The following is a 114,963-nucleotide window of genomic DNA, read 5'->3' on the forward strand; positions in this document are numbered from 1 at the left end:
GCGGTCCACAAGTGGACCCGGGGCGGCGAGATCGACTACGAGAAGCTGCGCAAGCTGGCGGCGTTCCTGGACGTCAACTGGATCTGGCTGCGCTACGGCGAGCAGGCCCGGCAGGAGGCCGAGACCTCGAGCGCGGTGGAAATCCCCATGACCGACATGCGCCGCCGCTACACCGCCGAGATCATGGAGAGCGAGGCTCGCATGAAGCTGGCGCAGGAGGGCGCGCGCATCGTCACGTGGGAATGGAACCTGATCACCGACGACGTGACCTACTCGTCCAACGTCGAAGCCGTGTACGGCTGGCGCATCGTCAGCAACGAAAGCTTCTGGAAGCATGTGCCCGCCGATGACGTTCCCATGATGAACGCCGCCTACGAGGAATCGGTGCGCACCGGCAAGGCCCACGAATTCGACTTCCGCCTGGTCCAGCCCGACGGCAGCATCCGCTGGATCTCGTCGCGCGCCACGCCGGTGCGCGAACTCGACGGACGCATCGTCAAGATCGTCGGCATCAGCATGGACAACACGGCGCGCAAGCTTGCGGAGCAGTCATTGCGCGAGCAGCAGGCGCGGTTCCGGGCGGTGTTCGAGCTGACCTCGGAGGGCATGGCGCTGCTGGACGGCAAGCTGCGCTGCGAATCGGTCAACGCGGCGCTGGTCGAGATGGTCGGTGGCGACACCGAGACGCTGCTGGGCGACGGGTTTGCCAGGCGCTTCGCCGAGGCCGATGCACGCCTGCGCAGGATGACGCGCACCCGGCCCAGGGCGACGTTCGCCGCCGAACTGCTGCGGGAAGACGGAAGCAAGCTGCCGGTGACGGTGCGCGCGGTGCTGGAGCGCAGCGAGGACGGCGCGTCGTACTACGCCCTGGCGATGCGGCCCGCCTGACATCACCATGGCGCGGGCCGCCAGCCTTGTTCCGTCGCCGCCAGCCGATCCGTCAGGCCAAGGTTGTTCATGAAGGCATCGTCGTGCGACACGACCACCAGCGCGCCCCGGTAGCCGCGCAACATGGCTTCCAGCGCCTGTACCGAAGGCAGGTCGAGGTGGTTGCTGGGCTCATCCAGCAATAGCAGTTGCGGCGGCGGATCGGCATACAGCACGCACGCCAGCGCCGCCTTGAGCCGCTCGCCGCCGCTGAGCGAGCCGCCGGGCACGGCAATCTTCCCGCTATCCAGGCCGAGGTGTGCCAGGCGCATGCGCAGGTCGTCTTCGCCAGCCGTCGGGTTGGCCTCCAGCATCTGTTCCAGCACGGTTCGCCGCGGGTCCAGGTTGGCCAGCCGCTGGTCCAGGTAGATGCCTGGCACCGGAAGCCTGCATGTGCCGGCCAGGGGCTGCAGCTGGCGCGCGAGCACCTTGAGCAAGGTCGACTTGCCGCTGCCATTGGGGCCCACCACACCCACGCGCTGCTGCCCCGTCAGCGTGAGGCTGAGCTGCCGCGTGGCTCCCTGGACCAAGGGCAGCGCCACGGCCTCCAGTTCCGCGACACGTTTTTGCGAAGCCAGGGCGACCGGCAGCTCGTGCACTACGATGGCCTGGTCGTGCCCGACCCGCTGCGCGGCCTCGCGCACGCGCCCGGCCAGTTCCAGCCGGGTCTCGGCATGCTGCTGGCGCAGCTTGCCGGCCGAACTCTCGCTGCGTTCCTTCTGCCGGCCCAGCAGGATCCTGGCCTGGTTGGCGTCCTGTCCATGCCGGTTGCCGCGCGCCTGGCGCCGCTCCAGGCGTTCGCGTTGCTCGCGCAGGGACTGCTCTTCGCGCCGGCGTTCGAGCTTGTGTTGCTCCAGTTGCTGGATCGCGGCCTGCCGCTCGCGCTCCTGGCATTGCGCGTAGAAGGTGTAGTTGCCCCCATAGCTGCGCAGTCCCAGCGAAGACAATTCGACGATGCGCGTCATGGTGTCGAGCAATTGCCGGTCATGGCTTACCACCAGCAGCCCGCGCGGCCAACGCTGCAGTTGCTCGATCAGCGCCTGCCGGTTCGGCCGGTCGAGGTGATTGCTGGGCTCGTCCAGAATCAGGAAATCGGCATCCGACAACAGGGCGCCGATCAGCGTGACGCGCATGGCTTCGCCACCGCTGAGCATGCTGGCGGGCGTCGCGGCATCGAGATGGCCCAGGCCATTGCGCGCCAGTTCGTCCCGCAGCCGCAGGCGCACATCCCAGCGCTCGCCCACGGCGTCGAAATCCTCGGGCGCGCTGCTGCCGGCTTCGATGCGTTCGAGCGCATCGAGCGTGGCCTGCATACCGGCCAGGCCTGCCACCGTAGCGCCGGGCGCAGGCGATATCTGCTGGGCCAGGTAGTACACGCTGCCGGAGCGCGTACAGCGCCCGCTGGTCGGCTGCACTTGTCCGGCCAGCATGCGCGCCAGCACCGACTTGCCGGCACCATTGCGCCCGACCAGGCCGGTGGCACGCTGGTCGAACTGCTCGGTGATATCGGAGAAAAGCGTCCTGCCGTCGGGCAGAACGTAAGACACGCCTTCCAGCGTGAGACAGGGCTGCGTCATGTGTCGATTCCAAAGATGCCAGGAACTCCCCCTGCTCATGGGGGGTAGGTGGGAGACTGGCCGTCATGAAGACGGCGGCATCAATGGCGCATGACGAGTACCTCGGTGATGGGTGATGGCTTGCCATATTAAAAGCATCCGCGGCCAGGCGCAATGTCGTGCAATGCGCAGGAAAGCCCGGACAGCTCGCGCCCGGTGCGCGGCGATGCATTCCGTCACGGAAATAATCCCCCACAAAACTTCACTAGGCCGTACCCGGTGCCTCGCTGATACTCGATCACACAATGACCACCACATGAGGAGACAGCAGATGAAAAGACTAGCGGTACGGGCCCTGGCGGCGGGGGCAATCGGTGTCGTCGGCATCATCGCCGGGATGCCAGGCGCGGCAGTGGCGGCGTGGCCGGAGAAGCCGGTGCGCCTGATCGTGCCGACCGCGCCGGGCGGCGCCCCCGACATCGTCGCGCGCTTGTTCGGCGAGGGGCTGTCGCGGCGCCTGGGCCAGTCGGTGGTCGTCGAGAACCGGCCCGGGGCCGGAGGCAATATCGGCATGCAGGCGCTGGTGGCGGCACCAGCGGACGGCTACACCATCGGCTATGGCAACAACGCCACGCTAGCCACCAACCGCTTCCTGTACAGCAAGCTGCCCTACGACCCCGACAAGCTGGTCCCGATCGTCGGACTGGTCACGACCTTCAATATCCTCGCCGTCAATCCTTCGCTCCCGGCCAGGTCGGTGCAGGAACTGATCAACTATGCGCGCGCCAACCCCGGCAAGCTGTCGATGGGCTCGGCCGGCAACGGCACGACCAGCCACCTGGGTGGGGAGCTGTTCAAGGTGATGGCCAACCTGGATGTCACCCATGTGCCATACAAGGGCAGCACGCCCGCGCTGCAGGACCTGGTTGGCAACAACGTGCAGCTGATGTTCGACAACGTTCCGTCGATCGGCCCTTATGTCATGGCCAGGCGCGTGCGCGCGCTGGCGGTCACGTCAAGCCAGCGCTCGCCGCACTTCCCCGACTTGCCGACCATGGCCGAGGCCGGCCTGAAGGGCTACGAACTGACCGCGTGGGCCGGACTGGTTGCGGCGCCGGGCACGCCCGCCGAGGTCATCGAACGGCTGAACCGCGAAGTCAACGCGCTGATCCGCGAGCCGGCATTCCGGGCGCAACTGGACAAGCTGTCGTTCGATCCGCTCGGCGGCAGCCCGCGCGACTTCCAGGCGCTGATCACATCTGAAACCGCCAAGTTTGGCGAGTTGGTCCGCAAGAGCGGCGCCAAGGTCGACTGAACCGAGGGAAACCCAAGCACCATGCCTACGCAATTTGACCTGATTATCCGCAACGGCGACCTGATCGATGGCACCGGCGCACCGCGCCGCACGGCCGACCTGGGCGTGCGCGACGGCGATATCGCCGCAATCGGAGACCTCGGCCCGGCGCATGCCGGCACCGAGGTGGATGCCGCCGGACTGATCGTGGCCCCCGGCTTTATCGACACCCATACGCATGACGACTGGATGGTGTTCCAGGCGCCCGAGATGCTGCCCAAGGTGACGCAGGGTGTGACCACCATCATCGCCGGCAACTGCGGCATCAGCCTGTTTCCGCTGGTCACCGACAGCATTCCGCCGGCGCCGCTCGACATCATGCGTGGCGGCTATCGCTTCGAATCGGTGCGTGCGTACCGCGAGTCGTTCGCGGCCAGCCCCGCGGCGGTCAATGTGGCGGTGCTGGTGGGGCAGTCGACGCTGCGCGCGCGGCACCTGTCGCAGCTTGGCGTGGCCGCCAGCGACGCGGAGATCGAACGGATGCGGCGGGACGTGGAAGACGCCTTGCTGCAAGGAGCGATCGGGGTGTCGACCGGCACCTTCTATCCGCCCTCGGCGGCGGCGCCCGAGGAAGAAGTCGTGCGCATGTGCGAGCCGATGCAGCGGCTCGGCGGCGTGCTGGTTTCGCATATCCGCGACGAGGGCGACAAGATCGCCGAGGCGATCGACGAGACCGCGCGCATCGGCAAGGCGCTGGGCGTGTCGACAGTGATCTCGCACCACAAGCTGGTGGGCAAGCAGAATCACGGCCGCAGCCGCGACACGCTGGCGCAGGTGCGCACGCTGGCCCGGACCATGCCGCTGTGCCTGGACTGCTATCCGTACGCGGCATCGTCGACCATGCTGCGGCCGGAGCGGGTCACGCAATGCGACCGCATACTCGTCACCTGGTCGGCGCGGCACCCGGAAGCCGCCGGGCGCTACCTGGAAGACCTGGCGCAGGAGTGGGGCCAATCGCGTCTCGAGGTGGCGCAGGCGCTGTTGCCCGGCGGCGCCGTGTACTTCATCATGGATGAGGCCGATGTGCGCGACATCCTGTCCTATCCGGACACCATGATCGGCTCCGACGGCATCCCTTCGGACGAAACCCCGCACCCCCGGCTGTGGGGCACGTTTCCGCGCGTGCTGGGGCTGTATTCACGCGACCTGGGCTTGTTTCCGCTGGAGCGCGCGGTGCACAAGATGACCGGCATGGCCGCGCAGCGCTTCGGGCTGGAGCGGCGCGGCGAGTTGCGCGTGGGCCATGTCGCGGATATCACCGTGTTCGATCCGGCCACGATCCAGGACCGTGCCACCTTCGACGAGCCGCGGCGGCCCGCGACCGGCGTTTGCCATGTGTTTGTCGCCGGGCAGGCCACGCTGCGCGACGGCATGCCGGTCAGCAGCCGCCCGGGGCGCTTCGTCACGTCCACGCTGGTGCGCGCAGGCGCGGCGGGCTGACGCGGTCGCCTACGGCGCCTGGCGCTCGCCTGCGCTTTGCTGCTGCAGCCACGCGATAAAGGTCCGCATCGCAGGGTTGTCGCGCTTCTCTTCGAGGCAGATGAAGTAGTAAGCCTTGGGTGACACGTAGGGCTCGGTGGCCAGGCGCAGCAGTCGTCCCGCCTTGACGTCCTCGCCGGTCACGTAGTCGGGCAGCAGGGCGATGCCCATGCCGCTTACTGCAGCCTGCAGGCCCATGGTGAGCAGGCCGTAGCGCGGGCCATCGTCGGGATGCGCCAGCCGTATCCCCATCTGCTGCAGGTAGGCCGGCCACGCTTCCAGCGCGGCGATCTGGTGCAGCAAGGGCATGCGCTTGAGCGCCCTGGCCAGCGTGCCGCCGCCCGGCAGCAGCTCGGGCGCGCACACCGGGTAGAGCTCCAGCGGCATGACCTTCAGCGCGAAGTGGCGCGGCGGCGGCCCGCCGCAATACATGATGGCGGCATCGAGCCCGGTGCTTTCCAGGTCGACCGGGCCGACCTTGGTGGTGACGTTGATCTGGATCTGTGGCTGTTCCTTGGCAAACCTGAGCAGGCGCGGCAGCAGCCAGATATTGCCCAGCGACACCGGCACCGACAGGTTGAGCCTGCCGCCCGCGGCGCGGCCGGACTGCACCTCCAGCGTCGCTTCCTCGAGCAAGGCCAGCGCCTTGCGCACGCTCCTGAGGTATTCCTCGCCGGCGGGTGTCGGCGCCACCGCGCCTTTGCGGCGGTTCAGCATGCGCGCACCAAGAAATGCCTCCAGCTCGGTAATCTGCTTGCTTACCGCGCTCTGGGTCAGGCACAGCTCCTCGGCCGCGCCGGTGACGCTGCCGGTGCGTGCCGTGGTTTCGAGCGCGATCAGGTTCGCCAGCGCGGGCAGGTGGCGTCCGGTGGTGCTTTTCATGGGCGGTGCAGTGACGAAGGCTGTGGGCATTGTCATCGATTCATTCCGATATGGAAAGAACGTGCGATGAAACTTCCATTGCCAAAGCGGCGCGGGGTGGCCAATATGCATGCATCCCATGGATCGCCAGCGATGCCGATGTCCTCTCCTGCTCCTGCCCCGCCTGCCCGCCTTGATCCGTTCGAAGCTTCACTGAGCGACCTCGCCGGGGCCATGCGCACCGGCGCAACCTCCGCGCAAGCGCTAGTTGCATCCAGTCTGGCCCGCATCGCCAGCTTCGACCAGGCCGGCCCCTGCATCAACGCCATCAGCGCCGTGAATCCCGCGGCGATGGACCAAGCGCGCTTGCTTGACGAGGAACTGCGCACACGCGGCCCCCGCGGTGCGCTGCATGGCATACCGATGGTGGTCAAGGACAACATCGATGTGGCCGGCATGCCGACCACGGCCGGTTGCGCGGCGCTGCGCCAGGCTTACCCGCGCGCCGATGCCGCATGCGTGGCGCGGCTGCGTGCCGCCGGCGCGATCGTGCTGGCCAAGTCCAATATGTCGGAACTGGCGGCGTCCAACGGCCGCTTTGGCTACAGTTCGGCGAACGGGCTGACGCTGAACCCGTACCGCCTGTCGCGCAATGCCAGCGGTTCCAGCAGCGGCACCGGCGCGGCGGTAGCGGCCAGCCTCGCCGCGTTCGGGCTCGGCACCGACTCGTTCGGCTCGGTGCGCGGGCCGGCCTGCGTGCATGGGCTGGCGGGCCTGCGTCCAACCCATGGCCTGCTCGACTGCGCCGGGGTGCTGCCGCTGGCGCCGTCGTTCGATACCGTCGGGCCGCTCGCCCGCAGCGCGGCCGACGTGGCGCTGGTGATGGCCGTGCTGGCACCGGGGCATGGCTTTGGCGCCCAGCCGCAGACGCTGGCGGGCCGCAGGCTCGGCATCGTGGCGAATTTCGCTGGTGGCAACGACGAGATCGACGCGATGTTCGACGCCGCGACCGCGGCGATGCAGGCCGCAGGCGCCCGCGCCATTCCCGTGCACCTGCCCACCGGCGCGCTGACGCTGTACACCGACCTGCTCGGCGAAATCACGCGGGTTGAATCGGTGCGCGGGCTTGACCAGTACCTGGCGCAGGCGGCTGCAGCGGCGCCGCACAGCGCCGCCGAACTGCTCATGCGCATGGAAGCCAGTCCCGACGCCGGCGCCGGCGCGGTCAACCCGCGAACCCTGGCAGCGCTGCGCCACGCGCTCGCGACACGAGATCAGCCGCCCGCAGCTGGCATTGCCGCGGCGCGGCGCTGGCGTGGCGTGCTCAGCCAGCACTTGATCGCACACGGCCTCGATGCGCTGGTGTTCCCCACGCTCGCGTGCCCCGCCTCGCCACGCTTCGACATGGCCGATGCCAGCTACCATTGCCGGGCCGAGCAGCCGTTGGCCGCGATGCATCTGGCCAGCGCCGCCGGCGTGCCCGAGGTCAGCGTGCCGATGGGCATTACCGCCGCCGGCGTGCCGGCGGGCGTGTCCTGGCTGGGCCGGGCTGGCAGCGATGCAGCACTGGTGGCGATGGCGTCCGCGTTCGAGCAGCTGACCCGGCACCGCCGTGCGCCGTCCCTCACGCCTGCGCTGTAGCAGGATCGCCGGCGCGGCGGCATACCGGGTCAGGCTGTCGGCATGTGCAGTTACCCGCCGGCACCCTCCAGCGCCGCCTCATATTTCCCCAGGCAGGCCATGCCGTTGAGCCGCGACCGCAGCAGCAGCGCCTGTTGCGCCTGTGCGGCGTTGGCGGCGTCGCCGCGCCAGGCCAGCAGCGGCGGTTCCTGCAGCGCGCGCCCATAGGAGAAGGACAGCCGCCACGGCAGCGGCGCCAGGCGGTTCATGGCGTCCAGGTTGGCGGTGGCCTCGGCAGGGGTTTGGCCGCCGGACAAGAAGAAGATGCCCGGCACCGCCGCGGGCACGGTGCGCTCGAGCACCTGCACGGTCTGCATCGCGACCTCCGACGATGGCGCCTGGCCGGCGTCCTTGCCCGGCAGCACCATGCTCGGCTTGAGCAGCATGTGTTCCAGCGCCACCCCGTAGCGGTGCAGGGCGTGGAAGACTTCGTGCAGCACCGCCTCGGTCACCTGGGCGCAACGGGCCATGGAGTGGCCGCCATCCATCAGCACTTCGGGCTCGACGATCGGCACCACGCCGGCCTGCTGGCAGATCGCGGCGTAGCGGGCCAGCGCTTCGGCGTTGGCCTGCACGGCGGCGCGGCCGGGGAGGGTGTCGGACACGTTGTAGACCGCGCGCCACTTGGCAAAACGCGCGCCCTGTTGCCGGTAGCCGGCCAGCCGCTTGCCCAGCCCGTCGAGGCCCTCGGTGATCTCGTCGCCGGGAGCGAGCGCGAGCGCAAGCTTGCCCTTGTCTACCTTGATGCCGGGCACGATGCCCTGGCGCGCGGCCAGCTCCGGCAGCGGCGTGCCATCGTCGGCGTTCTGGCCCAGCGTTTCCTCGTAGAGGATTACGCCGCTGATGTACTCGCCCAGCCCCGGCGTGCCCAGCAGCAGTTGACGCCACGCGCGCCGGTTCTCCTCGCTCGATTCCACGCCGATGCGCTCGAACCGCTTGGCAATGGTCGGACCGCTCTCGTCGGCGGCCAGCAGGCCCTTGCCCGGCTGTGCCAGGGCATCCACGGTGGCTTGCAGTTCACTTGATGTGTCCATGACGTTGCTCCGCGCAGGTGACATAAGCGCAAGCATTTCCCCGAAACGGCGATCGCGCAAGGCCGTCGGGGACAAATGGCGGGCTCCCATGGTGGCCGCCCGAACATTGCGCGGCGTTTGCGCGCGCCGGACGCCACGGGCGGGACGGCATAACCTGTCCGGCCGGCTGTGGGATAATCGCGGCTTTGCCCACGGCGCAGCTCAAGAGGTTGTTCGCACGGGCATGCCTGGGCCCTTATTCCCGCGGCCCGCTTCCTACCGCGATACTTCTAAAGCAAGACCATGCCCACATACCGTTCCAAAACCTCCACCGCCGGCCGCAACATGGCGGGGGCGCGCTCGCTGTGGCGCGCCACCGGCATGAAAGACGAAGACTTCTCCAAGCCCATCATCGCCGTGGTCAACTCCTTCACGCAGTTCGTGCCGGGGCACGTGCACCTGAAGGACCTGGGCCAGCTGGTCGCGCGCGAGATCGAGGCCGCGGGCGGCGTCGCCAAGGAGTTCAACACCATCGCGGTCGACGACGGCATCGCCATGGGCCATGACGGCATGCTCTATTCGCTGCCCAGCCGCGACATCATCGCCGACTCGGTCGAATACATGGTCAACGCGCACTGCGCCGATGCCATGGTGTGCATCTCCAATTGCGACAAGATTACCCCCGGCATGCTGATGGCCGCGATGCGCCTGAACATCCCGGTGATCTTCGTTTCGGGCGGACCGATGGAAGCCGGCAAGACGCGCCTGGCCAACCCCGTCACCAAGGCCATGGAGTTCAAGAAGCTGGACCTCGTCGACGCCATGGTGATCGCCGCCGACAGCGCATATTCCGACGCCGACGTGGCCGAGGTGGAGCGTTCCGCCTGCCCGACCTGCGGCTCGTGCTCGGGCATGTTCACCGCCAACTCCATGAACTGCCTGACCGAGGCGCTGGGCCTGTCGCTGCCGGGCAACGGCACCGTGGTGGCCACGCATGCGGACCGCGAGCAGCTGTTCAAGCGCGCCGGCCGCCGCATCGTCGAACTGGCGCGCCAGTACTACGAACAGGAAGACGCGCGCGTGCTGCCGCGCGCGGTCGGCTTCAAGGCGTTCGAGAACGCCATGACGCTGGACATCGCCATGGGCGGCTCGACCAACACCATCCTGCACCTGCTGGCGATTGCGCGCGAAGCGGAAATCGACTTCGACATGACCGACATCGACCGCCTGTCGCGCGTGGTGCCGCAGCTGTGCAAGGTCGCGCCCAACACCAACAAGTACCACATCGAGGACGTGCACCGCGCCGGCGGCATCATGGCCATCCTGGGCGAACTGGAGCGTGCCGGCAAGCTGCACACCGACGTGCCGACCGTGCACGCGCCCACGCTGAAGGACGCCCTGGCGCAGTGGGACATCACCCGCACCCAGGACGAGGCCGTCAAGCAGTTCTACCTGGCCGGCCCGGCCGGTGTTCCGACCCAGGTGGCATTCAGCCAGAACACGCGCTGGCCCAGCCTGGACCTGGACCGCGCCGAAGGCTGCATCCGCTCCTACGAGCATGCCTTCTCCAAGGAAGGCGGCCTGGCGGTGCTGACCGGCAACATCGCACTCGACGGCTGCGTGGTGAAGACCGCCGGCGTCGACGAGAGCATTTTGGTATTCGAGGGCACCGCCCACGTCACCGAATCGCAGGACGAAGCGGTCGAGAACATCCTCAACGACAAGGTCAAGGCCGGCGACGTAGTGATCGTGCGCTACGAAGGCCCGAAGGGCGGCCCCGGCATGCAGGAAATGCTCTACCCGACCAGCTACATCAAGTCCAAGGGTCTGGGCAAGGCCTGCGCGCTGCTGACCGACGGCCGCTTCTCCGGCGGCACCTCGGGCCTGTCCATCGGCCACTGCTCGCCCGAAGCCGCAGCCGGCGGCGCCATCGGCCTGGTGCAGGACGGCGACAAGATCCGCATCGACATCCCCAACCGCACGATCAATGTGCTGGTGTCCGACGAGGAACTGGCACGCCGCCGCGAAGCGCAGAACGCCAAGGGCTGGAAACCAGCCAAGCCGCGCCCGCGCAAGGTGTCGGCGGCGCTGAAGGCGTATGCCAAGCTGGTGATGTCGGCGGACAAGGGCGCGGTGAGGGATTTGTCGTTGTTGGATGATTGATGCGGGGCGGGCCGGGTGTCCGCTTGCGTCAAGGGGAAAGCCGCTCTTTGGAGCGGCTTTTTTTTGAAGATTCGTCGAAGAAGGTCGGAGAAGGGCGCCCCAATCCTGAGAGGGAAATACTTCTCGTGCGATAGCTTTAGCGCGCCGCTTGATCCCGCTCATGGTGTTGTCGACGCAAAGCCGAGCATGCTGGAATTGCTTGGTTCGGCGGTTGCGCTTTCGCTAGCATGGTGAACTCCGAGTCAAGGCTGCACATGTGCGTAATGCTCAGGCATATGACAACACGGTCAAGGGCAGAAATAGCATGAAGCTGAAGCGAACAATAATAGAGTGGAGCATCGTGGCGATGTCGAGCATGGTCATCGCGGCCTGCGGAAAGGGAGGTGGGCAGGCCGACGATATGGCTGCTTCCAGTATTACGGCTTACAACCATACACCTGACTATATTCATCAGTTCTACGTCAACGAAGCATGGGGAGGAAATTCCTTCGCTTATGGCGGCGGCGGAGGCTTTGTTTGCTGCGTGACCTATCCAAGGAAGTGGCATGACGGACTGAACGCAACGGTACGCTGGACGACCTCGAGTTCGGATCCCAATGCGACGGGTGATGCGGCGATAGAAAAATGGCACGAGGCGCTCGTGCCCATCGAGAAATACATTGAGTCAGGTACCGTCCAGGTTCACTTCCTGCCGGAAGGCAAGGTCAGAATAATTGTCTCGAACTTCATGTCCGGCCACCCCGACTATCCCGGGCCCGACTATCCGGTGACGCCACCGGACTTTCATTTCGAGCCATGGCGTGGCGCGGCGAGCGAGGCTGAGGCTCGTGCGCGTTAACGGGAAATGCACTGTGCGCTTCAGGAAAGTCCCGGCGAAGCTCCTATGAGAAAGAGGGCTGGCCATTGACGTGGAATCTTGTCATGGGGAACTCCTTGTAAAGACACCCGCTACCGCGCCACCACCTGGTTGCGGCCGTTGGCCTTGGCTTCATACAAGCGCCGGTCGGCCGCCATCAGCAGCGCATCGAGGTTGCCACCATTGCCGGGCGCGATCGCGGCCACGCCGAACGAGGCGGTAAAGCGGATGGGTCCGGTACTGCCCGCGTCGGGCGCCGGCTCGCAGCGCAGGGCTTCCAGTCGCTGTCGCAGGTGCTCGGCCACCGCGGCGGCATCGTCGACGCCGGTGTCCGGCAGCAAGACGGCAAACTCCTCGCCGCCAAGCCGTGCGGGCAGGTCGTCCTTGCGCACGCCGCCGCGCAGCGCATCCGCTACCGCGCGCAGCACCACGTCGCCGCTGGCATGACCCCAGCGATCGTTGATGGACTTGAAGTGGTCGATGTCCAGCATGACCACGGAGACCGGCCGTTGCTCCGCCGCGCAGCGCGCGGAGTCGGCCGCGAACCGTGCGGCGAACACGCGGCGGTTGGCCAGGCCGGTCAATGCATCGGTTTCCGCCAGCGTGCGCAGCGCCTCGCCGCGCGCCAGATAGTGCCGGAACAGGCTGTGGACCACCGCCAGCGTGGCGCAAAGCAGAATGCCCAGTGCGGCCGCGCCCGCGCCAATCACGCCGCTCAGCCGGGCGGCGCCCGCCAGCCATAGCTGGTGCAACGGAATCTCGTCGACCAGTGCCAGCCCCCCCTGGCGGAGCCGGCGGAACATCAGGTCGCTGCCGCTTGCGCCGCCTGCGCCGTCCAGCAGGCCGGAGTCGGCATGGAAGACCGCATCCAGCGTGGCGGCGGGCCAGGGCCCGGACAGCGCCGTCTGCATGGTCTCGCCGGCACGCACGTTGCGCGTGCTGGCGCCGATCAGCCGGCCTTCGCGATCGATCAGGTAGCTGTTGGCCTGATGGAAGGGCGCACGGCTGAGCTGGTCATCGAGACTGCGCTGCGGCAGTTCGAGCATGGCCACGCCGCGGAAATCCCCTTCGGCATAGACCGGCACGCTCAGGAACAGTGAAAGCTGCTCGCGCTCGACCGTGGCCGGGGCGATGCGCCATTGCACGCGCCGGCCGGGGTTGCGCGAGGGCAGGCTGTCACTGAAGTAGGGAGCGGCCGCCAGGCGCCGCACGGCGGACACGACTTCTTGTTGCGGTATCGAAGGGTGGGCCGCTAGCACGCCGTTGCGCGAAACATAGGCAATGCGCCGGCGTATGCCGGATCCCTCTGGCGCCGCGCTCAACAGGTGGCTGAGCGAGCGCGCCACGATCACGTCCGCCGCAAGCCCCGCTTCGTCTCGGGTGAAGCCGTCCAGGCCGCCCAGCGCCGCGGCGCTGATGCCGTAAACCGCCGCCGCGTCGTGCGCGGGCACCGGCCATACCGGCTGGTCGCGATGCGCCAGGGTAGCGCGCAGGTCGGCATCCAATGCGCCTGGCGCCGTCGCCTGGATCTGCAGCAGGTGCTGGGCAACATTGCGGACGCTGAGCAATCGCTCGGCTTCGCGTTGCAGCAGCGCATCCATGCTCTGCGCGCGCACCGCCTGCATATGCCGCAGCGATTCGATCTCGCGGCCCTGCGACAGCTGAAGCCCGCGCCAAAGCAGCAGCAACAGCAGCATGACGGACAGCGAGAACGCCACCACGACGAAGCGATGCGGCCGGCTGGCAAGCAGTTGCCAGGCCTGGCCGGACCAGCGGTGGAGCGTAGGGAATCGTCGGGCAGTGATGGCGCGTCCCCGTCTACAGCAACGTCATCAGCAGCTTGGCCAGGGTGGACTGCAGCGGCAGCTGCGAGGACGCGAGCATCAGCATTGGCAGCGCCGCGGTCAGGGCGGTGGCCAGCAGCACCAGCGAAAACGCATCGACGCGGATCTCGCGGCCGGAGTCAGGACGCTCTGCCTTGCCGTATGCGGTGTTCATGTCCGTTCCTTGGTGAAAACCTGCGGGGCTGGCCAGGCCTGCATGGTGAGCACCGATGCGTGATCGCCGCGGCGCGTGCGGATTCAGCCCTCGCCGCGCTGCTGCGTGGCCGGCGTGGCGGGGGGCGCATGCCATTGCTCGGTTGGCACCATCACCGGTTCCTTCGGCTGCAGCACGAAATGCGGCGACATGATCTGCACGTTATGGCGGTTGAACTCGTCCTGGATCGCGGCATGCAGCGTGGACAGGGCAAAGAAGCGGCGGCGCGGGTCTTCGATGGCGAAGAACAGCTCGTATTCGACGTAGAAGTCCGACAGCCCGCGCTGCAGCACAAAGGGGGCCGTGGCCGAATCCAGCCCGGGCACCTGGCGCGCGGCATTGAGCAGCATCGCATGGACCTGGCGCCAGGGCGTGTCATAGCCGATCGTCACGGACGATGACAGCAGCGCGGCGCTGCCCTGGTTGATGTCCCCGGAGCGCGAGTAGTTGTGCACGGCGCTGCCGACCACCACCGCGTTCGGCAGCGTGACCTGCTCTTGACGCAGGTTGACCAGCCTGACTGACAGCGGACCCAGGCTCTCGACCCATCCCACCGTATCGCCGATGCTGACCATGTCGCCCACGCGCAGCGCCCGCGCATACACCAGCACCATGCCGCTCATCAACTGGTTCACGACGTTGGCCGAGCCCAGCGTCAGCATGAAGCCGAGCAGCACGGACACGCCCTTGAACACATCGCTCTGCGATCCCGGAATGTACGGGTAGGCAAAGGTGAAGCCCAGCGCCCACACCAGCACCGCGGCCACGCGGCGGGTCGCCGGTACCGTCTCCGGATGCAGGCCCGGCACCGTGAGGTTGCCACGCTCGGTGGCCGTGAACACGCTCGAGACCACGACCTGCACGCCGCGCGTGATGAACAGGATGATGGCGACCACCAGCAGGCCCGGGATGGCGCCGACCACGGCGCCGCCGATACCTTCCAGCAGCCGCCACAGGTACGCGCCCATGCGCGCGCCGATGGGGTGCGTCAGCGGAAACTGCAGCAGCGAGAATTCCAGCCAGACAAAGGCGACCAGCGCGAACAGCGCCACCGCCAGGATGCGCACGATGCGGTCGGTCAGCTGGTAGAGCGCGGCGGTCCAGTCGAAGCCGTTGGCGGTGCGCGCCTTCAGGTGCCGCTGCAGCGAGGCGTCCACCACGCGCCCCAGCAAGCGCCGGGTTTTGGTCAACCCCCAGACCAGCAAGACCGCGACCGCCAGCGCGCCGCCCGTGCGCAAGGCGCCGCGAATCAGCGTAGGCCAGTGTTGTTGCTGTCGGCGTGCTGCGACGGCCTGGCCGACATTGTCGACCGTCTGGCGGACCAGCGTCTCGAGCGAGGCGGCCTTGTCCTCGGGATCGAGGTCGCCTTCGACCACGGCCAGCAGCAGCCGCTCGCCGATATAGATGGCTTCGCCGCGCTGGCCGGCAAGCTCGCCAGGGCTGGTGCGCACGGGCTGGCGCAGGTCCGACGGGGTCATGGCGTCGAAGCGGTCGCGCGCGCGCTGGGCGCGCACTTCAGGCGTGACACCGGCCAGCGTTGCACGCAGCACCATGATCGGGCGGTTCATCAGGCGGACTTCGACTGGCGCGGTCTGCCCTTCGGCGGCGGTATCAGTGACGGTATCGGGGGCGGCCTGCACCGCGGCGATGCCAAGCCACAGCAGGATGGCCAGCACGGGAAGCCGCCGCATCAGCAAGAACACCATGGTTATCCGTCGCTCGCGTGATTTGGGAAACGGCGGTGCCACCGCCGCGCGCGTTCCCCATCCATGCGGGCCGGGGACAGAGTTGGGTGCATGGTTACAGCTTGCGATTTGCAGCGGAAGTGAAACTTTTTGGGCGGCGAGCTTAGAAAAATCGGCGTGGTGCACTGCGACGCGTGCATCACCTGTGTGGCGGTCGAACTGTCCGTGCACGGCGCGAGCGCTTCAATGCCCAGCCATTCTGCACGGACGCTGCTGCGTTCAAGCAGGTACCGGCCCGCGCGTTTCCCTGCCGATGCGGCGGACCGCCTGAGGTGGCTGGCCGGTCGTACGAAGGAATGCGCGGCGCATCCTATCCCGGTCGACAAATCCCACTTCTCGCGCGATCACGTCCAGCGAGAGCCGGCCCTTCTCCAGCATCAGCCTGGCGGCCTCTACGCGTAGAAGTTCGATGGCCTTGGCCGGCGACTGCCCGGTCTCCGCGCTGAACGCCCGACTGAACTGGCGCGGGCTCAGCCCCGCAATGCCGGCGAGTTCATCGACGGTCAATGCGTTGCGCAGGTTGGCGCTGGCGTAATCGATAGCCTTCTGGATCCGGTCGGATTTGGGATCGAGATCGAGCAAGGTGGAGAACTGCGATTGTCCGCCCGCGCGCCGGTGGTAGATCACCAGCTTGCGCGCGACCGCGCGCGAGACTTCGGCGCCGTGGTCCTTTTCAATCATGGCCAGCGCCATGTCGATGGTTGCCGTCATCCCCGCGGAAGTCCAGATCGGGCCGTCAACGATGAAGATCTGGTCTTCTTCGACGGTGACCCGGGGAAAGTGCCGCTGCAGGTCGTGTGCGAAGCGCCAATGGGTGGTTGCCCGCCGACCATCCAGCACGCCCGCGTGCGCCAGGATGAAGGCGCCAGTGCAAGGCGCGGCAATTCGTCTCGACGTCTCGAGTGCCCGCCTGACAAACGCCGTCAGCGTGCTGGAAACCAGGTCGATTTCGACGCCGGAACCGAACATCACCGTATCGAAGGTGTTGTTGCCGAAGGGTTCCGACTCGACGCGTATGCCTGCCGAGGACATCACCAGTCCACCCTGCTCGGACAGGACTGTCACCACATAGGCCTGTTCTTCCAGTACGACGTTGGCCAGCTCGAACGCGGTAATCGCCGCCAGGCCCATCACATAAAAGTTCGGAAATACGACAAAGCCGATCGTGTGCATGGAATGCCCCTGGCAGACGTGCCCTAAATTCATGTCCTGAATTGACCGTATATATGACATTTGAGACGCGGTCAACGTTGGCTATGATCGACTGGCAGTCCTCCCACCGGCCGGCCGTGGCGGGAACTGCACAGCAATTTCACGGCGCATGCGCCACCTCAGACCGCAACCTTCACCGCATTTCGCAGCGGGCTTTTCCTATGGACCGTCGACTACTGATACTGGCGCTGGGCATGTTCGCATTGGGCACCGACAACTTCGTCATCGCCGGCATTCTTCCGAGCGTCGCGGCGTCGCTGCATACCTCGGTCAGCGCGGCCGGCCTGATGGTGACGTTTTACGCATTGACCTACGCGGTGGCCGCTCCCGTGATGGCAGCCGTCGCAGGCGGCGTCCCGCGCAAGCTGCTGCTAGTGGCGGCGCTTGGCATCTTTGTGGTCGGCAATGCCGTCAGCGCGCTTGCCACGGACATGCAATGGGTGCTGATGAGTCGCGCCCTGGCGGGATTCGGCGCGGCGCTGTTCGCGCCGACCGCGTTGGGCGTGGCTTCGGTACTTGCCGATCCGCACAAGCGTGGGCGCGCGCTGGCTGCCGTGACGGCTGGCCTGACCGGTGCCACCGCGCTGGGTTCGCCGATCGGCACGCTGATCGGTGGCTTCGGCGGCTGGAGGACGACACTGTGGTTCGTCACTGCGCTGGGCGTCGCGGCGATGATTGGTGTCTGGGCACTGCTGCCGTCCATCGCGCCGGCGGCACCGGTCCGGTTGCGTGAGAGGCTCGCTCCGTTGCGCGACATGCGCGTCGCGCTGACCTTGATGACCTCGCTGTTCGCGTTCGGCGGCTTCCTGATGGTCTATACGTATGCCGGCGTGGTCCTGGAACCGGTGACGCGCGGCGATGGCCGCGTGCTCGCGGGCATGCTGCTGCTGTGGGGCGTCGCCGCCACGGTGGGCAATCTGCTGGCTGGCCGCCTGGTGGACCGGTTCGAGAGTCGCCATATCGTCAGCGCGATGCTGTGGGTGGCCATTGTCAATTTCTGCGCGCTGCCATGGACCTCCGCGCATCCGCTGAGTGCGGTCATCGCGCTGGTGGTCTGGGGGCTGTGCGGATGGGGGCTCATCGTGCCGCAACAGCACCGGCTGGTGGAACTGTCGCCGCAGGTGGCGCCGCTGCTGCTCGCGCTGAACAATACCGCCACCTATCTCGGCCTTGCGTGCTCGGGCGTGCTTGGCGGGCTCGTGCTCCGGACTACCGACGCGCAGTACCTTGGCGTGGTCGCGGCCTTGCTCATTGCACTGGCTTTCGGCTTTACCGTGACGGCGCATCGCCGTACGCAACGACCCGCTGCTGCCCAGTCGTCAATGGCCGCGCTCGCAGCGGACGGTAGCGGAGCCTCTGGCGCATGACAGTGCCGTCGTGCAAATCAGAATGAAGTGCCGTCTAATTGCCCGCTTTCGGTGACATCGTCGGGGACGTTTCTGTAAAAAGATGCCGCCGTCGCCTAGTATGGATGCGCACGGCACTCGGGCGGGCTGCATTGCCACGCGACCTCGACATGGGTTTGCGGCCGTGCGACGACAGTTCATACGGCAGCAGGGGGAATCCTTGGACGAGTCGGCTCCGGACCGGTTTCAGATCCTCGCGCTTTCGGGCGGCGGCTTTCGCGGGCTGTACACGGCCAAGTTGCTGGCCGATTTCGAGGACGAGATCGGGGCGCCGATTGCGAGCCGGTTCGACCTGATCGCGGGGACCTCGATCGGCGGGGTGATCGCGCTCGCCCTGGCGCTGGAGCTGCCGGCAAGCCGCATCGTGGACCTGCTGACGCGGCATGGGGAGCAGATCTTCCAGCGGCGCTGGTCGCTTGCCGGCATCTGGCGCGCGCCGTTCGGCTCGCGCCGGCTGCTGGAACTGCTGTGCGCCGAGCATCTGTTCGGCGAGCGCCTGCTCGGCGCCTGCGCGCACCGGGTCGTCATTCCCGCGATCAATTACTCCACCGGGCGGCCGCAGATATTCAAGACGCCGCACCACGTCAATTTCAAGCGCGACCACAAGTTCCGCATCGCGGATATCGCGATGGCGACCAGTGCGGCGCCGGCCTACTTCGCGCGCTACACGTTCAATCACAACCAGTTCGTCGATGGCGGGCTTTACGCCAATGCGCCAGGCCTGCTGGCCGTGCATGAAGCGCAGTATTCCCTGCTGCGCTCGCTCGCCGACGTACACGTCATGGCGATCGGAACGATGTCGTCGAAGTTCACCGTCAACCCGCGCCGCAATCGCGAGGGCGGCACCTATGACTGGGGCGGCATCAACCCCGCCAACATGCCCCGGCGATTGTTCGGCCTGTCGATATCGGTCCAGGAAGCGCTGAGCGATTTCATGCTGTCGCACCTGCTGCCGGGGCGCTATGTGCTGGTCGACGATGACCTGACCGACCAGCGCGCACGCGCCGTGGGTATGGACCGGGCCGACCACGCGGCGAGGGAGGTGCTGCTGGGCGCGGCCTCGGAGCGGTCCAAGATCTGCATCGGCAGCCGGGAGTTCCAGCCGTTCCTGAGGCATCTCGCCCCGACGCCGACCTTCTTTTACGGCGAGAACGAGAACGCAGGCACGTTCGCGCGCCGCGGCTTCGGTGCCACGGCGCAGGTGCACAGGATCTCGCCGGCGCGATAGGCCCGGATCGCCGCGTCTTAGGCGAATGCGTGGAAGGGGCGCCGCAAGCCGGTCGGCACCGCGTCCGGCTCGGGCCGGGCCGGCGCGGCGAGCGGCAGGTCCAGCAGCGCGCGCACGTCACGTTCGATCGTTGCCAGCGATGCCGAGCGGCACAGGGTGCGGGCAAAGCGGGCGTCCAGCCCGGGCGGCAGGCGCAGCCACATATTGTCCGAGATCAGCAGCAGGCGCCGCGGCCGCAGCACCAGGCTGGCCAGCCGCAGCTGGTTCCAGCCTTCGACCAGGTCCGGCGGCATGCCGAACACCAGCAGCGCCGGCGCCGGCAAGCGCAGGTTGCGCGCCGCCAGGGCTTCGGCCTCCACCGGTTCCACCCGGCCGATGCCCGGCATCTCGCCGAGCAGGCGCGTGATGCCGTGCCGGTACATCGGCATGTCGTCGATGACTACGGCATGTGCCTCGCCGCCGTACTCCAGCACTTGCGTCGAGGCCGGCGTTCCACGGTTAGTCCAGCTCATTCCTTGCTCCGGTTTGTCTCCGGCATTGGCTTGGTGGCCAACGCATTTCACCGGAATCAGCAAAGGGGATGCCAACTCCGGCAGGCCCCGGGCGTGCGCACCCGGTCAGCGCCACGACCCAGGCGGGCCGCGGGTTTGCGGCAGGTCGGCCCATGCGGAGCGGCCCGCGTGCATGGCTGGCATCAGGGCGGCTGGCGTTACGTGTAACGTAACGTGTTACGTGGCCGGACCCTTGCCGAGCCGCGGCACCGGTCAGCAGTGGTGCCACGTGACACTTGCGTCCGGCAGCGATACGGCCAGCGCCGCCCTGACGCCGGCACCGGCATCCAGATCCAGGCAGGTCCAGCCGGACATGGGTATGCCATCACGCGAAGCCTGCCAATGGCCCGCGCCGCGCCGCCAGTCGTCTTCCGTCGTGTACGCGGTGGGATCGGCCGAGAGGCCGGTGCCGAGCGCTTTCAGCAGCGCTTCCTTGCGCGTCCAGATGCCTAGCAGCGCGTCGGCCGAAGCGGGCCGCGCGCGCGCGAGGACCTGCGCTTCCTGCGCGGAAAATATGCCGCGTCCAAATCCCGGGACGGCCGCCAGGTTCACGCCACCGGCACGCCGCTCCACGTCCACGCCGAGGCGGCAATCCCGCGCGAAGGCCAGCAGCGCCAGGCCGTCGGTGTGGGACACGCTGAAGGCCAGCCCGGCCTGCGGCCATTGCAGCACCGGCTTGCCGAATGGCGACACGGTCAGGCGCAGCGCTTCGGGCGGGCAGTGCAGATAGCCGCCGACCAGCCAGCGCAGCAGCCCGCGCCGGGCGACATAGCCATTGCAGTGCCTGGCGTGCCGGTAGGCCAGGGCGCGCGCGCGCTCGTCCGGCGCAAGCGTATGGGCCAGCCGCGTGCATGCCGGGTTGACCTGCGCGTCATCCAGCCTCCATACCTGTACCGCGCCGTCCGGCAACGCGAGGCGCTCGGGTTGCGGCAGCTCGAACGGTGCAGCAACGCCCTCACCCCGCGCGGCAAGCCCATCATGCTGCATGCTGTGCCATGTCCGCGCGGTCACGCGCGCGCCAGCCCTTCGTCCAGGATCGCCGCCACCGCCTGCAGGTTGGGTTCGACGACCAGGTCAAAATGGCTGCACGGCACCTCGGCGATGGTCAGGCCACCCAGCGCGACGCGCCGCCACAACGACAGCGGATCGCCGCGCTGCTGCTGCCTGACCGCCGCGCGCAGATAGAGCACCGGGCCGCCGTGGTACGGCCGCGGACGATACGTCGTCATGGCGCGCACCATGGTCTCGCGCACCTGCCGCAGTGCCGGCGGCAGCGAGTCGGTAAATGCATCGGGCTTGCAGGTGATGCCGCCGCGCCGCATGCCCACGCCTTCTGCTGCGCGACTCAGCGCGTACTTCAGGTAGCGCACGCGCTGTGCTGCCGGCACCGCGTGCAACTTGCGCAGCTGCCAGCCGGGATAGTTCCAGCAATAGCGCATCCAGGTGCGCCACGGCAGGAAATGCTCGCTGACATAGGTGTCGAGCAGGCACAGCAGTTCGACTTGCTCGCCAGCGCGGGTCAACTGTTGCGCCATCTCGTACACCACCAGCCCGCCGAACGAGTAGCCGGCCAGCGCGTAAGGACCGCGCGGCTGCAGGCTGCGGATCTGTTCGATATAGCTCGCCGCCATGTCCTCGACGCGCCGCTGCGTCGGCTGTTCGCCGTCGAGGCCGCGTGCCTGCAGCCCATAGACCGGGCGCGAAGTGCGCAGCGCGTTGACCATGCCCCAGCACTCCATCACCGAGCCGCTCGCGCCGTGCACCAGGAACAGCGGCGAGCCGGTGCCGCCGCGCACGGGCACCAGGTTGGGCGAAGGCCGCGGAGATGCGGCCTCGTCGATCGCGGCAGCCAGGCCGGCAATGGTGGGAGTGAACAGCAGCGTCGCCAGCGGGATCGTGCGGCCGGTCGACTGATGCACGTCAGCCAGCATCCGCGCGGCCAGCAGCGAGTGGCCTCCCAGGTCGAAGAAATTGTCGTCGCGGCCGATCGGGGCGAAATCGAACAAGCGCTCCCACAGGGCCTGCAGATGACGTTCGAGCTGCTCGCGCGATGTGCCGGGCGCGGGCAGTTCGCGCGCGGCCAGGTTCAGGGCCGGATGATTGCGGATGGCGTCGAGGCAGTCCGGATTGCGCAACGCCGCGGCGTTGCCCACCGGCAGGCCGCTGACCGCGTTGCGCGCCGCGGCCTCGGAGAACTTGCCGTTGTGCGTGACCGGCAGCGCCGGCACGGCCAGGATGCGGTCGGGCACATGCGTTGGCGAGGCGCGCCGCGCCAGGTCGCGGCGCACGCGCGCGGCCAGCGTGCCGGTCAGCGCAACGCCGTCCTGCAACACCAGCAGCAGCACCATGCGCTGGTCGTACCGCTCCGCGTGGGTGCGGTCGGGCGGTGCCGTGCGCGCGCGCTGCTCGACCACCATCGCCTCGCGGATCTCGGGGATATCGCGCAGCACCCGGTAGATCTCGCCCGGCCCGACATTGACGCCGCGCACATTGAGCACGCCGTCGGACCGGCCATGCAGCCGCGCCGTGCCTTCGGGCGGAAACTCGATCCGGTCGCCGTGGGTCCAGACGCCCGCGTTGGCCGAAAAATAGGCCTTGTGGAAGCCCTGGCCGTCGACGTCCCCATAGAAGCCCAGCGGCCGCGACGGGAACGGGTTGGCGCACACCAGCTCGCCGATGCCGCTGGTGGGCGCGCCGTGTTCCCACGCCTGCACATCGAGCGCCAGGCTCTTGCATTGCGCTTCGCCCGCATAGACCGGCAGGTTCGGATTGCCCAGCACGAAGCAGCCCAGGATGTCGGTACCGCCGGAGATCGACTGCAGCGGCAGCGGCTTGACGTGATCGCGGACCCATTCGAACTGCGCATCGAACAGCACCGAACCGGTCGACATCATCGCGCGCAATGCGCCCAGGTCGAACTGCTGGCCGGGCACCAGGCCGGCGTCCTCGCACATCTTCAGGTAGGCGGGACTGGTGCCGAACACCGTGACGCGCTCGTCCGCGACCAGGCGCCATAACGCATCGACCGTGGCGATCGGGCCGTCATAGGTGACGATCTCGGTTCCGGACGCCAGCGCCGACAGCTGCCAGTTCCACATCATCCACGCGCAGGTGGTATGGAAGTACATGCGGTCGCCGGGGCGCAGGTCGGAGTGCAGCCGGTGTTCCTTCAGGTGCTCCAGCAGGCTGCCGCCGGCGCCGTGCACGATGCACTTGGGCTTGCCGGTGGTGCCCGACGAAAACATGATGAAGAGCGGATGGTTGAACGGGAAGCGCCGGAACACGAAGCGTTCCGCGTCGCCGCGTTCGATCAGGTCGGCCAGCGCATGGACCGGCTGGCTGAGGGTGTCTGGCAAGGTGCCGTCGTCGAGCTGGACGATGCCCTGCAGCGAAGGCAGCGCGGCCGCCACGCCGGCGACGTTGTCCGCCAGCGGGACGCCGGTGTCGAAGGCGCGCTGCGCGGTGTGCGCAAGCAGCAGCCGCGGCGCCAGCGGGGCGAAGCGATCGAGCAGGGTCTCGACGCTCATCTCGGCCGCCGCGGTGGAAAGCGTGGCGCCGAGCGCGGTCACGGCGAGCGCGGCGATGATGGCCTCGGCGTCGTTGCGCATCACGCCTACCACGCGGTCGCCTTCGCGCAGCCCCAGTTGCGACAAGGCATGTGCCGCGCGCGCGACACGCTGGCGCAGTTCACCCCGGGTCAGGCGTTCACGCCGGCCATCGGCGTGGCAGGCGGTCAGCGCCGGAGCGTCCGGGCCCGCGACTTCCAGCCCTAGCAGGTTGTCCGCATAGTTCAGCAGCAGGTTCGGGAAGAAGCGGGCATGTTCGCAATCGTCGCCGACGCAGACCGGCTCCGGGCTGCCCGACCACGCCAGCCCCTGTGACCACTGCAGGAAGCAGCGCCAGAAGGTCCGGTATTCCCGTACCGAGTAATCGTGCAGCGCGCCATAGCGGTGGAACGACTGACCGGTACACGCCTGCAGCGCCGCGGTAAACGCGGTCATCTGCGACGCCACGGCGCGCTCGGGCGAGCTGACGTAAATGGGAGTGCGACCCTGGTTGACGCTCGGGCAGAACGAGGCGTCCAACAAATAAAATCGATCCATCCGATGCTCCTGAGAGACCGGCGCACGCCATTCGAAGTGATGGCGTGTTCATGGCATCGAGATTAATGGCTGGCGAATTCTGGTCTGTGCGTCATCGCACGCATGTTCGGTGGACCCTCGTCCGTAAGGACGCGACGCGGCGTGATGCAACGGGCGCAACCCATGTCCGCACGCCGCGCCACCACGTGGTCGGGCTGCCTAGCGGGCTCCGGCCTCGTACCAGCGCTGCGACCGGTTGACGATAGCGACCACCAGCAGCATGACCGGCACCTCGATCAGCACGCCCACAACGGTGGCAAGCGCAGCGCCGGACTGGAAGCCGAACAGGCTGATGGCGGTGGCCACGGCCAGTTCGAAGAAGTTGCTGGCGCCGATCAGGCTGGACGGACCGGCGACGCAATGCGCAACCCCCAGCTTGCGGTTCAGCAGGTAGGCCAGCCCCGAGTTGAAAAAGACCTGGATCAGGATCGGCACCGCCAGCAGCGCGATCACCATTGGCTGGTCGAGGATGGCCTTGCCCTGGAACGCGAACAGCAGCACCAGCGTCAGCAGCAGCGCGGTGATCGAGTACGGCCCCAGGCGCCGTATCACGCGCTGGAAATGCGCCACGCCGCGGCGCAGCAACAGCTTGCGCAGCGCCTGCGACAGGATCACCGGCACGACGATGTACAGGATCACCGAGGTGAGCAGCGTATCCCACGGCACCGTGATCGCGGACAGCCCCAGCAGCAGCGCCACCACCGGCGCGAACGCGACCACCATGATGGCGTCGTTCAGCGCCACCTGGGACAGCGTGAAGTACGGGTCGCCCTTGCACAGCTGGCTCCAGACGAACACCATCGCCGTGCATGGCGCCGCGGCGAGCAGGATCAGGCCGGCCACGTAGCTGTCGATCTGGTCGGCCGGCAACAGCGGTGCGAACAGGTGGCGAACGAAGACCCAGCCGAGCAGCGCCATCGAGAAAGGCTTGACCGCCCAGTTGATGAACAGCGTCACGCCGATGCCGCGCCAGTGCGATTTCACCTGCGCCAGCGCGCCGAAATCGATCTTGACCAGCATCGGGATGATCATCACCCAGATCAGCAGCCCGACTGGCAGGTTGACCTGCGCGTATTCCATCCGCCCGATGGCCTGGAAGAAGCCGGGCAGCATCTGCCCCAGCGCGATGCCGGCGACGATGCACAGCGCCACCCAGAGGGTCAGGTAGCGCTCGAAGAAGCCGATGGCCGGCGCGGCGGCGGCCGGGGTCGATGCGGCGACTTGCTGGCTGGCCATGGTTCAGCTCCGCGCCAGGCGCTGCAGCGCCTGTTCCAGCTCGGCGTTGCTCATGTCGTCGAGCGGCAGCAGCAACAGCTGCAGCATGCGGTAGGCGATGGCCTGGCGGGTCAGCTCGAAGGCCTGGCGCTTGTTGTCGTCGCTGCCTTCCGTGCGGGACGGATCGGGATAGCCCCAATGCACTTTGACCGGGCTGCCGGGCCAGTACGGGCATGCTTCTTCCGCCGCGCTGTCGCACACCGTGATCACGATGCGCATGGGCGGGGCGTTGTCGCCGGCGAATTCGTCCCAGCTCTTGCTGCACAGGTCGCCCACCTCGACGCCGGCGTTGCCAAGTGCTTCGATGGCGAACGGGTTGACCCGGCCGCTGGGCGCGCTGCCCGCGCTATAGGCGCGGACATCGCGACCGGTGCGCCGCGCCAGGTGGTTCAGCATCCCTTCGCCCAGCACGCTGCGCGCCGAGTTGTGGGTACAAAGGATCAATACGTTGGTAGTCATGAGGCCGGGTCGGAAAGTGTCAGGACATCAGGACGATGAGGCGACCGTACAGGGCGACACCGGCGAGCAAGGATTGCCACCGCAGCAGTTCTGCGTCAGGTAAGCCAGCAGGCCGTTCATGGTGTCGAAATGCGCCATGTAGATGATCGAGCGGCCGTCCTGGCGGCTGGTCAGCAAGCCGGCGCGGTGCAGTTCCTTCAGGTGGAACGACAGCGAGGATGCCGGGACCTCCATCCGTTCGGCGATCCGGCCGGCGGGCAGGCCGGCCGGGCCCGCCTGCACCAGCAGCCTGAACACGGCCAAGCGAATCGAGTGGGCGAGCGCTGCCAGCGCGGTAAGGGCGTCATCGGTTTCCATGTTTCGAATATATTCGAAACATGGAAACCGGGCAAGCGGGTTTTGCCGCTGTGGTAAGGTTGGTGGAGGGTTTCAACGACATCCGGGGACGAGACGCAGGCGGCACCCGCGTGGTGCCAGGAGAGTCATGCAGCGTGAGTAAAGGGAAGGAAGAGCCGCGGCGCGCACGGCGGACCGACCAGGTCTCCCTTAGCCGTGCCTTGCGCCTGAGCGTGCCGGCCGAAGCCAGGCCCGCGCCGGTCAACCGCAGGGACTGGCTGCGGCAGCGCAAGGAAGAATTGCAGGCGGCCCGCACGGCCGCCAGGCAGAGGCGCAACCTGCTGCGGGCCGAGATCATGTCGGCCGCGCAGGATATTGCGCGCGAGGAACGCAGCGCCGCGCGATTGGAAGCGGAACGGCTGAAGGCCGAAGCCAGGTCCGCGCGCACCTACGCGCGCGAAGACGAGCGCGCCGCCGCCAAATTCGAGCGCGGCCAGCCGAAGCGCCCGGCTGCCAAGACCAAGACGCTGGCCAAGGAGAAAAGCAAGCTGGTCTCCTACGCCGAGCTGTTGCGGCTGCGCAAGTAACCGTCCCGGCTAGCGGATCTTGTCGAAGCCGCTGGCGGCCCAGCGCTCGGCGCTGTCGCGCGTCAGCCGGAAGTCTGGACGCACCTTGATGGTGGCAAGAACCTCGCCGAAGGCGTCCTCGGCGGTCAGCGTGGCGAACGGCTCGAACTCATCGGGCGTGATCGCCAGCTTCACGGTCACGCTGCCGGCTTCGGCTTCGATGCTGACCTGCTTGTTCAGTTGCGCGTGCAGTTGCTGCTCGTGCCGCCGGATCACTTCCGACGCGGTCTTGACCAGGGTCTGGTGCGCGGTGGCATCGAGCGGCTTGGGGTCGACCTTGTTGCGCCCCATGGTCCAGGGGCCGACCAGCGCCGGCTCGGCGCTGCCGTCGCGGATCATCTCCACCGCCCAGCCTTCGCCATCCTCGTTCTTGATCACGCGGGCGGTCCAGCCCTTGTCGCGCCACAGGCGTGGTTCGTGGATGGCTGAGGCGTCGTGCTCGGGCAGCGCGTCTTCGGTGTGTGGCATCAATCTCGTGGTACGGGTCGGGGAACCCGCGAGAATACTATAGGCCCGGCAGCAGGCCCGGGCGTCCTTCGTTGCAGACCCTCATGACCGCGTAAACAACGCCTTCCTGATGATGGCATGCACGCCCCAGTTGCCGTTGACCACCTGCGTGATGCCGAAATCCACCGCCACCGAGATCAGCGTCACCGCCTCGTCCTCGCTCAGTCCCTTGACCGTCATCAGGAAGCGCCGCGTCTTGCGGAAGGCATCGCGCATGGCGTCGTCCAGCGTGGACTTCAGGTAGATGTGGCTCTGCGCCATCTGGCCCAGCTCGGTCAGGTGGTTGGGCGAGCTGAAGCCATGCAGGATCCATTCGTCGGCGGTTTCCACCAGCGGGTAGCTCAGGTCCGCGAAGGGCGCGCCGCGTTCGATCATGGTGCTCTTGTGCAGGATCAGCTGGAAGTCGCCGGTCAGCGAGCATTCGATCGCGGTGCCGCACAGCTCGGAATCGCCCTGCGACGCATGCGGGTCGCCGATCGACAGCAGCGCGCCCGGCACCGCTACCTTCAGGTAGACGCTGGCGCCGCGCGTGACGCGCCAGTTGTCGAGGTTGCCGGCGAAGCTGGACGGCGGGATCGAGTCGATCAGGCCGTCCTGCGCCGGCGCGACGGCGATCACGCCGAAGTGCGGGCGGATCGGGATCTCGATATCGCGCAGCACGTCGTGGTTCTTGACGATGGTGTCGTGGTCGACCGGAACGCCGGGATAGTCGATGGTGGGATGCAGCACGCCGAACGGATCGCGCTGCGGCGTCCAGCGGAAGCTGTAGACCGCGCGGGCGCAGCCATCGGCGCGCTCGCAGTCGATCTCGAACACCGTCACCACTTCTCGCTCGCGCGGCTCGGTCAGCATGTCGCGGTAGTGGAAGCCCCACCACGTCGCGGCGTTGCTGCCGAAGGCGCGGCCGGCAAAGCGCGGGTTGGCGCACGGGCGCGGGCGCACGTCGAGGATGCGCACCTCCAGCACGTCGCCGGGCATCGCCCCGCGCACCGCGACCGGACCGGTGCAGATATGCACGCCGAAACCCTCGCCGGCACCGCGCCCGTAGACCGAGGCGTCGATCGGGCCGGCGCCGCGGCGGTCGACGTTCTTCTGCTCGGCGGTCCAGTGGAATACGCTTTCGGCGCCGGGATCGCCGTCGATCATGCGCTCGCGGTCGTCGGAGGCGTGCTGGGTCAGCGTTTCGATGGTGACGGTGTCGCCCGACATCACTTCCAGCACGGGCGGCAGCTCGTGGCTCAGGTAGCCCCAGTGCACGGTCTTGTCGGTGGCCTGCAGCCAGTGGTGCCGGCCTTCCGGACGGGCCGCGTGCGAGCGGGCCTGGGTGATGGGCACCACCGACGGCGCCGGCTGCACACGCGCGCGCGCACCGTCGTTGGCCGGGACGCGCTGCTGCGCGGGGCCACGCCTGGCATCGGCCGGCAGCCCGCGCGACACGTTCAGCGGCGGGCGCTGCGCGGGCGTGCCCGCGGCCTGCTCGCGGTAGGCGCGCGGCGAGATCCCGAACTGCTCGCGAAACGCGTGGCTGAAGTGGGAGGGATCGTTGAAGCCCCAGCGATAGCAGAGGTCGGAGACCGACAGCTTGTCGTACTGCGCATTGGCGAGGTCGGCGCGGCACCGCTCCAGCCGGCTGGTGCGCAGGTAGGCGGAAAAGCTGCTGCCGGATTTCTCGAACAGCTTCTGCAGGTAGCGGGCCGACATGTGCTCGTCGGCGGCGATGGCGGCGAGGCTCAGCTCGGGCTCGGCCAGGCGCGCGTCGATGCGGCTGCAGACCCGCGCGAACACCGCCGCGCGCGACGGCGTCATGTCCGCCGGCGCGCTCGGCTGGTTGTCCGCCAGGGCCGCGCCAAGGCAGGCGAGGATGGTGCTGTCGAAGGGCTGCACCGCCCGGTCATCGGCGGACACCAGGGTGTCGATGCTGGCCGCCATGGACTGCAGCAGGCGCGCGAACAGTTCCGCCGCGTCGCCGCCCAGCACCAGCGCGGAGCGCGGCAACGGCGCGGTGATGCGCGCGTTCAGCAGGGCCTGGCCGATATGCACGATCAGCAGGCGGAAACCGGTGGTCAGCGCCACCTTGCGCGCCGCGTGCTCCGGCACGCAGACCACCTGGCCGGGGCGCAACGGCTCGCGCAGGTCCGGGCCGGCGAGGTGCGCTTCGCCCTCGGTCAGCATCAGCAGCATCAGGCCGCGGCCGTCGCCGGCGGTGATCGCCAGCGTCTGCGGCACCGACGCGATGCAGGTCAGCCCGATGCCGGCGGGCGTGATGCGCGACTGGATCGTGCCGTGCAGGGTGTGGTCGGCGCACAGGCTTTCGCACTGCAGGCGCGCGGCCCTGAGCTCGTCGCGCCATGCGGCGCCGCGACGGTTGCGCGGATACGCTTCGGTGGAAAAACGCTGCAGATGCAATTGAGCCTCCCTGGTTCAGGCTGCCACAGCGCAGGCGCGGCGGACACGGCGGTCCGCCGCGCTGCGCAACGTTGCTGGCGCAGGCCGGCGCTTGCCTTAGCCGATCAGCAGCTGCCCTCGCATCGCGGCTACCAGGACAAAGCCGGCGAAGGTGCCGAAGATGGCAAAGATGCCGCCCAGCACGTTCGGGGCCGGTATCGGCGCCCGTACCGCAGTGTAAAGAAGACCAGTCACCAGGCCAACCGCCGCGGCCTGCAGTTCGGTACTGCCCAATGCGATTTCCACCATGTCATTCCCCCAACGCATGAGTTGCGACGATTCAGTGGCTGGCCGGCGGCCGCCCGAAGGCGATGGTCCGGCGCCACGCGTGCACGATCAGGTAGCCGATGTACGTGAACAGGATCGCGCAGATCCCGCCGGTGACATTCGGCGCGGGAATCGGCAGGTTGAGCCAGGAATACAGGGTGCCGGTGACCAGCCCGACCACCAGCGCCACCAGTTCGTTGCGGCCTATGTAGACGTATTGCATGCGCGTTCTCCGTGGCAGTGGGCGGGCTCAGCCCTTGGCCTTGGGCGGGAAGATGGTGCGCGGCATGGTGCAGTGGATGCCCTGCGTGCCATCGACCACCTGGGTCACGCCGAAGTCCGCCGACACGCTCATCAGCGAATAGGCATCGTCGCGCGACAGCCCCTGTTGCTCGGTCAGCAGGTGGATCATGTCGCGCGCCGCGTTCCTGCCGGCTTCATCGAGGTCCTCATGGAAGCCGTGCACCACCCAGCAGTCCGGCGTTTCCAGCAGCGGCGAGGGGAAATGGAAGTCCTTGCGCAGCACGATCTGGAACAGCACGTTGAGCGAGGCCTCGATTGCGGTGCCGCTGACTTCGCCGTCGCCCTGCGAGATATGCGGGTCGCCGATCGAAAACAGCGCGCCGTCGACCTGCACCGGGTAGTACATGGTGGCGCCCGCGCCGATGCGCCAGTTGTCGATATTGCCGCCATGCAGCCCCGGCTCGACCGTGGTGACGCGGCCGCGCGCGTCGGGCGCGACGCCGGCGGTGCCAAGGTGCGGCCGCACCGGAACGCGCACGCCGGCCAGCGCCGGCTGGCGGCAGCATTCGCGCTCGTCGACCACCTTGCCGGGGATGGTCAGCTTGCCGGGATAGTCATAGGCGTAGAGCGCATGCGCGGTGTTGGAGGCCTGGTCCAGTTCGTAGATGGTGACGCGTTCCTTCTCGAACTCCTTGTACAGCTGGCCCCAGTTGGCGGCGACATTGGCGCCGAAGCGGAAGCGCGGAATCATCTGCAGGTAGCGCACCTCGAGCACGTCGCCCGGCCTGGCGTCCTCGACATAGATGGGCCCGGTCATGATGTGCACGCCCGGGTGGCGGTCGTCGTGCGGAATCCTGCGGTAGATCTCGCGGATGGCGTCGTCCATCATCAGGTCGGGGGCGTCGCCGGCGTGGTGGGTCACGGCTTCGGCGCGGATCAGGTCGCCGCTCTTCACGGTCAGCGCGGGTGCCTGGGTGGCATCGAAGTAGCCCCAGTGGATGGTCTCGGGGCGGGCGGGCAGGTCGTGCAGCATGGTTGTCTCCTTGGTTTTTTGCCGCCGTATCCGCGACCGCATCCGCAGCCGTTCAGCGGATGAGCGGCTGGCGTGGTCGAATCGGTCGGGAAACTGGCGATGTGTCGCAGGGGTTGTGGGCCTGCTTCCGCTGGCGAGCTGGCGTCGCCGCGGTGAGTCAATACTAGGGAGCGGGCGTGCACGGGCAGTAGGGCGATTCCCCCCAAACTCTTGTGTAGCCGCGCACTAAGGTAAACCCGCTGTCGCCGACAGCCATCAGTCCAGGATCGGCGGAGTGTTAATTTTTGATTGACACCGTGTCAACGATCCATGGAATTGTCGACCACGCCTTGACAGTGCAAAATCCGGGCGAAGCCCGGGCCGATCCATCGCAGGCCCGCGAGACACACACAAGGAGATCGCCACATGGCTGACACCACTAATTCCCCGCGCCTGCCGCTGGCCGGCGTGCGCGTGCTGGACCTGTCCCGCGTGCTGGCCGGACCGATGTGCACGCAGGCGCTGGGCGACCTGGGCGCGGAGGTGATCAAGGTCGAGCACCCCGGCCGCGGCGACGATACGCGCGACTGGGGCCTGCGCGTGGGCACGCGCAACACGGCGTACTTCAACAGCGCCAACCGCAACAAGCAATCGATCGGCATCGACCTGCAGCAGCGCGAAGGCCAGCGCATCGTGCGCGAGCTGGCGGCCAAGTGCGACGTGCTGGTGCAGAACTTCAAGTTCGGCGGCATCGACAAGATGGGGCTGGGCTACGAGGCGCTGAAGGCGATCAACCCGGGCCTGGTCTATTGCTCGATCACCGGCTACCGCAGCAACGGCCCCGAGGCGACCCGCCCCGGCTACGACCTGGTGGTACAGGGCGAGGCCGGCCTGATGGCGCTGAATGGCGAGGAAGGGCAGGGGCCGCTCAAGTTCGGCACCGCGGTGGTGGACATGTTCACCGGCATGTATTCGGCGCAGGCCGTGCTGGCCGCGCTGTACGACCGCCAGCGCACCGGCCTGGGCCGCCACGTGGAAATGGCGCTGTACGACTGCGGCCTGATGATCACGGCCTACTACGGCCTGGAGGCGCTGCTGATGGGCGAGGACCCGCCCAAGTACGGCAACGCCCATCCGTCGATCGTGCCCTACGGCGTGTTCGACGCGGCCGATGGCCCGCTGGTGATCACGGTCGGCAATAACGCGCAGTTCCAGCGCTTCTGCACCGAGGTGATCGAGCGCCCGGACCTGGCCGCCGACGAGCGCTTCGCCACCAACACCGGCCGCTCGGCCAACCGCCAGGCGCTGCTGCCCGAACTGCGTGCCGAACTGGCGCGCCGCCCGCGCGAGCTGCTGCTGGCGCGCCTGAGCGCCGCCGGCATTCCGTGCGGCGAGGTGCTGGGGCTGCTCGAGGCCCTGCGCTCGCGGCGCTCGGCCGAAGCCGGCCTGCTGGCAGAGCTGCCCAATCCGGAAACCGGCCGGGTCGAAGTGCTGGCGCCGCCGTACCGGCTCGATGGCGAGCGCGTGCCGGTGCGCGCCGCGCCGCCGCTGCTGTCGCAGGACACGGAGCGCGTGCTGGGCGACCTGCTCGGCATGGACGCCGGCCAGGTGGCCGCGCTGAAGGCTGCGGGGGTGGTGTAAGGGCCGGCGCGGGCTACGACGCCTCAGGCTGCTGCGGCTCCGGCCACTTGCCCTTGCGCGGGAAGCGCATGTCGAACTCGGTAAATACGTGTTCCTCCGAGCGGCAGCTGATGCCCGCGCCCCAGCTGCCCAGCACCTTCTGGCAGAACGCCAGCCCGATGCCGGTGCCGCGGTGCGCGGGATAGGAGAAGAAGGGCTGGAACATCCGCGCCAGCACCTGCGGCGGCACGCCGGTGGCGGTGTCGCGGAACACCACGTGGACCGCGTCGGACTCGACCTCGCAGCGGATATGGATGGTGCCCTTGCCGGCGCGCCGGATCGCTTCCAGCGCGTTCTTCAGCAGGTTGGTCGTCACCAGGCCGAACAGCTGCGCGTTGCCCATCACGTAGGCGCGGCCGGGCAGGTCGACCGTGACCCGCTCCATGTCGCCGGGCTCGAACGGAAAGCGGCCGATGGCGTCGCGGATCACCTCGCCCACTTCGAACCATGCCTGCGTGGCGTTTTCCGGGTTCTTGGAGTTGGCAACCAGCAGCTCGATGCTGTTGCTGATATGGGCCAGGTCTGATTCCATCCGGGCCACGGCCTGCATCAGGCCGTCGCGCTGCGGCGTGTCCTGGTCCAGCGCCGCCGGCAGCCGGGCCTTCAGGCCGCGCGCGGTCATGGCCAGGCTGGTCAGTGGCGTGCGCAGTTCATGCGCGACGGTCGCCAGCGCGGCGGCCATGCCGCGCCGCTTCTGCTCGGCCAGCAGCTGGCGGTCCATCTTGATCACCACCAGCACCGCGATCACGAAACCGATCACCGGCAACTGCAGCAGGATAGGCTCCCACGGGATGCCGCCCATGGAATTGCCGGCCAGCACGAACAGCGCGATCGCCGCCGCGGCGCCCGAGAACAGGGCGATGGTGGCGAACGCGGTGTTGAAGTGATACAGGATCACCACCGCGATGATGACCGACTCGGCCCACACCATCGAGCCGCCGTTCTCCAGGTAGAAGAAGATAAAGGCGAACGGCAGGCCTACCGTGATGGCAAAGAGCGCATAGGGTGGCAGCCAGCGCCGGCCCGAGAACGCAGAGGCAAACAGCAGCGGCACGAACAGCGCAGTGCAGGCCAGCCGCAGCCACAGGTTTTCATAGGGCTGCGGGAACACATAGGACCAGATCACGTAGTACAGCGGGTGCCCCACCACGCCCAGCGCCCCAACCATCTGGATCCGGCGCAGGCGGATGACGCTCTCCTCGTCCAGCAGCGTGGCCCGCGCGGCGGTCTCGAACACGGCCTGCCACGCCTTGCGGGCCAGCCCGGCAAGCGTGGTGCGGCCGTCCTCCGCTTGCGCTACCTTTGCATCCATCTCCAGGACTACTCCTCGCGGATGCCTGCGATCGGCCCGCTTGTGGGATTTTCAGGACTTGCGCCGGGCCCGGCGCGTCGAGGACCACTCTTCCAGCCGGACTTCATCGCGGATGCTGGCGAGCACGCCGACCAGGCGGTCGATTTCGGTGGCGCCAAGTTTCGCATGCAGCGTAAGTCGCATCAATGCCCGGTTTTTCGGCGTCGCCGGCGCACAGAATACCGCGCCGAAGATCCCGCGCCGCTGCAGCGCGTCGCGCAGCACCTTCACCTGCGGCTCGGAGCCCGCCTCCAGCCCGATGATCTGCTCCGAGCCCTCGCTGATGTTGTAGCCCAATGCGGCGATCGCGCCCCGGGTCTCGCGGGTGATCGCATGCAGCCGCGCGCGGCGCTCGTCCGCGGCGGCAATGAAGTCCGTGACCGCATCGAACCACGCGATCTCGTGGCGCAGCAGCCCCGAGCTGAAGATCGCCGGCCGCGATTCCACCGCGAAGAAATCCTTGAAGGCAGTCGAGCAGGCCACATAGCCAGCGCGCCCGGCAAAGGCCTTGGCCAGCGAAGCGGTGCGGAAATGCACGCGCTCCGACAACCCCAGCGCCGGCACCAGCCCGCCGCCGCGCGGGCCATGCGTGCCCAGCGAGTGCGATTCGTCCACCACCAGCACGCAGCCGGACGCTTCGGCCAGTTCGACATAGTCCACCAGCGGCGCCACGCTGCCGGTGGTGCTGTAGACCGAATCCACCATGATCACGCCCGGACCGAAGCGCTCCAGCTGGCGGCGCACGTGCTCGCAATCGTTGTGGCGCACCGGCACCGCCTGCGCGCCCGCGGCGATGATGCCTTCCCACAGCGAGGCATGTCCGTTCATGTCGATATAGACCGGAATGCCGGGGCCGGCGATGCACTGCACCAGGCCCACGTTGGCGGCCCAGCCGGACTGCGCGATCAGCCCGTCCTCGGCCTGCATCAGGTCGGCGATCTTGCGTTCGACCCGGCGCTGCGGCGTATCGCCGTGCATGAACACGGACGACATCAGCAGCTCCGGCGCGTCATCGACAAAGGCCCGCATCTGCGCCTGCACCAGCGAGGCCTCGCCCAGCAGGCACAGGTAATCGTTGCTGCTCAGGTGCAGCGCGTCGGGTCCGGGCGTAAGCCCGTGCAGCAGGTGGTCCCCGCCCCAGAGCTTGCCCATCCGCTCCTCGAAATGCTGTGCCATGCGCGTGGTGATCCAGGGCGGCAGGGTCGGGGCCTTGTTGCGGCAGGCATGGTGGCGGGATTGCACAGGCTGGGCTTGGGCGAACATCGGTAGTCCTTCAACAGGTCGGATGAAAATCGGAGGGAATTGGCTAGGCTTGCATGGCGCCTGCGCCAAAGCCAGCCGCCCATGCGTGGGGGGTGCCGCGCGCTATCTTCCCCATGGCGCGCCGTGTGCCGGCGTGCCATGGGGACCCGGTTCATGTAGCGACCACTGTGCCAGTCTTAGTTAAGGATTGTGACGGGACTTCCACCAATCCCACCGTCTGCTTGCAGACTAGGTTGGCCAGATAGAACGGTCACGCGGCAGCGCAAGGCTGCGGGTATTCAGGGGGGATTTTTGGCACAAGATATGCTCGATTGAGCACTTATGCCGGGCGTGCGCGAAACCGGACGCGAGATGGCCGGTGCGCTGCGGGGGAAGGTCGGGGTTTGCCGTGGTGCGGCACAGGCGGCCGCGCATCGGGTGCGGGGGGCTGTGCGCATGCATCGCCGCCCCGCCGGAGTGCATCGGTCCGCCAATCAGTCCACGCCGGCGCCCTCCAGCACGGCGCCGCGCGCTTCCAGGGTGCGGCGCGCAATATTGAGCTGGTGGATCTGCGTGGTGCCTTCATACAGCCGGAACAGCCGCACGTCGCGGTAGAAGCGCTCCGCCACGGTGCGCGCCATATAGCCGCTGCCGCCGAACACCTGCACCGCGCGGTCCGCCACGCGTCCGGCCATTTCAGAGGCGAACAGCTTGCACATCGACGCCTCCATGGTCACGTCCTCGCCGGCGTCGCGCTTGCGCGCGGTCTCCAGCACCAGCGCGCGGGCCGCGTGCAGTTCGGTGTTGCTGTCGGCAATCATCTGCTGCACCAGCTGGTAGTCGGCAATCGGCTTGCCGAACTGGCGCCGCTGCGCCGCGTAGCGAACCATCTCGTCGACCAGCCGGATCGCCGGCCCCACGCACAGGCCGGCCAGGTTGATGCGCTGCTTGTTCAGCGCCTTCATCGCGGTCTTGAAGCCGACGTTGGGTTTGCCGCCGACGATGGCGCTGGCCGGCACGCGGCAATCCTTCAGGTAGACGTCGCCCACGGGCGAGCCGTGCTGGCCCATCTTGCGTTCCGGCTCGCTGGTGCTCAGGCCCGGCGTGCCGCGCTCGACCAGGAAGGCGCTGATGCCGTGCGCGCCCGGCGTGCCGGGGTCGGTGCGGGCGAACACGGTGAACAGGTCGGCGATCGGCGCATTGGTGATAAAGCACTTGCTGCCGTTCAGCACGTAGTGGTCGCCGTCCTGCCTGGCCGTGGTCTGCAGCGCGGTGGCATCGGAGCCGGCCTCCGGTTCGGTCAGCGCGAAGCAGCCGGTGACCTTGCCGGAAGCGAGCAGCGGCAGGTAACGCTGGCGCTGCGCCTCGGTGCCGTCGGCCACCAGCGATTCGGAGGCGATGCCGGTATTCCCGCCGAAGCGGGCGCGGAACACCGTGGCCGCCTGCGACACCTCGATGTTCACCTGCGCCAGCTCTTCGGTGGTCAGCCCGGCGCCGCCGTAGGCCTCCGGAATGCTGTGGCCGAACAGGCCGAGTCGGCGCATCTGCTCGACCACGGGCTCGGGGATGACATCGGTCTGGTCGATCTGCGCCTCGAGCGGGATGCAGGTTTCCAGCACGAAGCGGCGGAGTTCGGCAAGCAGCGCTTGCTGGCGGGCGGAGTCGCGGATCATGAAGGGGTTCCGGTGGTGGGTTGAGGGTGGTGGGTTGAGGGTGGTGGGGCGCGGCTACTGTGCCGTGATGCCGGCGGTCTTCAGCACGCCGGTCCATTTTTTGGTTTCGGCATCGAGGAAGCGGTCGAACGCGGCCGCGGGCTGCGGGGCCAGGTCCATGCCGAGCTCGGCCAGGCGGCGCGCGGCGGCCGGGTCGGCGGTGGCGCGCGCGGCGGCCTCGGCCAGCTTGCGCACCACCGCGTCCGGCGTGCCCTGCGGCGCGACCAGCCCAAACCAGCCGCCCACTGCATAGCCCGGCAGCTGCGCCGCCTCGGCCACGGTCGGCACGTCCGGCAGCACCGGCGTGCGCTTGGCCGAGGTCACCGCCAGCGCGCGCAGCTTGCCGCTCTGCACCTGCTGGCGCGCGATCGCAGAGGTCAGCGCCATCATCGACACGCGCGCGCCGAGCAGGTCGCTCAGGGCCTCGGGCTGGCCCTTATAGGGCACGTGGGTCAGCTTGACGTGCGTCATCTGCGCCAGCAATTCCGCCGACAGGTGGTTGGATGTGCCGATGCCCGCGCTGGCGTAGGTCAGCGTGCCCGGCTGCTTGCGCGCGGCATCGAGCAGCTGCGGCAGCGTGCGCAGCGGCGATGACGCCGGCACCACGATCACGTTGGGCACCGCGCCGATGCCGGCCACGGCGCGGAAGTCCTTGCCGCCCTTGCCCTTGCCCTGTCCCTGGACAGACGGGTTGAGCAGCGGCCCGACCACGAAGCTGGGGCTGACCGCCAGCAGCGTATAGCCGTCGGCGGGCGCCCTGGCGACGAGGTCGGCGCCAATGGCACCGCCGGCGCCGGTCTTGTTCTCGACGATCACCGGTTGCTGCAGCACCTTGGCCATGTTCTCGGCAGTGATGCGGGTGACCGAATCGACCACGCCGCCCGCCGAGAACGGCACGATGATTCGCACCGGGCGGTCGGGGAAGCGCGCCGCGTCGTCGGCGGCCAGCGCGGCTGCAGGCGTCAGCGCGGCGCAGGCCAGCATGCCGGCAGCGAGCCGGCGCCATGGGTAAAAGGCATCCATCTTGTCTCCTTGGTTGCCTGCGCCCGGGACGTTGCCAGGCGCGAGGTCGGTCTCATGCAGGCCTCTGTCGGGCCGCTGTCATGGCCCCGCCGGCGACATTGCCGACAGGCTGCGCTGGCACGCTGCTGTCCCGTAACGGGTCAGCGCGCGCAGCTCAGTTCGATCTGCCGCACCGCTTCGCGCAACCGGGGCGCCACCTCGCGCTCCAGCAGGTTGTCGCGATTGCGCGATGCCGCGATGGTGCAGTTCAGCGCGAACGGGTCCTCGTGCAGCGACTGGCGCAACGGCGCCGCGATCGCATGGATCTCGGGCCGCCACTCGCCGCGGCTCAGGCAATAGCCGTGCGCGCGGAAATGCTTCTGGTCCTCCGTCCACATCTGGCGCTCCTGGCCGAAGCGCTGCGGGTCTTCGACCCGCAGTCGGTTCAGCAGCGCGGTGCGCTCGTCCGCGCTGCACGCCAGCAGCACCGCGCGGCCGATCGCGCTCGCCAGCAACGGGCGCGTGCTGCCGATGTCCGGCTGGTAGAAGTTGCCCGGGTCCAGCCGGCAACTGTCGACGTAGACCACCGACAGGCGCTCGCGCATGCCCAGGTTCACGGTGCAGCCGGTTTCGCGCGCGATGGCCTCCATATAGGGCCGGGCCACCTGGCGGATCGCCAGCCCGGCCAGCATCGGATAGGCCAGCGCCAGCACGCCGGCGCCGAGCCGGTACTTCTGGTTGCCGGGCACGCGGCTGAGGAAGCCCAGCAGCCCCAGCGTGTACGTCAGCCGCGACACCGTCGCCTTGGGCAGCCCGGTGCGCGCCACAATGTCCTGGTTGCCCAGCACCGGGCTTGACGGCGTAAAGGCGCGCAGCACCTCCAGTCCGCGCGACAGGTTGGTGGCGAACTGGCGGTCCGTGGCGAGGGCGTCCTCGCTGGCCAGGCCGGGCAAGGGCAGGGCTTCCGGGTTGCGGTCCATGCGGTGCGGTGGTTGCTTGGGTTCCATGCTGGGATCCGGAAAAGGGGGCGTCAATGTTGTAGCACGACCGTTCCGCACAGCGAAACCGTACTTGCGCCCGGTCCTGCCGCCTGCCACCTTGCAGCGGAACAACCTGCCGCCGGAGACTCGCATGCCAGACACCAACGCCCCGCCTGTATCGCCCGAAGCACCAGGCAACGGCCCGCTCGCCGGGTTGCGCATCCTCGACATGGCCACCGTCGTGGCGGCACCGTTCTCCGCCACGTTGTGCGCCGACATGGGCGCCGAGGTAGTCAAGCTGGAACTGCCCGACGGCAGCGATCCGCTGCGCGGACTCGAGCCGGTCACCGAAGAGCACGCGCTGTACTGGAAGGTCACCAACCGCGGCAAGCGCGGCATCTCGCTGGACGTGCGCACGCCGCGCGGCCGCGAGATCTTCCTGCGCCTGCTGCCGCGCTTCGACGTGCTGGTGGAGAATTTCCGCACCGGCACGCTGGCGCGCTGGGGGCTCGATCTTGAAACGCTGCACGCGGCCAACCCCAGGCTGATCGTGCTGCGACTGACCGGCTTCGGCCAGACCGGGCCCGATGCGACGCGCCCGGGGTTTGCCCGCATCTTCGAAGCCAGGAGCGGCTTCACCAACCTGGCCGGTACAGCACAGAGCGGGCCGATGCATATGAACTACCCGGTGGGCGACATGATCGCCGGCCTGTTCGGCGCCTTCGCCATCGCCACCGCCGTGGCGGAGCAGCGCGCCAGGCCAGCCCAACCCGGCCCCGAGATCGACCTGGCCGCCACCGAGGCACTGTTCCGCCTGCTGGACCCGCTCGCCATCGAATATGAACAGCTCGGCCACGTGCGCCAGCGCGCCGGCAACCGTACCACCTACGCCGCGCCCTCCAACATGTACCGCACCGCCGACGATACATGGGTCACCGTGGTGGCCTCGTCCGACGCCACCTTCCGCCGCCTGACCGAGGCCATGGACGCGCCGCAACTGGCGCAGTCCCCGGAGTACGCCACCAATGCCGGCCGCGTGCGCCATATCGACGCCCTCGACGGCTGCATCGCCGAGTGGTTCGCCGCGCAGCCCTACGCCGCCGCGGCGGCGCGGCTGGAACAATGCCAGGTGCCGTTCAGCAAGGTGTTCAGCATCGCCGATATCGTCGAGGACCTGCAGATGGTGGCGCGCCAGGCCATCGTCCGGCTGCCCGATGCGGACCTGGGCACGGTGCCGGCGCCTTGCGTGGTGCCGCGGTTTTCGGGTTATGCGCCGCCGTTACCGCGTACCGGTCCGGATGTGGGGGAACACAATGCGGAGGTTTATGGGGAGTTGGGGATTGGGGAGGAGGAGTTGGCGCGGTTGCGGGGGGAGGGGGTGGTTTGAGGGGTTGGGCGAATCGGCCAGCCATGACAGGAAGCTGAACGTATCAAAGGGCCAGCCTCCGCGCCTTGTGGGCACGTCCCTAGAAAGCGTTCCCCGCATGAGCGCGCTGTCGCGCTCCAACCTGATGGCGATGCGGTCCTTTGCCGAGGCGTGGCCGGATGGGGCAATTGTCCAACAGCTTGTTGGACAGTTTGCCTTGGGGGCACAACCAAGTGCTGTTGCAGAAGCTAAAGTCGGTCGATGCCTGGACTGCATGTGGGACTGGCGCCCGCGCAGCGCCGCCACAGCGCGCCCGCGACACCCTCAGTCAATACCCGCCCCCGACTCCCGCACCAGCTTCGCCCACTTGTCCGTATCGCGGCGGATCAGCACCGAGAACTGCTCCGGGGTCGCGGTCAGCGGCGCGGCCCCGGCCTGCACCAGCTTGTCCCGCATCGCCTTGTCCTGCGCGATACGCGTGATTTCCTGCGACAAGCGGCTGGTTACCTCGGGCGGCAATCCGCGCGGACCCACCACGCCGAACCAGACATCCGCCTCATAGCCCGCAATGCCAGCCTCGGCCATGGTCGGCACGTCGGGCAGTGCCGGCGAGCGCGTGGCGCTGGTCACGGCCAGTGCGCGCAGCCGGCCGGCCTTCACATGCGGCAGCGAGCCCGGCAGGTTGTCGAACATCAGTTGCACCTGGTTGGCAAGCAGGTCGGCCATCGCCGGGCCGCTGCCCTTGTACGGCACGTGCACGATGTCCACGCCCGCCATCGACTTGAACAACTCGCCGGACAGGTGATTGGTGGTGCCGTTGCCGGCAGAGCCCATATTGAGCTTGCCGGGATTGGCCTTGGCATAGCTGACCAGCTCGCGCACGTTTTTCGGCGGCACGTTCGGATTGACAACCAGGATGTTGGGCACGCCGGCGAACAAGGCCACCGCCGAGAAATCCTTCTGCGGATCGAACGGCAGCCTCTTGTAGAGGGTGGCGTTGATCGATTGCGTTCCCACCGTGCCGAACATCAGCGTGTAACCGTCGGCCGGCGCCTTGGCCACAAGGTCGGAGCCGATGGTGCCGCCGGCGCCCGGCCGGTTGTCCACCACCACCTGCTGGCCGAGGGTTTCGGACAAGCGGGTGGCCAGTACGCGGCCGAGCAGGTCGGTGGTGCCGCCGGGCGGGAAGGGCACCACCATGCGGATGGGTTTGTCGGGGTAGGGGCCGGCCATGGCGAGACTCGTCGCCAGCGTCAGACATGTGGCAGCCAGGGCATGTGCAATGGTTTTCATGGGGGCAGGGTCTCCGTGGGACAAGGATAAGGGCAATGCCGGCTGCGATGCGCGGCGCGGCTCAGCTTTGTGATGCAAGGTGGTTGAGCGAGCGCTTCAACGCCGCGCGCGCGGCGTCGAGGCGGGCCCGAGTGGCGTCGAGGTGTTCGCGCGCATGGTGCGTGGCGGCGCGCTGCGCGGCGACGTTTTCGCGCACCAGTACCGGCGCGGGTCCGCCGGCGGCCATGCGCGCGGCGACGCCTTGTTCGGGATCGAGGCAGCGGGCGACCGCGGCGGCATCCAGCCCGGCCGCGCGGCCGGCGACGCGCATCGCGGCGGCATCGACCATGTCGGCGCTGATTTCGTCGGCGGGCAAGTGCTGGTCGAGTGCGTCGCGCACCACGGCACCGACGATGTGATGCGCCTGGCGAAACGACATGTCGGCCTCGCGCACCAGCGCATCGGCCAGGTCGGTCGCGGTGGAGAAATCGCGGCGCGCGCGCGCCAGCATGCCGGCGCGTTGCGGCGTGGCGTTGGCGATCACCAGCCGCAGCAGCGACAGGCAGCGCAGGCATTCGTCGCCAGCCTCCCAGAAGCCGCGCATGCTCTCGCGGTTGCCGTCGCCCGAGTGCGTGAAATGGCTGCCCTTGAGCGCGGCCAGCGCCCCGGTCAGCAGGCCGATCATATGGCCGCCCTTGCCCTTCAGGTATTCCAGCACGACGGGGTTCTTCTTCTGCGGCATGATGCTGGAGGTGCCCGCGACGCTGTCCGGGAAGTCGATCAGGCCGAACTCGGGCGTGGCCCAGACGTACAGGTCCTGCGCTACGCGGCCCCAGCTCACCGCGCCGATGGTGATCGCCGCCAGCATCTCCCAGGCAAAGTCGCGCGAGGCCACGGCGTCGAGCGAGTTCGGCGCATGGGTGGAAAACCCCAGCCAGCGTGCCGTGGCCGCGCGGTCGATCGGGAAGGCGGTGCCGGCCAGTGCGCCGGCGCCGAGCGGGCAGGCGTCGAGATGCGCCAGCGCCTGCTCCATGCGCGCCATGTCGCGGCCGAGCGACTCGGCAAAGCCGGCGAGGTAATAGCCATAAGTAATCGGCTGAGCGGCCTGCAGGTGCGTATAGCCGGGCATCACCACCGCGGCATGGGTGTCGGCCTGCTCCAGCGCCACGGTGCGCACCGCCAGCATCGCTTCCAGGATATCCAGCGCCAGGTCGCGTGCACGCAGCCGGTCATGCGTGGCCAGGATGTCGTTGCGGCTGCGTGCGACATGCAACCTGCCGCCGGCGTCCGCGCCGGCCATCTGCATCAGGTGCGCTTCGTAGTTGAAGTAGGCGTCCTCGCGCGCAGGATCCAGCGGTACGTCGGCAGGACCCTCGGCTTCGATGCGCAGCAGTGACTGCGCCAGCACCGCGGCCACGTCCGCCGGGACCAGCCCGGTGCCATGCAGCATCAGCAGGTGGGCCTGATTGATATCGGTCAGGTAGCGAAAGCCGCTGCCGAATTCGCGCATCAGGCGCGGCAGGTAGATGTGCTCGCAAACCTCGGCGGCGGTGGGCTGGGTCAGGCGTCGGCTGACTTTGGATTCCATTGCTGTGTGATCTCCGAAACGATGGAGCAAGTATGGAAATCCGCTGTCCATATCGTCAAATCAGTATTCTGACCATGCCTATACGGATTTGATATGCTGCCTGGGAACCCGCCGACCCCAACCAGCCATGAACTACAAGCAGATCGAAGCGTTCCGTGCCGTCATGCTGACGCGCTCCATGACCGAAGCCGCCGCGCAGCTCCATACCTCGCAGCCCAACATCAGCCGCGTGATCGGGCAACTGGAACGCGAGGCGGGCTTCCGGCTGTTCGAGCGCGTCGGCAACCGGCTCGCGCCGACAGACGAAGCCGAGGCCTTGTTTTTCGATGTGGAGCGCTCCTTCGTCGGCCTCGACAGCCTGCGCGCGTCGGCACGGTCGATCCGTGAATCGGGCGTGGGCACGCTGCGCATCGGCACCGTGCCGTCGATCGCGATGAGCGTGATGCCGCAGGCCATCCTGGCCTTCCGCGAGCGCTATCCGGACGTGCCGATCGCCGTGCATACGAACGATTCGCCCACGGTCGCCAAATGGACCGCGGCGCGCTTCTGCGATATCGGGCTGGTGTCGTACCTGGCCGATACCACCGGCACCCGCAGCAAGTTGCTGCGCCGCGAGGACGGCGTGTGCATCGTGCCGGCGACGCACCGGCTGGCGCGCAAGCGCCGCCTTCACGCCAGCGACCTCGATGGCGAGCGCTTTATCTCGCTGACGCATGGCGACGGCACCCGCGCCACGGTCGACGCCGCGTTCGTGCCGGATGACCGGCGCGTGCTGACGCTGGAGACGCCTTATGCGGCCACCATCTGCACGATGGTGGGCATGGGGTTGGGGGTCAGCGTGGTCAACCCGCTGGTGGTGCGCAGCCTGAAGCCGGCGGGCGTCAAGGCGATTCCGTTCGAGCCGGTCATCGCTTTCGAGAGCCACATCCTGTTCAATCCGCAGCGGCCGGTGCCGGCGCTGGCGCAGTGGTTTTTGGAATGCCTGCGGAAGGTTACTGGGTAAGTGGCTGGTAGCGGGGGGCTGGGTTGGATTGGAAACTCAGGGGGCGGCTCCTTGCGACCCAATGCAGGCGTTCGAGCATCGTCGGCCTATGTCTGCTGTGCGGCGATTGCGGTCCCACGACGGTTGTGGGCGAGCGGCCGGAATGCGTCACCAACGGGCCATTGATTAGCTGGTCCTTTGGCCTAGTACGTCAGCGGCCAGCACCTGACCTTTGGTGGTGGGGCACCGGTTAAAGGATGCTCCGCCAGCGCAGCACTCAGAGCAGTTGCACCTACAGTACGACGCCATCTTTGGCAGACCATTGGGAAAAAGTCCGATGGATGTGTGCGTGAGTTTGAAAGACTCGCTGTCTGCCCTCATTAGGGAGCAAGTCGTACCCATCCATCTTCTTCAGCCAGTCACGTTCGCCCCAGTTGCACCAGACGAGGACCTGGCGCGTCTCCTTCAGATACCGGCGAAGCAGATCCGCCCGGACGTAGAGCAGCTTGTGCTTGTCGCCAAAATAGCCTTCGCCTGCTTGTCTGTAGAGCGTTGCGGGATGGTCGCTTGCATCGAAGAAGTCGATTTCGCGGTTGCTGCAGGAGAGGCCAAGACGCTGGATCAGGCTTGGCGCTGGTATGTGAAAACCCGAGAAGGTGTTCTGCGCGGAGTGGTAGGACTCCCAGCCAAACTGGATGGATGGCAGCTCAAGTCGGACACCCGGAATATGGCGGGTGGTGGGGACGTCGAATTCAATGACGGAAGCTTCTTCGTCGCCGGTTGTAGTGCCTGACATCGAGGCGATCTTGATGGTGAGAGACCGCTTCTCACCGGCGCTGTAGTCACGCTCGTACTCATCGAACGCCTCCGCAATCTGCCGGCGGTATAGGCCATTGCGCTTGAGAAGATGCCGCGCAAAGTTGTGGCGGTGGCTTGGCTCTCCTGCGAACAGATAGTGCTCGTCGGCTCCCTCTGGGATCTTCTGGTTACCCGGGTAGTCGATGGACAGGAACCTCGACCGGAGCGTGTCCACATCCTTCTTGGCCACAAACACTCCGCGCAGGAAGGCAAAGAGTTCACGGTCGTGCGAGCTGTCAGCTCCTTGGACAAAGCCTTCGACGAGCACCCATTCACCCCGATGCCCATTGATCTCGGGGACCACCAAAAGCGAGTGCCAGTTTGGCGTGAACCCCCCTGCGACCCAGTCCTCCGTGGTCGCGGCGGGCGAACCGAAGAGGTCCGGTAAGGGAGGCGTCCAATCGGGTGGCGCCTTGGGGAAAGTGGGATCTACACCGCAATCGGAAGGCCGGCTACCCTGACGCCAATCCGGGAGCTTCCGGTTCGCATCGCGCTCTCCCCACATCTCGAAGTACGCGATCCAGGAATACTTCTTACCGTAGCGGTCAACTTTATGTTCGTTGCGAGCGTTCCAAGAGTTCCGCCCAATCTCCGACTCGACGTGCTCGAACCGCTTGTCCCGATACCCCAGGTCGAACATGCGCCGCTCGATCTTTGACCGTACCCGCACGTAGTCTGGCTTCGTATAGTCATAGTTTGCCCTGTTGGGAATCAGTCGACCGATGGTGTAGTTGCCGAAGTCCATTTGGATGGCGTGGCCAATTGCATCCTTGACTGCGTCATCAGGCGTTCCATTGCTGGTGAATGGCGACGGGGTATTCGGGAATGGTCGGCTGAGGTAGCGGCCTGACGTCTTCGGCAGCTTGACGCACCTTGCTCGCCGCGCGACCTCGATAATCCCAAGCGCGTAATCCCGCATGAGCGTGTGGTGCGTCGCGTGGCGCGCACGAGGCGCGAACATCTGAAGGTAGAGCTTCTTGGCCAGGTCCCCAAGGAGCGGCCTGAACGAAGCTGCCTTTTTGGAATCGACCAGCGACAGGGCCGTCCCGTAGGCGGCCGCAAGTACTCGCTCAGGGAGATACGGATCGTTAAATTCTAGGCATGCCACCGCGTGCGAGAACAGTAAGTCCGGATGTTGCTCTCCGATCAGAACGAGTGCCTTGGTTGCAAGGTCGCGATCACTGCGAACAACTGTGGGCAGGACCAGGGAGAACAACACCACGAGCTCGGCGGCCACAGCCCTAGTCATGCTCACTGTGTCGAGCTTCTCCGCCCAGGTCAGCAGCCGATGAATGGTCGGTGAGGCATACCTTCGTCGCAGGTATTCGGACCAGCACAGGTCGCGGTCAGCCATTGGATAACGCGACAGAAACTTGTACAGCCGCTTGGCATGGTAGGGATGGCTCGGTTTCGTCGCGACGGCCGCCAACGCATCCACGACGCGCTCCCAGGCGTGGGAACTTGCGCCCAAGTATTGATTGATGACCTTCTGCGTCCCCTCGGTGAACGCGGTCGGACTTCTCCAGAACAGGCCATCGACAAACGGCTCGAAATAGGCGTTAAGATCTTGTGCTTCCCGTGGCAGCGAGAAAAAGAGCTCGCGTTGGCTGGTAGGAAGCCTGCTCCCAACGCGCTCGGGGAACTCCGTGATCAATGCTTGGGCCCATCCCGGCTCCGCATAGTGGCCGAAGTTCCGATCGGTTAGCCGGAAGACCTTCGCGAGCGGAGAGGTGGCTGCGAAGCTGTCCTTGATGGCAGCAGGCGACGACGGATCCAGGTATGCCTTTAGCAGGTGCCTGGCTATCAAATGGTCGCTGAACCGCTGGTAAGGCAATCGGTACACCACCCGGGACTTGTGCTGTCCGTCCCTCGTGGAATACCAGATGGCGTCCTCTTCGATTAGCCCGTTCGTACGCATCGCCTCCAGAAGCTGGCGCCGTTGAGCGGGTCGTAACGAAGGCCTGCTCGCGGCGACGATGCGGTCTGCCTCTGACGGGAGGACATAACCGCGGAGTTTCGCTGCCATGCAGGGTGCGAAACCGGCAATCCGCTTGTCGACGAACTTGTCGTCACCCTTCAGCAAGATCCAGCATCCCTTGTCCTGCAGCCCGAACTCGTGTTCGATATGTTGCCCAACGCGATTGACGAATGATTCCAACACGAACGTCATGCCGCGCTGTCCGGAGGCGATGCCTGCGAAGCCCTTTGCCAGTTTTTTGCCCGACAGGCTCTGCAGCGACTGGCAGATGAGTTTCAAGGTGAGAGGGCGCGAAAACTCGCGGTCCAACAGCGGAACCTCCGGCAACGGCAGCTGATAGTACTGAAAGAAGGCGGCCTGCGCATCGAACTCCTGGTCGTCGAACCCGTAATGCTGAAGGCGATGAAATTTCTCTAGGTCCGACTTCTCAATGGCTATGGCCTCAAATGGAGTCCGGCATGTCACGACCACCCCGATGTTGGGGTGGTCGGCGACGAGTGAGGTCAGGGTACTGATCGCCTGTCGCCACTCGCGCCGACGTCCCTCATTGACGCCGTCGACCACGAAAACAGTGCGGCCTCTTGCCCCTTGGCCGGCACCCGAAAGCTCGGCGAACTTGTCCTCGACCGAAGTCGCCTCGCCGAGGCGCGCGCAAATATCCGCAAGCACGTCGCCTTCGAAGTTCTTCGCCAGCACCAAGACTGTGGGAGCTTCACGGGCAAGGCGCTCACTGGTGACATCGCACAGCAGGTGGGTCTTGCCCGTGCCCCATTCACCACCGATGAGCAGGAGCGGATCAGAGAGCAGCTTGAACGACGGGCTGCCCGCGTATTCCGCCTCATCCCGAACAACGCGCAGGCAGCGGCCAATCGCATCCAAGTTCGCGCGCACGCTGTTGTGCGCGGAAGAGTAGCTCCCGTCGTCCGGGGCAAGCTTGGCTTCCTCGGCCCGCCAATGGGCGATATCCTGCATCAAGCGGGCGTCGATCTCAGACAGCTGGTCGGCCCATTCATAGCCCGCAGTGGCATCGCGCGAACGCAGGCGGTCCATCATCGCCGGAAGCGATGCGCCAGCGGCGTCAACCAAATGCTCGATCTCTGCGGGTCTTTGGCTATGATGCTTGGCGCGCTTCCAGGCCTCGGCGAACTCGTCGAGGACCGACCGGAAGCGCGTTTGCGCAGCATCGCCACATGCAACGTTGTCGATGGCGGTAGACAACGCGGCAATCCGAAGATTAGGCGCGCTCGGATCGATGCCGGGCGTATACCTTTGGCCCGCTTGACGTATTTGATCCCTGCAAAGATTGACCAGTACCGCTGAAAGTGATGGCGGATCAGAGGGCATAGTTCACTGTGTAGTAGCTAGACGGTATCGCAATCCAGGAGGAGGCCTGGTCGAACGCCCCCTACTTCGCCGCTAGCTTGTCTGGGACACGGGACTTGCCAGTGGGGGCGGAAGGGCGGGTGCGCAACGCGTGGACGCCGGGTCTTCGAATCATTTGTCTCGAGGCTAGTTTCGCGGGCATAGCGGGCGCTCGGGGTGCTGGCTCGTAGGACTGCTTGCAGCCTGAAACGGTCAAGCTGCCCGGCCGGGCCCGAAGGGCTGTCCGGTATAGGCAGAAGATTGAAGTTCACCAACGGCTGCTTTGCCACTGCTATTGCGTGACGGCCAGGATGGGGAAATGTATGGTGGGGCCGTCTGGATGATCCCACTTGGAGAATCACCTGTCGGGTGGCGCTTGTGCGTAGCAACGGTGTTCGATGCCATTCGCGGGCCGGAACCTCTCGTGGGTGTGATGTCTGTAAAGAACACCACATCATTAAGCGATGTTGTCCATGGTGGGCGACTTGGCCGTGCGTGACGTTCAAGGTTTTAGTTTCCAGTGCTTGCTTTGGCAGCCTCTCGACGACGCCGGAGCACCTTTATGATTGCGTCCTTCACATCATTTGCTCGATGCTGGTCTAGCACAGAGATCGCGCCGACAAGCATGGACAGCGCGCCTCCCCGCGCCTCTAGCCGCTCCGCGAGCGCACGCCGCTCGATCTGTCCAACATCGTTCAGCTTGAGACTACGAATTGTCCGTCTTCCCTCCGGAGACTGGCCTTCGAAAACCCAACCGCGCACGAGCAAAATGTGCTGTGAATAATTGTGAAAGTGCGGATTGACCCAGCTGAAATTGGCCGGAGCCACCGGGAACGCATCGCCGGACGTGAGAGCAATGCTGAGCACAGGACATCGAGCCGGCACGGGCCCCACGACGGCTCTGGTCATGAACCTGTATCTGCGGTTCCAAGACAAGAAATATGCGTTCTTCCGGATATTGCAGGTCCCACAAGAAAGGGCAAGGTTCCTGATCTCGTATGCAAATTGAGGAAATGTCGCCTTGTCGACAAAATGCTCAAGATGAGTCGCGTAGTCGTCGTACAGGTGACGTCTGCAAAAGCAGCAGCGTCCCAACTGCGCCGTCCTGAGCGCAATCTTCAGCCCGGCGCGGAATTCGATCGCGACTTTCGCCCTGGATTCCCATGTAAGGCCGACCAACGCCGCAGCTGTGGTCCCGGCAGGATAGCCAAGGGTCGGAACGATTCTGTCAAATCCGATGTTCACCGCTGAGGTCCTTCGTCTAGGAGCGCCTCAATGACATCGGCCATTGGATCGCTTGGAGTGAGTGCGTCACGGATTGACCTAAGCTTCGGCATCAATCCTTGGAACTCCGCATTCTCGAAGTCGCCTCGCTCGATCAAAGACACGGCTCGCTGGACCGTGTCCACGACGAGCCTGTTCCTGCTGGAGCCAACGCCGAATTGGGAAAGAAGCAACTCGTCAGACGATGCACCGTAGGACGCGACACTGGTCTGCGGCGCATCGCTACTCATGTCAACAATAGAACTGCCCTCCGGAGCGGCCCCCACGATGAGTGGCGAGTGTGTGCATACGATGAGATGCCCCTCCGTCTTCATCGCGCCTGCACACACGTCGAATACCGTCGCCATCAGCTCCCGCTGCCATTGCGGGTGGAGGTTGTTCTCGGGCTCGTCTATCAGCAGGACAGCCTTGTCCTCGAGCCCGAAGCCAATTGCCAGGATGCTGGAGAACATGTGATACTCACCTGAGCTTAATTCCATTGCTGAAAAGCCAGAATCGTCCCTTGCCGATTTCACAGTGACATCCACTAGTCGCACGAGGTCCGTGAGCAATCCCAGTCGTAGCACGTTGGGCGCGATGCCTTGGCAGTGCGCCCCCGTCTCATTAAGCTCGACCGCAAGGCGCCGCTTCCCGTTGTTCACAAAGAATTGCAGCGCCAAAAACTCGTCGTAGCCGAATTCCTGTAGCAGCCACTGCGCCGTGGCGTAGGAAATGTGCGGGCGATCTGCGGCTGTCTTGCGAGTGCTGTCGGACTCAGGTCGTATGCCTTGCACGATCCCAAGCAAGTCACCCATCGGGCCTCGTGCCTTCTTTGACACACCACGCTGGGCCTCCAAGATGTACTTTACGGATGGTCGAATTCCCGCGTGCCGATGTGCAACGCTAAAGAATTCCCATCTGCAACGCTCTGCCCTAGCAGGGTCGAGCGCAAAAGCCAGCATGGTCTCCAGCGGTGCCTTCTTGCTAAGCAGGTTGCTGATGACTCTTTGACCAACGTACGTGTAATTTGGGACGTCAAACGGACTGCGAGTTCCTCCCGGCAGTTCCTTCTGTGGAAACCGGTCAGCCACCGAACCTGATACACAAAGCACCTGATCCCGACCCGGATTCCGTACAGACGACGCCTCTTCTCGAGCGTTGCGTTCCACCACCGCCAGCCCAGACACGATACCCTTCAGCAGCGTGCTCTTATGTGAGCCGTTACGACCTGTAATGAAGGTTGTCGCAAAGTTGGTTGACCTAGGTCGATCTGACTCAAGCAACAAGTCAACCGACCTGACCTGATTGTCCCAAGTATGGAATGCCGCAGAGTGAATAACCGCCATGCTACCCCGCCTCCCAATTTTAAGTATGCCACGCGCACATTAGTATGCCACGTGCACATAAGCGTGGGCGTCTTTGACGCTCAGCCCTTGGCGGTTTCGATCGCCAGGGCAGCAACTTTGGAATACCCCATCATCCAAGGCTCTATCAGTCCTGCTTGTACGAGAGCACTTCCGTGGCAAGCCGGTGACCGAGTGAGGAGGTGCTGGTCACCCGGCAGCAAAGTTGAACGGGCGCTTTCGGACATCGAATTGAGCAAGTCGAAGGACAGACCCCGCATGCGGAACAGACATTCAATTGCAAATGCCAGCTTTCCGCTTATGGCCGACTACGGCCATTGCAATCCCCATCATGGTTGGTCAGTCAGTCGGCGTGTCGTTGGGGAATCCCATCCGTGCTCAATGACCAACTCGCGGGAGCGGACCCGCAAGGCGAGGTGTGACAGCACAGCCCCACCATCACACCCGCCAACCGCTATTGCAACCGCTCCCGCTCAACCATCAGCCCATCCAGCTGCATCTTCACCATGCCAAGCAGGCACAGCGCACTGAAGCAGCCTTCAGAGCTTTCGCTTTCGTGATCCAGCAGTACGAGAACTCCTTCAATTCCCGCGCGAACCTGCTGAAGACAGTCGTTTGTGATTTCATCGATCATTGCCATGGATTCCCCACTAGAAAAAGCGCGCCACTCATTTCCACATGAGGGCGGCGGGCCAGACGGCGAGGGTGGAAAGACCGGTCTACGGTGGGGAACCGGTCAGCCTTGCGGCTGCCTCGCCCGGCCCGCCAGGGAGCCAGCTTGGTTCGTGCGAGCACACAGGCGTTGCCTGCTACAAGGCAACGCCTGTCCACCATAAACATCCGGGCTTTCCACACCCGATCATCGGTGGTTCCGATGACGCCACCAGTATTTCGCGTAGCTACCGGGGAATCGATGAGAGATGTCGCATTTCCAGGGGCGCGCGAAGTTTGGATCCGGGCAACGGATTCAGAAATCGCAGACTCTTGAAAATGCGCGTGCGGGGATCAGGCTTGGGCAGGCGTCAGGGCCGCGCCAGGCACCATTGCCGGGGCGCTTCCCAGTGCCTGGTCCACAACTCCCGCAACCATCTCCGCCGTCACCGCCGACAAGGTCCACCCCAAATGCCCGTGGCCGGTGTTGTAGAAGATGCAGGCGGCGCGTCCGCGTCCCACTCGCGGCAGCATGTCGGGCAGCATCGGCCGCAGCCCGGCCCACGGCACCACGCTGCGCGTGCTGACGCCGGGGAAGCACTGCTGCACCCAGTCCACCAGCGGGCGGATACGGTCGGCGCGGATATCGCGGTTGGTGCCGTTGAACTCGGCGGTGCCGGCGACGCGGAAGCGGTCGTCGCCGAGGCGGCTGGTGACCAGCTTGGTTTCGTCGTCGAGCAGGCTGACCGTCGGTGCCGCCGCGCGGCTGGCGTCGTCGGTCAGGTTGACGGTGATCGAATAGCCCTTGACCGGATAGATGTTGACGCGGTCGCCCAGCGCGGCGGCCAGTGCGCGGCTGGCGGTGCCGGCGCAGATTACGGCGCCGTCGAAGGAGGCAGTGGTGCTATCGTTGCCGTCCTGCACGGTGACGGTGGCATGCCGTCCGTCGGTCTTCACCGCGCGCACGTCCTGGCCGTACAGGCAGCGCACGCCCAGGCGCGCGGCGGCGGCGGCCAGGCCGCTGGTGAACTTGTGGATGTCGCCGGTCGAATCGCTTTCGGTGAAGTAGCCGCCGTAGTAGGAGCCCGCCAACGTCGGCTCGATCGCGCGCATCTCCTGCGGGGTCACCGCGCGGCGCTCGAGCCCGCCTTGCGCCAGCAGCGCGGAGACCCGGCCGGCATGCTCGAAGCCGGCGCGGTCGCGGTAGATATGGAGGATGCCGGCGCGCTTCAGGTCGAAGTCGATGCCTTCCTGCGCCGCCCACGCAAACAGGTGCTCGCGCGCGGCGATGGCCAGGCGCGCGGTCTCGATGGTGTTGCGGCGGTAGTGGGGAATCGACGCGATGAACTCGGCGAACCACGACAGCTTGTGCCAGCTGGGCCGGGGATTGACCAGCAGCGGCGCATCCTTGCGCAGCATCCACTTCATCCCCTTGACGATGGTGGACCAGTGGGTCCAGACCTCGGCGTTGGATGCGGAGAGCTGTCCGCCGTTGGCGAACGAGGTTTCCATGGCGGCATAGCGATGCCGTTCGAACAGCGTGACGGAGAATCCGCGCCGCGCCAGCGCGTAGGCCGTGGTGACACCGGTGATGCCACCGCCGATGACAGCGATTGTCTTCATGATCTACAGGTTCCGGGAACGTCGGGGGTGGAGTCCGCACGCAACATGCGTTTAGGACGCCCCCTCTGTTCTGGACCTGAGAGATTCACGACGCCTTGCCGCGGGGCGGGCGCGCTTGCTCCTTCGGTATGCCGGGCGGACGATGGCGTCCGGCATTCTTCAGAGTGCACTGACGGGTGATGCCGGTCCTTTTGCCTGAGAGTTTCCGGGGCGGTTGCTCCTTCGGCGCCGTGCGCGGCGGGCGCCGCGACAGTCTCTCCCTGCATCACGCTGGCTTGATGCCAGTCGGGGCAATGTAGTGACAAGGCCCCGTATTGGATATGCGGGTTAACACGGAGACAAGCGGAAATGGCTGCGCCGGCCGCGTCGCTATGTCGCATCGGCCGTCGGCTTGCGGGCCCATAAAATGTCAGCGCTCGCTCTCAGAGACGTGCGGGACGCAGGGGAGGAGCGCCTGATGGTGCGCAGGCGCTGCGAGCCCACAACGACGACAACAAGGTATTCAGTGAAGAAACATCGCATTGCACTGGCCGTTTCGGCAGTGCTGATGGGCCCCGCCGTGGCCGCCGCGCAGGCAGTGGAGGCCCCCGCGTCGTTGCCGGAGGTGGTGGTATCGGCCGGCCCGGACCGCGGCAAGACGCCGGCGATTCCGCCCAACACGCCGGCGCCGGCGTATGGCATCAGCAGCACGCGCATGGCCGACTTCAACGTGGTCAATACCGAAGACGCGCTCAAGTACGCGCCCAACCTCGCCGTGCGCAAGCGCTTTATCGGCGATATGAATTCGATCATCTCGGTGCGCAGCACCAGTTCGCGCCAGTCGGCGCGCGGGCTGGTCTATGCGGACGGCCTGCTGCTGTCCAACCTGCTGGGCTCGGACTTCAGCTTCCCGCCGCGCTGGTCGCTGGTCAATGCCGCCGAGATCGAGCGCATGGACGTGCTGTACGGCCCGTATTCGGCGCTGTATCCGGGAAATTCGCTGGGCGCGACGGTGCTGATCACCACGCGCACGCCGCAGAAGTTCGAGGGCGATGCCAGCGTGCAGCTGTTCACGCAGCGCTTCAACCTGTATGGCACCCACGATAACTTCAACGGGGTGCATGCCAACGCCTATGTGGGCGACCGCGTCGGCGCGTTCTCGTGGCTGGTCAGCGTGGACCGGCAGGACAGCAAGAGCCAGCCGCTGAGCTTCTACACCGCGTCGCGCTCGACGCGGCCCGCGGGCGCGGCGGACACGCCGGTCTCGGGCGCGTATTTCGACCAGGACCAGAGCGGGCGCGACCGCGTGGTGATGGGCGTGAATAGCGAGGGCATCACGCACACCGTGCAGGACCAGCTCAAGCTCAAGCTCGGCTACGACATCACCAGCACGCTGCAGGCGCAGTTCACCGCCGCCTACTGGCAGCAGGACCGCTCCAACACCACCGGCAGTTACCTGCGCGATGCCAATGGCAATGTGGTGTCCAGCGGTCCGGTGAACATCGGCGGCTACCAGTACGTGATTCCGGCTAACGCGTTTGCGCCCGGCAATGGCGAGGATGCGCGCTGGCTCTACGGCCTGTCGCTGCGCACGCGCAACCAGACGGGGTGGAATTTTTCCGGGGTGGCGTCGCTGTTCGACGTCAGCAAGGACGTGAGCCGCAGCGCCAACGCCGTCGGCAACGGACCGGGCACGGTGACTTATGGCGACGGCACCGGCTGGCGCACGCTCGACCTGAAGGCCGACTACCGCCCCGAGCGCCTGCAGGGCGGGCACTGGGTCACGTTCGGATACCACTATGACAACTACCGGCTGAGCAACACCACCTACAACACCTCGGACTGGCGCGCGGCCACCATCACCGCGTTCAACAATGCCTTTACCGGCAAGACCGAGACCCAGGCGATCTACGCGCAGGACGCCTGGTACTTTGCCGAGGACTGGAAGCTGATCCCCGGCGTGCGCTACGAGCACTGGCGCGCCTATGACGGCAGCCGCAGCCAGCCTGGCGTGGATATCGGCTATCCGGTGCGCAGCGAATCCAACTGGTCGCCCAAGCTGGCGCTGGAGAAGGCGTTCGGGCAGGACTGGCTGGGCCGGCTGTCGCTGGGCCAGGCCTATCGCTACCCGACCGTCAGCGAGCTGTTCCAGGGCCGCATCACCGGCACCGCGCTGATCAACAACGATCCCAACCTGCGGCCCGAGCGCTCGTTCTCGAAGGACCTGACCTTCGAACGCACGGTGGAGGCGTCGAATTTCCGGGTCTCGCTGTACGAGGACGATATCCGCGATGCGCTGGTCAGCCAGACCAACACCACGGTGTTCCCCACCGTCACCAGCTTCCAGAACGTCGACCGGGTGCGCACGCGCGGCATCGAGCTGGCCTACGACGGGCGCGATGTGCTGGTGCGCGGCTTCGACCTCTCGGCCAGCGGCGCCTACAACCATTCGAAGACGCTGGAGAACGCCAACAACCCGGCCTCGGTGGGCAAGTATTTCTACCGCATCCCGAAGTGGCGCGCCAACCTGGTGGGCACCTATCGCTTTACGCCGGCGTGGGCCGGCACGCTGGCGATGACCTATTCGGGCCGGCAGTACAATACGCTCGACAACTCGGACACCAACCCCGACACCTTCGGCGGCACCAGCAGCTTCCTGACCTTCGACGTCAAGGTGACCTACAAGCCCGCAAGGAACGTTCGCCTCGGGCTTGGCATCGACAACCTCACCGACCAGCGCTATTACGTCTATCACCCGTACCCGGGCCGGACGTTCTACGCCGAGGCGAAACTTTCCTTCTGAGCACGTGAACACGCTGACTCCAACCCTGCCAGGCGCCCGCCGCGCTGTCCGCCTGATCGCTGCCGGACTGATGGTCTGCGCCACGCTGGCGTCGGCCACCGCGGCCGCACAGGCGCATGGCAACCACGCCGGCCACGGCGGCCAGGCCAAGCCGAAAACAAGCGAGCTGGGCACCGGCGCCGCCTTCGACCGCGACGGCAGGCTGTGGATCGCCTACAAGGACGGCCAGCATGTCGCGGTGCGCTCGTCGACGGACTACGGTCGCAGCTTCAGCGAAGCGCGGCATGTCAACGCCACGCCGGAGCCGGTCGCCGCCGATCATGAAAGCCGCCCCAAGGTGGCCACCGGCGCCGACGGGCAGGTCTATATCACGTGGACCCAGCCGCTACCCAAGCCATGGACCGGCTTTATCCGCTTTGCGCGCTCCAGCGATGGCGGCAAGACCTTTGCCGAACCGCTGACGGTGCATGCCAACCGCGACCAGATCGCGCACCGCTTCGACGCTCTCGCGGTGGACCGGGCCGGGCGCGTCTTCGTCAGCTGGATCGACAAGCGCGACGTGGCCGCCGCCGAGGCGCGCAAGCAGCCGTATGCCGGCGCCGCGATCTACTACGCTGTCTCGGCCGACCACGGCAAGACTTTCCAGGGCGACTACAAGATCGCCGACCAGTCGTGCGAATGCTGCCGCATCGCGCTGGCGCCCACGCCCGACGGCAGGATGCTGGCGCTGTGGCGCCATGTGTTCCCGCCCAACGCGCGCGACCACGCGCTGGCGCTGCTGGGCGCCGACGGCAAGGCCACGCCGATGCAGCGCGCCACCTTCGACGACTGGCGCATCGACGCCTGCCCGCACCACGGCCCCGGCGCGTCGGTGGCGCCGGACGGCACGGTGCATATGGTCTGGTTCAGCGTGCGCGACGGCAAGCCGACGGTGTCGCTGGGGCGCTGGCGCGACGGCAAGCTGCAGGCGCAACGCCCGCTCGATGACCCGCGCGCACAGCACGCCGATATCGTCGCGCTGAACGACAACGACATCGCGGTGGTGTGGAAATCGTTCGACGGCCAGCAGACGCGGCTCTCCGCCATGCTGTCGCACGATGGCGGCAAGACCTGGCAGACGCGCAAGCTGGCCGGAACCGAACGCGACTCCGACCAGCCGCACCTGCTGCAGCACGCCGGCCGCGCCTACGTGCTGTGGCGCACCGAGGCCGAGGGTTTCCAGGTGTTCGCGCTCGGGCAGGAGGGTGCATGATGCGATCGCGCCGCCAACTGCTTGCGGCCGCCGCCGCTGCCACCGTGACCGCATGTGCGCTGATGCTCGGCACCGCCCATGCCGCCGACCGCGTTGCCGTGTTCGAATCCGCCAGCGCCGCGCGCATCGTCGCCAGCCAGCACGGCAAGCCCTTCGTGCTGGTGGTGTGGTCGCTGGATTGCGTCTATTGCAAGCGCAACTTCGACGCGCTCGGCAAGCTGCGGGCGCGACATCCGGACCTGCGCGTCGTCACGCTGGCGACCGACAGTGCCGAGGCCTCGCCGCAGGTGCAGCAGGTGCTCGAACGCGTCCGGCTGACGCGCAATGCGTGGGTGTTCGGGCACGAGCCGCAGGAGCGGCTGCGCTATGCGGTCGACCCGGACTGGATGGGCGAGATGCCGCGCACCTACTTCTATCGCGCCGACGGCCAGCGGCAGGGTGTGTCCGGCGTGATCAGCGAAGCGGACTGGACGAAGCACCTGCGCTGGGCCCGCATCGCGGGCTGAGACCGCAGCGGCGCCGGCCCGGCGCCGCCTATCACGGCATCACTCAGGACAGTTCCTTCGGCAGCTTGCCGCCGTTGGCGGCCAGTTCCTGCATCAGCCGCTTGTGCAGCCACACGTTCATCGCCGCGGAATCGTTCATGTCGCCGCTGTAGTGCAGCTCGCGCGCCAGTTCCTTGCGGTGTTCCAGGCTGCTGTCGATGCCGAGCGCCTTCATCGTATCGACGATGGAGGTGCGCCAGTTCAGCGTCTGCCCGCTCTGCTGCGCCATGCGGTCCATGATGGCCTCGACATCGACGCCCGACAGCGGCGTTGCCTGAGACCCGGCAGGCGACCCGGCCGGCGCACCAGTAGTGCCCTGCACGTTGCCCGCGGGCGCCGCGCCGGTGCCGGCGGTGGGCGCGGTGCCGGCTGGCGCGCCCGCTGACGTCTGGGTTCCGGCGGCGGGTGGGGTGGTGGTCGCGGTGGTGGTGGCCGCCGGCTTGTCCTTGCCCAGCAGCTTGTTGAGGATGTCCTTGAAGATGCTCATGGCGGGCTCCTGAAGGGTGGAACGGGGCAGCAAGCCCTTGCAGGTTCCGGGCCACCATCGCGGTGTCGTCGTTGCGCGGCTAAGCCGCACCGTTTGTAAATGGTGCGTGTAGCGCGTCCGGCTTCCGCGCCGGCAGCGCTGGCGTGGGCATGCCTCTTCTGTTCAGCGCAGTCTTGCGCATCCCTTGGCAGATGGATCGGTAGTTTCCCCACTCTTCCTGCGTGGCCAGCAGCGTCTATGATGCGTGCTTGTTGGTTCAATAAAGAAACAGATGTTCAAATATGAACACTCGGCGACCAAAGCAGATGAAAGACCTGCCGTGGTCCAAGGAGGAGACATGATGAAATTCCGCATCGTCGCTACCGCGCTGGCCGCTGCCCTGCCGCTGGTGGCGGCAGCGCAGTCAGTAACCCTTTACGGCGTCATCGATACGGGCGTGGAATACCTGAACCACGTCGGCGCGGCCGGCCATGACCTGGTGCGCCAGCCGTCGTTGGGGGCGACCGTGCCGTCACGCTGGGGCCTGCGCGGCTCCGAGGATCTTGGCAACGGGCTCAAGAGCGTGTTCGTGCTGGAATCCGGGTTTGCGCCGGACTCGGGCGTTTCGAACCAGGGCGCCCGCCTGTTCGGGCGGCAGGCCTTCGTCGGGCTGAGCGGCCCGTGGGGGCAGGTCGGGTTCGGACGCCAGTACACCATGTTGTTCTGGGCCAGGCTCGATACCGACATCCTGACCTCCAACGTTTATGGCGTCGGCTCGATCGACAGCTATATCCCCAACACGCGCGCCGACAACGCGGTGTCGTACAAGGGCAAGTTCGGCGGCGTCACGATCGGCGCGACGTACAGCCTGGGCCGCGATGCCGTCAATGCCGGCCCCGGACCGGCCGGCACCAACTGCGCGGGCGAGAATGCCGCGGATGCGCGTGCCTGCCGCGAATGGTCGGCCATGCTGATGTACGAGACCGACTGGTGGGGCGTGAGCGCCGCCTACGATTCCCTGCGCGGCGGCCCCGGCGCCTTCGGCGGCCTGACCCGCAGCAGCCTGAAAGACGATCGGTTCTCGCTTGGCGGCTACCTGCTGCTGCAACGGACCAAGCTGGGCCTGGGCCTGCTGTCGCGCAACAACCAGGCGAGCGCCACCCCGCGCAGCGATCTGTGGTTCGCGGGCGTCTCGCATGACCTCACGCCCGCGTTCAACCTCGCCGGCGAAATCTATTACCTGCGCTACCGCCACAGCGCCAACGGGGCCTGGCTGGGCGCCATCCGCGGCACCTATGCGTTCTCGAAACGCACCTCGGTCTATGCCACCGCGGGCTATCTCGACAATCGCGGCCAGTCGGCGTTGTCGGTCAGCGGCGGCAGCCCGGGAGGCAATCCGGCGCCCGGCGGCAACCAGGCCGGCGTCATGCTTGGCATCAAGCAGATCTTCTGAGCCGTAGCAGCCTTCTTTCAAGAGGTAGAACGATGAAATCCTCCCGCTTGCTGCCGGTGCTGACCGGCATCATCCTGACCTGCGCCTCGGCGCTTTCTACCGCAGCGCCCGCTGCGGCACCGACGGCTGGCACTGCCACTGCCACTGCGGCTTCCGGCCGCGCTGGCGGCACCGATCGCACCGACCATTTCCGCGTGACGCTGCTGGGTACGGGCACTCCGGTGCCGTCGGCAACCCGCGCCGGCTACAGCACGCTGGTGGAGGCCGGTGGCCAGAAACTGGTCTTTGATTTCGGCCGCAACGTATCGGTGCGCCTGTGGCAGCTGCGTATTCCGCTGGGCAGTGTCGATGCGCATTTCCTCACGCATTTCCATTCCGACCACCTGGTGGGCCTGCCCGACCTGTGGCTGACCGGCTGGCTGCGCCCGCCCTACGGCAGCCGCGACCGGCCCATGGCGCTGTACGGCCCGGCGGGCACGCGCGCGCTGGCGGACGGCCTGCGCCAGGCCTTTGCCGCGGACATCGCGATCCGGCACAAGGACGAGGGCAGCGCGCTCACCGGGATCACCATCGATGCGCATGACGTGGCGCCCGGCGTCGTCTATGAGAAGGACGGCGTGCGCGTGACCGCCTTCGAGAACGACCACGGCGACCACATCCGCCCGTCGTACGGCTACCGCATCGACTATCGCGGCCGTTCGGTGGTGCTGTCGGGCGATACCCGCTTCAGCCCCGCCGTGGTGGCGCAGGCCAGGAACGCGGACGTGCTGGTGCATTGCGTCACGCTGATCCCGGACGCGCTGCTTGCTTCCAACCCTGCGTACCGCGCCATCTACGACCACCTGTCTTCGCCCGAGGACGCCGCGCGCGTGTTCCAGGCCGCGGCGCCGAAACTGGCTGTGTTCAGCCACATCGGCCTGAACGGCGATGCCACCGTCGGGCAGATCGTCGAGCGGGTCCGCAAGACCTACGCCGGTGAATTGCTGGTTGGCGAAGACCTGACCCGCATGGAGATCGGCCTGGATGGCCGCGCCGGGACCTCGGGCGGCATCGCGGTGTGGCAGGAAAAGCCATAAGCCACCGGACGGCGCTGGCCGATATCAGTCGGGCTTGATCCCGGCGCGCGCAATGATCGGCCGCCAGCGCTGCTGCTCCTGCGCGATGAAGCGCGAGAATTCCGCCGGCGTGCCGCCCACCACGATGGCCGCGTCAGCGCTCAGGCGTTCGACCGAGCTCTGGCTCTTCACGGCCTTCATGGTGGCGTCGGCCAGCTTGTCGGCGGCGGCCTGCGGCAGCGATGCCGGCGCCAGCAGGCCGTACCACTGCGTCATCTCGAAGCCGGGATAGCCTTGCTCGGCCACCGTGGGCACGTCGGGCAACTGCGCGATGCGCTGGGTCGTGCCGGTGGCGATGCAGCGCACCTTGCCGGCCTTGATGAACTGCAGGATCGCGGGCGCCCCGACCGCGGCGGCGTCGAGCCGGCCGGACAGCAGGTCGGTGATCTGCGGGCCGCTGCCGCGGTATGGCACGTGGGTGATGAAGGTGCCGGAGGCAGCCTTCAGGTATTCAAAGGCCAGGTGGCCGGCACTGCCGTTGCCGGCCGAACCATAGTTGAGCTTGCCGGGCTTGCTCTTGGCGAGCGCCACGAATTCCTTCAGGTTCTTCGCGGGCACGTCGGGATGGACCACGTACAGGCTCGGCACCTTGGACAGCAGCGAGATCGCGCGGAAGTCCTTGACCGGGTCATACGGCAGCTTCGGGAAGATGAAGGGATTGACCGCCAGCGTGCCGATATGGCCGAGGATCAGCGTGTGGTTGTCATCGGCGCGCGCGACTTCGCCCATCGCGATATTGCCGGCGGCGCCCGGCTTGTTCTCGACGAACACGGAGACGCCGAGCAGTTTGGTCAGCTCCGCCGCGGTCGAGCGCGCGACGATTTCGGAACTGCCGCCCGGCGCGAACGGCACCACCAGCCGGACCGGCTTGCCGGGCCAGGCCTGGGCGCGGGCGAGCGTGGGTGCCAGCGCGCACGCGCCCAGCGCGGCGCTGGCCTTGAGCAGTTGGCGGCGAAAGGGATTGGCTGCGGTCATGCTTGTCTCCTGGGATTGCGGTAGCCGGGCGGTGGCACGGCAAGGGCGATGGGGGCGACTGGGTTGTTATTCGGGCCGGATGTTGCCGTCGCGGATCACCTTGGCCCATAGCCGTGCCTGGCCGTCGATGAACTGTCGCGCTTGCGCCGGCGGTGCTGCCACCACCTCGCCACCCAGCTCGGCCACGCGCTGCCGGATCTCGGCGCTGGTCATGACCTTCTGCAGCGCGTCGGCAAGCTTCGCGGCGATCGGCTCCGGGGTCGCGGCGGGAAGGAAGGCCGCGTTCCATTCATACACCTCGTAGCTGGCCACGCCGGCTTCCTGCATGGTCGGTACCGCCGGCAGCGCCGGGGTGCGGGCCCGGCTGGTCACCGCCAGCGGCTTGAGCTTGCCGGCCTGGATGTGCTGCAGGCTCGAGGCCACGTTGGCAAAGAACAGCGGCACCTGTCCGGCAATGACATCGGTCATGGCCGGGCCGCCGCCCTTGTAGGGCACGTGCAGCAGGTCGACGCCTGCGCGCTGCTCGAACAGCACGCCGGCCAGATGCTGCGCCGAGCCGTTGCCCGAAGACGCAAAGGCCACCGAGCCCGGCTTCTGCCTGGCCATGGCGACGACATCGCTGACCTTACCCGCCGCAAAGCTGGCGGTGGCGACCAGCACATTGGGATAGCGCGCCAGCACGCCGACCGGGCGGAACGCCTTGTCCGGATCGTAGGGCAGGCGCGGATAGAGGCTGGGATTCACGGCATAGGACGAGGCATCGACCATCACCGTGTAGCCGTCGGGCGCGGCCTTGGCGACATAGGCCGCGCCGATCTGCCCGCCGGCACCCGGCCGGTTCTCGACGACCACGGTCTGCCCCAGTTCGCGCCCCAGGCCGGGCGCGATCAGCCGTGCCATCAGGTCGGCGCCGCCGCCCGGCGGGTATGTCACCACGATGGTGATGGGCCGTGCCGGCCAGGCCGCGGCGTTGTCGGCGGCCTGCGCCGGGGTGGCGATGGCAATCATGGCGGTGCCCGCGGCGGTGGCTGCAGCGGCGATCGCGTGGCGTGCGTGCATGGGTCGGTCTCCTTGGCGACGGTCCATAACGGTGCTCAGCGGACGTCGGCGGTATAGCGAAAAGCAAAGGCGTCGCCGCGCGTCAGGCGGTATTCGACGCAGTGGCCGGCCAGATCGAAGGCATGGCGCGTGACCACCGCGCACGGATGCGCATCGGGCAGCGTCAGCAACGCAGCCTCGTCCGCCGCCAGCGTGCGGAAGGTCACCTCGTCGACGGCACGATGGACCGTGACGCCGCAGGCGCTGCCCAGCAGCGGGTAGAGCAGGTCGCCCCACTGCGCTGGCGGCAGTTGCTGCAAGGCTTCGCAGCGCGGCAGCGGCAGCCAGATCGATTCCAGCAACCGCGGCGTCTGCTCCAGCCAGCGGCGGCGCGAGATCGCCAGCCCGCGCGCGCCGGTGTCCAGCCCGAAGCGGCCCGCCATGGCTTTGTCCAGCCGGACGGCGCGGCACGACAGGATTTCCGAGCGGGGCACCACGGGCGCGCCATCGGCGCCGCCGAAGCGAAAGAAACGCATCAGGCTGGCGCCGCTCAGGCCCTTGCGCACGAAGGTGCCCTTGCCCTGCACGCGCTCGAGCAGGCCTTGCTGGACCAGCACCGCGATGGCCTGGCGGATGGTGCCCAGCGCGATGCCGAACTCCCGGGCCAATGTGCCTTCGGCCGGGATGGCATCGCCCGGGGCCCAGGCACCGGAAACGATCCTGTCCTGCAGTGCCGCCGCGATCTGGCCGTAGCGGCTCAGCCCCGCGGTGGCGGTGGTGGTCTGGAGCGGTGCGTTGTCTGGCATGCCGAAGCCGTGCTAAATTGATTGAAGGCTTATGTCCTCTAGAGGACTAGAATACTGACGCGGGTCTGGATGCCATATCCGGATATACCCGCCCCACGGAGGCTTGATCATGAGCAGGCGCGCTTCGCCGCTGGTGGATACCCATTTCCACGTCTTCGATACCGGCGTGGCCACGGCTTCGGCGCGCTACCGGCCGGCCTATGCCGCCGGGCTGCAAGACTGGCAGGCAGCGGTCGGCAGCCTGGGTGACTTGGATGGCCAGGGCGACCTGTATGGGGTGGTCGTACAGACCAGCTTTCTCGGTACCGACAATACCGCGCTGCTTGCCGCGCTGCGGGCGATGCCCGACCGCCTGCGCGGCGTGGCGGTGATCGACCCGACCTTCACGGATGCGCAGCTGACCGCGCTGCACGCCGCCGGCGTGCGCGGCATCCGCCTGAACCTCTACGGCGATCCGGAATGGCAACGCATTGCCACCGCGCCATGGCGCGCGCTGTTCCGCAGGATTGCCGCGCTGGGCTGGCACGTCGAGCTCCATACCGGCAACGGGCACGGCGCCATGGTGCTGATGCAGCTCGATGCGGCGCTTGGCGATGCCGGCGCGCCAGTGGTGCTTGACCACTTCGGCCGGCCCGGCACAGCAGGGATCGCGGATGCGGTCTTCGATGCCGCCAGGGTAGTGCGCGCGCGCCGCCAGGTGTGGGTGAAAATCAGCGCGCCCTACCGGCTGGCATCGCCGCACCACTGGCCTCAATTTGCGCAGCGCTGGCGCGACATCGTCGGCGATGACCGCCTGCTGTGGGGCAGCGACTGGCCCTGGACCAATCACGAGGGGCCGCAGCGGCTGGACGAGTGCCGCGAGCTTGCCGGGTGGCAAGGGCAGGATGGTGACGACGCGGCGTTGTCCGCGGCGCTGCGCTGGCGCAACGCCGCGGCGCTTTACGGGTTTGCCGTGGCGGCGTAGCGGTATCGCAGCGTCGCACGGCGAGCCTTCAATCCACCGTCAGCGCCGCCGGCAGCGCGGCCACCAGCAAATCGATCGTCACCCGCAGCTTGTGCGGCAGGAAACGCGTGCGCGGCCATACCAGGTGCAACGGCGTGCGGCTGGCCGAGGCCTGCGGCAGCAAGCGCACCAGCTTGCCCTGGTGCAGCGGCGCGCGCACCAGCCACAGCGGCAGGTTGGCCACGCCGGCGCCGCGGATCGCCGCCATGGCGAGGGTGTCGATGTCGTCGAAGGCGAGCCGGTGCGACAGCTCCGGCCGCACCGGATTGCCGTCGGTGTCGGCCAGTGACCAGGGGACGGGCTGGCTGCCGCGCAGGTAGACCAGGCACTGGTGCGACAGGAGTGCGGCAGCGCTCGCCGGCGTGCCGTGACGGCGCAGGTAGTCGGGCGACGCACACAGCACCATGGTCTGCGTGCCCAGCGGCCGTGCCACCAGCGTGTCGCTGTCCGGCAGGCGGCCGCTGCGGATCGCCAGGTCGATGCCATCGTCGGCAAAGTCCACCAGCCGGTCGGTGAAATTCCCTTCCAGCCGCAGTTGCGGATGCCGCTCCGCCAGTTGCAGCAGCAGCGGCGCCACATGATGGCGGCCGAACACCACCGGCGCGCTCACGCGCACGCGGCCCGCGACGGCGCCGCGTCCGGCTTCCAGCATGTTCTGCGCGGCATCCAGTTCTTCCAGTGCCTGGGCGCAGCGCTCGTAGAACGCCTGGCCGTCGTCGGTCAGCGCCAGGCTGCGCGTGGTGCGCACGAACAGGCGCGCACCGACGCGCGCCTCCAGCCGCGCGATGGCCTTGCCGATGGCCGAGCGTGTCAGGCCCAGGCGCGCCGCCGCCTGGGCAAAGCTGCCGGCTTCAGCCGCGGCCACGAAGGCCGTGATGCCGGCGAGCCGGTCATGCGAGATTGGTTCCATGGTGGCTACACAGGAAGGACTTCGATTGCCCAATGGATCGGACGGGGAATCAGTATAGTGGGTTCACCGTTTTCCACCCACAGGACTGCACCCATGACTTCCTCCATGCAACGCTGGCAACTTTCGGCATTCGGCCGCAACCACCTGCATCGCGTCGATGCGCCGATACCCACGCCGGGGCATGGCGAAGTACTGGTGCGGGTGCATGCGGTGGCGCTGAACTACCGCGACCTGATGATCCTCCACGACGGCATGGGCATGCCGGTGCAGCCGCCGCTGGTGCCGGGCTCGGACATGCGCGGCGAAGTCGTGGCCATTGGCGATGGCGTTGCCGGCTTTGCTCCGGGCGACGCGGTGATCAGCACTTTCTTCAGCGGCTGGCTCGATGGCGTGCAACCGCGCCACAGCAAGCCGCTGGGCGTGCCGGGCCCCGGCATGCTGTCCGAATACGTGGTGCTGTCCGAGGACGCGCTGGTGGCGGCGCCGCGCACGCTCGACGCCGCGCAGGCCAGCACGCTGACCTGCGCCGGCCTGACGGCATGGCAGGCGCTGGCCGAGGCCACGGTGACGCGGCCCGGCGATACCGTGGTGGTGATCGGCACCGGCGGCGTGGCCCTGTTCGCCGTGCAGATCGCCCTTGCCCAGGGCGCGCGCGTGATCGTGGTGTCGGGCAGCGACGACAAGCTGGCGCGCGCGCAGGCGCTGGGCGCGGCACACGGCATCCATCGCGGCCGCACGCCGGACTGGCCCGCCGCGGTGCGCGAGCTGACCGGAGGCCACGGCGCCGATCATGTGCTGGAACTGGCCGGCGGCGACAACTTCGGCCGCTCGCTGGCTGTGCTGGCGCAGGGCGGCCGGATCTCGGTGATCGGCAACCTGCAGGGCGACGAGCTGCGTGCCAACGTCTATCCGGTGCTGCATGGCCGCGTGACCGTGCAGGGGATCGGCGTGTCGCACCGGCGCGCATTGCAGGACCTCGTGCGCGCGGTCGACTGGCTGCAGCTGCGCCCCGTGGTCGAGCGCGCGTATGGCTTCGGCGAACTGCCGGCGGCGCTCGATCACCTCGAGCGCGGCGCCTTCGGCAAGGTGGTGGTGCGGCTGGACTGAGGCGGCCCGGCTGCTACTTGCGGGCCTTGGCGCGGGTATTTTTCCTGGCGGCGGCGCGGGCCGCTTCCTTTTGCGCCGCTGCCGCCTCGCTCAACTGCTCCAGCCAGGCCATGCCCTCGACATACGACAGGAAATGCCGCAGGTATTCGGGCGAGGTCTCGCGCATCAGCGACAGCGAGCGATGCACGAGATGGTCGGTATTGAGCGGCCCGGCGTTCTCCGGCACGCGCTCCAGCGACTGGCGGAACTGCTGTTCGACGCTGACCCTGGCCCAGGTTTCGCGGAAGTAGTCGGCGAGGGTGTCGACCAGCGGCGTGTCGACCGCTTGCGCCGGTGCCGGCGATCGCGCGCGGGCATCGTTCGAAGCCGGCGCGAGGGCGGGTCTGGCGCGTGCGGCAAAATCCTGGACCAGTGCGCCCAGCGCGCTCACGGGTGGCGTTGGCGCGGGCTGGCAAGCGGTCTCGCCAGCGTGATCGGCATTGCCCGGCACGAGGGGGGCATAGGCGCCGATCAGCGCCTGCAGGCGCGCCTCCAGCAATTGCCGTGCCGCGCCGCCGTGTGCGGCCGCGCGGGCGGCCAGTGCCTGCATCAGGCGGAAGCGCACCGGGTCGGCGCGGTCGGCGCCGCCGGCCTGCCAGGCGTCGAGTTGCGCGCGGGCAGCGGCCGCCGCGTCGAGCTCAGCCATGCGCCTTCACCGTGCCGGTGGTCACGCGCGGCACCGGCGAGATTTCCACGCGCCGGTTCTTCGCGCGGCCGGCGGCGTCGGCATTCGGCGTGACCGGCTGCTGCGAGCCGAACGCGGCCGAGAACACCGACGACGGCGGGATGCCCGCATCGATCAGCGTGCGGGTCACGGTCAGGGCGCGCTGCGCCGACAGTTCCCAGTTGTCCGCAAAGCGCCGGTTGCCCTCGCGCACCTGCTGGTCGTCGGTAAAGCCGCTGACCATCAGGATCTCGTCGCGGCTGCGCAGGTAGGCCGACAGCGGCTGGGCCAGGCTCCTGAGCAGGTCGCGGCCTTCGGGCTGCAACTCGGCGGAATTGAGCGCGAACAGCACGCTGCCGCTGATGCCGATGCGCCCGTTCACCAGCGTCACGCGGCCGGCGGCGAGCGGGCCGGCCAGGGCCTTTTCCAGTGTCTCGCGGCGCTGGGCTTCCTCTTGCCGCTGCTTGACCTCGGCTTCGAGCCGCGCCGACAGCTCCATCTGCACGCCGATGACCCCCAGCAGCACCAGCACGAACGCGCCCAGCAGCACCGACATCAGGTCGCCGAAGACCGCCCAGGCCGGCACGGTGGGCTCAACGCCGGCGTCGAGTTCTTCTCTCATGCCGCCTCTGCGCCGGGTGCCTGCTGGGCTGCCCGCTGCTGCAGGTCTTCCAGGATCTGCTTCTGCGACAGCATGCTCAGGTCGACCACCTCGCGCGCCTGCGCCACGTAGTAGGCCAGTTGCTCGTCGCTGCGCGTCATCGACTTGTCGAGCGCGGCCTCGATGCGCTGCAGGTGGTCGATCAGCTTGCCGTTCGATTCGCTGAACAGCTGCACCGCCACGCCGAAGGCTTCGCCCAGGCTGGCCACCTCGACCGCGCTGCCGGTGACCTGCGCGGCGATGTCGGCAAGCTTGCCGGTCCCGGCCTCGACCTTGTCGGTGAAGCGGCCGCCGACGCGCTCGAGCAGGTCGGCGGTGGTGGCAACCAGCGTATCGACCGCAGTGCGCTGCTCGGTGGAGGCGTGGTTGACGGCGTCAAGCAGCGTGCCCAGCGTTTCCATCATGCGGCTGCGTTCTTCCAGCATGGCGTGGTCGCGCGCCATGCCCTCGGTCAGCTTCTCGCGCAGCTCTGCAATGACCTCGGCGGCGGCGCGGGGCGCTTCGCTCGCGGCCTGCAGCAGGCGCGAGACTTCTGTGACGGTATCGGTGGCCTGGGCCTGGGCCTGCGCCGCCATGTCGCGCGCGGTGACGGCCAGCGTTTCGCAGATCTCTTGCTGGCGCGCGGTGGCGTGCGCGCTGGCCTGCTCCCATTCGCCGCGCAGCGAAGCCGCCATGGTGCCCAGCGTTTCGGTCCACGCGGCCAGGCGTTGCGCGTCCTGCGCCACCAGTTCCGCCTGCAGCGCGGTGGCGGCCTTCGGCGCCTCGGCCGCGGCCTGCACCAGGCGGTCGATCTCGGCCAGGGTGGTGCTGGTGTGCGCCTGCGTTTCGGTCGAGATCGCGCGGGCGGTCTGTGCCAGCGCCTCGCAGACTTCCTGCTGGCGCGCGGCGGCGTGCGTGCTGGACTGCTCCCACTGCTGGCGCAGCGTCGCGGCGATGCTGCCGAGGGTTTCGGTCCAGCCGGCGAAGCGTGCCTCGTCGCGCTCGGCCAGTTCGGCCTGCAGCGCGACCGCGGCCTTCGGCGCTTCCGAGGCGGCCTGCACCAGCCGGTCAATTTCGGCGAGGGTGCGGCTGGCATGCGCCTGCGTCTGCGCGGAGATCTCTTGTACGTGCTGCGCCAGCGTCGCGCTGATTTCGTCCTGGCGTGCGACCGTGTGGGCGTTCAGCTGCTGCCATTCCTGGCGCAGCGTGGCCGTGATGCTGCCGAGCGACTCGGTCCACGCGGCAAAGCGCGCTTCATCGCGCGACGCCAGTTCGGCCTGCAGCGCGACGGCGGCCTTCGGCGCTTCGGCGGCGGCCTGCACCAGGCGGTCGATCTCGGCCAGCGTGCTGCTGGCATGCGCCTGCGTCTGCGCCGAGACCTCGCGCACGTTCTGCGCAAGCGTGGCGCTGATTTCGTCGTGGCGGCTGACGGTGTGGGCGTTCAGCTGTTCCAGTTGCTGGCGCAGCGTTGCCGTCATGCCGGCGAGCGTGTCGGCCCAGGCCGACAGGCGCTGCGCGTCCTGCGCGGCCAGTTGCGCCTGCAGGCCGGCATGCGAGGCGTCGACGCTGCGCACCAGCGCCGCGGCGTGCTCGCCGAACGTTGCCGCGGCGGCGGCCAGCGCCTGCTGGTTGTCGCCGGCCAGCTTTTCGCCGGCCTGCTGCTGTTGCGACAGCGCCTCGCGCCAGGCTTCGGCGGTGCTGGCTGCGACGGAGTCGAAGCGGCTGGCGACGCCTTCCAGCAAGCTGGCCGAGCGTTGTTCGAAGGTCTGGCTGAAGCCATCGAGCGAAGTGCGCAGGTCCGCCGCCAGCGCCTCGCTGGTGCGCTGGTGGCCGGCAAGGGCCTGGTTCCAGGTATCGGCGACACCGGCGGTGGCGCGCTCGAACCGGCTCGAAACGCCGTCCAGATGCTGTTGCACCGCCTGCGTGACGGTGTCGCGCAGGGCCGTGGTCTCGCGGGCCAGGCCGGCCATGGTCGCGTCCACCGCGGGCTGGATCGCGGCACCCGCGGCGCGGGCGCTGTCGACGATGCTGTCCTTCAGCGATTGCTCGACCGATGACGCCAGGCGCGCATAGACCGCCTCGGTCTTGCCGTGGAAGGCGTCCTGGCTGGCCACCAGCCGCTCGGCCAGGGCCTCGTGCTGTTGCGCCATGGCGCGCATCATGGCCTGCATTTGTTCGGCCAGTGCCGGCATCACGTCGGCCTGGCGCTGCAGCAGCTGCAAGGCCTGGTCGCGCTGGTGGTCGCGCTGATGGCCGCGCGAGTAGCTGCGCAGCGTGGTGGCGATGCGGGCGTCGAGCGCCTGCGCGGCCTGGATGCGTTCGCGCCGGCACAGCGCGGACAGCAGGCCCAGCATGGCCGAGGTGGCCACGCCCGCGACCGAGGTGCCGAAGGCAAAGCCCAGCCCCTTGACCGGCGCCGCCAGCGACGCGCGGATCGCCTGCAGGTCGGTCGCGCCTTCCAGCGCGATGCCGGTGCCGCGCAAGGTGGCCACCATGCCGAGGAACGTGCCCAGCATGCCCAGCAGCACCAGCAGCCCGACCAGGTAGGGCGTCAGCGCGGGGCCGGGCAGGCCGACGCGCTCGCCTTCGACGCGCAGCCGCACGCTGTCGCGCAGGCTCGGGTGCAGGCGTTCCAGCCAGCCGCCCAGGCTGGCTGGCGCTTCGGCCAGGCCGGCCAGCGCGTGCGTTAGCGTGGCCGTGGCCTGGCGGTAGGGCAGCAGTTCCAGCGCGCCGCCGATGTAGAAGCCGCCGATCAGCAGGGTGACGACGAGCGCGAGGAAATTGGTGCCGGCATAGCCCGCGCCAATCCAGCAGACGACCGCCAGGCCCGCCAGGAACGCAACAATATGGGAGAGGTATCGGGTCATGATGTCCGGGTTAGCTGTCTTGCAGCGCCGCCAGCAGGCCTTCGACGGGCTGCCAGCGGATCTCGAGTTCGGCGAGCAGCACGCTCTGCATATCCTTGCGGAACACGCCCAGCCATGCGCCGGGACGCGCCGCCGCGGCTTGTGCCGGCGCCTGCGCCTGTGTCTCCAGCGCCGCGGCCTCGGCCTGGCGCAGGCGCTGGAAGTGCGGCTCCAGCAGGCTCGGCACCGCGCCCAGCAGGCTCTGCTCGCGCGCGCCGAGTACGCGCTCCATCACCGCGTCGACCATCGCCAGCTTGGCCAGCGCCGGCGTGCGGGCCGACAGCGCGGCGCGCAGGCGTCCGCGCACGTTGCCGATGGCGGTTTCCATGGCCTGCTGCAGCGTCTGGTAACGCTGGCGATGGACCGCGTAGTCGACCTGCGCATCGACCGGGTCGGGCAGCGCCGACGGTCGCGCCGGCCCGCGCCGCCGCGCTGCCGGCGCCGTGTCTTCGGCAATCGCATCCACCAGCCGGGCGCGCACGCGCGCGCTTTCCTGCGCTTCGGTGCTGCCGCCGGCACTTGCCGGGGCCGGCATGGCCGGGGCATGGGCCTTCAGCGCAGAAGACAGCGCGATCGCATCCGCCCATCCAAGCCATTGGCTCAGCTGGCTGGAAAGCGAGCTTGCGGGGGCGGGGGCGTCGGCGTCGGTCAGGCGGGCCAGCAGGCGGACCAGCGTGGGTCCGCTCAAGCCTGTGCGCCGGGGCACTTGTAACATTCCGCTGGATTGGAAAAAGGCAGCAGTTTACACGCCCCGGGCAGTGGCGCGGCCGGCGGGGCGCGGCACGGCGAAACTGGGCGATGGGATCGAGTCGCGCTAATCCTCTGTCACCTGGCAGAACCGCAGCCGGTTACCGAACGGATCGGCCACCTGCAGCATCCGGCCCCAGCCCACGTCCTCCACACCGGGCCTGGCGTACGGATAGTCCCTGGCGGACAGCTCCCGGTGCAGCGCATCGATATCCTCCACCGGCACGAACACGGTCGACCCCGGCGTGGCATCGCCATGGTGCTCGCTCAGATGCAGCGTCAGGCCGCTGCGACTGACCTGCGCGTACAGCGGCAACCCGTCTTCGAAGCGATGCTCCCAGTCGAGCTTGAAGCCGAGGAAGTCCTGGTAGAACTCCATGGCCTTGTCGACGGAGAAGATGCGGAGGATGGGGATGCCGGCGGACAGGTTCATGGTGTCAGATGCGGGAGTGGCACGGGAATCCCGGATGATAGCCGCCGCATAAGCATCGGCGACAATCTTCGTTGGCTCGGCCCGGTTCCGCGACTAAGCTGGCGCTCCGATTTGCCTATCCGGAGCACCGCCATGACCCCGACCCACAATTCCCGTCGCCGCTGGCTTCTGGCCGCAGCGGGCGCGGCCGCGGCCAGTGCGCTGCCCGGCGTCAGCCTGGGCCAGGGCGCGACGACATTGCGCATCGGCTACCAGAAGTCTTCCACGCTGATGATCCTGCTGAAATCGCGGCAGACGCTGGAGAAGGCGCTGGCACCCAGGGGCGTGGCGGTGCAGTGGTATGAGTTCACCTCCGGCCTGCCGCTGCTGGAGGCGCTGAACCTCGGCAACATCGACCTCAGTGCCGACGTCGCCGACGCGGTGCCGCCGTTCGCGCTGGCCGCCGGCGCGTCGCTGACGTATTACGCGACCGAGACCCCGTCGCCGCAGGCGCAGGCGATCGTGGTGCGCGCCGATTCGCCGATCCGCGAAGTGGCCCAGCTCAAGGGCCAGCGCGTGGCGTTCGCCAAGGGGGCAGGCGCGCATTACCTGGTGCTCGAGGCGCTGGCGCGCGCGGGACTGTCGATTCGCGATATCGAGCCGGCCTACCTGAGTCCCGCCGATGCGCGCGCCGCGTTCGAGCGCGGCAGCGTGGCGGCGTGGGTGATCTGGGACCCGTTCCTGGCGGCGGTGCAGCGCCAGTCCAATGCGCGCGTGCTGCGCGATGGCGAAGGGCTGTCGAGCTATCGCCGCTTCTATCTGGCGGCCACGCCGTTCGCACGCACGCATGCCGAGGTGCTCGAGGTGGTGTTCGACGCGCTGCGCGACGCGGGCGACTGGGTCAAGCGCAACCCCGCCGAGGCCGCGCGCTGGCACGCGCCGCTGATCGGCCTGGATGCCGCCACCGTGGAGGCCGCGAACGCGCGGCGCAGTTACGCCGTACGCACGGTCGACGCGGCCGCGCTGGCCGAGCAGCAGCGCATTGCCGACGCCTTTGCCGCGCAGGGCATCCTGCCGCGCAAGGTGGCGGTGTCGGCCTCGCCGGTCTGGCGCAAGGCATAAGCCGCGGCGCGCCAGCGCAGGTCGGGCGTCCGCTTGTCCGGCGGGGCGCAGCCAGCGCCCTGTAGGCCCTGACCCGCATTCCATCGTCCGGCCACAGGCCGACCTCGCGCGCCGACTTTCGTTCCCCACCTTCACCCTGCACGCCATTGCCGGCGCCAGCGGCAAGCCAGCCGCCATGGCCAACCCGCGCACTGAACCTGCGACCGATTCGTAGGGAATAACCCTTGCCGGCCGAAAAATATATCACAACATGATGTATTGTTCGGAACTCCCGAAGCCGACGCCACCCGTTGGTGTCGTCGCGTCGCCCCCCGCTTCAAGGAGCCTGCATGCGCATACGCAAGCAAACCGACTTCTATTCCGGCCTGATGTTCATCATCCTTGGCCTCAGTTTTTCCTTCGTTGCCCGCGGCTATTCGATGGGCACCGCCGCCAGGATGGGACCCGGCTATTTCCCGTTCTGGCTTGGCATCGTGCTGGCGCTGCTGGGCGCCGTGGTCGCCGCCGGATCCCTGTCGCACAAGAGCGAAGAAGACCGCATGGCGCGCTGGGACATCAAGACGCTGCTGTGGATCCTGGGATCGGTGGTGCTGTTCGGGCTGGTGCTCAAGCCGCTAGGGATGGTGCTGTCGGTGCTGGCGCTGGTGCTGGTGTCGTCGATGGCCAGCCATGAGTTCACCTGGAAGGGCGCAATCCTCAACGCCGCGATCCTGGTGCTGATCAGCACCGTGGCCTTTGTCTACGGCATCAACCTGCAGATGCCGGTGTGGCCGGCCGCTTTCGTCAACTAGGGGATATCGGATGGAGTTGCTGAGTCATCTTGCGTTGGGGTTTTCCACCGCGCTCTCGCTGCAGAACCTGGCCTATGCCTTCCTGGGCTGCGTGCTGGGCACGCTGATCGGGGTGCTGCCGGGGCTGGGGCCGCTGGCCACCATCGCCATGCTGCTGCCGATCACCTACACGCTGCCGCCGGTGGCCGCGCTGATCATGCTGGCGGGCATCTATTACGGTGCGCAGTACGGCGGCTCTACCACCGCCATCCTGGTGAACCTGCCCGGTGAGTCGTCGGCGGTAGTGACCACGCTGGACGGCTACCAGATGGCACGGCGCGGACGCGCCGGGGTGGCGCTGGCCACCGCCGGGCTGGGCTCGTTCTTTGCCGGCAGCGTGGCCACGCTGATCCTGGCCGCTTTCGCCACGCCGCTGTCGGAGCTGGCGTTCAAGTTCGGCCCCGCCGAGTATTTCTCGCTGATGGTGCTGGGCCTGATCGGTGCGGTGGTGCTGGCCTCGGGCTCGCTGGTCAAGGCGGTGGCGATGATCGTGCTGGGGCTGTTGCTGGGCCTGGTCGGCACCGACGTGAACTCGGGCGCCGCGCGCTTCTCGTTCGACGTGCCGGAGCTGACCGACGGTATCAGCATCACCGCGCTGGCGATGGGCCTGTTCGGCTTTGCCGAGATCATCGCCAACCTGGAGCAGAAGGAGCACCGCGAGACCTTCACCGACCGCGTCACCAACCTGTTCCCGACCCGGGAAGATTTCAGGCGCATGATTCCGGCGGTGCTGCGCGGCACCGCACTCGGTTCGTCGCTGGGCATCCTGCCGGGCGGCGGCGCCTCGCTGGCTTCGTTCGCGGCGTACTCGCTGGAGAAGAAGGCGTCGAAATACCCGGAAGAATTCGGCAAGGGCGCAATCGAAGGCGTGGCCGGTCCGGAATCGGCCAACAACGCCGCGGCGCAGACCTCGTTCATCCCGCTGCTGACGCTGGGCATTCCGCCCAACGCGGTGATGGCGCTGATGGTGGGGGCGATGACCATCCACAACATCCAGCCCGGCCCGCAGGTCATGAGCAGCAATCCGGCGCTGTTCTGGGGCCTGATCGCGTCGATGTGGATCGGCAACCTGATGCTGGTGGTGCTGAACCTGCCGCTGATCGGGGTATGGGTGAAGCTGCTGACGGTGCCTTACCGCTTCCTGTACCCGGCCATCCTGGTGTTCTGCAGCATCGGCGTCTACTCGGTCAACAACACGGTGTTCGACGTCTTTGCCGCGGCCAGCTGCGGCCTGATCGGCTATGTCTTCCACAAGCTGCGCTGCGAGCCGGCGCCGCTGCTGCTGGGCTTCGTGCTGGGGCCGATGATGGAAGAGAACTTCCGCCGCACCTTGCTGCTGTCGCGCGGGGATTTCTCGGTGTTTACCTCGCGTCCGCTGTCGCTGGGCCTGCTGGTGGCCGCGGCGGCGCTGGTGGCGGTGGTGGCGCTGCCGTCGATCAAGGCCAAGCGCGAAGAGGCGTTCCAGGAGGAATAACGAGGGGGAGCGGGGGCAAGGCAGTCTCGCATCAACGAGAACGACGGGCTGTTTCGTTCCTTGCGGACGAAACAGCCCTGGCCTTGCGGGCAGAGCGGCCGGCGCCTCGCGCCGCTTACTGCCAGGCCGTCAGATCACACCCATCGCGGGATCGCTGACGGTATCCTCGCCGGTCTCCATGCGCCCGGCAAAGCGGCGCGTAAATGCCGGGCTGGCCTCGCAGCTAACGACGAAGTCGTACCAGTTGCCGCTTTCCGCCACCGGCCATTCCAGCGTTTCCACCTTGCCCCGCTTGACCCGCTGCGTCCACGGACCATCGTCGCGATAGGCCAGCGCCTTGACGGTGAACGTCACGTCGGCATCGCCGTCGTTATGCAGCTTGACCTGGACCGTCGGCTTCTTGCAGGGGTTGTAGCAGACCTGGATTTCGGTGGACGTGGTCGCCGCCTCGTTGAGGTCGCCGGTGAAGGCGCGGTGGTAGCCGTTGGGGCCGAGCACCCACAGGTCGTACTTGCCACCGTCGGCGTTGACATCCCACGCATCGTCCAGCGCCTTGCCGGCCTCGACCACGTAGCGGCGCGGGATGCGGTCCAGGTGCAGCTTGTCGTAGACATGGAACACCGCGCCGGCCTGGTGCGCGCTGCCGTTGGCGAACAGCAGGCGCACGGTGCGCGATGCGGCATCGACGCGCGCGCTGGTATGCAGTTCATACGGCAGCTTGCGCGACGGGCGCGAGCCGGTGGCCTGTGCCGGCAGCGCCGGCGTGGCCGGCACCGGGATGGCGGGCTGCGTCTGCTGCCAGGCGGTCAGGCTGGTGGCGTCGGCGCGCGTGGTGCGCCCCGCCAGCACGGGCAGCGTCTCGCTGTTGGGCGTGGCGAAGTTGAAGGCGCTGGTCAGGTCGCCGCAAACGGCGCGGCGGTAGGCGCTGATCTGCGGCTCCATCACGCCGAAGCGCGCTTCCAGGAAGCGCAGCACCGAGGTGTGGTCGAACACCTCGGAGTTGACCCAGCCACCGCGGCTCCACGGCGACACCACCCACAGCGGCACGCGCGGCCCCGGCCCGAACGGCTTGCCATCCTGCGGCGGCTGCCTGGGCGTGGCGGGCGGGTAGTTGAAGTACTCGTAGGCCATCTGCGCATCGTCCAGCGTCGACTTGCCGGCCAGCGTGCCGTCCGGGTTGCGCGACGGCGCCGTCGGCGGCGGGCTGTGGTCGAAGAAGCCGTCGTTCTCGTCGAAGTTGATCAGCAGCACGGTCTTGCTCCAGACCTCCGGCGATGCCGTCAGCGCATCGAGGATGGCCTGCACGTACCAGCCACCCTTGGCCGGGCTGGACGGGCCGGGGTGCTCGCTGAACTCGGCCGGCGGGATGATCCATGACACCTCGGGCAACCGGCCGTTGAGCACGTCGTCGCGCAGCGACTGCAGGAAGCCGCCGTCGGGCATGGTGTTGCAGAAGCCCTTGGCCAGCGCGCTGTACTGGTCGTCGATATCCGGGTTGTAGGGCGGATTGACGCCGGTGCCGGCGGTGTTGGACAGCTTGCGTCCTTCCGGCATCTTTTCCATCTCGGCGCGCCAGTGCCGGAAGCTCATCATCTGGTTGCAGCCGTAGTTGTCCGGCACGTTCTGGTAGACCTTCCAGCTCACGCCCGCGCCTTGCAGGCGGTCGGCGTAGGTCTTCCAGGTCCAGCCCTCGGTGGACGGGCCCACGTCGGCACCGGCGTTGAACTCGTTGATCATCACCGCGACGTTGTCGCCGGTGGGACCGTTGCTGCCGGTCCAGTAGAACAGGCGGTTGGGGATGGTGCCGGTGTGCATCGCGCAGTGGTACGCGTCGCACAGCGTGAAGGCGTCGGCCAGCGCGCGCTGGAACGGGATCTCGGCGTTGTCGTAGTAGCCCATCGACAGCGCCTTCTTGGCCACCGGCCAGCGGTCCATGCGGCCGTGGTCCCAGGCGGCCTGCGCATCGGGCCAGGTATGCGGCGTGCCGCCGGCGCGCTGCGCGTTGCCCTGGGTTTCGTCGAGGTGGTAGGGCGTCAGCGTATTGCCGTTGGCATCGGTCTGGTAGAACGCGTTCTTGCCATTCGGCAGCGGGATCGCAAAGCGGTCGCCGTAGCCGCGCACGCCCTTGAAAGTGCCGAAGTAGTTGTCGAACGAGCGGTTTTCCAGCATCACCATCACGACGTGCTTGACGTCCTGGATGGTGCCGGTGGCGTTGTTGGCCTCGATCGCCAGCGCGCGGCGGATGCTGGGCGGAAAGCTGGCCAGCACCGCGGCGGCGGCGCCGGTGCCAAGGCTGGTCTTGAGGAACTGTCGCTTGGACGGATTGAAGGTCATGGCGTGGGGTGGGTCGTTCTGTCGCTGGATCGGAAAGCGGCCCGCATCATGGGCACGTCAGGGGGGCACATCAGGGGGGCACATCAGGGGGCGCAACGCGTCCTGCAGTTGCCAGGCTTGTCGGTGTGTCCGGGCTTGCCAGCCGCGTCCGGCGCGTTGCCGTTGGCGGCGCCGGGCTGCAGCGTGCCGCCTGCCGCGCCGGGGGAGTCGTCGCCGCCGCAGGCGGCAAGCATCAATGCCAGGGTCAGGGAGCCGGCCGCCAGCCATGGCCGGGCGGAATGCAACAGCAAGGTGGGTCTCATTGGTGCAGGGCCTTTTCTTCTGGTTGAGGGAGAGAACGATGGCCGCGCCCGTTGCGCCGACAGACGGCTGCACGCATCGGACTTCCGCCGCGGCGGATGACAAGCGCGGATCCGGCCGGATGCTGAGTAAATGGCCGTGGCTTGTCGCGACTGCGGGCGATTGTTGACGGATCAAATGTCAGATGTTTGACAGCGCGCACTTTCGGTACTTTGCCTTTGTAACCAAAAGTGTCAGCAAGCAGGCGTGGCAATTGCAGGCACTGCCGGGTTGCAGCCGTTCATCGTTCAACCCGATACAGGAGATCGCTATGCCCGACACGTCCGACGCCAAGGCCAAGCCCACGTCAAACACCACATCCGCCGCCGGTATCAACGGCGCTCCGGCCGGCTATGGCGACGCCCAGCGCGGCGCAGGCGGAGAGCTGCACCAGGTTGCCGGCGGCACGCATGTCCCGCTGACCACCAACCAGGGCGCGCCCATCGCGGACAACCAGAACTCGCTCAAGGCCAATCCGCGCGGCCCGACCCTGCTCGAAGATTTCATCCTCCGTGAAAAAATTACACATTTCGACCATGAGCGCATTCCCGAGCGGATCGTCCATGCGCGCGGCACCGCGGCACACGGCTATTTCGAGCTGACCGATTCGCTGGCGCAATTCACCACCGCCAGCATCCTGACCGAGGTCGGCGTCAAGACGCCGGTGTTTGCGCGCTTCTCCACCGTGGCCGGCGGCGCGGGTTCGATCGACACGCCGCGCGACGTGCGCGGCTTCGCGGTCAAGTTCTATACCAAGGAAGGCAACTGGGACCTGGTCGGCAACAACATCCCGGTGTTCTTCATCCAGGACGCGATCAAGTTCCCCGACGTGGTCCACGCGGTCAAGATGGAGCCCGACCGCGCGTTCCCGCAGGCGGCCACCGCGCACGACACCTTCTGGGACTTCATCTCGCTGACGCCGGAGTCGATGCATATGGTCATGTGGATCATGTCGGACCGCACCATCCCGCGCTCGCTGCGCATGATCGAGGGCTTCGGCGTGCACAGCTTCCGCCTGCTAGACGACCAGGGCCGGTCCACTTTCGTCAAGTTCCACTGGCGCCCGAAGCTGGGGCTGCAGTCCACGGTGTGGGACGAGGCCGTCAAGATCGCCGGCGCCGATCCGGACTTCCATCGCCGCGACATGTTCAATGCGATCCAGTCCGGCAACTTCCCGGAATGGGAGCTGGGCGTGCAGCTGTTCACGGAGGACGATGCCGCGAAGTTCCCGTTCGACCATCTCGATGCGACCAAGATCATCCCGGAAGAGACCGTGCCGCTGAAGATCATCGGCCGCATGGTGCTGGACCGCTGGCCCGACAACTTCTTTGCCGAAACCGAGCAGGTGGCGTTCTGCCCCGCCAATATCGTGCGCGGCATCGATTTCTCCAACGATCCGCTGCTGCTGGGCCGCTTGTTCTCGTACCTCGATACGCAACTGCTGCGCCTCGGCGGTCCCAACTTCAACCAGATTCCGGTGAACGCGCCCAAGTGCCCGTTCGCCAACCACCAGCGCGACGGCCATATGCAGATGCAGCGGCCCAAGGGACGCGTGGCCTACGAGCCCAACTCGCTGTCCGACGACTCGCCGCGCGAGGCGCCCGACCTGGGCTTCCGCCACGCCCTGGTGCCCGAACAGGGCGACAAGGGCCGCATCCGCGCCGAGACCTTCGCCGACCACTACAGCCAGGCGCGCCTGTTCTACCGCAGCCAGACCCGCGCCGAGCAGGCGCATATCGCCTCGGCGCTGGTATTCGAGCTGTCGAAAGTCGAGCACGTGCATGTGCGCGAGCGCATGGTGGCCCACCTGCTCAATATCGACCCGGACCTGGGCCGGCGCGTGGCTGACGGCCTGGCGCTGGACCAGGTGCCCGAGCCGCTGCCCACCGCCGCGCCGGTGCAGGACCTGCCGCCATCGCCGGCGCTGCAGATCATCGGCAAGATGAAAGACACGCTGCAGGGGCGCGAGATCGGCATCCTGGTCGCCGACGGCTCCGACGGCGCCGCTGTCGAGGCGATCCGCCAGGCGGCCAGCGCCGCCGGCGCCACGGTGAAGATCGTTGCGCCCAAGGTCGGCGGGGCGGTGCTGGCCGATGGGTCGAAGCTGCCGGCGGATGGGCAGCTGGCCGGGACGCCTTCGGTGATGTTCGATGCCGTGGCCGTGATCCTTGGTGCCGATGCCGCCACCATGCTGGTACAGGAGAGCGCGGCGCTGGACTTCGTCTGCTTTGCCTATGCGCACCTGAAGGCAATCGCGGCCGATGCCGGCGGCGAGGTATTGCTCACGCACGCCAACCTGAAGCCGGACAACGGCATCGTGCCGGCCAGCGACCCGGCACGGTTCATCGCCGCGGCCAAGACCCGGCAATGGGACCGCGAGCCGCAGGTGCGGATGCTGGCTTAGCGGGCGGAACGGTGCTGGCGCCCGGGCCGGGCGCCAGCCTTGTGCACACAACGGCAGCCTGTGAATACGCAGGGCAGGTTAGAATCCCCTTTCCCTGTTCCTGCGTAGCTGCTGTCCATGTCCGAAGAAAAGAAGAGCCTGTCCGAAACCATCCGCGCCGCGATCGAGCAGGAGATTCTTTCCGGAAAACTACCCAGCGGCACGCAGCTGGAAGAGCAGCAATTGCTGGCGCGTTTCGGCGTGTCGCGCACCCCGGTGCGCGAGGCGCTGATCCAGCTGGAGTCGGCCGGCCTGGTGGACCTGGTGCCGCGCCAGGGCGCGATCGTTTCTTCGATCACGCTGCGCGAGTACGTGGCGATGAACGAGATCCTGGTGCAGCTGGAATCGCTGGCGGCCCGGCTGGCGGCGCGGCGCATCTCCGCGGCGCAGCGCACGTCGCTGCAGGAGGCGTTCGATGCATGCCGCGCGGCGGCGGAGCGTGGCGATTCCGATCGCTACCGCGAAGCCAACGATGCCTTCCATGACGTCATCTACGCGGCCTGCTGCAACGACATCCTGTCGCGGCAGATCCGCACCATGCGCGCGCGCATGCGCGGCATGCGCGACCTGCGCTTCGAGAAGCCGGCCCGCATCCTGGCTTCCCTGGCCGAGCATGAGGCGGTGATGGGCGCGATCGTGCGCGGCAACGAGGACGATGCCGCGGCTGCCATGGTCCGGCATATCGCCACCGGCGGCGACGTTTATGCGGACATGATCGCCGCCATGCCCGACGACGAAGGCGGCGGCCGCCGCGGCCGCCGCTAGTTCCGGCCGACCGGCGGGCTTAGTCCAGCTTGACGCCAGCCTGCTCGATGCGCGTCACCGCCGACTTGCCGTCGGCTGCGGCCCATTTGCCGAACTCCGCGGGCGACGCCGAAGTCGACACCTCGCTGCCGTTGCCGGCCAGCTTGGCGCGCAATTGCGGGTCGGCCATCACCTTGGTCGCGGCGGCGAAGAGCTTGTCGCGGATGCCGTCGGGCAGTCCGGCCGGCCCGAATAGTCCAAACCAGAAAGTAAAGTCAAAGCCCGGCAGGCCCATCTCCGCCAGCGCGGGCAGGCCCGGCGCCACCGCCGACGGCTTGGGCGTGGTCACGCCGATCATCTTCACCACGCCTTGCGTGCCCAGCGGCAGTACCGACGCCGCGGTGCCGAATGACAATTCCACCTCGCCCGCGGCCACGGCCTGCAGCGCCGGGGCGCCGCCCTTGTAGGGCACGTGTGTCATCTTGGCCCCCGTGGCCTTTTCAAACTGCAGCGCGGCGATATGCGGCGAGCCGCCGATGCCGGACGACGAATAGTTGAACTTGCCCGGCTGCGCGCGCGCCTTGGCCACCAGCGTCTTGACGTCGCCGACGTTCAGGTTCTTGTTGACAGCCAGGATCAGCGGCGACACCGTCAGCCGCGTTACCGGGGTGAAGTCGGTCGCCTTGTAGCGGGCCTTGTACAACTGCTGGTCGATGCCGTACAGCGTGGCCGTGGCCAGTCCCAGCGTGTAGCCGTCCGGCGCGGCCTGAGCCAGCGCTGCGGAGGCGAGCGTGCTGCCGGCGCCGGGCTTGTTGTCCACCACCACGGTCTGGCCCAGTTCCCTGGACAGCGCTTCGCCGAAGACGCGGGCGACGAAGTCGGCGGCGCCGGCCGGCGTGTAGCCCACCAGCAGGCGGATCGGCCGGGTCGGATATTCCTGCGCGCCGGCGATGCCCGGCAAGGCCGCCAGGGTGGCGAGGGTCGCGCCGATGGCAACGCGCCCGAGAGCATGGTTCATGGTTGTCTCCTTGTTGTAGTCGCTGCCGCTGCGGTGTCGGGCGGTGTTCAGGACGCCACGCTGGCTTCGCGCAAGGCGGCGATGCCGGCGTCGTCGTAGCCCAGCCCGCGCAGGATCTCGTCGGTGTGCTCGCCCGGATCGGGCGCGGCGCGGGCAAACCGTTCCGGGTGAGGTGCCGCCGACAGGTTGATCGGCGAGCGCAGCAGCGCAAGCGGCCCCAGCACGGGATGCTCGGCGGGCCGGGTCATGCGCAGGTGGCGCACTTGCGCGTCCTCGAAGGCCTGGCCGATATCGAGCACCGGGCCGCACGGCACGCCGGCCGCATTCAGGCGCGCGGTCAGTTCTGCGGCGGTGAACGCGGCGGTGCACTGGTTGATCGCGGCGTCCAGCCGCCGGCGCTCGGCGGCGCGGCCTGCGGCGGTCTGGAAGGCGGGATCGTCCAGCAGCCAGCCGGCCTCGACGGTGCGGCAGAAGTTGGCCCACATGCGGTCGGTGCTGGCGGCAATATTGACCACGCCGTCGCGGCAGCGGTAGGTGCCCATCGGCACCAGCGTCGGGTGCGCGTTGCCTTGCTGGGTCGGCACTTCGCCGTCCACCGTGTAGCGGGTGGCCTGGAAATCCAGCTTGTTCAGCATGCCCTCGATCAGCGAGGTATGCACCCATTGCCCGCGGCCGGTGCGCGCGCGGTGCAACAGCGCCAGCAGGATGCCCTGGCCCAGGAACATGCCGGCCGTGGTGTCGGAGATGGCGATGCCGACGCGCAGCGGCCCCTGGCCGGGCTCGCCGGTGACGGAGCTCAGCCCCGACATGCCCTGCACGATCTGGTCTAGACCCGGACGCTCGCAGTAAGGCCCGTCCTGGCCAAAGCCCGAGATGCTGGCCAGGATCACGCGCGGGTTGATCGCGCTCAGATGAGCGTAGGTCAGCCCCAGGCGTTCCTTGACCACCGAGCGGAAGTTTTCCACCACCACGTCGGAGCGCTGCACCAGTCGCGCCAGCACCTCGGCGCCCTGCGGGGTCTTCAGGTCCAGGCACAGGCTGCGCTTGTTGCGGTGCAGGTTCTGCTCGTCCGAGCCACGCCGGCGCCCGGTCACCGAGCCGCGGTCCTGTGGCGGCGGCGGCTCGACGCGGATCACGTCGGCGCCCCAGTCCGACAGCAGGCGCACGGCGGCGGGACCGGCGCGGGCGATGGACAGGTCCAGCACGGTGAGACCCGACAGCGGCAGGTCGGCGCACGCGGCGCCGGAAGCGCCGGGGTCGATGCCGGGTGGGAAAGAGTTCATGGCAATCCTTGGCAAGTGAATCGGCTTGAGTATACAAATAATAGGTATAAAAATACGTATACGGACTTTCCATGATGCGAAGCATCGTGGGATCACGTAGGCTGTGTGGGTGTTCGTGGACCCAGCAGCGAGCAGAGCCGCCGCACATTGCCCGCTGAATCGCTCGGAGTGCGTTGCAATTGACGCCAACATCAGCGAGCACGGGACTGACGCCGATCATGGAAAGCCTTCAGGATTTGTATGCTGACAGATGCTATCTGTATTAACAGGACCGGGGACCCGGACGTGCTGGAGCCCTGCCGGGTAGAGGTTCCGCCGCCGGCCCAGGGCGAGATCCAGCTGCGCCAGTCAGCCATCGGCCTGAACTTCGCCGACATCTACCAGCGCAAAGGCGCGCATGGCCCTCACGCCGCGGCGCCGTTCCCTGTCACGCTGGGCTCGGTCGGCGCCGGCGAGGTCGTGGCGATCGGGCCCGGCGTGGACGGCTTCGAGGTGGGCCAGCGGGTGGCCTGCATGCATCCGGGGGCGTACCAGGTGGTCCGCAACGTGCCGGCGGGCCGGCTCGTGCCCTTGCCCGACGCGATTTCCGCGGAGGTGGCCGGCGCCACGCTGCTGCGCGGCCTGACTGCCGAATACCTGCTGCGCCGGCTCTATGTCGTGCAGCCGGGCGACGTGGTGCTCGTGCATGCGGCGGCGGGCGGCATGGGCGTGCTGCTGTCGCAATGGGCGCGCGCGCTGGGGGCGACCGTGGTCGGAACCGTGGGCAGCGAGGCCAAGCGAGCGGTGGCGCTGGCACACGGCTGCCACCATGTCATCAACTACCGTGAGACCGAGTTCGTCGATGCTGTGCTGGCGCTGACCGGTGGCGCGGGCGTGGCCGTGGTCTACGACGCCGTTGGCAAGGACGTGTTCGTGCCGTCGCTGCAGTGCCTGCGGCCGTGCGGCATGGCCATCAACTACGGCACCGCGTCGGGCGACGTCGAGGCCTTCGACCTGCAGCTGCTGCACGCGCGCTCGCTGATCGTGTCGCGGCCGACGCTGCGTACCTATATCGCCAGCCCTCAGGCGCTGGCTGCTGCCGCGGCCACCTTGTTCGACGCCGTTGCGGCCGGGCGACTGCGGCTGGAAGTCACGCACCGCTACCCGCTGGCCGCCGTGCGCGATGCGCACCGCGACCTGGAAAGCCGCGCCACCACGGGTTCAGCCGTGCTGATCCCCTGAATCGGGCGAGCACAACATGAAACTGTTCCATGGCTGGTTGTCGAGCGTGTCGCGCCGGGTGCGCTTGTGCCTGGCCGAGAAGGGCATCGACTACGACAGCGTGCCGGTCGACCTGGCGGCGCAGGAACAGCACACGCCCGCGTTCCTGGCGATGAACCCCAACGGCGTGGTGCCGGCACTGGTGCTGGACGATGGCCGCTTCCTCCACGAGAGCGGCACGATTTGCGAATACCTGGACGAGATCTGCCCGTTGCCGGCATTGCGGCCCGATGAGCCCTACCAGCGCGCGGTGATGCGCAACTTCGTGCGCTGGACCGACGAGAAGGCGCTGCCGAACCTGCTGGTGCTGAACTGGAGCCTCGCGCTGCAGCCGGTTGCCGCGCAATGGAGCGATGCCACGCTGGCCGAGCGGCTGGCGCGCGTCCCCACCGCCGAGCGCCGCGACGCATGGCTGCGCATCGCGCGCCAGCCCTATACCGAAGCGGAGAAACGCCGCGCGCTCGAGGCGCTGCTGTTGCTGCTGCCGAAGATGGAAGCGATGCTGGCCGATGGCGACTGGCTCTTCGGCGCGCGCTATACGCTGGCCGATATCGCCGCGACGCCTTTCATCGCGCGCATCGCCGAACTGGCGCCCGCCGCGCTAACGTCGACGCCGGCCGTGGCTGCGTGGTGGCAGCGCGCGCAGGCCCGGCCCGCATTTGCGCAGGCGCGGCTGGAACGCTTCGACATCGCGCTGGCCCGCCGTGGCGCGCCGGGCGCCGGCCACAACTAATCCCTGAAGATCCTTACTGGAGAATTGCCCATGCAGACTGATGGTTCCCTGCCTTCGCTCGACATTGCCGGTCATGTCGCCACGATCACCTTGCGCCGCCCGGAAGTGGCCAACCGCCTGGGGCCGGACGACCTGGCAGAACTGCAGCGGCAGGTCGAGGCGGTCAATGCCAGCGACGTGCGCGTGCTGCGCCTGCGCAGCAGCGGAAAGTACTTCTGCAGCGGCTTCGATATCGGCCGGCTCGCGGCCGGCCAGCGCGGCGCAGGTTTCGAGACCCTGGTCAACGCGATGGAAGACTGCCGCGCCGTCACCATTGCCGAGATCCACGGCGGCGTCTACGGCGGCGGCACCGACCTGGCGCTCGCCTGCGACTTCCGGCTCGGCACCCATGCGGCCGACATGTTCATGCCCGCGGCGCGGCTGGGCCTGCATTTCTACCAGCGCGGCATGGAACGCTATGTCAGCCGGCTGGGGCTGAACCATGCCAAGCGCCTGTTCCTGACTGCCGAGCGCATCGATGCCGACGAGATGTTTCGCTGCGGCTTCCTGACCGAGCTGCTGCCCGCCGAGCGCCTGCGCGAACGCGCGGAGCAAATCAGCGAAACGGTGGCCGGCCTAGCGCCGCTGGCGGTGCAGGGCATGAAGCGGCATTTGAACGCCTTCAGCCGCGGCACGCTGGATGCCGCGGCACTGGCCGCCGACATCGGCGCGGCCAATGGCTCGCAGGATATCCGCGAAGGTGCGCTGGCCTGGCAGGAAAAGCGCAAGCCACGGTTTACTGGAACCTGACGCCGTCCATTGGCGCCGCTGCATCCCCACGCCACCGTGCGCGGCCATACCAGCGAGGTGTCAACGTCGCGATAGCTCATGGTCGCCGGCGACCCGCAGCGGGGCGCATCCAGCGCCGCGCGCACCGGCGGCGCTGGCGCGCCATCTCTTTCTCCCTGGCACATAATGTGCGTAGCATGCCAGCCGAAAGGCACATTCGAGCGGATCATCCGCCGGCACTGAGGGGAGACAATGAGCAGTTCAACCGACAAGTTCTCGGCCACCATGCGCGATGGCCTGGCCGATCTTGCCCGCCGCCTGCGCTTCGCCATGGAGGAGGGCGCGATCTGGCTGGACGAGCAGCGCATGATCCTGATCCACACCGCAGCGCTGGCCGCGCTGCGCAAGGAACTGGTGGACACCCTGGGCATGGAGCGCGCGCGCGGGCTGTTCACGCGCATGGGCTTTCATTCGGGCATGCGCGATGCCGAAGTGGCCAGGAAACTGCGCGCGGGCCACAGCGACTTCGGCCAGCTCGAGATCGGCCCTTGCCTGCATACCATCGAGGGGGTGGTGCGGGTCACGCCGGTCAAGGTCGATATCGACATCGCCGCCGGCATCTACGACGGCGAGTTCCTGTGGGAAGACTCGTTCGAGGGAGACGTGCACCGGCAGCTGTTCGGCATCGTCGACCAGCCTGCCTGCTGGATGCAGATCGGCTATGCCACTGGCTACACCTCGGCGCTGATGGGTCGCACCATCCTGTATCGCGAGGTCGAGTGCATTGCCTGCGGGCACCCGCATTGCCGCATCGTCGGCAAGCCGGTGGAAGCCTGGGAAGACGGCGCAGAGGCGCTGGCGCTGTACCAGCCCGACCCCGTGATCGAGACCCTGATCGCCTTGCAGAGCGAGGTCGAGCACCTGCGCGCGCTGCAGGGCGGGGCGGCTACGCCGGCCGACCTGGTCGGCACCTCGCCCGGCTTTCGCGCGGCGTGGGGCCTGCTGCAGCGTGCGGCCGCCAGCAACGTGACGGTGCTGCTGCTGGGCGAGACCGGCGTGGGCAAGGAGCGCTTCGCGCAGGCCTTGCACGGCGTGAGCGCGCGCGCCGACAAGCCCTTCGTCGCGGTGAACTGCGCGGCGATTCCCGATGAACTGATCGAGTCCGAGCTGTTTGGCGTGGAGAAAGGCGCTTTCACGGGCGCGACCCAGTCGCGGCCCGGCCGCTTCGAACGCGCGCATGGGGGGACCCTGTTCCTGGATGAACTGGGCGAGCTCTCGGCCTCGGCGCAGTCCAAGCTGCTGCGCGTGCTGCAGGAGGGCGAGGTCGAGCGCGTGGGCGGCACCGCCGCGCGCAAGGTGGACGTGCGGCTGGTGGCCGCGACCAATGTCGACCTGGCCGAAGCGGTGAAGCAGGGCACCTTCCGCAAGGACCTGTATTACCGCCTCAACGTCTACCCGGTCACGATACCGCCGCTGCGCGAGCGGCTCGACGATATCCGGCCGCTGGCGGAGCGCTTCGTGGCCCGCTACGGCGCGCGCCACGGCAAGCGCATCGTCGGCATCACCGACCGCGCGCTGGCCGAACTGCGCCACTATGACTGGCCCGGCAACGTGCGCGAACTGGAGAACGTGATCGAGCGCGGCGTGATCCTGGCCAGCCACGGCGGCCAGATCGGCGCCGACCACCTGTTCCTGCCGGGCACCGTGGCGCCGCCGCTGGATACCGCGCCACGGCTGGGCGCGGGCGGCACGCTGCCGGACCTGCGCGAAGCCGCGGTCCATGCGCTGCTGGATCAGATGTCAGAGCAGCAACTGGCGCTGGGCGATGTCGAGACCGTGCTGATGGAGGCCGCGATGCAGCGTGCCGACGGCAACATGAGCCAGGCGGCCCGGCTGCTGGGGATTACGCGGCCGCAGCTGGCGTATCGGTGGAAGACGCGGGGTGCGCGCGGGGGGAATGGGCACGGCGACTGAGGCCCGCGCTTCCTTTCCCTTCCGCTTTTCCATTTGATCATTTGATGCAAGCGATCCCGGGCCATGCATCGCCCTGAATCCGCACGATGCTGCGCAGCGCGAGCGATTTTCCGCTGACAGATCAAGCCCTTTCCTTCTCCTGTCCCGCATGCGCTGCTGCGCCGCAGCGCCATCGCCCCCTTCGTTGCATGCTGCCCGCAAACGCCCGCCCGGCGCGGCTTTTGATCATTTGATCAAGGCGCGCGGACCGCTTCATCAATTCATCGATGGCTGTCGTGCCCGCCGTTTCGGGTAAACGCGCACGCTGGCCCCGCCGATTCCCCGCACCCCTTGTCCCACAACGCTTTGCGGCCGCTGGCACGGTCTTCGCAGTAAGGCCCGCGTCCAGCCACGCCAAGGAGCGCGCCATGACCACCCCGTCCGTCCCGTTGTTCGAAGCCACGCCGCGCTATGTGCGGGTCGAGGGCCGTACCCCGGAAGGGTTCGTGCAATTCGCCTTCAGCGTGGCCGACCCCGAGCTCAACGTCGAACTGATCATGCCGGAGCCGATGTTCGAAGCCTTCTGCTGCGTCAACCGCGTGCGCTTCCTGCCCCCGCTGGAAGCCTCATCGCAGCCCGAAGCCGACGACTGACGCGGCTCGTCCACCCGCCGCCACCGCATCACAAAGAGAAGGGATACAGGAGACCAAGCGATGCAAGTCGATATCAAGACCCAGCAGATCCAGCCGCTGCGCCAGACCTACGGCCATGTCGCGCGCCGTTTCGGCGACAAGCCGGCGTCGCGCTACCAGGAGGCGACCTACGACGTGCAGTCGGAGGTGAACTTCCACTACCGCCCCACCTGGGACCCCGGCTTTGAACTGTACGACAAGCGCCGCACCGCGATCGTGATGCAGGACTGGTATGCGCTGAAGGACCCGCGCCAGTTTTACTACGGCGCCTACGTGACCGCGCGCGGGCGCCAGCAGGACGCCGCCGAGAAGAGCTTTGCCTTCGTCGAGAAGCGCGGCCTGCTGCAGGCGCTGCCGGGCGAATGGCAGGAGCGCCTGGCCACGGGCCTGCTGCCGCTGCGTCATGTGGAGTGGGGCGCCAACATGAACAACTTCTATTGCGCCGACTACGGCTGGGGCACGGCGATCACGCAGGCCTGCACCTATTGCGCCATGGATCGCCTGGGCATCGCCCAGTACCTGTCGCGCATCGGCATGCTGCTCGACGGCAATACCGGCGTCGCGCTGGAGCGGGCCAGGGTGGCCTGGCTGGAGGGCGCCGCGTGGCAGCCGCTGCGCCGCTTTGTCGAACACACCTTTGTCACCGCGGACTGGTTCGAGACCTTCGTGGTCCAGAACCTGGTGCTCGACGGGCTGCTCTACCCGCTGGTCTACCAGCACGCCGATGCGGTCATCGCGCGCGCCTGCGGCACCGGGCTGGCGGTGCTGACCGAGTTCATGAACGACTGGCGCGACGAGCATGCGCGCTGGGTCGACGCCGTGGTCCAGGCCGCCGCGGCCGAGTCCGATGCCAACCGCATGCTGCTGTCCGGCTGGGCGCATGCCGCCGCCGCGCAGGTGGCCGAAGCGCTGGTGCCGGTCGCCAACGCACTGACCGGCGCCGATGGCGCGCAGATGGTCGCGCTGTGCCGCGAGCAGCTTGAAGTGCGCCTGAGCAAGCTCGGCCTTGCCGCCTGACCCATGGACCCTCGGAGCCCACCCATGACCGCCGCCGCCAACGTCTACATCGCCCTGCAGAACAACGACGACACCCGTCCCATCATCGACGCCATTACCGAAGCCAACCCGCATGCGGTGGTGTCGCAGTTTCCCGCCATGGTCAAGATCGATGCGCCCGGACAACTGACCATCGTGCGCGAGCTGGTGGCCGGCAAGCTCGGCCGCGACTGGGACCTGCAGGAGATCCACCTGAACCTGATCTCGCTGTGCGGAAACATCGACGAGGACGAAGACGCCTTCACGCTGCGCTGGAACGCCTGACCGCGCCGCGGCATCGCAAACATCACGGAGACATCATGGACGCACGCAAGAAGCTCAACCTGCGCGAGAAGTACGCCTCGATGACGCGGGACCTGGCCTGGGAAACGACCTACGAGCCGATGGACAAGGTCTTCCCCTTCGACAAGTACGAGGGCATCCGCATCCACGACTGGGACAAGTGGGAAGACCCGTTCCGCATGACCATGGATGCCTACTGGAAATACCAGTCCGAGAAAGAACGCAAGCTGTACGCGATCATCGATTCGTTCGTGCAGAACAACGGCCACCTCAACGTATCCGACCCGCGCTACCTGAACGCGTTGCGGCTGTTCCTGACCGGCGTGACGCCGCTGGAATACGCCGCGCATCGCGGCTACGCGCATCTGGGCCGGCATTTCCGCGGCGCCGGCGCACGCGTGGCGGCGCAGATGCAGTCGATCGACGAGCTGCGCCACGCCCAGACCCAGCTGCACACGCTGTCGGTCTACAACAAGTACTTCCACGGTTTTGGCGAGTGGCGCCACATGCACGACCGGGTCTGGTACCTGTCGGTGCCCAAGTCCTACTTCGAGGATGCGATGAGCGCGGGGCCGTTCGAGTTCATCACCGCGATCTCGTTCTCGTTCGAGTACGTGCTGACCAACCTGCTGTTCATGCCGTTCATGTCCGGCGCGGCCTACAACGGCGACATGGCCACGGTGACCTTCGGCTTCTCGGCGCAGTCGGACGAGTCGCGCCACATGACGCTGGGACTGGAGGTGGTCAAGTTCCTGTGCGAGCAGGATCCCGGCAACATCCCGATCCTGCAGAAGTGGCTGGACAAGTGGTTCTGGCGCGGCTTCCGCCTGCTGACGCTGGTCGGGATGATGATGGACTACATGCTGCCCAAGCGCGTGATGTCGTGGGCCGAAGCGTGGGAGATGTACTTCGAGCAGGCGGGCGGGGCACTGTTCAAGGACCTGGAGCGCTACGGCCTGCGCATGCCCAAGTACCACGACGTGGCTACCCGCACCAAGGACCGCATCACGCACGAGGCCTGGGCCACGTTCTACAACTATGCGGGTGCCGCCGCCTTCCATACCTGGGTGCCCAGGGCCGACGAGATGGCATGGCTGGCCGAGAAATACCCGCAGACCTTCGAGCGCTACTACAAGCCGCGCCTGGAGCACTGGCAGGCGCGGCAGCAGGCCGGCGAGCGCTTCTACAACGCCACGCTGCCGATGCTGTGCCAGACCTGCCAGATCCCGATGGTGTTCTCGGAGCCGGACGACCCGACCCAGACCTGCTACCGCGAAAGCAGCTACCACGGCATGAAGTTCCACTTCTGCTCGGACGGCTGCAAGGACATCTTCGACGACGAGCCCGCCAAGTACGCGCAGGCGTGGCTGCCGGTGCACCAGATCTACCAGGGCAACTGCGGTGGCGCCACGCTGGACGACGTGCTCGCGTGGTACCGGCTGAACCCGGGCGCGGACAACCTGGACTTCGAGGGCTCGGAGGACCAGCGCAACTGGAATGCCTGGAAGGGCATCGCGCCGGCCGCCTGAGCGCTCGCATAACAAGATAAGGAGACAACCATGCCCGTCGTATCCATTGGCGACTACACCTTCGCGCCCGCCGATCGCGAAGATGCGTTCCACGGCAACCGCCTGCTCTATATCGGCTGGGACGGCCACTTGCTGTTCTGCGCCCCGCATTGCTTCCCGTTCGCGCCGTCGATGCCGCTGCGCGACGTGGTGGAGCAGGTGCTGCCCGGCGTCTACGGCTATCACCCCGACTTTGCCCGCATCGACTGGGGCCTGGTGCAGTGGCTGCGCGGTGGCCAGCCCTGGCAGCCGGACCTGGACCGCACGCTGGAGCAGAACGGACTGGGGCACAAGGACGTGATCCGCTTCCGCACGCCGGGGCTGGACGGCATCGGCGGCAGCGGCAGCTGAGGCGCCACGGTTCGTACGCAAGGAGACCGAGATGTATTCGCTGACGATTGAACCGATCGGCCAGACCATTCCCATCGCGCCGGGGCAGACCGTGCTGGACGCCTGCCTGCGCAACGGCGTGTGGCTGCCGCACGCGTGCTGTCACGGGCTGTGCGCCACCTGCAAGGTGCAGGTGGTGGACGGCGAGGTCGAGCAGGGCGGCGCTTCCGCCTTCGCGCTGATGGATTTCGAGCGCGACAACGGCCAGTGCCTGGCCTGTTGCGCGACCGCGCAGTCAGACCTGGTGATCGAGGCCGATATCGAGGAAGACGCCGATGCGCTGGGCCTGCCGCTGGCCGACTATCGCGCCGAAGTGGTCGAGACGCGCGCGCTGACCCCCACCATCCTGGGCATCTGGCTGCGCGTCAGGGACGGCCGGCGCGCGGCCTTCCAGGCCGGGCAGTATGTCAACCTGCAGGTGCCGGGCTGCGACCAGCCGCGCGCCTTCTCGCTGGCCAACGCGCCCGGGGACGAGCTGGTCGAGCTGCACGTGCGGCGCGTGCCCGACGGGCAGGCCACCGGCTACCTGCACGAACGGCTGGCGGTCGGCGACGAACTGTCATTCTCCGCGCCCTATGGCCGCTTCTTCGTGCGCAAGTCGGCGCAGGTGCCGATGCTGTTCCTGGCGGGCGGCTCCGGCCTGTCCAGCCCGCGCGCGATGATCCTGGACCTGCTGGCTGCCGGCGAGACCCTGCCGATCACGCTGGTGCAGGGCGCGCGCAACCGCGCCGAACTGTACTACGACGACGAATTCCATGCGCTGGCCCGGGCCCATCCCAACTTCCGCTATGTGCCGGCGCTGTCCGACGAACCCGCCGGCAGCGGCTGGAGCGGCGCGCGCGGTTACGTCCACGACGTGCTGTACCAGCTCTACGCAAAGGACGGCAGCGCCGACTTCCGCGGACACAAGGCCTACCTGTGCGGGCCGCCGCCGATGATCGAAGCCTGCATCCGCACGCTGATGCAGGGCCGGCTGTTCGAGGCGGATATCCATACCGAGAAATTCCTGTCGGCGGCCGACGCGCACAACAGCGCGCGCAGCCCGCTGTTCAGGATCTGAGCGGGGAGGCCATGCATGCATACCGTAGAAATCGCCGGCAGCGGCCAGCGCTACGCCTGCGCGCCGGAGCAGAACTTGCTACGTGCCATGGAAGTGCTGGGCCAGCGTGGCATTCCCGCCGGCTGCCGCGGTGGCGGCTGCGGCGTGTGCAAGGTGCGAATTGAGGCCGGGCAGTACCACGTCGGCAAGATGAGCCGGGCCTGCCTGACCGAGGCCGAGCAGCGCGCGGGGCTGGTGCTCGCCTGCAAGACTTATCCGGACAGCGATATCCGGCTGCAGCCGGTGGCGCTGCTGCAGCGCTGCCTGGAGCGGCATGCCGGCAAATGCGATCACGCATGACCAAGCAGTGAAGACACACACGAGGAGACAGACATGGCATTGACTGGCGTATTGCGCCCGGGGCATGTGGCCCTGCGCGTGCTGGAGCTGGAACCGGCGCTGAAGCACTATACCGAGGTGCTCGGCCTGATCGAAACCGCGCGCGACGGGCAGGGCCGCGTGTTCCTGAAGGCCTGGGACGAGCACGACCACCACAGCGTGGTGCTGCGCGAGGCCGACAGCCCGGGCATGGACTACATGGGCTTCCGCGTCGACAGCGGCCACACGCTGGAGCGGCTGGCGCGGGAGGTCGAGCAATCGGGGCTGGCCACCGCTTGCCAGTGGATACCCGCCGGCGAGCACCCGCACACCGGCGTGCGCTTCCGCTTCACCATCCCGACCGGCCATGCGATAGAGCTGTTCGCGGACAAGGACAAGCCCGGCTGCAGGACCGGCGACATCAATCCCGATCCCTGGCCGGATGACCTGCGTGGCATGGCGCCGAGCCGCTTCGACCATTGCCTGCTGTATGGCGATGATGTCGACGGCACCGTCAAGCTGTTCCGTGAGGTGCTTGGCTTCTCGCTGGCGGAGCAGGTGGTGGCGGGGCCGGATGGCGAGACGCTGATCGGCGCCTTCCTGACCTGCTCGAACAAGGCCCACGACATCGCGTTTATCCGCCACCCGGAGAAGAACCGCTTCCACCATGCCTCGTTCCTGCTCGACAACTGGGGCGAGGTGCTGAAGGCGGCCGACATCATCTCCAAGAAGGACGTCTCGCTCGATATCGGTCCCACCCGCCATGGCATCACGCGCGGCGCGACGATCTACTTCTTCGACCCCTCCGGCAATCGCAACGAGGTCTTCTCCGGCGGCTATATCCACTATCCGGACAAGCCCACCATCACCTGGACCGACAACGAGCTGGGGCGCGCGATCTTCTATCACGACAGGAAGCTGAACGAAGCGTTCTTGAATGTACTGACCTGAGCGCGAACGCTGGCCTCCCGCTGGTTTGCTCCCCTCTCCCGCTTGCGGGAGAGGGGCCGGGGGAGAGGGCAGGCGCTGGCAATGCCGACGGGCTTCGTTGACGCTCCCACCCTCTCCCCAACCCTCTCCCGCAAGCGGGAGAGGGAGTACCCCATCGATAGAGGGAAAGCCGTGCTTGATACACGCCCCCAACACCAGGCAACCAACATGAAACACTTCAAGAACTTCATCAACGGCGAGTGGGTCGGCACCGCACGCACGTTCGAGAACCGCAACCCCGCCGACAACACCCTGATCGGCCACGTGCACGAGGCCGGTCAGGCCGAGGTCGACGCCGCCGTGCAGGCAGCGCGCCAAGCGCTGCACGGCCCGTGGGGCCGGATGACCGTGGCGCAGCGAGTCGAGCTGCTGCACGCGGTGGCAGACGGGATCAACCGGCGCTTCGATGAATTCGTGCAGGCCGAGATTGCCGATACCGGCAAGCCTTTCGGCCTGGCCAGCCATATCGACATCCCGCGCGGCGCGGCTAATTTCAAGGTCTTTGCCGACCTGATCCGCAACGTGCCGACCGAGAGCTTTGCCATGGACACTCCGGACGGCGGCAAGGCCATCAATTACGCGGTGCGCAGCCCGCGCGGGGTGATCGGCGTGGTGTGCCCGTGGAACCTGCCGCTGCTGCTGATGACGTGGAAGGTCGGGCCGGCACTGGCCTGCGGCAACACGGTGGTGGTCAAGCCGTCGGAGGAAACCCCGGCCACCGCGACGCTGCTGGGCGAGGTGATGAACGAAGCCGGCGTGCCGCCGGGTGTCTACAACGTCGTGCATGGCTTTGGCCCGGATTCGGCCGGGGCGTTCCTGACCTCGCATCCGCAGGTCAACGGTATCACCTTCACCGGCGAAACCCGCACCGGTGAAGCCATCATGAAGGCCGCGGCAAAGGGCGTGCGGCCGGTATCGTTCGAACTGGGCGGCAAGAACGCCGGCATCGTGTTTGCCGATGCGGACTTCGACCAGGCCGTGGCCGGGATCGCGCGCTCGGCCTTCGAGAACAGCGGCCAGGTCTGCCTGGGCACCGAGCGCGTCTACGTGCAGCGGCCGGTGTTCGAGCGCTTTGTCGCCGCGCTGAAGGCGAAGGCGGAAGGGCTGAAACTGGGCCGGCCCACCGAGCCCGGCGTGAACATGGGACCGTTGGTGTCGCATGAGCACCGCGACAAGGTGCTGGCCTACTACCGCAAGGCCGCCGAGGCCGGCGCCACGGTGGTCACCGGCGGCGGCGTGCCGCAGATGCCGGGCGCGCTCGCCGAAGGCGCCTGGGTGCAGCCCACCATCTGGACCGGCCTGCCGGAAAGCGCCGCCGTGATCCGCGAGGAGATCTTCGGGCCGTGCTGCCACATCGCCCCGTTCGACACCGAAGCGGAAGTCATCGCGCTGGCCAACGACACCCCATACGGCCTCGCTGCCACGGTCTGGACCGGCGACCTCGGCACCGCGCATCGCATGGGTAGCGCGCTGGACGTCGGCATTTGCTGGATCAATGCCTGGTTCCTGCGCGACCTGCGTACCGCCTTTGGCGGCGCCAAACAGTCGGGCATCGGCCGCGAGGGCGGTGTCCATTCGCTCGAGTTCTATACCGAGCTGCGCAATGTCTGCGTCCGCCTGTGAGATCCCATCATGCATAGCGAACTTATCCTCGAGCTCGGCGCTGGCCTGCACCGGGCCCTTGCCACGCGCCGCCCGCTGGCGCCACTGACCGAATCCTGGCCGGACCTGACCATCGACGATGCCTACCGCATCCAGCTGGCAATGGTGCAGCACCGGCTCGAGGCCGGCGAACGCGTGGTCGGCAAGAAGATCGGCGTGACCAGCCGCGTGGTGATGGACATGCTGGACGTGCGCCAGCCCGATTTTGGTCATCTGCTGTCGGGCATGGTCCATGCCGACGGCGCGGCGATTCCCGCCGCTACGCTGATTGCGCCCAAGGCCGAAGGCGAGATTGCCTTCGTGCTGAAGGAAGACCTGCAAGGGCCCGGCGTGACCAATGCCGACGTGCTGCGCGCCACCGCCTGGGTGCTGCCTTGCTTCGAGATCGTCGATTCGCGCATCCGCGACTGGAACATCCGGATCCAGGACACGGTGGCGGACAACGCCTCGTCAGGCGTGTTCGTGCTGGGCGACGCTGCGGTGGATCCGCGCAACGTCGACCTGGCCACGGTCGGCATGACGCTGGAGAAGAACGGCGAGATCGTCGCCACCGGCGCCGGCGCGGCCGCGCTGGGGCATCCGGTCAATGCGGTGGCGTGGCTGGCCAATACGCTGGGGCGTCTGGGCATCGGGCTGAAGCGCGGTGAAGTGATCTTGTCCGGATCGCTCGCTGCGATGGTGCCCGTCGCCGCCGGCGACCAGCTGCGCATCAGCCTGGGCGGCATCGGCTCGGCCGGGGTGCGCTTTGTCTGACCGCCCGTCATTCACCAATCCAGCGGAAAACCAGCCATGAACCTGACAGAAGACACTATCGCCCATCTCGCCGAACACCTGGAAAACGCAGAGCTGCGGCGCGAGGCGGTGCGCAAGATCACCGACGAGTACCCGGAGATGGACTGGGACGACGCCTACGCCATCCAGGACGCCATCCGCGTGCGCAAGACCGCGCGCGGCACCCATATTGCCGGGCTCAAGATGGGCCTGACCTCGTTCGCCAAGATGCGCCAGATGGGCGTGAGCGAGCCGGTGTACGGCTTTCTCACCGACTACGGCGCCTGCATGGACGGCGCCGCCATCGATACCGGCACGCTGATCCATCCCAAGGTCGAGGCCGAGATCGCCTTCGTGCTGAAGGCGCCGCTCAAGGGTCCGGGCTGCCATATCGGCGACGTGCTGGCCGCGACCGACTTCGTGGTGCCGGCGGTAGAGGTGATCGACTCGCGCTACGAGAACTTCCGCTTCGACCTGAAGAGCGTGATTGCCGACAACACCTCGTCGGCACGCTTCGTGGTCGGCGGCACGCACCGCGGCACCGAAGGGCTGGACCTGAAGAACCTGGGCGTGGTGCTGGAGAAGAACGGCGAGGTGGTGGCCACCGCCGCCGGCGCGGCGGTGCTGGGCCACCCGGCCAACAGCGTCGCCATGCTCGCCAACATGCTTGGCGCGCGCGGGCGCGAACTGCCGGCCGGCACCTTCATCATGACCGGCGGCGTCACCGAGGCCATCGCGGTGGCAGCCGGCGACAGCATCACCGTGCGCTACCAGCACCTGGGCACCGTGTCGATGCGCTTCACCTGAACCTGCCAAGGAGACACAACATGCCGATCATGCAGGTCTTCCTGATCGAAGGCCGCACCGAAGAACAGAAGGCGCGCCTGATCCGCGCGCTGACCGACGCCGCGGTCGAGGCAGTGGGCGCGCCGGTGGAAACCGTGCGCGTGATGATCACCGAAGTGCCGAAGACGCAGTTCGGCATCGGCGGCAAGACTGCCAGGGAACTGGGCCGCTGACGCGGCGTCCAGAGCAACCAGACATAACGAACAGGAAGGGACATGGACATGAAAGCAAGCGGCCGCCACAAGGTGGCCATCATCGGGTCCGGCAATATCGGCACCGACCTGATGATCAAGGTGATGCGGCACGGCCGCCATCTGGAAATGGGGGCGATGGTGGGCATCGATGCCGCATCGGACGGGCTGGCGCGCGCCGCGCGCCTGGGTGTGCCGACGACGGCTGCAGGCATCGAAGGACTGGTCGGCATGGCGGGCTTCGACGAGATCCGCATCGCCTTCGATGCCACCTCCGCCGGCGCCCACGCGCATCACAACCGCGTGCTGCAGCAGCACGGCGTGCGCGTGGTGGACCTGACGCCGGCGTCGATCGGTCCCTACGTGGTGCCCGTGGTCAACCTGGACCAGCACCTTGACGCACCCAACATCAATATGGTCACCTGCGGCGGGCAGGCCACCATTCCCATGGTGGCGGCGGTGTCGCGCGTGGCCAGGGTGCATTACGCCGAGATCGTGGCGTCGATCTCCAGCAAGTCCGCCGGACCCGGTACGCGCGCCAATATCGACGAGTTCACGGAAACCACCAGCCGGGCGCTGTGCTCGGTGGGCGGCGCCGCGCGTGGCAAGGCCATCATCGTGCTGAACCCGGCGGAACCACCGCTGATGATGCGCGACACGGTCTTCACCCTGTCGGAGGACGGCGATGAAGCGGAAATTGCCGCAAGCGTCGAAACCATGGCACAGGCGGTGCAGGCCTATGTGCCGGGCTACCGGCTCAAGCAGCGCGTGCAGTTCGAACGCATCGCTGCGTCGGCGCCGCTGAACATCCCCGGACTGGGGCCGATGCACGGGCTCAAGACCTCGATCTTCCTGGAGGTGGAAGGCGCCGCGCATTACCTGCCTGCCTACGCCGGCAACCTCGACATCATGACCAGCGCCGCGCTGGCCTGCGCCGAGCGCCTGGCCGAGACCCGGCTGTCGGCATGAGCGCGGCGCCACGCCATGAACGCATCGAAAGCAGGAAGACCAACATGACCGCACAACCTACCAAGAAGCTCTATATCTCCGACGTGACGCTGCGCGACGGCAGCCACGCGATCCGCCACCAGTACAGCCTGGAACACGTGCGCCGCATTGCCGCGGCACTCGACGCGGCCCGCGTCGATTCGATCGAAGTGGCGCACGGCGACGGGCTGTCGGGCTCCAGCTTCAACTACGGCTTCGGCGCACACACCGACCTGGAATGGATTGCGGCCGTGGCCGAAACCGTGCGCCATGCCCGCGTGGCCACGCTGCTGCTGCCCGGCGTGGGCACCGTGCATGACCTGCGCGCCGCCTACGACGCCGGTGCGCGCGTGGTGCGCGTGGCCACGCACTGCACCGAGGCCGACGTCTCGCGCCAGCATATCGAATACGCGCGCAAACTCGGCATGGATACCGTCGGCTTCCTGATGATGAGCCACATGACCACGCCCGCGGCGCTGGCGCAGCAGGCGAAGCTGATGGAAAGCTACGGCGCCCAGTGCGTGTATGTGGTCGATTCCGGCGGCGCCCTGGGCATGCAGGACGTGCGCGAGCGCTTTCGCGCGTTCAAGGATGTGCTGCGGCCGGAAACCCAGACCGGCATGCATGCCCACCACAACCTGAGCCTGGGCGTGGCCAACTCGATTGTCGCGGTGGAGGAAGGCTGCGACCGCATCGACGCCAGCCTGGCGGGCATGGGCGCCGGCGCCGGCAACGCGCCGCTCGAGGTCTTTATCGCCGCCGCCGAACGCCTGGGCTGGCAGCACGGCTGCGACCTCTACACGCTGATGGATGCCGCCGACGACATCGTGCGCCCGCTGCAGGACCGCCCGGTCCGTGTCGACCGCGAAACCCTGGCGCTGGGCTACGCCGGCGTCTATTCCAGCTTCCTGCGCCACGCCGAAGCCGCCGCGGCGCGCTACGGGCTGGGCACGGTCGACATCCTGGTCGAGCTGGGCAAGCGGCGCATGGTGGGCGGGCAGGAGGACATGATCGTGGATGTCGCGCTGGACCTGCTGGCACGGCGCGATATGCCGGCCGTCGCGGCGAGTGGCGCCGGAGTGTGAGCTGCGACACACCCTTTTTTCGCTCCCTCGCGCCAATTGCACCCGCCCCCCACTCTTGTGGGGAACAGTTCACCGGCTCGCTACCGTTAGCCCCCGCAACAAAGAGCACGGATGCCAGCCAGGGCCATGCGCCCTGGCGATCCCGCATACCGTGCCGACCGGCAGGAACGGGCGCGCAGTGGCATGCCGCAGTTGGGCATGCAACAGGGTTAGAACCATAACAACGGAAGCGCATACGTCTTCTTGGACGGTAAGGGGAGTGATCATGAGTGTTTTCAGGAGTCTGTCTATCCGCACGCGGCTGCTGGCCGGGTTCGGCACGCTGGCGGGCGTGGTGCTGGTGGTGTCGGCGTACTCGTTGCATGCGCTCGGCGAGGCGACGGCGGGTTTCCATGACTATCTGAACGGTTTGAATGCGCGCGCCGACATGGCTGCACAAGTGCGCAGCGCCGTGGATCGGCGTGCCATCGCGGCGCGCAACCTGGTGCTGGTGACGGACGCCGCCGAGCTGGAGCGCGAGAAGGCCGATGCCCTGCGCGCGCACGCAGACGTGCAGGCCCGGCTGGCTCGGCTCAATGAGATGGTGCGCCAGCCTGGCGTCAGCGAAGAGGCGCGCAAGCTGGTCGAGGATGTCGCCAGGGTCGAGGCGCAGTATGGTCCGGTCGCCACCGGCATTGTCGGGCTGGCGGTCGAGCGCAAGATCGAGGAAGCCATCGGCCGGATCGACAAGCAATGTCGTCCGTTGCTGGCGGCGCTGATCAAGTCGACCGATGCCTACGCCGAGTTCACCAAGACCCGCCAAAAGGAAATGGAGCGCAGGCTCGAGACGGACTACGAGCGCCAGCGCAACCTGCTGATCCTGATCTCGCTGGTGTCAGCGGTGATTGCGCTTGCCGGCGGCGTGCTGATCACGCGTGCCATCACGCGCCCGATCCAGCGCGCCGTGGAGGTGGCCGGCACCGTTGCCGGCGGCGACCTGGGCGCGCGCATCGAAGTGGACCGCCATGACGAGACCGGCCGGCTGCTGGCGGCATTGCGCGACATGAACGAGCGCCTGACCGCCACCGTCACCCGCGTGCGCGCCAGCAGCGGCAATATCGCCATCAGCACCAGCGAAATTGCCCGCGGCAACGCCGACCTGAGCAGCCGCACCGAGGAGCAGGCGGCCTCGCTGGAGCAGACCGCGGCGAGCATGGAGGAACTGACCGAGACCGTGCGCCAGAACACCGATAACGCGCGCCAGGCCAGCGAACTCGCGCGCAGCGCCGCCGATGTGGCGCAGCGCGGCAGCACCACGGTGCAGCGCGTGGTCGGCACGATGCAGGACATCAGCGCCAGTTCGAACAAGATCGCGGAGATCACCGGCATCATCGAGGGCATTGCGTTCCAGACCAATATCCTGGCGCTGAACGCCGCGGTGGAAGCGGCGCGCGCCGGCGAGCAGGGCCGCGGCTTTGCCGTGGTGGCGAGCGAGGTGCGCGGGCTGGCCCAGCGCTCCTCCAGTGCGGCCAAGGAGATCAAGGAGCTGATCGAGGCCTCGGGACGGCAGGTGCAGGATGGCTCGTCGCTGGCCAGCGAGGCCGGCCAGACCATGGCCGAGGTGACCCAGGCGGTGGCGCGCGTGACCGGCATCGTCGAGGAGATCGCGACGGCATCGGCCGAGCAGACCCGCGGCATCGAGCAGGTCAACCAGGCCATCGTGCAGATCGACCAGGTCACGCAGCAGAACGCGTCGCTGGTGAGCGAGGCGGCCAATGCCTCGCGCGCGCTGGAAGAGCAGGGCCGCGAACTGAGCGAGGTGGTGGCGTTCTTCCGCCTGCCCGGCGAAGCGGGGACCGTCCCGGCGGGCGCCGCTACGCTGGCCGCGCCGCGGCGCGCGGCGCACCAACTCGCCTCTGCCTAGCGGCAGGCCGCAAGGCGGCGTGGCTGCAAGGCGGCGGCGGGGCGGGTAAACTGGCCGCTCCCACCTTCCTTGCCACCGCCATGACCGCCCTGCCGATCTCCTTCGACGACGTTGCCGCCGCGCACGAACGCATCCGCGCGGCCGCGCATCGCACGCCGGTGCTGACCTCCGCCACCGCCGACGCGGCCACCGGCGCGCAGCTGTTCTTCAAGTGCGAGAACTTCCAGCGCATCGGCGCCTTCAAGTTCCGCGGCGCCTACAACGCGATTGCCCAGTTCACGCCGCAGCAGAAGGCGGGCGGGGTGCTGGCGTTTTCTTCCGGCAACCATGCGCAGGCGATCGCGCTGTCAGCGCGCCTGCTGGGCGTGCAGGCGGTGATCGTGATGCCGCAGGACGCCCCGGCGATCAAGATCGAGGCCACGCGAGGCTACGGCGCCGAGGTGGTGCTGTATGACCGCTACCGCGACGACCGCGAGGCCCTGGGCCGGCGCATCGCCGGCGAGCGCGGCATGACGCTGATCCCGCCCTACGACCACCCGCACGTGATGGCCGGTCAAGGCACCGCGGCCAAGGAACTGTTCGAGGAAACCGGCCCGCTCGACATGCTGGTGGTGTGCCTGGGCGGCGGCGGCCTGCTGTCGGGCTGCGCGATTGCGGCACAGGCGATGTCGCCCGGCTGTGCTGTTTACGGCGTCGAGCCCGAGGCCGGCAACGACGGCCAGCGCAGCCTGCGCAGCGGCGAGATCGTCCGCATCGATACCCCGCGCACCATTGCCGACGGCGCGCAGACGCCGTACCTGGGCAACCACACCTTCGCCGTGATCCGCGAGCTGGTGACGGATATCGCCACGGTGTCTGACGCCGAACTGGTCGAGACCATGAAGTTCTTCGCCGGCCGCATGAAGATCGTCGCCGAGCCCACCGGCTGCCTGGCCGCGGCCGCGGTGCTGCATGGCAAGCTCGATGTGAAGGGCAAGCGCGTGGGTATTATCGTGTCGGGCGGGAATGTGGATCTGGGGGCGTTTGCCGGCTTTATCGGAGCCAGCTGACAGGGGCGCCAGGGAATCCTTGCCGGCGCGAGCTCTCTAAGCTCCAGACCGATACCACAGGGGTTTGGGCAGACATGTCAGGCAAGACCCAATACGACGTACTCGACACCGGCGCCGGCAAGCCGGTCAAGCTGTGGACGCGCGGCGTGCCCGTTGAGGGTGCCGCGCGCGAGCAACTGGTGAATACTGCCCGGATGCCGTTTATCTTCCGCCATCTGGCGGTGATGCCGGACGTACATCTGGGCAAGGGGTCGACCATCGGCTCGGTAATCCCGACCGTCGGCGCCGTCATTCCGGCGGCGGTAGGCGTCGATATCGGCTGCGGCATGATGGCGGTGAAGACTTCGCTGACCGCCTCGGACCTGCCCGACAACCTGGGCCAGCTGCGCAGCGCGATCGAGCATGCCGTGCCGCATGGCCGCAGTGCGCAGGGCGGGCGGCGCGACCAGGGCGCGTGGGGCAATGCGCCGGCGCACGTCGACGCCGCCTGGGCGGAAATGGCGCCGGGATTTCGCCGCATCACCGACAAATACCCGCACCTGGCGCGCGCCAACCATCGCAATCACCTGGGTACGCTGGGCACCGGCAACCACTTCATCGAGGTGTGCCTGGACGAGGCGCAGTCGGTCTGGTTCATGCTGCACAGCGGCTCGCGCGGCATCGGCAATGCGATCGGCACCACCTTTATCACGCTGGCGCAGCAGGACATGCGCCAGCACCTGGCCAACCTGCCGGACCGCGACCTGGCTTACCTGGTGGAAGGCTCTACGCACTACGAGGACTACATTTACGCGGTGTCATGGGCCCAGGCCTACGCCCGCCGCAATCGCGAGCTGATGATGGAGGCGGTGCTGGCCGCGGCGCAGCGGGTGCTGCGCAAGCCGTTCCAGGCGCAGCTCGAGGCGGTGAACTGCCACCACAACTACGTGCAGAAGGAACATCACTTCGGCGCCGACGTGCTGGTCACGCGCAAGGGCGCGGTCAGCGCGCGCGCCGGCGAGCTGGGCATCATCCCGGGCTCGATGGGCGCGCGCTCGTTCATCGTGCGCGGCAAGGGCAATCCGGAGTCGTTCTGCTCCTGCAGCCACGGCGCGGGCCGCACCATGAGCCGCAGCGAGGCCAAGCGCCGCTTCACCGTGGCCGACCAGAAGCAGGCCACGCAAGGCGTGGAGTGCCGCAAGGACGCCGCCGTGATCGACGAGATCCCGATGGCGTACAAGGACATCGACGCGGTGATGGCGGCGCAGTCAGACCTGGTGGAGGTGGTGCATACGCTGCGGCAGGTGGTGTGCGTGAAGGGTTGATCTTCGCCGCCACGCCAGGCGCGCTAGCGCCCGAACTGCCCCAGCACCGTTCCCACCGCCTCCAGCCCCGCCTCGATCATGTGCTGCATGTAGCTGCCCATCTGCGGCATTACCAGCATCAGCACCAGCAAGCCGCCCGACAGCGTCACCGGGAAGCCCACCGCGAAGATCGACAGTTGCGGGGAGGCACGGTTGAGGATGCCCATGGCCAGGTTCAGGATCAGCAAGGCGGCGATCATCGGCAGCGCCAGCAGCAGGCCGGAGGCGAACACCATGCCGCCGGCGCGGGCCACGGCCAGGGCGCCGCCTGCGGACAGCGGGGTGCCGCCGGGGTTGCCACCGATAGGCAGGCTGTTGAAGCTGTCGACCAGCGCGCCCAGCATCAGCAGGTGGCCGTCGAGCGCCAGGAACAGCAGCACCGCGATCAGGTTCAGGAAGCGCGACAGCACCATGGTCTGGCCGCCGGCGGCGCGGTCGAAGAAGGACGCGAACGACAAGCCCATCTGCAGGCCGATGATCTCGCCCGCTTGCTGCACGGTGGCGAACACCAGCCGCATGACGAAGCCCGTGGCCAGGCCGATGCCGACTTCATTGAGGATGATCAGCAGCCCGTCGAAGGAGTAGACCGGCACCACCGGTACTTGGGCGATGGTGGGCGAGACCACCATGGCGATCATCGCCGACAGCGCGATCTTGGCGCGCCGCGGGATGGTCGATTCACCGAACAGCGGCGCGGTGCCGATCAGCGCCAGGATGCGGAAAAACGGCCACAGGAAAGCCGCGAGCCAGCCGTAGAGCTGGGCTGAGGTGAACTCGATCACGGCGGCGGGTCAGCGGGCAGGCAGGGTGAAATGCGGCGAGGGTGCGGACAGCAGCGGCTGGCGGCGTGGGCGGCCGCGGTCAGTGCGCCAGCGCGGGGATGCTCTGGAACACCTCGCGCATGTAGTCGACCATCGCGTTGATCATCCACGGGCCGGCCAGCACCATGGTGGCGAACAGCGCAATCAGCTTGGGGATGAAGCTCAGCGTCATCTCGTTGATCTGGGTCGCGGCCTGGAACAGGCTGACCACCAGGCCGGCGGCCAGCGCCACCAGCAGCAGCGGGGCGGCCAGAATCAGGGTCATCTTCATCGCCTGGGTGGCGATGGTCATTACGGTCTCTGGGGTCATGGCTCTTGCGAAGAAAAGGCTGGCGCCCGGCGTCAGCTCATGAAGCTCTGCGCCAGCGAGCCCAGCAGCAGCTGCCAGCCGTCGACCAGCACGAACAGCATCAGCTTGAACGGCAGCGAGATGGTGGCCGGCGGCACCATCATCATGCCCATCGCCATCAGCACGCTGGCCACCACCAGGTCGATGATCAGGAACGGGATGAAGATGGTGAAGCCGATCTGGAACGCGGTCTTCAGCTCGCTGGTGACGAAGGCCGGCACCAGGATGCTGAGCGGCACTTCCTCCGGCCCCTGCATCTCCGGCGCCTTGGCCATCTGCGCGAACATGGCCAGGTCCTTCTCGCGGGTCTGGCGCATCATGAAGGCCTTGAGCGGCTCGGCGGCCTTGGCCGCGGCCGCTTCGAGGCTGAGCTTGTTCTCGGACAGCGGCTTGTAGGCGTCGTTGTAGACGCGGTCGAACACCGGCGCCATCACGAAGAAGGTCAGGAACAGCGACAGGCCCACCAGCACCTGGTTGGGCGGCGAGGTGGCCGTGCCGAGCGCGTTGCGCAGCAGCCCCAGCACGATGATGACGCGGGTGAAGCCGGTCATCATCAGCATCGCCGCGGGCAGGAACGACAGCGAAGTCAGCAGCACCAGCGTCTGCACCGGCAGCGACCAGATCTGGCCGCCGCCCGGTGCGGGCTTGCTGATCACGCCGGGCAGCGCCGCCTGGGCCCACGCTTGCGCGGGCGCCAGCACGGCAACGGCCAGCAGCAGCGCCAGCACGGACAGGCGGGCCAGCAGCGGCGAGGGCAGCAACGCGGAAAGCTGCGAGGCCGGGCGCGCGGCGCGGTCTGTGCGCGGCGTCAATTGCCACGGCGTGGCGAGCGGGTAAGTCATGATTTGAATTGGGCCTGCATCGAGCGCAGCAGCTTTTCGGCAAAGCTGCCGCCGGAAGGCGGTTGCGACGGTCCGGCGGCGATGTGCGCGCCGGTCTGGCCGGCGGCCGGGGATGCGGCCGCCATGGTGTGCAGCGGCCGGATCTCGCCGGGGCTGACGCCCAGTACCAGCCAGGTATCGCCGACCTCGACCAGCACCAGGCGCTGGCGTGCGCCCAGCATGGTGCTGCCGACCACCTTCATCGCGCCGCCGGTGGCGTGGCGCACCAGGCCGGCACGCCGTGCCATCCAGGCCAGGCCGAGGATCAGCGCGATGATGGCGAACAGCCCCAGCCCGGCCTGCGCCAGGCTGGCCGCGCCGCTGATGGCGGGCGCCGGCGTGCCTTCGGCGGCAATTGCGGCGCCGGGAAGCGCGGCAAGCGCAGCCAGCACGGCGCGGGTCGCGGCTGTCATTTGTTCAGCTTCCGGATGCGTTCGGACGGCGTGATGATGTCGGTCAGGCGGATGCCGAACTTGTCGTTGACCACCACCACTTCGCCCTGGGCGATCAGGTAGCCGTTGACCAGCACGTCCATGGGCTCGCCGGCCAGGCCGTCGAGTTCCACCACCGAGCCCTGCGCCAGCTGCAGCAGGTTCTTGATCGGCACCTTGGTGCGGCCCAGTTCCACGGTCAGTTGCACCGGGATATCGAGGATCATCTCGATATCGTTGCGGAAGCCGCTCGGCGCTTCCTTGGCCAGCGGCGGGAAGACCGTGGCGGCGGCGGGCGTGGCGGCTGCCGATGCCGGCGCGGCAGCGGCGGGGATCTCGGCGGAAGTGGCGCTGGTCTGCTCGGCCAGCGCGCTGGCCCAGTCGTCCATCGGGTCGACCGGCTTGTCCTCGATGCCGTCAGTCATAATCGGTGTCCTCGGTATCCAGGTGGGAATCGCCGTCCTGGTGATTGATCATTCGTTCTACCCGCAGCGCGTACTGGCCGTTCATGGTGCCGAAGCCGCATTGCATCACGGGCACGCCGTCCACCTTGCCGAACACCTTCTCGGGCAGCTCGATCGGCAGCACGTCGCCGGCGCGCATCGCCAGCACCTCGGCCACGGTGCTCTGCAGGTGCGCGAACTCGGCCACCAGCTCGACCTCGGCCGCGCGCAGCTGCGTCGACAGCTGCGTGACCCAGCCCTTGTCGACCTCCTTCTCGTCCTGCAGCGGATTCATCAGCAGGTCCTTGAGCGGCTCGATCATCGCGTACGGCAGGCATACGTGCAGCTGGCCGCCGACGGCGCCCAGCTCGATGTGGAAGGCGGTGGTCACCACGGCCTCGTTGTGCGTGGCGACGTTGGCAAACTTGGGGTGCATCTCCGAGCGGATGTACTCGGTCTCGATCGGATGCACGGTGCGCCAGGCATTGCCGTAGCTGGTCAGCGTCAGCTCCAGCATGCGCTGGATGATGCGTTGCTCGGTCTGGGTGAAGTCGCGGCCTTCCACGCGGGTGTGGAAGCGGCCATCGCCGCCGAACAGGTTGTCGACCACCAGGAAGACCAGGTTGGGGTCGTAGACGAACAGCGCGGTGCCGCGCAGCGGTTTCAGGTGGACCAGGTTGAGGTTGGTCGGCATCGGCAGGTTGCGCGCGAAATCGCCGAACTTCTCGATCCTGACGCTGCCCACGGAGATGTCCGCGCCGCGGCGGATGAAGTTGAACAGCGCCGTGCGCAGCGAGCGCGCAAAGCGCTCGTTGATGATTTCCAGCGTATGCAGGCGGCCGCGGATGATGCGTTCCTGCGTCGCCAGGTTGTAGGGGCGTACCCCGCCCTCGTCGGGCGCAGTCTCGCTGGCCTTGGGCGTATCGGCCTCGCCGGATACGCCCTTGAGCAGCTCGTCTACCTCGTCTTGCGAGAGGAACTTGTCGTAGGCCATCTAGTGTCCTGCCCCTTGTGCGGCGTTATGGATGAAACGTGCTGCCCTGGCTTGCGCTTACTGCACCACGAACGAGGTGAACAGCACGTCCAGCACCTGTTGCGCCGGCAGGCCGCTGGCAAACGGCTTGCTGATGGTGTCGCGGATGTCGTCGGCCAGCTTGCGCTTGCCGTCGACAGTGGCCAGCTCGGCCGGCTGCCGCGCGGACAGCAGCAGCAGGATGCGGCTGCGCGCCTCGGGCAGGTACTGGGCCAGGCGCGCCTGGGTGGCGGCGTCAGCCACCTTCAGCGACAGGCCGGTATGCAGGAAGCGGTCGCCGTCCTCGCTGCGCAGGTTGACGGTGAACGCGTCCAGCGGCACGAAGATCGGCGGCGGAACAACCGGAGCGGCGGGCACTGCGGGCGCCGCCGGCTGGCGGTTGCTCAGCACGCTGCCCAGCACGAAGCCTCCGGCACCCAGTGCCACAACCAGCACGCCGGCGCCGATCAGCAGCAGCCGGCCGCGCTTGCCTGTGTTGCCAGTCCGGGGAGGGGAAGCCGTGTTCGCCATGAGAAGCCTGTATCGGAATGCCTGCCATTCTTCCGGAATCGCAGGCCAGCAAAGGGCCGAAAAAAAGGGGGAAACCCTTTCAGCTTGGCCATTTGAGCGGAAAGGGAGCAGGCACGGCTACGCGAGCGGGCGCCTTTGTGTTGCGCGCCTGCAGGCTGGTTAACGCAGCTTGGTCGGGGAACTTGAGGGCGGCGGGGCAGGGGATGGCGGGATGACGTACCACATCGCCGGTTGGTATGGACGTTAGGGCGGGCCTTGCCGCGGCTGGCCGGTGTCCTGTCTTCCGCATTCCCTACTACGCTACTCGGGTAGCAGGCCACGCAAAACGAGAACTCTTCCATTCGACAAGTCATTGTTTGGCATGGATTTTTTCTCAAACACTCTTATATAAGATATAAGACATTTGACCCAGAAGGCGCTTCGGACTACAATCGCGACGTACCGAGTCTTTCTAAACCTAATTACTCAGCAGGTTCCCATGCTTGAAAACTATCGCGCACATGTGGCCGAGCGCGCCGCGCTTGGCATCCCCCCTCTGCCCCTGACCGCCAAGCAGACGGCCGAGCTGATCGAACTGCTGAAGAACCCGCCCGCCGGCGAAGAACAGAACCTGGTGGAGCTGATCTCCAACCGCGTTCCCGCCGGCGTCGATGACGCCGCCAAGGTCAAGGCCTCGTACCTGGCCGCCGTGGCGCTGGGCAAGGAACAGTGCGCGCTGATCTCGCGTGCCAAGGCCACCGAACTGCTGGGCACCATGCTGGGCGGCTACAACATCTCGCCGCTGATCGAGCTGCTGGACGACGCCGAAGTCGGCACCGTCGCCGCCGACGCGCTGAAGAAGACCCTGCTGATGTTCGACGCCTTCCACGACGTGAAGGAGAAGGCCGACAAGGGCAACGCCAACGCCAAGGCCGTGCTGCAAAGCTGGGCCGACGCCGAATGGTTCACCAGCCGTCCGGAAGTGCCGCAAAGCCTGACCATCACCGTGTTCAAGGTGCCGGGCGAAACCAACACCGACGACCTGTCGCCGGCCCCGGACGCCACCACCCGCCCGGACATCCCGATGCACGCGCTGGCGATGCTGAAGAACAAGCGCGAAGGCGCGGCGTTCCAGCCTGAAGAAGACGGCAAGCGCGGCCCGGTCAAGTTCATCGAATCGCTGAAGGAAAAGGGCCACCTGGTCGCCTACGTCGGCGACGTGGTCGGTACCGGCTCTTCGCGCAAGTCCGCCACCAACTCGGTGCTGTGGTTCACCGGTGAAGACATCCCCTTCATCCCGAACAAGCGCTTCGGCGGCGTGTGCCTGGGCAACAAGATCGCCCCGATCTTCTACAACACCATGGAAGACGCTGGCGCGCTGCCGATCGAGCTGGACGTGTCGAAGATGGAAATGGGCGACGTGGTCGAGCTGCGCCCGTACGAAGGCAAGGCCCTGAAGAACGGTGAAGTGATCGCCGAGTTCAAGGTCAAGTCCGACGTGCTGTTCGACGAAGTCCGCGCCGGCGGCCGCATTCCGCTGATTGTCGGCCGTGGCCTGACCGCCAAGGCGCGCGAGGCGCTGGGCCTGGCCCCGTCGACGCTGTTCCGCCTGCCGCAAAACCCGGCCGACACCGGCAAGGGCTACACGCTGGCACAAAAGATGGTCGGCCGCGCCTGCGGCCTGCCGGAAGGCAAGGGCATCCGCCCGGGCACCTACTGCGAACCGAAGATGACCTCGGTGGGCTCGCAGGACACCACCGGCCCGATGACCCGCGACGAGCTGAAGGACCTGGCCTGCCTGGGCTTCTCGGCCGACCTGGTGATGCAGTCGTTCTGCCACACCGCCGCCTATCCGAAGCCGGTCGACGTCAAGACCCACCACACCCTGCCCGAGTTCATCAGCACCCGCGGCGGCATCTCGCTGCGCCCCGGCGACGGCGTGATCCACTCGTGGCTGAACCGCATGCTGCTGCCTGACACCGTCGGCACCGGCGGCGACTCGCACACCCGCTTCCCGATCGGCATCAGCTTCCCCGCAGGTTCGGGCCTGGTCGCCTTTGCCGCAGCCACCGGCGTGATGCCGCTGGACATGCCGGAGTCGGTGCTGGTGCGCTTCAAGGGCCAGATGCAGCCGGGCGTGACCCTGCGCGACCTGGTCAACGCGATCCCGCTGTACGCGATCAAGCAAGGCCTGCTGACCGTGGCCAAGCAAGGCAAGAAGAACATCTTCTCGGGCCGCATCCTGGAAATCGAAGGCCTGCCCGACCTGAAGGTCGAGCAAGCGTTTGAACTGTCCGACGCCTCGGCCGAGCGTTCCGCCGCTGGTTGCACGGTGCGCCTGAACAAGGACCCGATCATCGAATACATCAACAGCAACATCACGCTGCTGAAGTGGATGATCGCCCAGGGCTACCAGGACCCGCGCAGCCTGCAGCGCCGCATCAAGGCCATGGAAGCCTGGCTGGCCGATCCGAAGCTGCTGGAGCCGGACGCCGACGCCGAATACGCAGCCGTGATCGAGATCGACCTGGCCGACGTGCACGAGCCGATCGTGGCCTGCCCGAACGACCCGGACGACGTCAAGACCCTGTCCGACGTGGCCGGCGCCAAGATCGACGAAGTCTTCATCGGTTCGTGCATGACCAACATCGGCCACTTCCGCGCAGCATCCAAGCTGCTGGAAGGCAAGCGCGATATCCCGGTCAAGCTGTGGGTGGCACCGCCGACCAAGATGGACCAGAAGCAGCTGACCGAGGAAGGCCACTACGGCGTGTTCGGCACCGCCGGTGCCCGCACCGAAATGCCGGGCTGCTCGCTGTGCATGGGCAACCAGGCCCAGGTGCGCGAAGGCGCGACCGTGATGTCGACCTCGACCCGCAACTTCCCGAACCGACTGGGCAAGAACACCAACGTGTACCTGGGTTCCGCCGAACTGGCGGCAATCTGCTCGCGCCTGGGCCGCATCCCGACCAAGGACGAGTACATGGCCGATATTGGCGTCATCAACCAGAATGGCGACAAGATCTACAAGTACATGAACTTCGACCAGATCGAGGACTTCAAGGAAGTGGCCGACGGCGTGACGGTGTAAGTTGCCGTAGTCAAATGGCATGAGGAAGGGGCCCCGCGGGGCCCCTTCTGTTTTTCAGGGACCTGCAGGCTGGCATGCCCTGCAAGTGCGCCGACACCGGTTTATGATCGGGCTCTTTCGTTGTCCGGCAGCTTCCCATGGCGTGGAAGCGCCCGAACCAGGAGCCCGTGTGCCCGATCTGTCCGCTTTTCCCATCACCCGCAAATGGCCGGCGCAGCATCCCGACCGGATCCAGCTCTATTCGCTGCCCACGCCCAACGGCGTCAAGGTGTCGATCATGCTGGAAGAGGCCGGCCTGCCGTACGAGCCGCACCTGGTGCGCTTCGATACCGATGACCAGCTGTCGCCGGAATTCCTGTCGCTGAACCCGAACAACAAGATTCCGGCGATCCTCGACCCTAACGGCCCGGGCGGCAAGCCGCTGGCGCTGTTCGAATCGGGCGCGATCCTGCTGTATCTGGCCGACAAGTCGGGCAAGCTGATTCCCGCCGATCCGGCGCGCCGCTACGAGACCATCCAGTGGGTGATGTTCCAGATGGGCGGCATCGGCCCGATGTTCGGCCAGGTGGGCTTCTTCCACAAGTTCGCCGGCAAGGACTACGAAGACAAGCGCCCGCGCGACCGCTACGTGGCGGAGAGCCGGCGCCTGCTCAAGGTGCTGGAGCAGCGCCTGGAAGGCCGCACCTGGATCATGGGCGACGAGTACACCATTGCCGACATCGCGACCTTGCCGTGGGTGCGCAACCTGGTCGGCTTCTACGAGGCGGGCGACCTGGTCGGCTTCAAGGACTTCGTCAATGTGCGGCGCGTGCTGGATGCGTTCGTGCAGCGTCCCGCGGTGGTGAAGGGACTGGATACGCCGCATCGGGGCTGACTCGCCGGGGCAGGCCGCGCCCGGGGTCGGGCATCGTCCTACACGGTGCCTTCCGCGGCGCCTACAGAGCGCCGGTCGCTCTACGTCCTATAGTCCAGGCACAGGCGCGCGGCCCTGCGTGGCCTGAGGAGCCCGGACCATGCCGATGCCCATCCCTTTGCGCCCGTCCTTGCGCCTGTTGCGCACCGCCATGCTGGCAGGCGCCGTGCCCGTGATCGCCGCGCTCGCCGCTTGCGGCGAGTCCGCCAAGCTGCCGTCCGAGGCCGGTTTCGGACCCACGCCGCAGCTGCCGCCGCCGCACGAGACCGCCATCCCCACCGTCAAGATTGCGCCGGCTATCGGCTGGGCCCCGGGCCAGCGTCCGGTGCCGGCCGAAGGCATGGCGGTGACGGCGTTCGCCGACAAGCTGGACCATCCGCGCTGGGTCTATGTGCTGCCCAACGGCGACGTGCTGGTGGCCGAGAGCAATGCCCCGCCCAAGCCCGACGACGGCAAGGGCATCAAGGGCTGGATCATGAAGATGGTGATGAAGCGCGCCGGCGCCGGCACGCCAAGCGCCAACCGCATCACGCTGCTGCGCGACAGCAACGGCGACGGCGTCGCCGACCAGCGCTCGGTGTTCCTGAAGGATGTGAATTCGCCCTTCGGCATGGCGCTGGTCGGCAATGACTTCTACGTGGCCGCCACCGACGCGCTGCTGCGCTTCCCCTACCAGCCCGGCCAGACCGAAATCAGCGCCGCGCCGCAGAAGGTGGTCGACCTGCCCGGCGGCCCGCTCAACCACCACTGGACCAAGAGCCTGATCGCCAGCCGCGATGGCAGCAAGCTGTACGTGACCGTGGGCTCGAACAGCAACGTGGGCGAGAACGGCATGGACAAGGAAGTCGGCCGCGCCGCGATCTGGGAGGTCGACCGCAGGACCGGTGCGCACCGTATCTTTGCCAGCGGCCTGCGCAATCCCAATGGCATGGCGTGGGAGCCGGTCACCGGCATGCTGTGGACCGCCGTCAACGAGCGCGACGAGATCGGCAGCGACCTGGTGCCGGACTACATCACCTCGGTGCGCGACGGCGGCTTCTACGGCTGGCCCTACAGCTACTACGGCCAGCACGTGGACCAGCGCGTGAAGCCGCCGGCACCAGACCTGGTGGCCAGGGCGATCGTGCCCGACTACGCCGTGGGTGCGCACACCGCTGCGCTCGGCCTGGCCGCGGCCGGCGGCAACAGCCTGCCGGCGCGCTTCAGCGAAGGCATGTTCGTCGGCCTGCATGGCTCGTGGAACCGGCGTCCGCTGGCGGGCTACAAGGTGATCTTCGTGCCGTTCAGCCAGGGCCGGCCGCAGGGCGCGCCGTTCGATGTGCTGACCGGGTTTGTCGATGACGACGGCAAGGCGCGCGGACGGCCGGTGGGCGTGGCGATCGACCAGCGCGGTGGCCTGCTGGTGGCCGACGATGTCGGCAATACGGTCTGGCGGGTCAGCGGCGCAAGATAATCGGCCCGCGGC

At 67.5% G+C, this 114,963-nt stretch carries 99 protein-coding genes and 2 riboswitches (1 of these 101 cut by a window edge); of the genes, 48 read left to right on the forward strand and 51 right to left on the reverse strand.

What is annotated here, in order from left to right; all coding sequences use genetic code 11:
- A protein-coding gene (locus C7416_RS16760) for a PAS domain-containing protein (protein ID WP_111519959.1) crosses the window boundary here: on the forward strand, window positions 1-888 show its 3' portion. It extends 99 nt beyond the left edge of the window; only the last 888 of its 987 coding nucleotides appear in the window; its start codon lies off the left edge, out of view; it ends in the stop codon at window positions 886-888.
- A 2-nt stretch (window positions 889-890) separates the two neighbouring features.
- Here C7416_RS16760 and C7416_RS16765 read toward each other — a convergent pair whose 3' ends face one another.
- Window positions 891-2,504 carry an ABC-F family ATP-binding cassette domain-containing protein gene (locus tag C7416_RS16765; RefSeq protein WP_111519960.1) on the reverse strand — a complete coding sequence of 538 codons (1,614 nt, stop codon included), beginning with the start codon at window positions 2,502-2,504 and terminating at the stop codon, window positions 891-893.
- A gap of 310 nt (window positions 2,505-2,814) precedes the next feature.
- On the opposite strand from C7416_RS16765, the gene C7416_RS16770 reads away from it, so the two are divergent.
- The gene (locus C7416_RS16770) at window positions 2,815-3,798 is read left to right on the forward strand and encodes a Bug family tripartite tricarboxylate transporter substrate binding protein (RefSeq protein ID WP_111519961.1); all 984 of its coding nucleotides are present in this window, start codon (window positions 2,815-2,817) and stop codon (window positions 3,796-3,798) included.
- A gap of 21 nt (window positions 3,799-3,819) precedes the next feature.
- Window positions 3,820-5,277: an N-acyl-D-amino-acid deacylase family protein gene (locus tag C7416_RS16775; protein ID WP_111519962.1), complete on the forward strand. Its 1,458-nt coding sequence runs from the start codon at window positions 3,820-3,822 to the stop codon at window positions 5,275-5,277.
- 9 nt (window positions 5,278-5,286) lie between these two features.
- Here the strand turns inward: C7416_RS16775 and C7416_RS16780 are convergent, their stop codons facing one another.
- Complete coding sequence (locus C7416_RS16780) at window positions 5,287-6,198, reverse strand: LysR substrate-binding domain-containing protein (RefSeq protein ID WP_240988244.1); 912 nt, start codon at window positions 6,196-6,198, stop codon at window positions 5,287-5,289.
- 213 nt (window positions 6,199-6,411) lie between these two features.
- Here C7416_RS16780 and C7416_RS16785 point away from each other — a divergent pair, with 213 nt between their 5' ends.
- On the forward strand, window positions 6,412-7,818 hold the full coding sequence (locus C7416_RS16785; RefSeq protein ID WP_111519964.1) for an amidase: 1,407 nt from the start codon (window positions 6,412-6,414) through the stop codon (window positions 7,816-7,818).
- 50 nt (window positions 7,819-7,868) lie between these two features.
- Here C7416_RS16785 and C7416_RS16790 read toward each other — a convergent pair whose 3' ends face one another.
- Window positions 7,869-8,891 carry a class I fructose-bisphosphate aldolase gene (locus tag C7416_RS16790; protein ID WP_111519965.1) on the reverse strand — a complete coding sequence of 341 codons (1,023 nt, stop codon included), beginning with the start codon at window positions 8,889-8,891 and terminating at the stop codon, window positions 7,869-7,871.
- A 282-nt stretch (window positions 8,892-9,173) separates the two neighbouring features.
- Between C7416_RS16790 and ilvD the strand changes: the two genes are divergently transcribed.
- Both ilvD and C7416_RS16800 read left to right on the forward strand, forming a co-directional pair.
- Complete coding sequence (gene ilvD / locus C7416_RS16795; RefSeq protein ID WP_111519966.1) at window positions 9,174-11,033, forward strand: dihydroxy-acid dehydratase; 1,860 nt, start codon at window positions 9,174-9,176, stop codon at window positions 11,031-11,033.
- Between the two features lie 304 nt (window positions 11,034-11,337).
- Complete coding sequence (locus C7416_RS16800) at window positions 11,338-11,871, forward strand: DUF3304 domain-containing protein (RefSeq protein WP_111519967.1); 534 nt, start codon at window positions 11,338-11,340, stop codon at window positions 11,869-11,871.
- A gap of 110 nt (window positions 11,872-11,981) precedes the next feature.
- Here C7416_RS16800 and C7416_RS16805 read toward each other — a convergent pair whose 3' ends face one another.
- From C7416_RS16805 to C7416_RS16820, 4 genes are all read right to left on the reverse strand, one after another.
- On the reverse strand, window positions 11,982-13,586 hold the full coding sequence (locus C7416_RS16805) for a diguanylate cyclase (protein ID WP_253037170.1): 1,605 nt from the start codon (window positions 13,584-13,586) through the stop codon (window positions 11,982-11,984).
- A gap of 121 nt (window positions 13,587-13,707) precedes the next feature.
- Entirely contained in the window at window positions 13,708-13,887 is a 180-nt protein-coding gene (locus tag C7416_RS16810) for a hypothetical protein (RefSeq protein WP_111519969.1), read from the reverse strand.
- Window positions 13,888-13,970: 83 nt separating this feature from the next.
- Window positions 13,971-15,632, reverse strand: coding sequence for a mechanosensitive ion channel family protein (locus C7416_RS16815; protein WP_111519970.1), 1,662 nt, complete (start codon window positions 15,630-15,632; stop codon window positions 13,971-13,973).
- Between the two features lie 258 nt (window positions 15,633-15,890).
- Window positions 15,891-16,844 carry a GlxA family transcriptional regulator gene (locus C7416_RS16820; RefSeq protein WP_111519971.1) on the reverse strand — a complete coding sequence of 318 codons (954 nt, stop codon included), beginning with the start codon at window positions 16,842-16,844 and terminating at the stop codon, window positions 15,891-15,893.
- Between the two features lie 200 nt (window positions 16,845-17,044).
- Here C7416_RS16820 and C7416_RS16825 point away from each other — a divergent pair, with 200 nt between their 5' ends.
- A complete protein-coding gene (locus C7416_RS16825; protein WP_111519972.1) occupies window positions 17,045-18,250 on the forward strand; it encodes an MFS transporter in 1,206 nt (401 codons plus the stop codon).
- Between the two features lie 199 nt (window positions 18,251-18,449).
- Complete coding sequence (locus C7416_RS16830) at window positions 18,450-19,517, forward strand: CBASS cGAMP-activated phospholipase (RefSeq protein ID WP_111519973.1); 1,068 nt, start codon at window positions 18,450-18,452, stop codon at window positions 19,515-19,517.
- Between the two features lie 17 nt (window positions 19,518-19,534).
- Here the strand turns inward: C7416_RS16830 and C7416_RS16835 are convergent, their stop codons facing one another.
- From C7416_RS16835 to C7416_RS16860, 6 genes are all read right to left on the reverse strand, one after another.
- Complete coding sequence (locus tag C7416_RS16835) at window positions 19,535-20,029, reverse strand: helix-turn-helix domain-containing protein (protein ID WP_111519974.1); 495 nt, start codon at window positions 20,027-20,029, stop codon at window positions 19,535-19,537.
- Window positions 20,030-20,281: 252 nt separating this feature from the next.
- Entirely contained in the window at window positions 20,282-21,055 is a 774-nt protein-coding gene (locus C7416_RS16840; RefSeq protein WP_111519975.1) for a 4'-phosphopantetheinyl transferase family protein, read from the reverse strand.
- 20 nt (window positions 21,056-21,075) lie between these two features.
- Complete coding sequence (locus C7416_RS16845) at window positions 21,076-24,171, reverse strand: acetoacetate--CoA ligase (protein ID WP_111519976.1); 3,096 nt, start codon at window positions 24,169-24,171, stop codon at window positions 21,076-21,078.
- Window positions 24,172-24,369: 198 nt separating this feature from the next.
- On the reverse strand, window positions 24,370-25,446 hold the full coding sequence (gene arsB, locus C7416_RS16850) for an ACR3 family arsenite efflux transporter (protein WP_111519977.1): 1,077 nt from the start codon (window positions 25,444-25,446) through the stop codon (window positions 24,370-24,372).
- Between the two features lie 3 nt (window positions 25,447-25,449).
- Window positions 25,450-25,944, reverse strand: coding sequence for an arsenate reductase ArsC (locus C7416_RS16855; RefSeq protein WP_111519978.1), 495 nt, complete (start codon window positions 25,942-25,944; stop codon window positions 25,450-25,452).
- A gap of 27 nt (window positions 25,945-25,971) precedes the next feature.
- Window positions 25,972-26,301, reverse strand: coding sequence for an ArsR/SmtB family transcription factor (locus C7416_RS16860; RefSeq protein ID WP_111519979.1), 330 nt, complete (start codon window positions 26,299-26,301; stop codon window positions 25,972-25,974).
- 134 nt (window positions 26,302-26,435) lie between these two features.
- Between C7416_RS16860 and C7416_RS16865 the strand changes: the two genes are divergently transcribed.
- Complete coding sequence (locus C7416_RS16865; protein WP_111519980.1) at window positions 26,436-26,867, forward strand: hypothetical protein; 432 nt, start codon at window positions 26,436-26,438, stop codon at window positions 26,865-26,867.
- Window positions 26,868-26,876: 9 nt separating this feature from the next.
- Here the strand turns inward: C7416_RS16865 and C7416_RS16870 are convergent, their stop codons facing one another.
- From C7416_RS16870 to C7416_RS16890, 5 genes are all read right to left on the reverse strand, one after another.
- Window positions 26,877-27,374, reverse strand: coding sequence for a hypothetical protein (locus tag C7416_RS16870; protein WP_111519981.1), 498 nt, complete (start codon window positions 27,372-27,374; stop codon window positions 26,877-26,879).
- A gap of 81 nt (window positions 27,375-27,455) precedes the next feature.
- Window positions 27,456-29,819, reverse strand: coding sequence for an acetamidase/formamidase family protein (locus C7416_RS16875; protein ID WP_111519982.1), 2,364 nt, complete (start codon window positions 29,817-29,819; stop codon window positions 27,456-27,458).
- A gap of 96 nt (window positions 29,820-29,915) precedes the next feature.
- Window positions 29,916-30,107: a DUF1427 family protein gene (locus tag C7416_RS16880; protein ID WP_012355164.1), complete on the reverse strand. Its 192-nt coding sequence runs from the start codon at window positions 30,105-30,107 to the stop codon at window positions 29,916-29,918.
- Between the two features lie 31 nt (window positions 30,108-30,138).
- On the reverse strand, window positions 30,139-30,348 hold the full coding sequence (locus C7416_RS16885; RefSeq protein ID WP_092312193.1) for a XapX domain-containing protein: 210 nt from the start codon (window positions 30,346-30,348) through the stop codon (window positions 30,139-30,141).
- Between the two features lie 27 nt (window positions 30,349-30,375).
- Window positions 30,376-31,401 (reverse strand): acetamidase/formamidase family protein, encoded by a 1,026-nt coding sequence (locus C7416_RS16890; protein ID WP_111519983.1) that lies wholly within the window; start codon window positions 31,399-31,401, stop codon window positions 30,376-30,378.
- A gap of 405 nt (window positions 31,402-31,806) precedes the next feature.
- Between C7416_RS16890 and C7416_RS16895 the strand changes: the two genes are divergently transcribed.
- Window positions 31,807-33,021 (forward strand): CaiB/BaiF CoA transferase family protein, encoded by a 1,215-nt coding sequence (locus C7416_RS16895; RefSeq protein ID WP_111519984.1) that lies wholly within the window; start codon window positions 31,807-31,809, stop codon window positions 33,019-33,021.
- A gap of 13 nt (window positions 33,022-33,034) precedes the next feature.
- Here the strand turns inward: C7416_RS16895 and C7416_RS16900 are convergent, their stop codons facing one another.
- The 5 genes from C7416_RS16900 to C7416_RS16920 all read right to left on the reverse strand — a co-directional run bounded on the left by C7416_RS16900 (window position 33,035) and on the right by C7416_RS16920 (window position 39,374).
- Window positions 33,035-34,372: a sensor histidine kinase gene (locus tag C7416_RS16900; protein ID WP_111519985.1), complete on the reverse strand. Its 1,338-nt coding sequence runs from the start codon at window positions 34,370-34,372 to the stop codon at window positions 33,035-33,037.
- Between the two features lie 51 nt (window positions 34,373-34,423).
- Window positions 34,424-35,674 carry an alpha-hydroxyketone-type quorum-sensing autoinducer synthase gene (gene cqsA / locus C7416_RS16905; protein WP_111519986.1) on the reverse strand — a complete coding sequence of 417 codons (1,251 nt, stop codon included), beginning with the start codon at window positions 35,672-35,674 and terminating at the stop codon, window positions 34,424-34,426.
- 473 nt (window positions 35,675-36,147) lie between these two features.
- Window positions 36,148-37,326: an acyl-CoA dehydrogenase family protein gene (locus tag C7416_RS16910; protein WP_111519987.1), complete on the reverse strand. Its 1,179-nt coding sequence runs from the start codon at window positions 37,324-37,326 to the stop codon at window positions 36,148-36,150.
- A gap of 54 nt (window positions 37,327-37,380) precedes the next feature.
- Complete coding sequence (locus tag C7416_RS16915; protein ID WP_111519988.1) at window positions 37,381-38,388, reverse strand: tripartite tricarboxylate transporter substrate binding protein; 1,008 nt, start codon at window positions 38,386-38,388, stop codon at window positions 37,381-37,383.
- Between the two features lie 140 nt (window positions 38,389-38,528).
- Window positions 38,529-39,374 carry an IclR family transcriptional regulator gene (locus tag C7416_RS16920; RefSeq protein ID WP_373425059.1) on the reverse strand — a complete coding sequence of 282 codons (846 nt, stop codon included), beginning with the start codon at window positions 39,372-39,374 and terminating at the stop codon, window positions 38,529-38,531.
- 124 nt (window positions 39,375-39,498) lie between these two features.
- Between C7416_RS16920 and C7416_RS16925 the strand changes: the two genes are divergently transcribed.
- Window positions 39,499-40,734 carry a CaiB/BaiF CoA transferase family protein gene (locus tag C7416_RS16925; protein WP_111519990.1) on the forward strand — a complete coding sequence of 412 codons (1,236 nt, stop codon included), beginning with the start codon at window positions 39,499-39,501 and terminating at the stop codon, window positions 40,732-40,734.
- A 303-nt stretch (window positions 40,735-41,037) separates the two neighbouring features.
- Here the strand turns inward: C7416_RS16925 and C7416_RS16935 are convergent, their stop codons facing one another.
- Window positions 41,038-42,006 carry a Bug family tripartite tricarboxylate transporter substrate binding protein gene (locus C7416_RS16935; protein WP_111519991.1) on the reverse strand — a complete coding sequence of 323 codons (969 nt, stop codon included), beginning with the start codon at window positions 42,004-42,006 and terminating at the stop codon, window positions 41,038-41,040.
- 61 nt (window positions 42,007-42,067) lie between these two features.
- Window positions 42,068-43,573 carry an argininosuccinate lyase gene (gene argH / locus C7416_RS16940; protein WP_111519992.1) on the reverse strand — a complete coding sequence of 502 codons (1,506 nt, stop codon included), beginning with the start codon at window positions 43,571-43,573 and terminating at the stop codon, window positions 42,068-42,070.
- 127 nt (window positions 43,574-43,700) lie between these two features.
- Here argH and C7416_RS16945 point away from each other — a divergent pair, with 127 nt between their 5' ends.
- Window positions 43,701-44,576, forward strand: a complete 876-nt coding sequence (locus C7416_RS16945) for a LysR family transcriptional regulator (RefSeq protein WP_111519993.1) — start codon at window positions 43,701-43,703, stop codon at window positions 44,574-44,576.
- Between the two features lie 271 nt (window positions 44,577-44,847).
- Here the strand turns inward: C7416_RS16945 and C7416_RS16950 are convergent, their stop codons facing one another.
- From C7416_RS16950 to C7416_RS16965, 5 genes are all read right to left on the reverse strand, one after another.
- Window positions 44,848-48,609 (reverse strand): ATP-binding protein, encoded by a 3,762-nt coding sequence (locus tag C7416_RS16950; RefSeq protein WP_240988246.1) that lies wholly within the window; start codon window positions 48,607-48,609, stop codon window positions 44,848-44,850.
- Window positions 48,610-49,263: 654 nt separating this feature from the next.
- A complete protein-coding gene (locus C7416_RS28955; protein WP_146604283.1) occupies window positions 49,264-49,998 on the reverse strand; it encodes an HNH endonuclease family protein in 735 nt (244 codons plus the stop codon).
- Window positions 49,995-50,831: an AAA family ATPase gene (locus C7416_RS29335; RefSeq protein WP_240988247.1), complete on the reverse strand. Its 837-nt coding sequence runs from the start codon at window positions 50,829-50,831 to the stop codon at window positions 49,995-49,997. Before C7416_RS29335 ends, C7416_RS28955 begins: the two co-directional genes overlap by 4 nt.
- Window positions 50,832-51,834: 1,003 nt before the next feature.
- Window positions 51,835-52,020 (reverse strand): DUF1484 family protein, encoded by a 186-nt coding sequence (locus tag C7416_RS16960; RefSeq protein WP_018005045.1) that lies wholly within the window; start codon window positions 52,018-52,020, stop codon window positions 51,835-51,837.
- A 365-nt stretch (window positions 52,021-52,385) separates the two neighbouring features.
- On the reverse strand, window positions 52,386-53,654 hold the full coding sequence (locus C7416_RS16965; protein ID WP_111519996.1) for a D-amino acid dehydrogenase: 1,269 nt from the start codon (window positions 53,652-53,654) through the stop codon (window positions 52,386-52,388).
- Between the two features lie 55 nt (window positions 53,655-53,709).
- A riboswitch (glycine riboswitch) is annotated at window positions 53,710-53,827 on the reverse strand.
- Window positions 53,828-53,926, reverse strand: a riboswitch (glycine riboswitch).
- Window positions 53,927-54,159: 233 nt separating this feature from the next.
- Between C7416_RS16965 and C7416_RS16970 the strand changes: the two genes are divergently transcribed.
- The 3 genes from C7416_RS16970 to C7416_RS16980 are packed head-to-tail and all read left to right on the forward strand — an operon-like array spanning window position 54,160 to window position 58,194.
- Complete coding sequence (locus C7416_RS16970; RefSeq protein ID WP_111519997.1) at window positions 54,160-56,436, forward strand: TonB-dependent receptor; 2,277 nt, start codon at window positions 54,160-54,162, stop codon at window positions 56,434-56,436.
- Window positions 56,437-56,440: 4 nt separating this feature from the next.
- On the forward strand, window positions 56,441-57,688 hold the full coding sequence (locus tag C7416_RS16975) for a sialidase family protein (RefSeq protein WP_240988248.1): 1,248 nt from the start codon (window positions 56,441-56,443) through the stop codon (window positions 57,686-57,688).
- The gene (locus tag C7416_RS16980) at window positions 57,685-58,194 is read left to right on the forward strand and encodes a TlpA family protein disulfide reductase (RefSeq protein ID WP_111519998.1); all 510 of its coding nucleotides are present in this window, start codon (window positions 57,685-57,687) and stop codon (window positions 58,192-58,194) included. Before C7416_RS16975 ends, C7416_RS16980 begins: the two co-directional genes overlap by 4 nt.
- Window positions 58,195-58,237: 43 nt before the next feature.
- Here the strand turns inward: C7416_RS16980 and C7416_RS16985 are convergent, their stop codons facing one another.
- Window positions 58,238-58,720, reverse strand: a complete 483-nt coding sequence (locus tag C7416_RS16985; protein WP_111519999.1) for a DUF3597 domain-containing protein — start codon at window positions 58,718-58,720, stop codon at window positions 58,238-58,240.
- 340 nt (window positions 58,721-59,060) lie between these two features.
- Between C7416_RS16985 and C7416_RS16990 the strand changes: the two genes are divergently transcribed.
- Both C7416_RS16990 and C7416_RS16995 read left to right on the forward strand, forming a co-directional pair.
- Window positions 59,061-60,152, forward strand: a complete 1,092-nt coding sequence (locus tag C7416_RS16990; protein ID WP_111520231.1) for a porin — start codon at window positions 59,061-59,063, stop codon at window positions 60,150-60,152.
- Between the two features lie 32 nt (window positions 60,153-60,184).
- A complete protein-coding gene (locus C7416_RS16995; protein WP_181461253.1) occupies window positions 60,185-61,228 on the forward strand; it encodes an MBL fold metallo-hydrolase in 1,044 nt (347 codons plus the stop codon).
- 24 nt (window positions 61,229-61,252) lie between these two features.
- Here C7416_RS16995 and C7416_RS17000 read toward each other — a convergent pair whose 3' ends face one another.
- The 3 genes from C7416_RS17000 to C7416_RS17010 form a co-directional block, all read right to left on the reverse strand.
- The gene (locus C7416_RS17000; protein ID WP_111520001.1) at window positions 61,253-62,242 is read right to left on the reverse strand and encodes a Bug family tripartite tricarboxylate transporter substrate binding protein; all 990 of its coding nucleotides are present in this window, start codon (window positions 62,240-62,242) and stop codon (window positions 61,253-61,255) included.
- 66 nt (window positions 62,243-62,308) lie between these two features.
- Window positions 62,309-63,301, reverse strand: a complete 993-nt coding sequence (locus tag C7416_RS17005; RefSeq protein WP_111520002.1) for a tripartite tricarboxylate transporter substrate binding protein — start codon at window positions 63,299-63,301, stop codon at window positions 62,309-62,311.
- A gap of 35 nt (window positions 63,302-63,336) precedes the next feature.
- Window positions 63,337-64,086, reverse strand: coding sequence for a GntR family transcriptional regulator (locus C7416_RS17010; RefSeq protein ID WP_111520003.1), 750 nt, complete (start codon window positions 64,084-64,086; stop codon window positions 63,337-63,339).
- Window positions 64,087-64,195: 109 nt separating this feature from the next.
- Here C7416_RS17010 and C7416_RS17015 point away from each other — a divergent pair, with 109 nt between their 5' ends.
- Window positions 64,196-65,050: an amidohydrolase family protein gene (locus C7416_RS17015; RefSeq protein ID WP_111520004.1), complete on the forward strand. Its 855-nt coding sequence runs from the start codon at window positions 64,196-64,198 to the stop codon at window positions 65,048-65,050.
- Window positions 65,051-65,078: 28 nt separating this feature from the next.
- On the opposite strand, the gene C7416_RS17020 is transcribed toward C7416_RS17015, so the two are convergent.
- Entirely contained in the window at window positions 65,079-65,999 is a 921-nt protein-coding gene (locus C7416_RS17020; protein WP_111520005.1) for a LysR family transcriptional regulator, read from the reverse strand.
- A 93-nt stretch (window positions 66,000-66,092) separates the two neighbouring features.
- Here C7416_RS17020 and C7416_RS17025 point away from each other — a divergent pair, with 93 nt between their 5' ends.
- Window positions 66,093-67,106, forward strand: a complete 1,014-nt coding sequence (locus C7416_RS17025; RefSeq protein ID WP_111520006.1) for a zinc-dependent alcohol dehydrogenase family protein — start codon at window positions 66,093-66,095, stop codon at window positions 67,104-67,106.
- Window positions 67,107-67,119: 13 nt separating this feature from the next.
- Here C7416_RS17025 and C7416_RS17030 read toward each other — a convergent pair whose 3' ends face one another.
- From C7416_RS17030 to C7416_RS17050, 5 genes are all read right to left on the reverse strand, one after another.
- A complete protein-coding gene (locus C7416_RS17030; RefSeq protein ID WP_111520007.1) occupies window positions 67,120-67,791 on the reverse strand; it encodes a DUF2894 domain-containing protein in 672 nt (223 codons plus the stop codon).
- Window positions 67,784-68,431 carry an OmpA family protein gene (locus C7416_RS17035; protein ID WP_092312022.1) on the reverse strand — a complete coding sequence of 216 codons (648 nt, stop codon included), beginning with the start codon at window positions 68,429-68,431 and terminating at the stop codon, window positions 67,784-67,786. Before C7416_RS17035 ends, C7416_RS17030 begins: the two co-directional genes overlap by 8 nt.
- Complete coding sequence (locus tag C7416_RS17040) at window positions 68,428-71,316, reverse strand: DUF802 domain-containing protein (protein ID WP_111520008.1); 2,889 nt, start codon at window positions 71,314-71,316, stop codon at window positions 68,428-68,430. Before C7416_RS17040 ends, C7416_RS17035 begins: the two co-directional genes overlap by 4 nt.
- Before the next feature lie 10 nt (window positions 71,317-71,326).
- Window positions 71,327-72,070, reverse strand: coding sequence for a DUF3348 domain-containing protein (locus tag C7416_RS17045; RefSeq protein ID WP_111520009.1), 744 nt, complete (start codon window positions 72,068-72,070; stop codon window positions 71,327-71,329).
- A 99-nt stretch (window positions 72,071-72,169) separates the two neighbouring features.
- On the reverse strand, window positions 72,170-72,535 hold the full coding sequence (locus C7416_RS17050; protein WP_111520010.1) for a glyoxalase superfamily protein: 366 nt from the start codon (window positions 72,533-72,535) through the stop codon (window positions 72,170-72,172).
- Window positions 72,536-72,667: 132 nt separating this feature from the next.
- Here C7416_RS17050 and C7416_RS17055 point away from each other — a divergent pair, with 132 nt between their 5' ends.
- The 3 genes from C7416_RS17055 to C7416_RS17065 all read left to right on the forward strand — a co-directional run bounded on the left by C7416_RS17055 (window position 72,668) and on the right by C7416_RS17065 (window position 75,940).
- Complete coding sequence (locus tag C7416_RS17055; RefSeq protein WP_111520011.1) at window positions 72,668-73,636, forward strand: aliphatic sulfonate ABC transporter substrate-binding protein; 969 nt, start codon at window positions 72,668-72,670, stop codon at window positions 73,634-73,636.
- A 329-nt stretch (window positions 73,637-73,965) separates the two neighbouring features.
- Window positions 73,966-74,427 (forward strand): tripartite tricarboxylate transporter TctB family protein, encoded by a 462-nt coding sequence (locus C7416_RS17060; RefSeq protein WP_111520012.1) that lies wholly within the window; start codon window positions 73,966-73,968, stop codon window positions 74,425-74,427.
- Window positions 74,428-74,437: 10 nt separating this feature from the next.
- Entirely contained in the window at window positions 74,438-75,940 is a 1,503-nt protein-coding gene (locus C7416_RS17065; protein WP_111520013.1) for a tripartite tricarboxylate transporter permease, read from the forward strand.
- A gap of 129 nt (window positions 75,941-76,069) precedes the next feature.
- Here C7416_RS17065 and C7416_RS17070 read toward each other — a convergent pair whose 3' ends face one another.
- Together C7416_RS17070 and C7416_RS17075 are read right to left on the reverse strand one after the other, a co-directional pair.
- A complete protein-coding gene (locus tag C7416_RS17070; RefSeq protein ID WP_111520014.1) occupies window positions 76,070-78,274 on the reverse strand; it encodes a phosphocholine-specific phospholipase C in 2,205 nt (734 codons plus the stop codon).
- Window positions 78,275-78,357: 83 nt separating this feature from the next.
- Window positions 78,358-78,564: a hypothetical protein gene (locus C7416_RS17075; RefSeq protein WP_111520015.1), complete on the reverse strand. Its 207-nt coding sequence runs from the start codon at window positions 78,562-78,564 to the stop codon at window positions 78,358-78,360.
- 320 nt (window positions 78,565-78,884) lie between these two features.
- On the opposite strand from C7416_RS17075, the gene C7416_RS17080 reads away from it, so the two are divergent.
- Entirely contained in the window at window positions 78,885-81,017 is a 2,133-nt protein-coding gene (locus C7416_RS17080) for a catalase (RefSeq protein WP_111520016.1), read from the forward strand.
- 117 nt (window positions 81,018-81,134) lie between these two features.
- Window positions 81,135-81,821: a GntR family transcriptional regulator gene (locus C7416_RS17085; protein ID WP_111520017.1), complete on the forward strand. Its 687-nt coding sequence runs from the start codon at window positions 81,135-81,137 to the stop codon at window positions 81,819-81,821.
- A gap of 19 nt (window positions 81,822-81,840) precedes the next feature.
- Here C7416_RS17085 and C7416_RS17090 read toward each other — a convergent pair whose 3' ends face one another.
- Together C7416_RS17090 and C7416_RS17095 are read right to left on the reverse strand one after the other, a co-directional pair.
- Window positions 81,841-82,818, reverse strand: a complete 978-nt coding sequence (locus C7416_RS17090; protein WP_111520018.1) for a Bug family tripartite tricarboxylate transporter substrate binding protein — start codon at window positions 82,816-82,818, stop codon at window positions 81,841-81,843.
- 47 nt (window positions 82,819-82,865) lie between these two features.
- A complete protein-coding gene (locus C7416_RS17095; protein WP_111520019.1) occupies window positions 82,866-84,101 on the reverse strand; it encodes a CaiB/BaiF CoA transferase family protein in 1,236 nt (411 codons plus the stop codon).
- Between the two features lie 240 nt (window positions 84,102-84,341).
- Here C7416_RS17095 and C7416_RS17100 point away from each other — a divergent pair, with 240 nt between their 5' ends.
- The 21 genes from C7416_RS17100 to C7416_RS17200 all read left to right on the forward strand — a co-directional run bounded on the left by C7416_RS17100 (window position 84,342) and on the right by C7416_RS17200 (window position 105,008).
- Entirely contained in the window at window positions 84,342-85,322 is a 981-nt protein-coding gene (locus C7416_RS17100) for a quinone oxidoreductase family protein (RefSeq protein ID WP_111520020.1), read from the forward strand.
- A gap of 16 nt (window positions 85,323-85,338) precedes the next feature.
- A complete protein-coding gene (locus C7416_RS17105) occupies window positions 85,339-86,094 on the forward strand; it encodes a glutathione S-transferase family protein (protein WP_111520021.1) in 756 nt (251 codons plus the stop codon).
- Between the two features lie 30 nt (window positions 86,095-86,124).
- Window positions 86,125-86,883 carry an enoyl-CoA hydratase/isomerase family protein gene (locus tag C7416_RS17110; protein WP_111520022.1) on the forward strand — a complete coding sequence of 253 codons (759 nt, stop codon included), beginning with the start codon at window positions 86,125-86,127 and terminating at the stop codon, window positions 86,881-86,883.
- 231 nt (window positions 86,884-87,114) lie between these two features.
- On the forward strand, window positions 87,115-88,836 hold the full coding sequence (gene poxR / locus C7416_RS17115) for a phenol degradation transcriptional regulator PoxR (RefSeq protein WP_111520023.1): 1,722 nt from the start codon (window positions 87,115-87,117) through the stop codon (window positions 88,834-88,836).
- 407 nt (window positions 88,837-89,243) lie between these two features.
- Window positions 89,244-89,468: a phenol hydroxylase subunit gene (locus C7416_RS17120; protein WP_111520024.1), complete on the forward strand. Its 225-nt coding sequence runs from the start codon at window positions 89,244-89,246 to the stop codon at window positions 89,466-89,468.
- Window positions 89,469-89,528: 60 nt separating this feature from the next.
- Entirely contained in the window at window positions 89,529-90,524 is a 996-nt protein-coding gene (locus tag C7416_RS17125; protein ID WP_111520025.1) for an aromatic/alkene monooxygenase hydroxylase subunit beta, read from the forward strand.
- Window positions 90,525-90,548: 24 nt separating this feature from the next.
- A complete protein-coding gene (locus C7416_RS17130; protein WP_111520026.1) occupies window positions 90,549-90,827 on the forward strand; it encodes an MmoB/DmpM family protein in 279 nt (92 codons plus the stop codon).
- Between the two features lie 35 nt (window positions 90,828-90,862).
- Window positions 90,863-92,374, forward strand: coding sequence for an aromatic/alkene/methane monooxygenase hydroxylase/oxygenase subunit alpha (locus tag C7416_RS17135; protein ID WP_111520027.1), 1,512 nt, complete (start codon window positions 90,863-90,865; stop codon window positions 92,372-92,374).
- Between the two features lie 30 nt (window positions 92,375-92,404).
- Entirely contained in the window at window positions 92,405-92,764 is a 360-nt protein-coding gene (locus C7416_RS17140) for a phenol hydroxylase subunit P4 (protein WP_111520028.1), read from the forward strand.
- Between the two features lie 31 nt (window positions 92,765-92,795).
- Window positions 92,796-93,863 (forward strand): NADH:ubiquinone reductase (Na(+)-transporting) subunit F, encoded by a 1,068-nt coding sequence (locus C7416_RS17145; RefSeq protein WP_111520029.1) that lies wholly within the window; start codon window positions 92,796-92,798, stop codon window positions 93,861-93,863.
- Window positions 93,864-93,878: 15 nt separating this feature from the next.
- Complete coding sequence (locus C7416_RS17150) at window positions 93,879-94,202, forward strand: 2Fe-2S iron-sulfur cluster binding domain-containing protein (RefSeq protein ID WP_111520030.1); 324 nt, start codon at window positions 93,879-93,881, stop codon at window positions 94,200-94,202.
- 33 nt (window positions 94,203-94,235) lie between these two features.
- Window positions 94,236-95,171 carry a catechol 2,3-dioxygenase gene (locus tag C7416_RS17155; RefSeq protein ID WP_111520031.1) on the forward strand — a complete coding sequence of 312 codons (936 nt, stop codon included), beginning with the start codon at window positions 94,236-94,238 and terminating at the stop codon, window positions 95,169-95,171.
- 207 nt (window positions 95,172-95,378) lie between these two features.
- Window positions 95,379-96,833 carry a 2-hydroxymuconic semialdehyde dehydrogenase gene (locus C7416_RS17160; protein WP_111520032.1) on the forward strand — a complete coding sequence of 485 codons (1,455 nt, stop codon included), beginning with the start codon at window positions 95,379-95,381 and terminating at the stop codon, window positions 96,831-96,833.
- 9 nt (window positions 96,834-96,842) lie between these two features.
- Window positions 96,843-97,625 (forward strand): 2-oxopent-4-enoate hydratase, encoded by a 783-nt coding sequence (gene dmpE, locus C7416_RS17165; protein ID WP_111520033.1) that lies wholly within the window; start codon window positions 96,843-96,845, stop codon window positions 97,623-97,625.
- Window positions 97,626-97,661: 36 nt separating this feature from the next.
- Complete coding sequence (dmpH, locus tag C7416_RS17170) at window positions 97,662-98,450, forward strand: 2-oxo-3-hexenedioate decarboxylase (protein WP_111520034.1); 789 nt, start codon at window positions 97,662-97,664, stop codon at window positions 98,448-98,450.
- 20 nt (window positions 98,451-98,470) lie between these two features.
- The gene (locus C7416_RS17175) at window positions 98,471-98,662 is read left to right on the forward strand and encodes a 2-hydroxymuconate tautomerase (protein ID WP_018313560.1); all 192 of its coding nucleotides are present in this window, start codon (window positions 98,471-98,473) and stop codon (window positions 98,660-98,662) included.
- A gap of 42 nt (window positions 98,663-98,704) precedes the next feature.
- Window positions 98,705-99,649 carry an acetaldehyde dehydrogenase (acetylating) gene (locus C7416_RS17180; RefSeq protein ID WP_111520035.1) on the forward strand — a complete coding sequence of 315 codons (945 nt, stop codon included), beginning with the start codon at window positions 98,705-98,707 and terminating at the stop codon, window positions 99,647-99,649.
- A 44-nt stretch (window positions 99,650-99,693) separates the two neighbouring features.
- Entirely contained in the window at window positions 99,694-100,752 is a 1,059-nt protein-coding gene (gene dmpG, locus C7416_RS17185; RefSeq protein ID WP_111520232.1) for a 4-hydroxy-2-oxovalerate aldolase, read from the forward strand.
- Between the two features lie 265 nt (window positions 100,753-101,017).
- Window positions 101,018-102,655 (forward strand): methyl-accepting chemotaxis protein, encoded by a 1,638-nt coding sequence (locus C7416_RS17190; RefSeq protein WP_111520233.1) that lies wholly within the window; start codon window positions 101,018-101,020, stop codon window positions 102,653-102,655.
- 80 nt (window positions 102,656-102,735) lie between these two features.
- Window positions 102,736-103,704 (forward strand): threo-3-hydroxy-L-aspartate ammonia-lyase, encoded by a 969-nt coding sequence (locus tag C7416_RS17195; RefSeq protein WP_111520036.1) that lies wholly within the window; start codon window positions 102,736-102,738, stop codon window positions 103,702-103,704.
- 74 nt (window positions 103,705-103,778) lie between these two features.
- Window positions 103,779-105,008, forward strand: coding sequence for an RtcB family protein (locus C7416_RS17200; protein ID WP_111520037.1), 1,230 nt, complete (start codon window positions 103,779-103,781; stop codon window positions 105,006-105,008).
- A 23-nt stretch (window positions 105,009-105,031) separates the two neighbouring features.
- Here C7416_RS17200 and fliR read toward each other — a convergent pair whose 3' ends face one another.
- The 7 genes from fliR to fliL all read right to left on the reverse strand — a co-directional run bounded on the left by fliR (window position 105,032) and on the right by fliL (window position 109,515).
- Window positions 105,032-105,829 (reverse strand): flagellar biosynthetic protein FliR, encoded by a 798-nt coding sequence (gene fliR, locus C7416_RS17205; RefSeq protein WP_111520038.1) that lies wholly within the window; start codon window positions 105,827-105,829, stop codon window positions 105,032-105,034.
- A gap of 79 nt (window positions 105,830-105,908) precedes the next feature.
- Window positions 105,909-106,178: a flagellar biosynthesis protein FliQ gene (fliQ, locus tag C7416_RS17210; protein ID WP_111520039.1), complete on the reverse strand. Its 270-nt coding sequence runs from the start codon at window positions 106,176-106,178 to the stop codon at window positions 105,909-105,911.
- A gap of 32 nt (window positions 106,179-106,210) precedes the next feature.
- Window positions 106,211-107,059: a flagellar type III secretion system pore protein FliP gene (gene fliP, locus C7416_RS17215; protein ID WP_290367836.1), complete on the reverse strand. Its 849-nt coding sequence runs from the start codon at window positions 107,057-107,059 to the stop codon at window positions 106,211-106,213.
- Complete coding sequence (gene fliO / locus C7416_RS17220) at window positions 107,056-107,511, reverse strand: flagellar biosynthetic protein FliO (RefSeq protein ID WP_111520040.1); 456 nt, start codon at window positions 107,509-107,511, stop codon at window positions 107,056-107,058. The genes fliP and fliO overlap by 4 nt, the downstream gene beginning before the upstream one ends.
- Entirely contained in the window at window positions 107,508-107,954 is a 447-nt protein-coding gene (gene fliN / locus C7416_RS17225) for a flagellar motor switch protein FliN (protein ID WP_111520041.1), read from the reverse strand. The genes fliO and fliN overlap by 4 nt, the downstream gene beginning before the upstream one ends.
- Window positions 107,947-108,966, reverse strand: a complete 1,020-nt coding sequence (fliM, locus tag C7416_RS17230; RefSeq protein ID WP_012355214.1) for a flagellar motor switch protein FliM — start codon at window positions 108,964-108,966, stop codon at window positions 107,947-107,949. Before fliM ends, fliN begins: the two co-directional genes overlap by 8 nt.
- 57 nt (window positions 108,967-109,023) lie before the next feature.
- Window positions 109,024-109,515: a flagellar basal body-associated protein FliL gene (gene fliL, locus C7416_RS17235; RefSeq protein WP_111520042.1), complete on the reverse strand. Its 492-nt coding sequence runs from the start codon at window positions 109,513-109,515 to the stop codon at window positions 109,024-109,026.
- Between the two features lie 478 nt (window positions 109,516-109,993).
- Here fliL and acnB point away from each other — a divergent pair, with 478 nt between their 5' ends.
- The 3 genes from acnB to C7416_RS17250 all read left to right on the forward strand — a co-directional run bounded on the left by acnB (window position 109,994) and on the right by C7416_RS17250 (window position 114,951).
- Window positions 109,994-112,585: a bifunctional aconitate hydratase 2/2-methylisocitrate dehydratase gene (gene acnB / locus C7416_RS17240; protein WP_111520043.1), complete on the forward strand. Its 2,592-nt coding sequence runs from the start codon at window positions 109,994-109,996 to the stop codon at window positions 112,583-112,585.
- A 169-nt stretch (window positions 112,586-112,754) separates the two neighbouring features.
- Window positions 112,755-113,459: a glutathione S-transferase N-terminal domain-containing protein gene (locus C7416_RS17245; protein WP_111520044.1), complete on the forward strand. Its 705-nt coding sequence runs from the start codon at window positions 112,755-112,757 to the stop codon at window positions 113,457-113,459.
- A 139-nt stretch (window positions 113,460-113,598) separates the two neighbouring features.
- Window positions 113,599-114,951, forward strand: coding sequence for a PQQ-dependent sugar dehydrogenase (locus C7416_RS17250; protein ID WP_111520045.1), 1,353 nt, complete (start codon window positions 113,599-113,601; stop codon window positions 114,949-114,951).
- Window positions 114,952-114,963 lie beyond the last annotated feature (12 nt).

This window comes from Cupriavidus phytorum, assembly GCF_003254285.1.
GTDB classification, from domain to species: Bacteria; Pseudomonadota; Gammaproteobacteria; order Burkholderiales; family Burkholderiaceae; genus Cupriavidus; species Cupriavidus phytorum.

Coding starts and splice junctions, on each gene's coding strand:
- C7416_RS16985 (WP_111519999.1), bottom strand. CDS start 58,720: ATGAGCATCTTCAAGGACATCCTCAACAAGCTGCTGGGCAAGGACAAG.
- C7416_RS16800 (WP_111519967.1), top strand. CDS start 11,338: ATGAAGCTGAAGCGAACAATAATAGAGTGGAGCATCGTGGCGATGTCG.
- C7416_RS16910 (WP_111519987.1), bottom strand. CDS start 37,326: ATGATCCGCGACTCCGCCCGCCAGCAAGCGCTGCTTGCCGAACTCCGC.
- fliN (WP_111520041.1), bottom strand. CDS start 107,954: ATGACTGACGGCATCGAGGACAAGCCGGTCGACCCGATGGACGACTGG.
- arsB (WP_111519977.1), bottom strand. CDS start 25,446: ATGGCCAGCCAGCAAGTCGCCGCATCGACCCCGGCCGCCGCCGCGCCG.
- fliM (WP_012355214.1), bottom strand. CDS start 108,966: ATGGCCTACGACAAGTTCCTCTCGCAAGACGAGGTAGACGAGCTGCTC.
- fliQ (WP_111520039.1), bottom strand. CDS start 106,178: ATGACCCCAGAGACCGTAATGACCATCGCCACCCAGGCGATGAAGATG.
- C7416_RS16770 (WP_111519961.1), top strand. CDS start 2,815: ATGAAAAGACTAGCGGTACGGGCCCTGGCGGCGGGGGCAATCGGTGTC.
- C7416_RS17150 (WP_111520030.1), top strand. CDS start 93,879: ATGCATACCGTAGAAATCGCCGGCAGCGGCCAGCGCTACGCCTGCGCG.
- C7416_RS17155 (WP_111520031.1), top strand. CDS start 94,236: ATGGCATTGACTGGCGTATTGCGCCCGGGGCATGTGGCCCTGCGCGTG.
- C7416_RS17135 (WP_111520027.1), top strand. CDS start 90,863: ATGGACGCACGCAAGAAGCTCAACCTGCGCGAGAAGTACGCCTCGATG.
- C7416_RS17105 (WP_111520021.1), top strand. CDS start 85,339: ATGAAACTGTTCCATGGCTGGTTGTCGAGCGTGTCGCGCCGGGTGCGC.
- C7416_RS16935 (WP_111519991.1), bottom strand. CDS start 42,006: ATGAAAACCATTGCACATGCCCTGGCTGCCACATGTCTGACGCTGGCG.
- poxR (WP_111520023.1), top strand. CDS start 87,115: ATGAGCAGTTCAACCGACAAGTTCTCGGCCACCATGCGCGATGGCCTG.
- C7416_RS29335 (WP_240988247.1), bottom strand. CDS start 50,831: ATGGGTGACTTGCTTGGGATCGTGCAAGGCATACGACCTGAGTCCGAC.
- C7416_RS17200 (WP_111520037.1), top strand. CDS start 103,779: ATGTCAGGCAAGACCCAATACGACGTACTCGACACCGGCGCCGGCAAG.
- C7416_RS17140 (WP_111520028.1), top strand. CDS start 92,405: ATGCCCGTCGTATCCATTGGCGACTACACCTTCGCGCCCGCCGATCGC.
- acnB (WP_111520043.1), top strand. CDS start 109,994: ATGCTTGAAAACTATCGCGCACATGTGGCCGAGCGCGCCGCGCTTGGC.
- C7416_RS17110 (WP_111520022.1), top strand. CDS start 86,125: ATGCAGACTGATGGTTCCCTGCCTTCGCTCGACATTGCCGGTCATGTC.
- fliL (WP_111520042.1), bottom strand. CDS start 109,515: ATGGCGAACACGGCTTCCCCTCCCCGGACTGGCAACACAGGCAAGCGC.
- C7416_RS16825 (WP_111519972.1), top strand. CDS start 17,045: ATGGACCGTCGACTACTGATACTGGCGCTGGGCATGTTCGCATTGGGC.
- C7416_RS16810 (WP_111519969.1), bottom strand. CDS start 13,887: ATGAACACCGCATACGGCAAGGCAGAGCGTCCTGACTCCGGCCGCGAG.
- C7416_RS17070 (WP_111520014.1), bottom strand. CDS start 78,274: ATGACCTTCAATCCGTCCAAGCGACAGTTCCTCAAGACCAGCCTTGGC.
- C7416_RS17025 (WP_111520006.1), top strand. CDS start 66,093: ATGACTTCCTCCATGCAACGCTGGCAACTTTCGGCATTCGGCCGCAAC.
- C7416_RS17120 (WP_111520024.1), top strand. CDS start 89,244: ATGACCACCCCGTCCGTCCCGTTGTTCGAAGCCACGCCGCGCTATGTG.
- C7416_RS16920 (WP_373425059.1), bottom strand. CDS start 39,374: ATGGAACCCAAGCAACCACCGCACCGCATGGACCGCAACCCGGAAGCC.
- C7416_RS17095 (WP_111520019.1), bottom strand. CDS start 84,101: ATGAACTCTTTCCCACCCGGCATCGACCCCGGCGCTTCCGGCGCCGCG.
- C7416_RS17055 (WP_111520011.1), top strand. CDS start 72,668: ATGACCCCGACCCACAATTCCCGTCGCCGCTGGCTTCTGGCCGCAGCG.
- C7416_RS16870 (WP_111519981.1), bottom strand. CDS start 27,374: ATGCCACACACCGAAGACGCGCTGCCCGAGCACGACGCCTCAGCCATC.
- cqsA (WP_111519986.1), bottom strand. CDS start 35,674: ATGTTCGCCCAAGCCCAGCCTGTGCAATCCCGCCACCATGCCTGCCGC.
- ilvD (WP_111519966.1), top strand. CDS start 9,174: ATGCCCACATACCGTTCCAAAACCTCCACCGCCGGCCGCAACATGGCG.
- C7416_RS16895 (WP_111519984.1), top strand. CDS start 31,807: ATGGCTGACACCACTAATTCCCCGCGCCTGCCGCTGGCCGGCGTGCGC.
- C7416_RS16945 (WP_111519993.1), top strand. CDS start 43,701: ATGAACTACAAGCAGATCGAAGCGTTCCGTGCCGTCATGCTGACGCGC.
- dmpH (WP_111520034.1), top strand. CDS start 97,662: ATGAACCTGACAGAAGACACTATCGCCCATCTCGCCGAACACCTGGAA.
- C7416_RS17065 (WP_111520013.1), top strand. CDS start 74,438: ATGGAGTTGCTGAGTCATCTTGCGTTGGGGTTTTCCACCGCGCTCTCG.
- C7416_RS16990 (WP_111520231.1), top strand. CDS start 59,061: ATGAAATTCCGCATCGTCGCTACCGCGCTGGCCGCTGCCCTGCCGCTG.
- C7416_RS16890 (WP_111519983.1), bottom strand. CDS start 31,401: ATGCTGCACGACCTGCCCGCCCGCCCCGAGACCATCCACTGGGGCTAC.
- C7416_RS17010 (WP_111520003.1), bottom strand. CDS start 64,086: ATGCCAGACAACGCACCGCTCCAGACCACCACCGCCACCGCGGGGCTG.
- C7416_RS17035 (WP_092312022.1), bottom strand. CDS start 68,431: ATGAGAGAAGAACTCGACGCCGGCGTTGAGCCCACCGTGCCGGCCTGG.
- C7416_RS16925 (WP_111519990.1), top strand. CDS start 39,499: ATGCCAGACACCAACGCCCCGCCTGTATCGCCCGAAGCACCAGGCAAC.
- C7416_RS17050 (WP_111520010.1), bottom strand. CDS start 72,535: ATGAACCTGTCCGCCGGCATCCCCATCCTCCGCATCTTCTCCGTCGAC.
- C7416_RS16790 (WP_111519965.1), bottom strand. CDS start 8,891: ATGGACACATCAAGTGAACTGCAAGCCACCGTGGATGCCCTGGCACAG.
- dmpG (WP_111520232.1), top strand. CDS start 99,694: ATGACCGCACAACCTACCAAGAAGCTCTATATCTCCGACGTGACGCTG.
- fliO (WP_111520040.1), bottom strand. CDS start 107,511: ATGACAGCCGCGACCCGCGCCGTGCTGGCTGCGCTTGCCGCGCTTCCC.
- C7416_RS17145 (WP_111520029.1), top strand. CDS start 92,796: ATGTATTCGCTGACGATTGAACCGATCGGCCAGACCATTCCCATCGCG.
- C7416_RS16840 (WP_111519975.1), bottom strand. CDS start 21,055: ATGCAGCATGATGGGCTTGCCGCGCGGGGTGAGGGCGTTGCTGCACCG.
- C7416_RS16915 (WP_111519988.1), bottom strand. CDS start 38,388: ATGGATGCCTTTTACCCATGGCGCCGGCTCGCTGCCGGCATGCTGGCC.
- C7416_RS16815 (WP_111519970.1), bottom strand. CDS start 15,632: ATGGTGTTCTTGCTGATGCGGCGGCTTCCCGTGCTGGCCATCCTGCTG.
- C7416_RS16900 (WP_111519985.1), bottom strand. CDS start 34,372: ATGGATGCAAAGGTAGCGCAAGCGGAGGACGGCCGCACCACGCTTGCC.
- C7416_RS16855 (WP_111519978.1), bottom strand. CDS start 25,944: ATGACTACCAACGTATTGATCCTTTGTACCCACAACTCGGCGCGCAGC.
- C7416_RS17160 (WP_111520032.1), top strand. CDS start 95,379: ATGAAACACTTCAAGAACTTCATCAACGGCGAGTGGGTCGGCACCGCA.
- C7416_RS16980 (WP_111519998.1), top strand. CDS start 57,685: ATGATGCGATCGCGCCGCCAACTGCTTGCGGCCGCCGCCGCTGCCACC.
- C7416_RS17125 (WP_111520025.1), top strand. CDS start 89,529: ATGCAAGTCGATATCAAGACCCAGCAGATCCAGCCGCTGCGCCAGACC.
- C7416_RS17250 (WP_111520045.1), top strand. CDS start 113,599: ATGCCGATGCCCATCCCTTTGCGCCCGTCCTTGCGCCTGTTGCGCACC.
- C7416_RS16885 (WP_092312193.1), bottom strand. CDS start 30,348: ATGCAATACGTCTACATAGGCCGCAACGAACTGGTGGCGCTGGTGGTC.
- C7416_RS17085 (WP_111520017.1), top strand. CDS start 81,135: ATGTCCGAAGAAAAGAAGAGCCTGTCCGAAACCATCCGCGCCGCGATC.
- C7416_RS17020 (WP_111520005.1), bottom strand. CDS start 65,999: ATGGAACCAATCTCGCATGACCGGCTCGCCGGCATCACGGCCTTCGTG.
- C7416_RS17040 (WP_111520008.1), bottom strand. CDS start 71,316: ATGACCCGATACCTCTCCCATATTGTTGCGTTCCTGGCGGGCCTGGCG.
- C7416_RS17090 (WP_111520018.1), bottom strand. CDS start 82,818: ATGAACCATGCTCTCGGGCGCGTTGCCATCGGCGCGACCCTCGCCACC.
- C7416_RS16960 (WP_018005045.1), bottom strand. CDS start 52,020: ATGGCAATGATCGATGAAATCACAAACGACTGTCTTCAGCAGGTTCGC.
- C7416_RS16860 (WP_111519979.1), bottom strand. CDS start 26,301: ATGGAAACCGATGACGCCCTTACCGCGCTGGCAGCGCTCGCCCACTCG.
- C7416_RS17100 (WP_111520020.1), top strand. CDS start 84,342: ATGCTGACAGATGCTATCTGTATTAACAGGACCGGGGACCCGGACGTG.
- C7416_RS17045 (WP_111520009.1), bottom strand. CDS start 72,070: ATGTTACAAGTGCCCCGGCGCACAGGCTTGAGCGGACCCACGCTGGTC.
- C7416_RS17060 (WP_111520012.1), top strand. CDS start 73,966: ATGCGCATACGCAAGCAAACCGACTTCTATTCCGGCCTGATGTTCATC.
- C7416_RS17175 (WP_018313560.1), top strand. CDS start 98,471: ATGCCGATCATGCAGGTCTTCCTGATCGAAGGCCGCACCGAAGAACAG.
- C7416_RS17180 (WP_111520035.1), top strand. CDS start 98,705: ATGGACATGAAAGCAAGCGGCCGCCACAAGGTGGCCATCATCGGGTCC.
- C7416_RS17130 (WP_111520026.1), top strand. CDS start 90,549: ATGACCGCCGCCGCCAACGTCTACATCGCCCTGCAGAACAACGACGAC.
- C7416_RS17000 (WP_111520001.1), bottom strand. CDS start 62,242: ATGACCGCAGCCAATCCCTTTCGCCGCCAACTGCTCAAGGCCAGCGCC.
- C7416_RS16835 (WP_111519974.1), bottom strand. CDS start 20,029: ATGAGCTGGACTAACCGTGGAACGCCGGCCTCGACGCAAGTGCTGGAG.
- argH (WP_111519992.1), bottom strand. CDS start 43,573: ATGGAATCCAAAGTCAGCCGACGCCTGACCCAGCCCACCGCCGCCGAG.
- C7416_RS16965 (WP_111519996.1), bottom strand. CDS start 53,654: ATGAAGACAATCGCTGTCATCGGCGGTGGCATCACCGGTGTCACCACG.
- dmpE (WP_111520033.1), top strand. CDS start 96,843: ATGCATAGCGAACTTATCCTCGAGCTCGGCGCTGGCCTGCACCGGGCC.
- C7416_RS16880 (WP_012355164.1), bottom strand. CDS start 30,107: ATGGTGGAAATCGCATTGGGCAGTACCGAACTGCAGGCCGCGGCGGTT.
- C7416_RS16775 (WP_111519962.1), top strand. CDS start 3,820: ATGCCTACGCAATTTGACCTGATTATCCGCAACGGCGACCTGATCGAT.
- C7416_RS17005 (WP_111520002.1), bottom strand. CDS start 63,301: ATGCACGCACGCCACGCGATCGCCGCTGCAGCCACCGCCGCGGGCACC.
- C7416_RS17015 (WP_111520004.1), top strand. CDS start 64,196: ATGAGCAGGCGCGCTTCGCCGCTGGTGGATACCCATTTCCACGTCTTC.
- C7416_RS16805 (WP_253037170.1), bottom strand. CDS start 13,586: ATGCTGCTGTTGCTGCTGCTTTGGCGCGGGCTTCAGCTGTCGCAGGGC.
- C7416_RS17195 (WP_111520036.1), top strand. CDS start 102,736: ATGACCGCCCTGCCGATCTCCTTCGACGACGTTGCCGCCGCGCACGAA.
- C7416_RS17030 (WP_111520007.1), bottom strand. CDS start 67,791: ATGGCTGAGCTCGACGCGGCGGCCGCTGCCCGCGCGCAACTCGACGCC.
- C7416_RS16995 (WP_181461253.1), top strand. CDS start 60,185: ATGAAATCCTCCCGCTTGCTGCCGGTGCTGACCGGCATCATCCTGACC.
- C7416_RS16765 (WP_111519960.1), bottom strand. CDS start 2,504: ATGACGCAGCCCTGTCTCACGCTGGAAGGCGTGTCTTACGTTCTGCCC.
- C7416_RS17190 (WP_111520233.1), top strand. CDS start 101,018: ATGAGTGTTTTCAGGAGTCTGTCTATCCGCACGCGGCTGCTGGCCGGG.
- C7416_RS16785 (WP_111519964.1), top strand. CDS start 6,412: ATGCGCACCGGCGCAACCTCCGCGCAAGCGCTAGTTGCATCCAGTCTG.
- C7416_RS16780 (WP_240988244.1), bottom strand. CDS start 6,198: ATGAAAAGCACCACCGGACGCCACCTGCCCGCGCTGGCGAACCTGATC.
- C7416_RS16845 (WP_111519976.1), bottom strand. CDS start 24,171: ATGGATCGATTTTATTTGTTGGACGCCTCGTTCTGCCCGAGCGTCAAC.
- C7416_RS17080 (WP_111520016.1), top strand. CDS start 78,885: ATGCCCGACACGTCCGACGCCAAGGCCAAGCCCACGTCAAACACCACA.
- C7416_RS16820 (WP_111519971.1), bottom strand. CDS start 16,844: ATGCACACGATCGGCTTTGTCGTATTTCCGAACTTTTATGTGATGGGC.
- fliP (WP_290367836.1), bottom strand. CDS start 107,059: ATGACTTACCCGCTCGCCACGCCGTGGCAATTGACGCCGCGCACAGAC.